Annotated in this window: 109 protein-coding genes and 1 tRNA gene (2 of these 110 cut by a window edge); 68 read left to right on the top strand and 42 right to left on the bottom strand. The window is 49.1% G+C overall.

Annotated elements, in window-relative coordinates; genetic code table 11:
* On the top strand, positions 1-610 hold the final stretch of the coding sequence (locus tag ACO0LL_RS06060; protein WP_422949983.1) for a family 43 glycosylhydrolase. It extends 1,373 nt beyond the left edge of the window; the window shows 610 of its 1,983 coding nt (coding positions 1,374-1,983); the start codon falls outside the window, past its left edge; its stop codon occupies positions 608-610.
* 70 nt (positions 611-680) lie between these two features.
* On the opposite strand, the gene ACO0LL_RS06055 is transcribed toward ACO0LL_RS06060, so the two are convergent.
* The 6 genes from ACO0LL_RS06055 to ACO0LL_RS06030 form a co-directional block, all read right to left on the bottom strand.
* Positions 681-2,066: an FGGY-family carbohydrate kinase gene (locus tag ACO0LL_RS06055; protein ID WP_422949982.1), complete on the bottom strand. Its 1,386-nt coding sequence runs from the start codon at positions 2,064-2,066 to the stop codon at positions 681-683.
* A gap of 8 nt (positions 2,067-2,074) precedes the next feature.
* Complete coding sequence (locus ACO0LL_RS06050; RefSeq protein WP_422949981.1) at positions 2,075-3,091, bottom strand: ABC transporter permease; 1,017 nt, start codon at positions 3,089-3,091, stop codon at positions 2,075-2,077.
* Positions 3,088-4,095: an ABC transporter permease gene (locus ACO0LL_RS06045; RefSeq protein WP_422949980.1), complete on the bottom strand. Its 1,008-nt coding sequence runs from the start codon at positions 4,093-4,095 to the stop codon at positions 3,088-3,090. Before ACO0LL_RS06045 ends, ACO0LL_RS06050 begins: the two co-directional genes overlap by 4 nt.
* The gene (locus ACO0LL_RS06040) at positions 4,092-5,675 is read right to left on the bottom strand and encodes a sugar ABC transporter ATP-binding protein (RefSeq protein WP_422949979.1); all 1,584 of its coding nucleotides are present in this window, start codon (positions 5,673-5,675) and stop codon (positions 4,092-4,094) included. Before ACO0LL_RS06040 ends, ACO0LL_RS06045 begins: the two co-directional genes overlap by 4 nt.
* Positions 5,676-5,846: 171 nt before the next feature.
* The gene (gene rhaS / locus ACO0LL_RS06035) at positions 5,847-6,851 is read right to left on the bottom strand and encodes a rhamnose ABC transporter substrate-binding protein (RefSeq protein WP_422949978.1); all 1,005 of its coding nucleotides are present in this window, start codon (positions 6,849-6,851) and stop codon (positions 5,847-5,849) included.
* Positions 6,851-7,714, bottom strand: coding sequence for a DeoR/GlpR family DNA-binding transcription regulator (locus ACO0LL_RS06030; RefSeq protein WP_422949977.1), 864 nt, complete (start codon positions 7,712-7,714; stop codon positions 6,851-6,853). Before ACO0LL_RS06030 ends, rhaS begins: the two co-directional genes overlap by 1 nt.
* Positions 7,715-8,101: 387 nt before the next feature.
* Here ACO0LL_RS06030 and ACO0LL_RS06025 point away from each other — a divergent pair, with 387 nt between their 5' ends.
* The 6 genes from ACO0LL_RS06025 to ACO0LL_RS06000 all read left to right on the top strand — a co-directional run bounded on the left by ACO0LL_RS06025 (position 8,102) and on the right by ACO0LL_RS06000 (position 17,533).
* Entirely contained in the window at positions 8,102-10,210 is a 2,109-nt protein-coding gene (locus ACO0LL_RS06025; RefSeq protein WP_422949976.1) for a bifunctional rhamnulose-1-phosphate aldolase/short-chain dehydrogenase, read from the top strand.
* Between the two features lie 67 nt (positions 10,211-10,277).
* Positions 10,278-11,573 (top strand): L-rhamnose catabolism isomerase, encoded by a 1,296-nt coding sequence (gene rhaI, locus ACO0LL_RS06020; protein WP_422949975.1) that lies wholly within the window; start codon positions 10,278-10,280, stop codon positions 11,571-11,573.
* Positions 11,574-11,741: 168 nt separating this feature from the next.
* Entirely contained in the window at positions 11,742-14,507 is a 2,766-nt protein-coding gene (locus ACO0LL_RS06015) for a glycosyl hydrolase (protein ID WP_422949974.1), read from the top strand.
* A complete protein-coding gene (locus ACO0LL_RS06010; RefSeq protein ID WP_422949973.1) occupies positions 14,504-15,952 on the top strand; it encodes a glycoside hydrolase family 28 protein in 1,449 nt (482 codons plus the stop codon). Before ACO0LL_RS06015 ends, ACO0LL_RS06010 begins: the two co-directional genes overlap by 4 nt.
* Positions 15,953-15,989: 37 nt before the next feature.
* On the top strand, positions 15,990-17,201 hold the full coding sequence (locus ACO0LL_RS06005; RefSeq protein ID WP_422949972.1) for a glycoside hydrolase family 88/105 protein: 1,212 nt from the start codon (positions 15,990-15,992) through the stop codon (positions 17,199-17,201).
* A gap of 17 nt (positions 17,202-17,218) precedes the next feature.
* Complete coding sequence (locus ACO0LL_RS06000) at positions 17,219-17,533, top strand: L-rhamnose mutarotase (RefSeq protein WP_422949971.1); 315 nt, start codon at positions 17,219-17,221, stop codon at positions 17,531-17,533.
* Between the two features lie 115 nt (positions 17,534-17,648).
* Here the strand turns inward: ACO0LL_RS06000 and ACO0LL_RS05995 are convergent, their stop codons facing one another.
* Complete coding sequence (locus ACO0LL_RS05995; protein WP_422949970.1) at positions 17,649-18,566, bottom strand: alpha/beta hydrolase; 918 nt, start codon at positions 18,564-18,566, stop codon at positions 17,649-17,651.
* A gap of 100 nt (positions 18,567-18,666) precedes the next feature.
* On the opposite strand from ACO0LL_RS05995, the gene ACO0LL_RS05990 reads away from it, so the two are divergent.
* Positions 18,667-19,332, top strand: a complete 666-nt coding sequence (locus ACO0LL_RS05990; protein WP_422949969.1) for a 3-keto-disaccharide hydrolase — start codon at positions 18,667-18,669, stop codon at positions 19,330-19,332.
* A 79-nt stretch (positions 19,333-19,411) separates the two neighbouring features.
* On the opposite strand, the gene ACO0LL_RS05985 is transcribed toward ACO0LL_RS05990, so the two are convergent.
* Positions 19,412-20,815, bottom strand: coding sequence for a hypothetical protein (locus ACO0LL_RS05985; protein ID WP_422949968.1), 1,404 nt, complete (start codon positions 20,813-20,815; stop codon positions 19,412-19,414).
* Positions 20,816-21,138: 323 nt separating this feature from the next.
* On the opposite strand from ACO0LL_RS05985, the gene ACO0LL_RS05980 reads away from it, so the two are divergent.
* The 5 genes from ACO0LL_RS05980 to ACO0LL_RS05960 all read left to right on the top strand — a co-directional run bounded on the left by ACO0LL_RS05980 (position 21,139) and on the right by ACO0LL_RS05960 (position 27,112).
* The gene (locus tag ACO0LL_RS05980; RefSeq protein WP_422949967.1) at positions 21,139-22,056 is read left to right on the top strand and encodes a rhamnogalacturonan acetylesterase; all 918 of its coding nucleotides are present in this window, start codon (positions 21,139-21,141) and stop codon (positions 22,054-22,056) included.
* 20 nt (positions 22,057-22,076) lie between these two features.
* Positions 22,077-22,835, top strand: a complete 759-nt coding sequence (locus ACO0LL_RS05975) for a DUF6250 domain-containing protein (protein ID WP_422949966.1) — start codon at positions 22,077-22,079, stop codon at positions 22,833-22,835.
* Between the two features lie 42 nt (positions 22,836-22,877).
* Entirely contained in the window at positions 22,878-24,296 is a 1,419-nt protein-coding gene (locus ACO0LL_RS05970) for a glycoside hydrolase family 88/105 protein (RefSeq protein ID WP_422949965.1), read from the top strand.
* A gap of 89 nt (positions 24,297-24,385) precedes the next feature.
* A complete protein-coding gene (locus tag ACO0LL_RS05965) occupies positions 24,386-25,969 on the top strand; it encodes an alpha-N-arabinofuranosidase (RefSeq protein ID WP_422949964.1) in 1,584 nt (527 codons plus the stop codon).
* Between the two features lie 117 nt (positions 25,970-26,086).
* Entirely contained in the window at positions 26,087-27,112 is a 1,026-nt protein-coding gene (locus ACO0LL_RS05960; protein WP_422949963.1) for an arabinan endo-1,5-alpha-L-arabinosidase, read from the top strand.
* Between the two features lie 138 nt (positions 27,113-27,250).
* Here the strand turns inward: ACO0LL_RS05960 and ACO0LL_RS05955 are convergent.
* Positions 27,251-27,327, bottom strand: a tRNA-Pro gene (locus ACO0LL_RS05955).
* 209 nt (positions 27,328-27,536) lie between these two features.
* Between ACO0LL_RS05955 and ACO0LL_RS05950 the strand changes: the two genes are divergently transcribed.
* From ACO0LL_RS05950 to ACO0LL_RS05935, 4 genes are read left to right on the top strand one after another with little or no spacing between them, the layout of a single operon-like run.
* Positions 27,537-28,661 carry a M14 family metallopeptidase gene (locus ACO0LL_RS05950; protein ID WP_422949962.1) on the top strand — a complete coding sequence of 375 codons (1,125 nt, stop codon included), beginning with the start codon at positions 27,537-27,539 and terminating at the stop codon, positions 28,659-28,661.
* 27 nt (positions 28,662-28,688) lie between these two features.
* Positions 28,689-29,156 (top strand): CYTH domain-containing protein, encoded by a 468-nt coding sequence (locus tag ACO0LL_RS05945; RefSeq protein WP_422949961.1) that lies wholly within the window; start codon positions 28,689-28,691, stop codon positions 29,154-29,156.
* Positions 29,157-29,158: 2 nt separating this feature from the next.
* The gene (locus tag ACO0LL_RS05940) at positions 29,159-29,428 is read left to right on the top strand and encodes a MoaD/ThiS family protein (RefSeq protein WP_422949960.1); all 270 of its coding nucleotides are present in this window, start codon (positions 29,159-29,161) and stop codon (positions 29,426-29,428) included.
* Positions 29,429-29,430: 2 nt separating this feature from the next.
* A complete protein-coding gene (locus ACO0LL_RS05935; protein WP_422949959.1) occupies positions 29,431-30,513 on the top strand; it encodes a WD40/YVTN/BNR-like repeat-containing protein in 1,083 nt (360 codons plus the stop codon).
* 55 nt (positions 30,514-30,568) lie between these two features.
* On the opposite strand, the gene ACO0LL_RS05930 is transcribed toward ACO0LL_RS05935, so the two are convergent.
* The 8 genes from ACO0LL_RS05930 to ACO0LL_RS05895 all read right to left on the bottom strand — a co-directional run bounded on the left by ACO0LL_RS05930 (position 30,569) and on the right by ACO0LL_RS05895 (position 37,031).
* Entirely contained in the window at positions 30,569-30,949 is a 381-nt protein-coding gene (locus tag ACO0LL_RS05930; protein WP_422949958.1) for a nuclear transport factor 2 family protein, read from the bottom strand.
* Between the two features lie 34 nt (positions 30,950-30,983).
* Entirely contained in the window at positions 30,984-31,436 is a 453-nt protein-coding gene (locus ACO0LL_RS05925) for a MaoC family dehydratase (RefSeq protein WP_422949957.1), read from the bottom strand.
* Between the two features lie 22 nt (positions 31,437-31,458).
* Positions 31,459-31,920 carry a MaoC family dehydratase gene (locus ACO0LL_RS05920; RefSeq protein WP_422949956.1) on the bottom strand — a complete coding sequence of 154 codons (462 nt, stop codon included), beginning with the start codon at positions 31,918-31,920 and terminating at the stop codon, positions 31,459-31,461.
* Between the two features lie 77 nt (positions 31,921-31,997).
* Positions 31,998-33,137 (bottom strand): acyl-CoA dehydrogenase family protein, encoded by a 1,140-nt coding sequence (locus ACO0LL_RS05915; RefSeq protein ID WP_422949955.1) that lies wholly within the window; start codon positions 33,135-33,137, stop codon positions 31,998-32,000.
* 10 nt (positions 33,138-33,147) lie between these two features.
* Complete coding sequence (locus tag ACO0LL_RS05910; protein WP_110253593.1) at positions 33,148-34,338, bottom strand: acyl-CoA dehydrogenase family protein; 1,191 nt, start codon at positions 34,336-34,338, stop codon at positions 33,148-33,150.
* 156 nt (positions 34,339-34,494) lie between these two features.
* A complete protein-coding gene (locus ACO0LL_RS05905; protein ID WP_422949954.1) occupies positions 34,495-35,001 on the bottom strand; it encodes a GNAT family N-acetyltransferase in 507 nt (168 codons plus the stop codon).
* Between the two features lie 40 nt (positions 35,002-35,041).
* Positions 35,042-36,268, bottom strand: a complete 1,227-nt coding sequence (locus ACO0LL_RS05900) for a DUF2863 family protein (RefSeq protein WP_422949953.1) — start codon at positions 36,266-36,268, stop codon at positions 35,042-35,044.
* A gap of 67 nt (positions 36,269-36,335) precedes the next feature.
* Positions 36,336-37,031, bottom strand: coding sequence for a glutathione binding-like protein (locus ACO0LL_RS05895; RefSeq protein WP_422949952.1), 696 nt, complete (start codon positions 37,029-37,031; stop codon positions 36,336-36,338).
* Positions 37,032-37,198: 167 nt separating this feature from the next.
* On the opposite strand from ACO0LL_RS05895, the gene ACO0LL_RS05890 reads away from it, so the two are divergent.
* From ACO0LL_RS05890 to ACO0LL_RS05840, 11 genes are all read left to right on the top strand, one after another.
* Complete coding sequence (locus ACO0LL_RS05890) at positions 37,199-38,056, top strand: DMT family transporter (protein WP_422949951.1); 858 nt, start codon at positions 37,199-37,201, stop codon at positions 38,054-38,056.
* Positions 38,057-38,219: 163 nt separating this feature from the next.
* Positions 38,220-38,600 carry a BlaI/MecI/CopY family transcriptional regulator gene (locus ACO0LL_RS05885; RefSeq protein WP_422949950.1) on the top strand — a complete coding sequence of 127 codons (381 nt, stop codon included), beginning with the start codon at positions 38,220-38,222 and terminating at the stop codon, positions 38,598-38,600.
* Positions 38,597-39,946, top strand: coding sequence for a TonB family protein (locus ACO0LL_RS05880; RefSeq protein WP_422949949.1), 1,350 nt, complete (start codon positions 38,597-38,599; stop codon positions 39,944-39,946). Before ACO0LL_RS05885 ends, ACO0LL_RS05880 begins: the two co-directional genes overlap by 4 nt.
* 329 nt (positions 39,947-40,275) lie before the next feature.
* Positions 40,276-40,743, top strand: coding sequence for an RrF2 family transcriptional regulator (locus ACO0LL_RS05875; RefSeq protein WP_422949948.1), 468 nt, complete (start codon positions 40,276-40,278; stop codon positions 40,741-40,743).
* Positions 40,744-40,985: 242 nt separating this feature from the next.
* Positions 40,986-42,623 carry a response regulator gene (locus ACO0LL_RS05870; protein ID WP_422949947.1) on the top strand — a complete coding sequence of 546 codons (1,638 nt, stop codon included), beginning with the start codon at positions 40,986-40,988 and terminating at the stop codon, positions 42,621-42,623.
* 60 nt (positions 42,624-42,683) lie between these two features.
* Entirely contained in the window at positions 42,684-43,379 is a 696-nt protein-coding gene (locus tag ACO0LL_RS05865; RefSeq protein ID WP_422949946.1) for a methyltransferase, read from the top strand.
* 2 nt (positions 43,380-43,381) lie between these two features.
* Positions 43,382-44,617, top strand: a complete 1,236-nt coding sequence (locus ACO0LL_RS05860) for a sulfotransferase (RefSeq protein ID WP_422949945.1) — start codon at positions 43,382-43,384, stop codon at positions 44,615-44,617.
* The gene (locus tag ACO0LL_RS05855; RefSeq protein WP_422949944.1) at positions 44,614-45,429 is read left to right on the top strand and encodes an arginase family protein; all 816 of its coding nucleotides are present in this window, start codon (positions 44,614-44,616) and stop codon (positions 45,427-45,429) included. The genes ACO0LL_RS05860 and ACO0LL_RS05855 overlap by 4 nt, the downstream gene beginning before the upstream one ends.
* A 161-nt stretch (positions 45,430-45,590) precedes the next feature.
* Entirely contained in the window at positions 45,591-46,631 is a 1,041-nt protein-coding gene (locus ACO0LL_RS05850; RefSeq protein ID WP_422949943.1) for an ABC transporter substrate-binding protein, read from the top strand.
* 66 nt (positions 46,632-46,697) lie between these two features.
* Positions 46,698-49,163 carry a response regulator gene (locus tag ACO0LL_RS05845; RefSeq protein WP_422950016.1) on the top strand — a complete coding sequence of 822 codons (2,466 nt, stop codon included), beginning with the start codon at positions 46,698-46,700 and terminating at the stop codon, positions 49,161-49,163.
* A gap of 280 nt (positions 49,164-49,443) precedes the next feature.
* On the top strand, positions 49,444-51,606 hold the full coding sequence (locus tag ACO0LL_RS05840) for a S46 family peptidase (RefSeq protein WP_422949942.1): 2,163 nt from the start codon (positions 49,444-49,446) through the stop codon (positions 51,604-51,606).
* Positions 51,607-51,673: 67 nt separating this feature from the next.
* Here the strand turns inward: ACO0LL_RS05840 and ACO0LL_RS05835 are convergent, their stop codons facing one another.
* The 3 genes from ACO0LL_RS05835 to ACO0LL_RS05825 all read right to left on the bottom strand — a co-directional run bounded on the left by ACO0LL_RS05835 (position 51,674) and on the right by ACO0LL_RS05825 (position 55,497).
* The gene (locus ACO0LL_RS05835; RefSeq protein ID WP_422949941.1) at positions 51,674-52,063 is read right to left on the bottom strand and encodes a nuclear transport factor 2 family protein; all 390 of its coding nucleotides are present in this window, start codon (positions 52,061-52,063) and stop codon (positions 51,674-51,676) included.
* A 63-nt stretch (positions 52,064-52,126) separates the two neighbouring features.
* Entirely contained in the window at positions 52,127-53,872 is a 1,746-nt protein-coding gene (locus tag ACO0LL_RS05830) for an AAA family ATPase (RefSeq protein WP_422949940.1), read from the bottom strand.
* A 422-nt stretch (positions 53,873-54,294) separates the two neighbouring features.
* Positions 54,295-55,497 (bottom strand): hypothetical protein, encoded by a 1,203-nt coding sequence (locus tag ACO0LL_RS05825; RefSeq protein WP_422949939.1) that lies wholly within the window; start codon positions 55,495-55,497, stop codon positions 54,295-54,297.
* A 740-nt stretch (positions 55,498-56,237) separates the two neighbouring features.
* Here ACO0LL_RS05825 and gspK point away from each other — a divergent pair.
* The 10 genes from gspK (at position 56,238) to ACO0LL_RS05775 (ending at position 70,371) form a co-directional block, all read left to right on the top strand.
* A complete protein-coding gene (gene gspK / locus ACO0LL_RS05820; protein WP_422949938.1) occupies positions 56,238-57,281 on the top strand; it encodes a type II secretion system minor pseudopilin GspK in 1,044 nt (347 codons plus the stop codon).
* A gap of 149 nt (positions 57,282-57,430) precedes the next feature.
* Complete coding sequence (locus tag ACO0LL_RS05815) at positions 57,431-58,279, top strand: hypothetical protein (protein ID WP_422949937.1); 849 nt, start codon at positions 57,431-57,433, stop codon at positions 58,277-58,279.
* Positions 58,280-58,574: 295 nt separating this feature from the next.
* Positions 58,575-59,561: a LacI family DNA-binding transcriptional regulator gene (locus tag ACO0LL_RS05810; protein WP_422949936.1), complete on the top strand. Its 987-nt coding sequence runs from the start codon at positions 58,575-58,577 to the stop codon at positions 59,559-59,561.
* Positions 59,562-59,615: 54 nt separating this feature from the next.
* The gene (locus ACO0LL_RS05805) at positions 59,616-61,973 is read left to right on the top strand and encodes a GH92 family glycosyl hydrolase (protein ID WP_422949935.1); all 2,358 of its coding nucleotides are present in this window, start codon (positions 59,616-59,618) and stop codon (positions 61,971-61,973) included.
* Positions 61,974-62,032: 59 nt separating this feature from the next.
* Positions 62,033-64,363 (top strand): GH92 family glycosyl hydrolase, encoded by a 2,331-nt coding sequence (locus tag ACO0LL_RS05800; protein WP_422949934.1) that lies wholly within the window; start codon positions 62,033-62,035, stop codon positions 64,361-64,363.
* An 8-nt stretch (positions 64,364-64,371) separates the two neighbouring features.
* Positions 64,372-65,805: an MFS transporter gene (locus ACO0LL_RS05795; protein ID WP_422949933.1), complete on the top strand. Its 1,434-nt coding sequence runs from the start codon at positions 64,372-64,374 to the stop codon at positions 65,803-65,805.
* A 21-nt stretch (positions 65,806-65,826) separates the two neighbouring features.
* Positions 65,827-67,059, top strand: coding sequence for an AGE family epimerase/isomerase (locus ACO0LL_RS05790; RefSeq protein WP_422949932.1), 1,233 nt, complete (start codon positions 65,827-65,829; stop codon positions 67,057-67,059).
* A complete protein-coding gene (locus tag ACO0LL_RS05785; RefSeq protein WP_422949931.1) occupies positions 67,052-67,969 on the top strand; it encodes a carbohydrate kinase family protein in 918 nt (305 codons plus the stop codon). Before ACO0LL_RS05790 ends, ACO0LL_RS05785 begins: the two co-directional genes overlap by 8 nt.
* 93 nt (positions 67,970-68,062) lie before the next feature.
* Positions 68,063-69,346, top strand: a complete 1,284-nt coding sequence (locus ACO0LL_RS05780) for a glycoside hydrolase family 47 protein (RefSeq protein ID WP_422949930.1) — start codon at positions 68,063-68,065, stop codon at positions 69,344-69,346.
* A gap of 542 nt (positions 69,347-69,888) precedes the next feature.
* A complete protein-coding gene (locus tag ACO0LL_RS05775; protein ID WP_422949929.1) occupies positions 69,889-70,371 on the top strand; it encodes a Fur family transcriptional regulator in 483 nt (160 codons plus the stop codon).
* Between the two features lie 28 nt (positions 70,372-70,399).
* On the opposite strand, the gene ACO0LL_RS05770 is transcribed toward ACO0LL_RS05775, so the two are convergent.
* On the bottom strand, positions 70,400-70,990 hold the full coding sequence (locus tag ACO0LL_RS05770) for a DUF2726 domain-containing protein (RefSeq protein WP_422949928.1): 591 nt from the start codon (positions 70,988-70,990) through the stop codon (positions 70,400-70,402).
* Between the two features lie 39 nt (positions 70,991-71,029).
* The gene (locus ACO0LL_RS05765; RefSeq protein ID WP_422949927.1) at positions 71,030-72,010 is read right to left on the bottom strand and encodes a site-specific integrase; all 981 of its coding nucleotides are present in this window, start codon (positions 72,008-72,010) and stop codon (positions 71,030-71,032) included.
* Positions 72,011-72,215: 205 nt separating this feature from the next.
* On the opposite strand from ACO0LL_RS05765, the gene ACO0LL_RS05760 reads away from it, so the two are divergent.
* Positions 72,216-73,262, top strand: coding sequence for a DNA-binding protein (locus ACO0LL_RS05760; protein ID WP_422949926.1), 1,047 nt, complete (start codon positions 72,216-72,218; stop codon positions 73,260-73,262).
* Positions 73,263-73,397: 135 nt separating this feature from the next.
* Positions 73,398-73,871: a hypothetical protein gene (locus ACO0LL_RS05755; protein ID WP_422949925.1), complete on the top strand. Its 474-nt coding sequence runs from the start codon at positions 73,398-73,400 to the stop codon at positions 73,869-73,871.
* Here ACO0LL_RS05755 and ACO0LL_RS05750 read toward each other — a convergent pair.
* The 4 genes from ACO0LL_RS05750 to ACO0LL_RS05735 form a co-directional block, all read right to left on the bottom strand.
* Positions 73,858-74,097 (bottom strand): hypothetical protein, encoded by a 240-nt coding sequence (locus ACO0LL_RS05750; RefSeq protein ID WP_422949924.1) that lies wholly within the window; start codon positions 74,095-74,097, stop codon positions 73,858-73,860. The genes ACO0LL_RS05755 and ACO0LL_RS05750 overlap by 14 nt on opposite strands.
* 75 nt (positions 74,098-74,172) lie before the next feature.
* Entirely contained in the window at positions 74,173-75,429 is a 1,257-nt protein-coding gene (locus tag ACO0LL_RS05745; RefSeq protein WP_422949923.1) for a hypothetical protein, read from the bottom strand.
* Between the two features lie 489 nt (positions 75,430-75,918).
* Positions 75,919-76,218 (bottom strand): helix-turn-helix domain-containing protein, encoded by a 300-nt coding sequence (locus ACO0LL_RS05740; RefSeq protein ID WP_422949922.1) that lies wholly within the window; start codon positions 76,216-76,218, stop codon positions 75,919-75,921.
* 245 nt (positions 76,219-76,463) lie between these two features.
* Positions 76,464-76,742, bottom strand: coding sequence for a hypothetical protein (locus ACO0LL_RS05735; RefSeq protein ID WP_422949921.1), 279 nt, complete (start codon positions 76,740-76,742; stop codon positions 76,464-76,466).
* A gap of 96 nt (positions 76,743-76,838) precedes the next feature.
* Here ACO0LL_RS05735 and ACO0LL_RS05730 point away from each other — a divergent pair, with 96 nt between their 5' ends.
* From ACO0LL_RS05730 to ACO0LL_RS05625, 22 genes are all read left to right on the top strand, one after another.
* Positions 76,839-77,051: a hypothetical protein gene (locus tag ACO0LL_RS05730; RefSeq protein ID WP_422949920.1), complete on the top strand. Its 213-nt coding sequence runs from the start codon at positions 76,839-76,841 to the stop codon at positions 77,049-77,051.
* Positions 77,052-77,053: 2 nt separating this feature from the next.
* A complete protein-coding gene (locus tag ACO0LL_RS05725; RefSeq protein ID WP_422949919.1) occupies positions 77,054-77,245 on the top strand; it encodes a hypothetical protein in 192 nt (63 codons plus the stop codon).
* Complete coding sequence (locus tag ACO0LL_RS05720) at positions 77,242-77,565, top strand: hypothetical protein (RefSeq protein ID WP_422949918.1); 324 nt, start codon at positions 77,242-77,244, stop codon at positions 77,563-77,565. The genes ACO0LL_RS05725 and ACO0LL_RS05720 overlap by 4 nt, the downstream gene beginning before the upstream one ends.
* Positions 77,565-79,229: a replication endonuclease gene (locus tag ACO0LL_RS05715; RefSeq protein WP_422949917.1), complete on the top strand. Its 1,665-nt coding sequence runs from the start codon at positions 77,565-77,567 to the stop codon at positions 79,227-79,229. The genes ACO0LL_RS05720 and ACO0LL_RS05715 overlap by 1 nt, the downstream gene beginning before the upstream one ends.
* A gap of 41 nt (positions 79,230-79,270) precedes the next feature.
* A complete protein-coding gene (locus ACO0LL_RS05710) occupies positions 79,271-79,801 on the top strand; it encodes a hypothetical protein (RefSeq protein ID WP_422949916.1) in 531 nt (176 codons plus the stop codon).
* Positions 79,783-79,938, top strand: coding sequence for a hypothetical protein (locus ACO0LL_RS05705; protein ID WP_422949915.1), 156 nt, complete (start codon positions 79,783-79,785; stop codon positions 79,936-79,938). Before ACO0LL_RS05710 ends, ACO0LL_RS05705 begins: the two co-directional genes overlap by 19 nt.
* The gene (locus tag ACO0LL_RS05700) at positions 79,938-80,216 is read left to right on the top strand and encodes a hypothetical protein (protein WP_422949914.1); all 279 of its coding nucleotides are present in this window, start codon (positions 79,938-79,940) and stop codon (positions 80,214-80,216) included. Before ACO0LL_RS05705 ends, ACO0LL_RS05700 begins: the two co-directional genes overlap by 1 nt.
* A gap of 94 nt (positions 80,217-80,310) precedes the next feature.
* Complete coding sequence (locus ACO0LL_RS05695; protein WP_422949913.1) at positions 80,311-80,625, top strand: hypothetical protein; 315 nt, start codon at positions 80,311-80,313, stop codon at positions 80,623-80,625.
* Between the two features lie 9 nt (positions 80,626-80,634).
* Entirely contained in the window at positions 80,635-81,045 is a 411-nt protein-coding gene (locus ACO0LL_RS05690) for a hypothetical protein (RefSeq protein ID WP_422949912.1), read from the top strand.
* Complete coding sequence (locus tag ACO0LL_RS05685; RefSeq protein WP_422949911.1) at positions 81,032-81,688, top strand: hypothetical protein; 657 nt, start codon at positions 81,032-81,034, stop codon at positions 81,686-81,688. Before ACO0LL_RS05690 ends, ACO0LL_RS05685 begins: the two co-directional genes overlap by 14 nt.
* A gap of 462 nt (positions 81,689-82,150) precedes the next feature.
* The gene (locus tag ACO0LL_RS05680) at positions 82,151-83,005 is read left to right on the top strand and encodes a major capsid protein P2 (RefSeq protein WP_422949910.1); all 855 of its coding nucleotides are present in this window, start codon (positions 82,151-82,153) and stop codon (positions 83,003-83,005) included.
* A gap of 12 nt (positions 83,006-83,017) precedes the next feature.
* Positions 83,018-83,305 carry a hypothetical protein gene (locus ACO0LL_RS05675; protein ID WP_422949909.1) on the top strand — a complete coding sequence of 96 codons (288 nt, stop codon included), beginning with the start codon at positions 83,018-83,020 and terminating at the stop codon, positions 83,303-83,305.
* Positions 83,305-83,583, top strand: coding sequence for a hypothetical protein (locus ACO0LL_RS05670; RefSeq protein ID WP_422949908.1), 279 nt, complete (start codon positions 83,305-83,307; stop codon positions 83,581-83,583). Before ACO0LL_RS05675 ends, ACO0LL_RS05670 begins: the two co-directional genes overlap by 1 nt.
* Positions 83,565-83,939, top strand: a complete 375-nt coding sequence (locus tag ACO0LL_RS05665) for a hypothetical protein (RefSeq protein ID WP_422949907.1) — start codon at positions 83,565-83,567, stop codon at positions 83,937-83,939. Before ACO0LL_RS05670 ends, ACO0LL_RS05665 begins: the two co-directional genes overlap by 19 nt.
* A gap of 23 nt (positions 83,940-83,962) precedes the next feature.
* Positions 83,963-84,718: a hypothetical protein gene (locus tag ACO0LL_RS05660; RefSeq protein ID WP_422949906.1), complete on the top strand. Its 756-nt coding sequence runs from the start codon at positions 83,963-83,965 to the stop codon at positions 84,716-84,718.
* A complete protein-coding gene (locus ACO0LL_RS05655) occupies positions 84,715-85,407 on the top strand; it encodes a hypothetical protein (protein WP_422949905.1) in 693 nt (230 codons plus the stop codon). Before ACO0LL_RS05660 ends, ACO0LL_RS05655 begins: the two co-directional genes overlap by 4 nt.
* Positions 85,407-86,012, top strand: a complete 606-nt coding sequence (locus ACO0LL_RS05650; protein ID WP_422949904.1) for a lysozyme — start codon at positions 85,407-85,409, stop codon at positions 86,010-86,012. Before ACO0LL_RS05655 ends, ACO0LL_RS05650 begins: the two co-directional genes overlap by 1 nt.
* A 5-nt stretch (positions 86,013-86,017) precedes the next feature.
* Positions 86,018-86,410, top strand: coding sequence for a hypothetical protein (locus tag ACO0LL_RS05645; protein ID WP_422949903.1), 393 nt, complete (start codon positions 86,018-86,020; stop codon positions 86,408-86,410).
* On the top strand, positions 86,410-86,694 hold the full coding sequence (locus ACO0LL_RS05640; protein ID WP_422949902.1) for a hypothetical protein: 285 nt from the start codon (positions 86,410-86,412) through the stop codon (positions 86,692-86,694). Before ACO0LL_RS05645 ends, ACO0LL_RS05640 begins: the two co-directional genes overlap by 1 nt.
* A gap of 15 nt (positions 86,695-86,709) precedes the next feature.
* The gene (locus ACO0LL_RS05635) at positions 86,710-86,868 is read left to right on the top strand and encodes a hypothetical protein (RefSeq protein WP_422949901.1); all 159 of its coding nucleotides are present in this window, start codon (positions 86,710-86,712) and stop codon (positions 86,866-86,868) included.
* A complete protein-coding gene (locus tag ACO0LL_RS05630) occupies positions 86,868-87,008 on the top strand; it encodes a hypothetical protein (RefSeq protein ID WP_422949900.1) in 141 nt (46 codons plus the stop codon). The genes ACO0LL_RS05635 and ACO0LL_RS05630 overlap by 1 nt, the downstream gene beginning before the upstream one ends.
* A 61-nt stretch (positions 87,009-87,069) precedes the next feature.
* A complete protein-coding gene (locus ACO0LL_RS05625; protein WP_422949899.1) occupies positions 87,070-87,333 on the top strand; it encodes a hypothetical protein in 264 nt (87 codons plus the stop codon).
* On the opposite strand, the gene ACO0LL_RS05620 is transcribed toward ACO0LL_RS05625, so the two are convergent.
* Positions 87,326-87,676 carry a hypothetical protein gene (locus tag ACO0LL_RS05620; protein ID WP_422949898.1) on the bottom strand — a complete coding sequence of 117 codons (351 nt, stop codon included), beginning with the start codon at positions 87,674-87,676 and terminating at the stop codon, positions 87,326-87,328. The two genes, ACO0LL_RS05625 and ACO0LL_RS05620, sit on opposite strands and share 8 nt — an antisense overlap.
* A gap of 186 nt (positions 87,677-87,862) precedes the next feature.
* Positions 87,863-88,351 carry a hypothetical protein gene (locus ACO0LL_RS05615; RefSeq protein WP_422949897.1) on the bottom strand — a complete coding sequence of 163 codons (489 nt, stop codon included), beginning with the start codon at positions 88,349-88,351 and terminating at the stop codon, positions 87,863-87,865.
* A 366-nt stretch (positions 88,352-88,717) separates the two neighbouring features.
* Here ACO0LL_RS05615 and ACO0LL_RS05610 point away from each other — a divergent pair, with 366 nt between their 5' ends.
* Complete coding sequence (locus ACO0LL_RS05610) at positions 88,718-92,767, top strand: Pls/PosA family non-ribosomal peptide synthetase (protein ID WP_422949896.1); 4,050 nt, start codon at positions 88,718-88,720, stop codon at positions 92,765-92,767.
* A 273-nt stretch (positions 92,768-93,040) separates the two neighbouring features.
* A complete protein-coding gene (locus tag ACO0LL_RS05605) occupies positions 93,041-94,297 on the top strand; it encodes an AI-2E family transporter (protein WP_422949895.1) in 1,257 nt (418 codons plus the stop codon).
* A gap of 45 nt (positions 94,298-94,342) precedes the next feature.
* On the opposite strand, the gene ACO0LL_RS05600 is transcribed toward ACO0LL_RS05605, so the two are convergent.
* On the bottom strand, positions 94,343-94,858 hold the full coding sequence (locus ACO0LL_RS05600; RefSeq protein WP_422949894.1) for a winged helix-turn-helix transcriptional regulator: 516 nt from the start codon (positions 94,856-94,858) through the stop codon (positions 94,343-94,345).
* A gap of 65 nt (positions 94,859-94,923) precedes the next feature.
* Here ACO0LL_RS05600 and ACO0LL_RS05595 point away from each other — a divergent pair, with 65 nt between their 5' ends.
* Positions 94,924-95,412 carry a nuclear transport factor 2 family protein gene (locus tag ACO0LL_RS05595; protein ID WP_422949893.1) on the top strand — a complete coding sequence of 163 codons (489 nt, stop codon included), beginning with the start codon at positions 94,924-94,926 and terminating at the stop codon, positions 95,410-95,412.
* Between the two features lie 149 nt (positions 95,413-95,561).
* On the opposite strand, the gene ACO0LL_RS05590 is transcribed toward ACO0LL_RS05595, so the two are convergent.
* Positions 95,562-95,789 carry a hypothetical protein gene (locus ACO0LL_RS05590; protein ID WP_422949892.1) on the bottom strand — a complete coding sequence of 76 codons (228 nt, stop codon included), beginning with the start codon at positions 95,787-95,789 and terminating at the stop codon, positions 95,562-95,564.
* Between the two features lie 238 nt (positions 95,790-96,027).
* On the opposite strand from ACO0LL_RS05590, the gene imuA reads away from it, so the two are divergent.
* The 3 genes from imuA to ACO0LL_RS05575 are packed head-to-tail and all read left to right on the top strand — an operon-like array spanning position 96,028 to position 101,395.
* Complete coding sequence (imuA, locus tag ACO0LL_RS05585) at positions 96,028-96,756, top strand: translesion DNA synthesis-associated protein ImuA (RefSeq protein ID WP_422949891.1); 729 nt, start codon at positions 96,028-96,030, stop codon at positions 96,754-96,756.
* The gene (locus tag ACO0LL_RS05580) at positions 96,689-98,212 is read left to right on the top strand and encodes a Y-family DNA polymerase (RefSeq protein ID WP_422949890.1); all 1,524 of its coding nucleotides are present in this window, start codon (positions 96,689-96,691) and stop codon (positions 98,210-98,212) included. The genes imuA and ACO0LL_RS05580 overlap by 68 nt, the downstream gene beginning before the upstream one ends.
* A gap of 18 nt (positions 98,213-98,230) precedes the next feature.
* Entirely contained in the window at positions 98,231-101,395 is a 3,165-nt protein-coding gene (locus ACO0LL_RS05575; protein WP_422949889.1) for an error-prone DNA polymerase, read from the top strand.
* Positions 101,396-101,424: 29 nt separating this feature from the next.
* On the opposite strand, the gene ACO0LL_RS05570 is transcribed toward ACO0LL_RS05575, so the two are convergent.
* The 12 genes from ACO0LL_RS05570 to ispC form a co-directional block, all read right to left on the bottom strand.
* The gene (locus tag ACO0LL_RS05570) at positions 101,425-102,726 is read right to left on the bottom strand and encodes an AAA-associated domain-containing protein (RefSeq protein ID WP_422949888.1); all 1,302 of its coding nucleotides are present in this window, start codon (positions 102,724-102,726) and stop codon (positions 101,425-101,427) included.
* A 42-nt stretch (positions 102,727-102,768) separates the two neighbouring features.
* Complete coding sequence (locus ACO0LL_RS05565) at positions 102,769-104,502, bottom strand: ABC transporter permease (RefSeq protein ID WP_422949887.1); 1,734 nt, start codon at positions 104,500-104,502, stop codon at positions 102,769-102,771.
* 351 nt (positions 104,503-104,853) lie between these two features.
* The gene (locus ACO0LL_RS05560; protein ID WP_422949886.1) at positions 104,854-105,540 is read right to left on the bottom strand and encodes an ankyrin repeat domain-containing protein; all 687 of its coding nucleotides are present in this window, start codon (positions 105,538-105,540) and stop codon (positions 104,854-104,856) included.
* A gap of 8 nt (positions 105,541-105,548) precedes the next feature.
* Positions 105,549-106,328 carry a TatD family hydrolase gene (locus ACO0LL_RS05555; RefSeq protein ID WP_422949885.1) on the bottom strand — a complete coding sequence of 260 codons (780 nt, stop codon included), beginning with the start codon at positions 106,326-106,328 and terminating at the stop codon, positions 105,549-105,551.
* Positions 106,329-106,391: 63 nt separating this feature from the next.
* Positions 106,392-107,552: a lipid-A-disaccharide synthase gene (gene lpxB / locus ACO0LL_RS05550; protein WP_422949884.1), complete on the bottom strand. Its 1,161-nt coding sequence runs from the start codon at positions 107,550-107,552 to the stop codon at positions 106,392-106,394.
* Between the two features lie 6 nt (positions 107,553-107,558).
* On the bottom strand, positions 107,559-108,347 hold the full coding sequence (gene lpxA / locus ACO0LL_RS05545) for an acyl-ACP--UDP-N-acetylglucosamine O-acyltransferase (RefSeq protein WP_422949883.1): 789 nt from the start codon (positions 108,345-108,347) through the stop codon (positions 107,559-107,561).
* 3 nt (positions 108,348-108,350) lie between these two features.
* A complete protein-coding gene (fabZ, locus tag ACO0LL_RS05540; protein WP_422949882.1) occupies positions 108,351-108,812 on the bottom strand; it encodes a 3-hydroxyacyl-ACP dehydratase FabZ in 462 nt (153 codons plus the stop codon).
* Positions 108,805-109,866: a UDP-3-O-(3-hydroxymyristoyl)glucosamine N-acyltransferase gene (gene lpxD / locus ACO0LL_RS05535; protein WP_422949881.1), complete on the bottom strand. Its 1,062-nt coding sequence runs from the start codon at positions 109,864-109,866 to the stop codon at positions 108,805-108,807. The genes fabZ and lpxD overlap by 8 nt, the downstream gene beginning before the upstream one ends.
* A gap of 5 nt (positions 109,867-109,871) precedes the next feature.
* A complete protein-coding gene (locus ACO0LL_RS05530) occupies positions 109,872-110,348 on the bottom strand; it encodes an OmpH family outer membrane protein (protein WP_422950015.1) in 477 nt (158 codons plus the stop codon).
* Between the two features lie 92 nt (positions 110,349-110,440).
* Positions 110,441-112,789 (bottom strand): outer membrane protein assembly factor BamA, encoded by a 2,349-nt coding sequence (gene bamA / locus ACO0LL_RS05525; RefSeq protein WP_422949880.1) that lies wholly within the window; start codon positions 112,787-112,789, stop codon positions 110,441-110,443.
* Positions 112,790-112,858: 69 nt separating this feature from the next.
* Entirely contained in the window at positions 112,859-114,232 is a 1,374-nt protein-coding gene (rseP, locus tag ACO0LL_RS05520; RefSeq protein WP_422949879.1) for an RIP metalloprotease RseP, read from the bottom strand.
* Positions 114,229-115,343, bottom strand: partial view of a 1-deoxy-D-xylulose-5-phosphate reductoisomerase gene (ispC, locus tag ACO0LL_RS05515; protein WP_422949878.1) — the 3' portion only. It continues 70 nt past the right edge of the window; 1,115 of the gene's 1,185 nt are visible here — the last part of the coding sequence; the start codon falls outside the window, past its right edge; the stop codon is at positions 114,229-114,231. Before ispC ends, rseP begins: the two co-directional genes overlap by 4 nt.

The following is a 115,343-nucleotide window of genomic DNA, read 5'->3' as shown; positions in this document are numbered from 1 at the left end:
TGACTGGAAACATCCGCGCTACATGGTACATCTGCGTAGCCAAGATTTACGTCACTGGCGCAATGCCAGGGTATTGCAGCTTGCTTCTGACAGGGCAATTGATGCTACGGTGCTGCGTTTGCTAGAAGGTGGATATCGCATGTGGTACAACAATGAAGTAGACAAAAAATCTATTTACTATGCCGATAGCACTGATCTTGAAAACTGGATAGACAAAGGCAAGGCTGTCGGTGATCAAAGCGGGGAAGGGCCCAAGGTTTTTTACTGGAAAGAGCAATGGTGGATGATTACTGATGTGTGGCGCGGGCTGGCTGTATATCGTTCAGATGACTTACTGAGCTGGAAGCGTCAGGTGAGCGGTAATCTACTTGAAATACCAGGGCATGGCGAAGATGATGGTGTCATCGGCGGGCATCCTGACGTTGTTGTCAACGGTGACAGGGCATTTTTATTTTATTTTACGCATCCTGGAAAACATGGTGCCGACCAGAAAAAAGATGGCAAGGAACAGCGGCGCAGCTCTTTGCAGGTCGTTGAATTATTACTGATTGAGCAGGGCTTGCAGGCTGACCGTGATGCACCTGCTTATGTCCGTTTATCGAATGATTAACGGCTGAAAAAAAGCAAAATGGGAACCAGGTAACAGGTTCCCATTGCTGAATTTCTGGATCGATTCTGACTTATCTGGACATCACCAATTCGCGCCACTTCGCCTTGTAAGTGAGTAATCCGGGCAGTTCCAGTTTGCTCACGGCACCAGCTTGTGAATCCAGGTCAGGCAACTTTTCCCAGTGATGCAACATCCAGGCCCCGTAAGTGGTGCCACTGGTGTCATTTGACAGCTCGATGTTTTGCTGCGGCCGCAAACTGGCAAGCATTGCTGCCAAGTAGGGATTGTTGGTAAAACTCCCCTCAATAATAATATCGCCTTCTGACCCCAGTTTTTCCAGACAATAATCAGTCATGAGTACGCAATACAGAGTGGCGATAGCATATCTTTCCTGCATGTTTTCTGGTGCTTGCCCTGATATTCTAGCCAATTGTCCAGAAAACGGGCCACCTGATTCGGCAAAGCAGGGCAAGGCAAAGGTATTTTGGCTGATCAGTTTGCGGATATCGGATGGCGTACAAGTCACAGGCTCCTGACCTGCCAGAATAGCAAACTCGCGCCCGCCCATAAAGCGCATGCAAGAAACTGCTTCGCCAAGCACATTGGTATTGGCCAGCATATCGGCATGTTCGTCCAGCCTTTCCTGGTCTGCGCCCAAGGCGGCAGCGATCGTCCAGGTGCCGGTTGATAGAACTGTGCGGTGCTTGTTACTTGAGTTGCTTGCATTTTTCAGATGACGTAACAGAGATGCATTGCTGTCATGTACACCACATATGATCTGGCAATCTGCTGGCAAACCGGTTTCTCTTGCTAATGTGGGACGTATCGTTGCCAGCCTGGACCATGCTTTTTGCATGGGTGGAAAAAGGGAAGCCCATGCCTTTTTCTCCACCAAAGAAGAGTATTTCTGCTGCCCGGTGTCCCACAAGTCCGTATGGCAACCCAGTGAACTGACTTCAGTTGCTGCAACACCAGACAAGCGCCATGCCCAGTACTGTGGATACATCAGTATATGTGAGGCTTTGGCAAATTCCTGTGGGTAGTTGTTTTGCAGCCAGGCCAGTTGACGCCCCAGATTGAGGCCTGCTGGCAAATTAGGAGAATAGCTTTGCTGGTATGGCGGGCGTAGCGGCTGATATTGATGATTATCTTGCTCAGGCAATTCTGATTCGTAGTCCAGAATTGGCAAAACCAGGCCCCTATCGTTTACCAAAGCGGCAGTGGCGCCATGGGTCACAGGAATGATTGCAGACACCCTGGCGATACGGGAGAACTCACCGCATACATGCAGCATCCACGACCATATTCTATCGGTGTCATGATGTGGGTAGATACCTTCGCGGACAATGTTGTTCGGACAGCGTTGCTCGGCCAAAGTATTTGCCTGCGCATCGAGCAGGCTGAGCTTTACATTGGTCTTGCCTATGTCAAGGACGATGCTGGCATTCTGCTTCATTTGCTTTTTTATTTTCTTTGTTTCTTAAGATTCATCAGGCGGGGCAGGGCAATGGTGATCAGCAGCAGGATGCCGACGATGATGGTCATGATAATGCCAGGAATATTTGCTAATGCCATACCGTAATTGACGATGCCCAATGTCAATACAGCCAGGAACACGCCGATAATGGTTCCAGCGCCACCAGCGATGCTGACACCGCCTAAAATCACCATGGTAATGATTTCCAGCTCCCATCCTGTAGCAATATTCGGGCGCGTACTGCCGATACGTCCCGTCAGGAAAAACGCTGCAAGGCCAGCCATGGCACCGGTCAGTGTAAACAGCATGAAGCGGTATTTATCGACCGCCACACCAGAAAACCTGGCGGCAACAGGGTTGTTGCCAATCGCATAAATGCGGCGTCCCCAACTTGTTGCATGTAACAGAATCGCGAACAGTGCAACAAAGAACAACAGGACGATGAATTGTCTGGGAATAAGATCAAAGAAATAGCCCTGGCCCCAGTCGATCAATAATTGCGGATATGAAGTAAATGCCTGGTCGCCAAGAACCACGCTGGCCAGACCGCGAAACAGTGACACGCTGCCTATCGTCACGACGATGGAAGGCAGGGCAAAGCGAGTCACCAGCAAGCCATTCAAACTGCCACAGACCGCACCAGTAAATATGGCGATGAACAATAAAGTGTAAGCTGGGAAACCGAGTGAATTCGCCAGCCCCATGGCAACGGAACACAATGCCAATATGCCGGATACAGAAATATCAATCTCGCGACAGATAATCAGCAAGGCCATGGGCAAGGCGATCAATGCTTTTTCACTGAAATTGAAAGTGCCGTCAGCCAGATTATGCAAGTCAAAAAAATTCGGCAACACCAGGCTGTTGACAATGAAAGCTGCTACAAACAGTATGGTCAGCAGGGTTTCCCAATGGGCGAAGATTTTCTTTAATTGAAAATCTTCGCGGTCGCGTATGGTGTAGCGTGAGCTATTGTTTGATGGTGTCATGGTAGTTGTGTTCACGTACTGCTCCTGATTGCATTTTTTTGCAGCAGTTGCAAAGGCAAAATTTGGCGGCTGCTTTTCTTATTGCTACGCGCATTGATCATGACCGCGGTAAGTATTACAACGCCGGTCAGCGCGCTTTGCCAGAAGGGCGAAATTTTCATGATGGGCAGAGCGTTGTTGATGACTGCCAGGAAAAGTGAGCCCAGTACTGCGCCAGATACTGTACCCGCACCACCGGCGATATTGATACCGCCAATAACGCAGGCTGCAATGACGGTGAATTCAAAGCCATAGGCAATTTCCGTATAGGCCACTGCGTAACGCGCCACCCACAGGTAACCGCACAAGCCAGCCATCAATCCTGACAAGCCATACGTCCAGAACAGGCGGCGCGGGGTAGGGATGCCTATGTAGTTGGCAGCATTTGGTTGATTGCCAATAGCATACAAGTCCCTGCCAAAATGCGTATAGCGGGCGAGATACCACATCACAGCAATAACGACGGCGGCAATCCAGACCAGGTACGTAATCCCCAATAACTGACTGAGCGGGAAGGCGATGAAGCCTGCAGGCATCTGGTGTGACGATACCCAGGCACCACCAGACAATACAAACACCAGGCCGCGATAGACGCTCATGGTGCCCAGCGTTACGACGATAGGCGGCAGACCCAGATAACCTATCAGGTAGCCATTGATCAATCCCAGGCCAAGGCCTATGGCGATTGCCACCAAGATAATCAGTAGTAGAGGCAGATCAGGAAATTTGGAGGCCAGCAAGGCAGACATCATGCCTGACAGCGCCAGATTGGATGCTACTGATAAATCGATGCCACGTGTAATGATGACAAACATCTGAGTCACCGCCAGCATGATCAGCAGAGTACTGTCGGTCAGCAAGTTGGCCAGACTTGAGGCACTGAGAAAAACAGGCGCACGTAGCCCAACAAGGACTATCAGAGAAACGATCATCAATCCCAGCAGAACTTCTCTCTGTTGCAAATACATCAAACGGTTCATGCTATTTCCTCTGCCATTTCCTTTACTATCTCCACTATTGATGCATCACTGCCAGACGCCGCAGCAACTACGCTCTCTGGTGTGGCATGTGCTCTGTCAAATACTTTTTTGATATGCCCTTGATGCATGACGATAACGCGATCAGACATGCCCAATACTTCCGGTAATTCGGATGACACCAGTATCACTGACAATCCGGTTGAAACCAGTTCGCTGATGAAACGGTGCACCGCAGCCTTGGAACCAATATCGATACCCTTGGTTGGCTCGTCCAGGATGATGACTTTGGGTTTGGTTGCCAGCCACTTGCCCAGGATGACTTTTTGCTGGTTGCCACCAGACAGTTCGGCGATCAGTTGCGTCAAATGACTAGCCTTGAGTTCCAGCTGCTCACTATAGTGTCTTGAAATTGACGCTTCTTCACTGCGCCGCCTGCTGAGCAGGAAACCTATGCGGTCAAGGATGGGCAGGGTGATATTTTGCTGTACTGACATGGTCAGATGGCCACCTTGATGTTGCCGGTCTTCCGGAACATAAGCTATGCCATGAGCTATCGCATCTTTGGCTGATTTGATGTCCAATACTTTGCCTTGCAGGCTTACGCTGCCAGTGACGCCACTGCTGAGCCCAAACAGAGCTTGCATGACTTCTGAGCGGCCCGCACCCACCAGACCATAAAAACCCAGGATCTCACCCTTGCGCAAAGAAAAACTGATCTTGTCAAACTCGGTAGGGTGACAAAAATTTTTAACCTCAAGCAGGGTGTCGCCGATGACCACGTCTTGCTTGGGGAAGGTTTGATGGATGGAGCGCCCCACCATGAGAGACACCAGATCCGGTTCAGAGATATCAGCCAGTGCACCTTCAGCAACAAAATGACCATCACGTAAGACGGTATAGCGATCAGCCACGGCATAGATTTCATCAAACTTGTGTGAGATGAAAATCACTGCAGTACCGGCGGCGCGCAATTGCCTGATGATGCGGTACAGCTCTTGAATTTCTCGTTGTGACAGGGATGCGGTAGGTTCATCCATGATGACCACGCGCGCATCTTGCGACAGGGCGCGGGCGATCTCGACAAAGTGGCGCTGCGCCACGCTGAGGTCCTTGACCTTGGCGCGTACCGGCAGCGACACTTCCAGCCTGGCAAACAGTCTTTCAGACTGTGCTTCCATTAATGCCCAATCTACCCGTGCCGGAAAGCCGCACATGGGCTGGCGGCCTATGAAAATATTTTCTGCCACTGTCAATTCGTCAAACATGACGGTTTCCTGATGGACAGCTGTAACGCCCGCCAGCATGGCATCTTGTGGATTGGCGAAGCGAACTTGCTTGCCAGCGATGTGTATGCTGCCACTATCCGGTTGATAAATGCCAGTCAGTGTTTTTACCAAAGTGGATTTGCCTGCACCGTTTTCGCCTATCAGTGCCATGACTTCGCCTGCACGCACATTGAGTGCAACTTCGTGTAATGCAATGATGCCTTGAAAGCGTTTACAAATACCGGTCAATGCCAGAATAGGTGCCGCAGGTGAACCATCCGGGGCGATGGGAAACGGGTTGTGCTCGTTCGTCATTAAGATCATTAATATAAGGCAAGGCAATAATAGAAAAGAAGTCAGTTGCCTGCGTAAAAACTGGCAAGCACAAGCATGTGCTGCAGGTATTAATTTTCACAGGCAACTGATTCTATTTCCAGACAGCCCGTTCAAGCGCATCACGGGCCGGTACTGAACAAGTGTCTTTACTTAAAATATCTTGGAGAATTGCTCTACATTCTCTTTGTTGTAAGTAAAGGGCGGGGCCATCGCTGCTTCACCGTTTGCATCAATCTTGATCGTACCCATGCGGCCTATGGCAAAGCTGCCACCTGCCTTGGCATCTGGATTACCCTTGATAAATTCATTCGCGATATAAGTCGCAGCATAACCAAGATCAATGGGATTCCAGATGGCGAATTCTTTGACAGCACCGCTTTTGACATGTCCCGCCATTTCTGATGGCAAGCCCAGTCCGGTAACGAATACCTTGCCGACCAGTTTTTCATCGACCACGGCCTTGCTGGCAGCGTTGATGCCAACAGTGGAAGGGGAAATAATGACCTTCAGATTTGGATTGCTGCGCAACAGACCTATCGCTTCGCGGTAGCTTTTATCAGACTGGTCATCACCATACACAGTTGCCACCAGTTTAAGCCCGGCAAACTCAGGTTTTTCCAGGCCTTTTTTCATAACGTTAATCCAGATGTTCTGATTGGTCGCCTGGGCAGATGCAGACAAGATGGCGATTTCGCCTTTGCCGCCAGCCGCATTGGATGCCATTTCCAACTGCTTGATCCCTATCAATTCAGCATTGGATGGATTGAGCTGCATCAATCGGCCTTCTGGCGCGATCCCGCTATCGAAAGAGATGACCTTGATGCCGCGTTGCATGGCTTTTTTGGTGATAGGAACCAGCGCATTGGCATCATTTGCTGAAATGGCGATGGCATTGACCTTTTGACTGATCAGCGAGTTGATGATTTCTATCTGGCCTTCAGCACTTGGTGTGGTTGGGCCTGTATAAATAATTTCTACATTGCCGATTTGTTTGGCCGCTTCTTTGGCACCTTCATGTGCAGCATCAAAAAAACCATTACCCAGATTTTTAACAACGATGGCAATTTTTATTTTGTCTGATTTCTGTTCGCAGCCCTGCAAGGCACCCAGCATGCTTAATGCAATTGCTGCCAGTATTACTTTTCTTCTTTTCATCAAACTGTCTCCGTCTGGAACATGCTTGCAGACTCGGCGTCATAAGCATTTGTAAATTTATTTAATATGTCTTTTGCGGGTAATTCTTCCGGTGCCACGGTAATGACTTTGACACCAGACTGCTCAAGCAATTGCACGGCAGAGTCAGACGCGTAATGATCAGTGATGAGGCAAGATACGCGATTCAAACCGCACAGGATGAGGCCAGCTTTTTTGGCGAATTTGGAGCTGTCTGCCAGAACGATCAATTCCTCAGCCTGGCTGATCAAGCGCTTTTCAGCCTGTATCAGGAGAGGATCTACTTCCATCAGGCCCAGCAATGACAAGCCATAAACACTCATGAACATTTTTCCAGCGTAATGATGTTGAGTGATGTCGTTGTCAAAAGGGCTTAGGATGACATTCTGTTCGCGGTACACGCGGCCACCAGGTACGATGATTTCATTTTCACTGGAGACCAGCAGGCGCTCTGCCATCATGAAAGAATTTGTCAGTATCTTGAGCTTCTTATCGACCAGGAACTCAGCCATCATGAAGGTCGTCGTGCCGCCATTGATGATGATGGTTTCGCCATCGCTACACATGTTTGCCGCATAGCGTGCAATTGCCCGCTTTCTGTCGGCATAGCATTTGATATTGTTCTGGAAGGTCTCGCTGGTGAGCGCAATTGATCGTTTTACCTGCTGCAGGTTTTCTGCACCGCCACGCGTGCGGGTAAGCAGATTACGGGCTGCAAGCCAGCTGATATCGCGCCTGACAGTTGCCGGGGATGCGTTGAGCCATGCTACCAGTTGTTGAACGCTTGCTGAATTGTGCTCGGCGAGCAACTTCAGCAAACGCTTACGGCGTTTGTGATTTACCATTTTTGTCTCCGTCTGTTGCCGTCTGCTATTTTTCTTGCGGCATGCTACCAGTCATTATTTCGTCGTAATTTGCTGGCGTATAGCGAGACTAATCACTTAAAAATCGGGCGTCAATCATAAATCGATCAAATAACTGATTATTTTTCAACGTATTAATCTAGCTATGAAAATTTCAATCATCATGCTGACTATTGTGACTTCGATCAGCTTCTTGATTGCTTCTGTATTGACACTCAAAGCTGGCTGTTTTCTACTGACTGCCACTGCCAAAACGGACAAAATGCATCATTTGAGCAAGTGATGTGATTGATCCGCTCAGCTCTTGATCACTCAGAGCTTCAGGCTAATGAATTTGTCATAAAAACACTAATTAATCACGGAGAATGTATGACCTCAACGATGCAAACCGAGCAGAAGAAGCCTATTACTTCACTTTGGGACGATGCATACGCAGCTGGCCTGACTGAGCCAGAATTATTGCTGTATCGCTCAAATCTGCTCGGCTCTGATATGCGCATTACTAACTTTGGTGGTGGCAATACCTCTGCCAAGGTGATGATGCCGGACTATCTGACTGGCGAGCAGGTAGAAGTACTATGGGTAAAAGGTTCTGGCGGTGATCTGGGAAGCATCAAGATGGATGGCTTCTCGACTCTGTACATGGATAAGTTGCACTCCCTGAAAGGGCGTTACCGTGGACTGGCGCTGGAAGATGAAATGGTGGCTTATTTGCCACACTGTACGTTCAACCTGAACCCACGCGCTGCCAGCATCGATACGCCACTGCATGCGTATATCAATCGCAAGCATGTTGATCACATGCACCCTGATTCAGTCATCGCTATTGCGGCCTGTGCCAATAGCAAGGATTTGACACAAAAAATATTCGAAGGCGAGCTGGGCTGGTTGCCATGGCAGCGTCCTGGTTATGACTTGGGCTTGAAACTGGAAGCAGTTTCCCAAACGCAACCAAATCTGAAAGGCATCATCCTCGAAGGCCATGGTCTGTTCACCTGGGGTGATACTGCCAAGTCTTGCTATGAAACCACACTGGCGATCATACAGCGTGCCGAATCATGGCTGGAAGAAAATAGCCGCAAGCCGGCATTTGGTGGTGCCAAATACAGCGCGCTGCCAGCCGCAGAGCGTGCCAGCCTGGTTGCCCGCTTAATGCCTGTATTGCGTGGCAAAATCAGTAAAACAGAATTCAAACTCGGTCACTTTGATGACAGCACCACAGTGCTGGATTTTGTGTGTAGTAGAGACTTGCAGGCACTGGCTGCCTTGGGTACATCTTGCCCTGATCACTTCCTGCGCACCAAGATTCGCCCTTTTGTCATTGATTTTGATCCTTCCAATCCTAACTTTGATCAACTTTTGAGCGGTTTGGATGAAGGTCTGAATCAATATCGCGCAGATTATGTCGCCTACTATGAGCGTTGCAAGCACGACAATAGCCCGGCAGTGCGTGATGCCAACCCGATTATTTATCTGATACCTGGCATAGGCATGCTGTCGTTTGCCAAAGACAAGGCAACTGCCAGGATCGCTGGCGAGTTCTATGTGAATGCCATTAATGTCATGCGCGGTGCGAATGGTGTTGACAGTTATGTTGGTTTGCCAGAGCAGGAAGCCTTTGATATCGAATACTGGTTGCTGGAAGAAGCCAAACTGCAACGCATGCCCAAGCCGAAAAGTCTGGCTGGCCGCATTGCACTGGTGACTGGTGCTGCTGGTGGCATCGGTCAGGCAGTGGCACGCCAGTTACTGCAAGAGGGCGCCTGCGTCATGTTGACAGACATCGATGGCGAGGCATTGAGCCAGGCACATCAGGTCTTGTCCAAAGTGGCTGGTAAAGACAACGTAGCCATCGTCAGTGCCAATATCACCCGTGAAAGCGATGTAGAAGCCATACTGAGCGAAACTTCCCTGCGATTTGGCGGTGTCGATTTGCTGATCTCGAATGCCGGTATTGCATCTTCAGCACCGCTGGATGAAACGACACTGGAAATCTGGGAACGTAACCAGGATATTCTGGTCAAGGGTTACTTCCTAGTCAGCCGCAGCGCATTCCGTATCATGAAGCAACAGCAAATCGGTGGCAGCATGGTGTTTGTGGCCAGCAAAAATGGTCTGGTTGCTTCTGCTGGTGCATCTGCATATTGCACGGCAAAAGCGGCTGAAATCCACCTGGCACGCTGTATCGCCCTCGAAGGTGCGGCCCATGGCATACGCGTCAATGTAGTCAACCCGGATGCAGTGATTCGTGGCTCCCGTATCTGGGATGGCAAATGGAAAGAAGAGCGTGCTGTCTCGAATAAAATCGATGCAGATGATATTGAAGAATTCTACCGTCAGCGCAGCATGCTGAAACTCAGCGTATTGCCGGAAGATATCGCAGAAGCAGTGTACTTCCTGGCCAGCGACAAGTCTGCCAAGAGCACAGGTAACATCATCAACGTAGATGCAGGCAATGCTGCTGCATTCACGCGCTAAAATATAAAAAGTAGATTGACCTGAATCAAATATCTGATTCAGGTCAGCAATGAGACGGAGACATAAGATGGATAAAGTAATTGACCGCGGCCAAGTGGCAGAACATAACGCCAAACTACAACAGAATCTGGATGCCGACTACGCTGCCCTGGGTAGCATTCTGGCCAGACGCGGACAGGATATCGAACAACTGACAGCCAAAGCCCAGACTTTTGCCGTAGCCTTGCCAAGCTGGGGTGTCGGTACCGGTGGTACCCGCTTTGCACGTTTCCCAGGCAAGGGCGAGCCACGCGATGTCATGGAAAAGCTGGAAGACTGTGCTGTCATCCATCAACTGACACAGGCTACACCTACCGTATCCCTGCATTTTCCCTGGGATAAAAGCAGTGATCCTGTTGCCATGCGTGAATTTGCCAGCAAACATGGCTTGGGATTTGATACCGTCAATTCGAACACTTTCCAGGATCAGGCCAATCAGGAACAGACCTATAAATTCGGCAGCCTGACAGCCAATGCCAAAGCCGTGCGCGAGCAGGCGGTAGCACACAATATCGAATGCATAGAATTGGGGCGTGCACTGGGTTCCAAAGGCTTGACCGTATGGGTAGGCGATGGAGCCAATTTCCCGGGCCAGCATAATTTGCGTGGTGCGCTTGAGCGCTATCTCGACAGCATGCGCGACATCTACAAGGCCCTGCCTGCAGACTGGCTGATGTACATCGAGCACAAACTGTTTGAGCCGGCATTTTATGCCACCACGATTGCTGACTGGGGCACTAGCTATGCCTGCGCTAATGAGTTAGGCCCTAAAGCAAAATGTCTGGTTGATCTTGGTCACCATGCACCAAATACCAACATAGAAATGATCGTTGCCCGCCTTGCGCAATTTGGCAAACTGGGTGGCTTCCATTTTAATGACAGCAAGTATGGTGATGACGATCTGGATTCTGGCAGTATCAATCCTTTCCAGCTGTTCCTGATTTTCAATGAGCTGGCCGATGTAGCACAGCGTGACGGTGATACCTTCAAACCATCCTACATGCTGGATCAGTCACATAATGTGACCGATCCTATAGAAAGTCTGATGTCCAGTGCTATCGAAGTACAACGTTCTTTCGTACAGTCTGCACTGGTAGACCGCAAGGCATTGAGCGCATATCAGGAAAACAATGACGTGCTGCTGGCAGCACAAACACTGAAACAGGCTTTCCGCACTGATGTCAGTCCTATCCTGGCTATGGCACGCGCCCGTTCCGGTGCGGCTATTGATCCGGTTGCCTGCTATCGTGCAACTGGCTATCGTGAAAAACAGGCTACACTCCGTCCACCAAAGGCTGGCGCCAGCGGTAGCGGTATAGTCTGATTCAACTCCCTCTGAAGCATATTTGCTGTTGCGCATTTTTGCGTAATGGTGATCTGCTTCAGGGGGATTTTTTCATAGCCATGTCTCCGGATGGAATAGACTTAGCAATAAGCTGATGCCCATTCAGGATAGACGCCTGTTCTCTATTTGTCTGGATTATCATTTTCTATGACCAAGTCTACCTTGCCTGCATTTGCGCTTAATAAATTGCGCACCTGCGTCCTGCTTTCTCTTGCCATGCTATGTGCCGCACCAACAATGGCACAAACCAGGGCAGCAGCGAATTCTCCATCTGTGAAAGAAGTCGTCAAAGCCTTTGCCACACCGCCCGATGATGCACGTCCCATGGTGCGCTGGTGGTGGTTTGGACCATCAGTGGAAAAGAAGCAACTGGAACGCGAAATACTGGACATGAAGGCAGGTGGTTTTGGTGGTTTTGAGATTCAGGCCGTCTACCCCATGGAGCTGGATGATGCGGCCAAAGGTACACACAATTATCCGTATTTGTCGAAGCAATTTCTTGAACACGTCAGTTTTGCCAATGACAAGGCACGTGCCAACAAACTCAGGGTTGATATTACCCTGGGCAGTGGCTGGCCATACGGCGGTCCACATGTCACTGTAGGTGATGCTGCCGGTCGTTTGCGGGTAGCTGTGATTGAGCTGCCAGCCGGTAATGAGAGTTTTGCCTTGCCGGCTATCATGAATGGTGAAAAATTACTGGCCAGCTTCGTGGCCGATGGTACGCCAAAACAGTTGGATAGCAGCAAATTGACTTTATTTGAACCCCAGCTACTGGCAAGTAAAAGTGGCCGTGCAGGCGTCAAGGCTGCAGCCGCTGACCGCGTAGTGGTGTGTTATATCGCCAGCCGTACCGGCCAGCAGGTTAAACGTGCCGCTTTAGGGGCAGAAGGTTTTGTACTTGACCATCTGAGCCGCAACGCCATTGATCATCACCTGAAAACCGTGGCGGAACCACTGTTGAAGGCTTTTGGAAAAAATCCACCATACGCCGTATTTTCTGACAGCCTGGAAGCCTATGGTACCGACTGGACAGATGATTTCCTGGCCGAATTCCAGCGTCGTCGTGGCTATGAGCTGAAACCACATCTGCCAAAAATTGAATCTGGCATTGGTGCGGATGCCGCCGCCATACGGCGTGACTGGGCTTTGACGCAGACCGAACTGGCAAACGAACGTTATCTGGTGCCAGTGAATCAATGGGCCAAAGCCCATGGTACCCGCTTCCGTTCCCAAACCTATGGTGAACCGGCTGTGACCATGTCGAGTAATAAACTGGTTGATTTGCCAGAAGGCGAGGGCTATCAGTTCCGCCAGTTTTCATTTACACGCTGGGCAACATCCGCGGGTCACCTTTATGGCCGCCCCGTCATTTCTGCTGAAACCTGGACCTGGCTGCATTCACCAGCTTTCAGCGCGACACCGCTAGATATGAAAGTCGAAGCTGACCGCATGCTGTTGCAAGGCGTTAATCAGTTCGTTGGCCATGGCTGGCCCTATACACCACCAGGGACGCTGGAACCTGACTATGCATTCTATGCGGCGGCAGTATTCAACACCCATCTGCCATGGTGGAATGTCATGCCTGACGTCAATGGTTATCTGCAAAGAATGAGTTATCTGATGCGTCAGGGGAAACCGGCAAATCAGGTTGCTGTTTTCCTGCCTACGGATGACGTGTACGCGACCCTGTCTTTGGGCAAGGTGTCTGTGTCCGCAGAAATGGGCAAGTATGTGACGCCGGAATTGAGTGCCCAGATACTCGATGCCGGACATAACATTGACTACGTGGATGCTGAATCCGTCATGGAACTGGGCATCAATTATCCCGTTCTGATTTTGCCGCATGTGACCCGGCTGTCACCGGCAGTCGTTGCCAAATTGAGTGATTATGTGCGTGCCGGTGGCAAAATCATTGCGGTTGGCAGCAAACCATCGCTGGCACCAGGCTATTTGAATGCAGCGCGCATCAGTGCAGAAGTGCAAACTGCATCAGATGCCCTGTTTGCCAATCAGGACAAGGTCAGCCTGGTCAGCAGCGACAGTGCCGTGGGCGCCACTTTGAAGGCTGCAGTTCCCGCAGACATGGAGTTGAGTGCTGAAAAAGAAAACATAGGCTTCATCCGTCGACAACTGACTGATTCTGATGTCTATTTCATCGCCAATACCAGCAATCGTGATGTGACCGCGAATGCCGCCTTCCGCAGCAAGTACAAGACCGCTTACTGGTGGAATCCGTATGACGGCAAGATCAGCAATGCCGATGTCAAGCCGACTTTGCGTCTGGCACCATATGAATCACGGGTGCTGGTACTGACCGATACGCCGCAGAATGCACAGCAGGAAGCAAAACTGGCAGATGCCACCACCGTTGTTGATTTAAGTCGTGACTGGAAAGTGCAGTTCAGCGAAAAACCACAGGCGGTCAACATGTCCAGTCTGCGTTCATGGACTGAAGATGAGGCAACGCGCTATTTTTCTGGTATCGCAAGCTATACCAAAGACCTTGAATTGACCGCGGCACAATTAAAGGACAGCAGGCTGACGCTGGATTTCGGTCCGGGGACGCCATTAGAGGTTACACCCAAAGTACCAAGCGGCATGCGTGCCATGCTTGACAGCCCGGTACGGGAGGCTGCGGTCGTTTTCGTCAATGGTCAGCGTGCCGGTTCGGTATGGAAACCGCCTTATCAACTGGATGTCAGCAAATTGCTGCGTGCCGGTAATAACCGTCTTGAGATACAGGTCGCCAACCTGGGATTGAATGCGCTGGCCGGCCATGCCTTACCAGATTATCGCCTGCTGTCTGCCAAGTATGGACAACGATTCGTCCCTCAGGATACGCATCTGATACAGGCTCAACCTGCCGGTATTCTTGGACCAGTCAAATTGATAGGCGCAAAGTTGCAATGAAATTGCTAGCCCGGCGCTGGTTGCGCCATACTGAAATGGTATTTGTCTTGCCTGTGCTTTTGCATCTGGCAGTCGCTGCGGCTTTGATGTCCGTATTGCTATTGACATCGTTTATCGCAGCGGCAAAAGAAATCAGTGCCAGTACCTACGGTGCCAACGGCGATGGCAAGACGCTCAATACCAGCGCTATACAGAGCGCCATTGATGCTGCTGCCAAAGAGGGTGGTACGCTGACTTTTCCGGCGGGCACCTACCTGACCGGTGCCCTGTTCCTTAAAACCGGCGTGACGCTACGCCTGGACAAGGGCGTGACCTTGCTGGGTTCACAAAACATACAGGATTATCCTGTCATGCCTACCCGGGTTGCCGGCATAGAGATGAGCTGGCCAGCAGCGCTGATCAATGTGTATGAACAAAACAAGGTTGCCATCACTGGTGAAGGTGTGATTGACGGTGACGGCAAGGTATTCTGGGAAAGTTACTGGAACCTGCGCAAGGCCTATGAACCACGTGGCCTGAGATGGGCATCGGACTATGACGCTGGTCGCCCTCGCTTGTTACAAATCTATAAGGCATCCGATGTACGTGTGGGTGACGGCTTGCTGTTACGTCGCTCAGGTTTCTGGACTTTGCATATCTGTTACTCGAACAAAGTGGTCGTAGATCGTCTCACCATTCGCAATAACGAAGGCGGACATGGCCCATCCACTGATGGCATAGATATCGATTCATCCAAAGACATTCTGGTCCAGCATGCAGATATTGCCGTCAATGATGATGCGATCGTTTTGAAGGCCGGGCGGGATTCTGATGGCCTGCGGGTCAATCGCCCAACAGAAGATGTTGTCATACGCGATATCACTGTCCGGGAAGCAGTTGCCGGATTGAGTTTTGGTAGCGAGACTTCAGGTGGATTCCGTCGTATTGAAGCATATCGCTTTACGGTAATGAAAGATGTGCCGGTAGGCATACTGTTTAAATCGGCACATACACGTGGTGGTTTTGGCGAAGACCTGAATATCCATGATTTTGTCATGAATGACGTGCCAGTGGTATTGCGCGTGATCATGAACTGGAATCCGCAATACAGCTATGCAAAAATTCCTGATGATGTGAAAGATATCCCGGCTTACTGGAAAGTACTGGTCACGCCGGTACCAGAAAAAGACGGCATATCCAGACTGCGTCGTGTCAATATTTCCGGCATCAAGGCGCGTGGCGCAAAAACCGCCTTTGAAATTGAAGGATACGCGCAAGCGCCGCTTGAAGATTTTAAGCTCAGTAAACTCGATATTGAAGCAAACACCGGTGGTTTTATCCGTTACGTAAAACGCTGGAAAATATCGGATTCCAGGCTGGTTTTTGAAGATGGTAAACCGGTAAATATTTCCGCAGATTCTGAGGTGTCCGGCCTGAGCGTCAATGGTTCCGGGCCTGCAAAATAAGAATGAAGTAAACAACAATAAAATGAAGGAGAGCACTTTGAAATTTCAAAAAAAATACCTGATGCTTGCCAGCCTGGGTTTTGTCGGCAGCATGTTGCCAGCCCTGGCCTGGACGCAGAACTATCCGCTTCCTACGCCGGTCATGCAGGCTATCATCGACAAGGATACTTCGCGTCATTTTGGTGATGCACCTGCTGATGGCGGCCCTCTGGCAACCGACCTGTCCGCAGAGCTGGAACCAGCAGCGATAGAAAAATTCTTGCGCAAGGTGGCGGATTGGCAACTGGCCCGTTCGCAGGCGCACTTTGGGCGTATCTGGACATCCAGCGTGATGTACACCGGCTTCATGGCAGCGTCTGAAGCCACAAATGACAGCAAATATAAAGACGCCATGCTGGCCATGAGCCAGCAACATCAATGGCAGTTGGCGAAACGCCTGCCGAATGCGGATGACCAAAGTGTGGCGCAGACTTATCTGGATTTGTATTTCCTCAACAAGCAACCAGAATTCATCGCCCCAACCAAAGGCGACCTCGATACCCTGATTGACCTGAAGACTCTTAAACCAGGTGACGACCGTCTGCCATGGTGGTGGTGTGACGCCTTGTTCATGGCGCCGCCGGTATGGGCGAAAATGTATGTGGCAACAGGTGAGCGCAAATACCTGGATTATGTCCACACGCAATGGAAAAACACCTACGATCTGCTGTACGACAAACAAGAACACCTTTATGCCCGCGACGTCAGCTATATCAACAAGACTGAACCCAATGGCAAGAAAATTTTCTGGTCACGCGGCGAAGGTTGGGTCATGGGTGGTATAGCCAGGACACTGGACTATATTCCCAAAGATGATCCACAACGTCCATTCTACATACAGCAGTTACGTGAAATGTCAGCCCGCATAGCACAGCTTCAGGATGAAAACGGACTGTGGCATGCCGGTTTGCTGGATCCTGCAACTTATCCCTTGCCTGAAATTTCTGGCTCAGCCCTGTTTGTATATGGCATGGCTTATGGCATCAATCGCGGCATTCTTGATCCCAAAGAATATCAGCCAGTGATCGCCAGGGCATGGAAAGGTATCCTGAAACATGTATATGCAGATGGCCGATTGGGTGGCATACAACAAACTGGCGCCGAACCGGCCTTTTACAGGCCCGCATCCAGCTTTGATTATGGCGTCGGTGGCTTCATGCTGGCCGCTGCCGAATTGAAGAAGATGGTGACAGTCAAACCTGCTAAATGAAAGCAGGAGAGCCAGCCATGATAACCCGTGCTTTCCGCATGAAGCTGAAACCTGGCAATGTAGCGGAATATCAGCGCCGCCACGATGAGTTATGGCCAGACCTGGCAGATGCATTGCACGCTGCCGGTATTTACGATTATTCCATTTTTCTGGATGAAGAGACTTTGCATTTGTTTGGCGTACTTAAATTGCATCCCAACCACCAGATCGATAACTTGCCTACGCACCCCGTCATGCGACATTGGTGGGATTACATGGCGGATCTGATGGAAGTCGAAGCCGATAACCGTCCCCAGCAATTAGCGTTAAAACCCGTATTTTATTTCGAATAAATAAAAAATCGCTAGCCTGTACATGACATGGGCTGGCGATTTTTGTATCTCTGTTTTTGTATCTCTGTTTTTGTATCTCTGTTTTTGTATGTCTGTGTCGCTTATTTTCTGCTGCTTATTTTTCTGATTGGTTGTCGGTTTGCAGTATTTTTCTATCCCTCAGCCATTCTTCGGTGCGATGCGGCCATTCCGATGCATTGCCGTTACCAAGACGCATGGCCATGCCATGCGTGCCGCGTTCAAACAGGAGCATTTCCGCCGGTACACCAGCTTTGGTCAGGGCCTGATAAAACAGGATGCTGTTTTCGACTGGAACAGTTTTGTCATTCTGGGTATGGATCAACAAAGTAGGGGGCGTTGTGCTGCTGACCTGTTTTTCCAGTGACATCAACTGCACGGATTCTGCGCTGGGTGATGCACCCAAAAGGGCTTTGCGGGATCCTGCATGTACCGACGGGTCTTGCATGGTGATGACGGGATACATCAGTATCATAAAGTCAGGGCGCGCATTGACACCGTCAAGTGCAGCGCCGGTGCGCCCCAGCGGGTGATCAAACAGGGTGCCAGCGCTGGCTGCCAGATGGCCGCCCGCCGAACTGCCCATCACACCGATGCGGTTAGGGTCTATACCATATTGCGCTGCGCTGGAACGCACCAGACGAATAGCACGCAAGACATCCTGTAAAGGGGCAGGGTGGCCAAATTCGGCCAGGCGGGATTTAAGCACAAAGCTGCTGATACCCAGGGTACTTAGCCAGTGTGCGTATTGCTCGCCTTCACGCAGGGTAGACAGACGTACATAGCCGCCGCCGGGGCAAATGATCACGACGCTGCCATTTTTTCTGTCGGCAGCAGCGGGGTAAAAAGTCAGGTTCGGTTCGCTGACATTCGAAGTGCGGCCATCGGCCACTTGTTCTGGCCCTATGTTTTTCGCGCGCGGTACGCCTTCTGGCCACAAGCTGATGACACCGGATTGTGCATGAGAAGAAATGGCCGACAAGGTCAGTAACAAAGTGAAAAAAAGTCGTTTCATGGCAGTAAATGAAGTATGTTATAAAAAAATCCAGCTATCCTGTGTAAAGCAGTTTTGTATCAATACAAAAAAATATCGATTCCATTTGAGAAAGAACATCATGCGTCAACTTTCCCGTTTTTTGAAGTCTTTTCAATTATCTGTATTGCCTGTGGCATCCATTCTGTCTGTTATGGTCATTCCTGTTGCCAATGCGGATGAACTGTTCAATGGCCGCGATTTCAAGGGTTGGGAAATTCAAACTACACCGGCAAGCAAGATTGAGGAAGTCTTCAGTATCACAGCGGATGGTGTGATTGCTTCTGCTGGCAAACCTTCAGGCTACATTGCTACGACGGAAAACTATAAAAATTTTTCGCTACATGCCGAATGGCGCTGGACAGCTGCACCTGGCAATGGTGGCGTGTTGATACACATCAGTTCTGGTCCCAAAGACAAAGTCTGGCCACTGAGCCTGCAAATCCAGACCAAATATAAAAATGTTGGCGACCTGCTGCCTATGGCTGGTGCCAGCTTTGCCGAACCCCTTACAACGGCCAAGGGCGTATATCCTCCGATTAAGGCAAAACTGGCTGATAGCGAAAAACCGGTCGGTGAATGGAATAGCTGCGACATTCTTGCCAAAGATGGATCGGTTGAAGTCAAAATTAATGGCATAGTACAAAACAAAATCAGCAAATCCAGTCCGGATTCTGGTCACATCGGCTTTCAGCTTGAAGGCACTGCCTATGAACTGCGCAATGTGCGTATTCAAAAACTTGATTGATGATCGATTGATGGCCGATTGATACAGGATTAATGTCCGCAAGCCAGGCCATGCTCGCCACATGACCTGGACAGCTTGGTCAATTGGATACAGGAATAATGCAGATATTCAGTGTCCGGTTGTCTGCCGACAGCATGGCCGACTGGATTTCTATCTTCTTGCCGTCCGGGCTGAATGTTGGGTGAGGGTGATCGGCCGCTGTATCCTTGTGTCCGGTGCTGAGCAGGCTCATCTTGCCGCTTAAGCGGTCTATCAGATAGATGCTGCGGCTGAAATCATCGCCGACAGCCCAGCGTCCATCGCTTGATCCATGCACATGCCATAAGCCGCTACCTGATGGTGTTTGTCCTGCAATACGCATTTCACGTGTGCGCAAATTCACAATGGCAAGGCCACTGGGTTTTTCGCGTGTGCCGGCATTGCCCCAACCCGGATCTTGCCCCGGATTGGCACCTTCAACGGCATTGCCTTTGTTGGCGCTATTATTTGTTCCGCCTATATTGCGATGCCCCATAATCGCCATTGCCACTTCATCTTTTGAAATGACGGCTTCGTGGGTCACCCATTCATAGTCGGCTTCCGGGTACAGTGGACGCAAGCCGCTACCATCCGCCATCACCACCCAGGTACGCTGCGGTGATTTGCCGCCGGTTTCCCAGCAAAAAATAATTTCTCCTGGATTCCACAGATTGGCCTGGATATGACCGATCTGGAAGGGCACCGAAACAACGTGGCGGATTTCACCCGTCTTCACATGCATTTTTGCAATGCCGCCGGGGCCGGCACCCATGTTTCTGGGGCCGAAGCTTTTCTCTATGCGTGCATTTTTAGCCAGGTATTTTGCCGCCTCCTGTGATGTCTCGCGGAAGTATATCCATTCATCGGCAGCATCCAGCGCCAGGTCGGTAGCTTGTCCGACTTCAGCAGGTACTACGCCGCATATGCGCTGGTAGCTTTCTGCAGGCTTCATCTTGCCAGCTTTGCTATCGGCAAATACCGCAGCAAGATCAACCTCTACCAGTTCTACCGGCGATGCCTGACGTGGCCGGCCAGCTTTTCCTTCGCGTGGAGATTTATCCGTGCTACGCATGAAATACAGCTTCATGGCACGTGTCGATATATTCAGCATGCCGGTATAGCCACCTTCAGACACCTGCACGATATCCCCGGTTTGCTCATTGACGGCCATCGCTTCACCTTTTGCGATGCCTGAACGAAAGATCACCCATTGCCCATCGGAAGTCCATTGTGGATGGGTAGGATAGATTTTTGAATCACCATGCGGCTGGCTGGTCAGAAAGGTCAGCATGACTCCAGTAACAGGGTCTTTGACCACTTTGCGTTCACTGGGGAAACGATGCCCTATTTGCGCAAAGGCTGATGTGGACAACAGGCAGAACAGGCACAGGAAAAGATTCAGAAAAAGACTGGGCATGCGAGCAGGCAAGATACGAACAGAGGTACGAACAGATAAGCGGTTCATGGAATTTTGGTATGTGTGGGAGTGATCGGTTAAATCCCGGATGCGCATTTTCTCAACATGCTTGAGTGGAGTGGCATCAGTGCTGCCTATTGTGCTTGGTTTTCAGGCAGTTTTTTCATAATTTGCACTGCACAATCAATAGTGATCATTTTTTTGATTCTTTAAGCAAGTCTTGCAGTCAGTTACAAGCTCTCGAATAAAATGAAATCATATGTCGAGGCTGTTGATTTTCCCACATGCACTCACGTGTATGATGACCTTCAGTCTTTCGCTTCCCGACGATACTTAACCATTATTCCTGTCATCCATTTATGAATACCAGTATGTCTGCGGTACGCCGCCTGATCTGTGTAAGTGTGCTGGGCTGGACTTGTTCTACCCTGGCGCAAACTACGCCCCCTCCAGCGGTGAATACCGATCCCAATGCAGCAGCACGTATCGTATTGCCGGAACCGGCGAATCCGCAATTGCCTTCAGTTTTTTTTATCGGTGATTCAACCGTGCGCAATGGCCGGGATGATGGTCAGAACAAGGGCGCAGAAGGGCAGTGGGGCTGGGGTAATCCCATCAAGGCTTATTTTCAGACGGATAAAATCAATGTCGTGAACCGCGCCATCGGCGGTCTTAGCAGCCGCACTTACCTGACTGGCGGGCACTGGCAAAGAAGCCTGGCATTGATGAAGCCAGGTGATTTCGTCATCATGCAATTTGGCCACAATGATAATGGCCCCTTGAACGATACAAGTCGTGCAAGGGGGACTATCAAAGGTATCGGTGAAGAGGCTGAAGAAATCGATAACCTGCTGACAAAATTGCCGGAAACAGTACACAGCTACGGCTGGTATTTACGGAAATTTATTGCCGAGGCCAGAGCCAAAGGCGTGCAGGCCATCGTATGTTCCCCCATACCTCGCAAGAACTGGGATGCAAATGGAAAAATAAATCGCGGCAAAGCCAGCTATGGTGGTTGGGCTGAACAGGTGGCGAAACAGGAAAAAGCGGATTTCATCGATCTGAATGAAAACATCGCCGCTGCCTATGACATCATGGGTAAGGATGAGGTGATGAAACTGTTCCCCGTAGTGACACCGGATGAACATACCCACACCAATCTGGCCGGTGCAGAATTCAATGCAAGTGTGGTTGTGGCGGGTATCAAGACCCTGCAATATGCACAGTTGAAGAACTATTTGAATGATAAATCGGTCGATATAAAATCGACTGCAGCTTCACAAAAATAGTAATTCAGGAAATCATATTTATGTTTCATTTGCAAACAGTTTCGCGCCCGGCTTGCAAGATTACTGCGGTCGTTATTTTGGTAGTTGTTGCGGTCGTTGTTGCAATGGTGTCTGCCTTGCCTGCGGTAGCACAATCCAGCGAAGCCACTTGTAGTCTATGGGGCAAGCCTGGCAAACTGATTTACCAGGATGATTTTGATACAGATCTGAGGCAGTGGCAGGTAGAGTCTGCCGACACAAAAAATTCCGACATCAGTGTTGCCAATCACCAGCTTTTGATTGATGCAGCGAAAGGTGCAACGGTGTGGTTCAAGCAAAAATTATCTGGCGATATCTTGATCAGGTATACCCGCAGGGTCGTCATGGAACAGGGACGCAATGACCGGCTGTCTGACTTGAATCAATTCTGGATGGCGACCGACCCGCGTGATCAAAACATCTTTACCCGCAAGGGCGTTTTTGAACAATACGATGATTTACGTCTGTATTACGCTGGCATAGGCGGCAACACCAATACCACGACCAGGTTTCGCAAATACCAGGGCAATGGTGAACGTAGCTTGCTGACCGAGTTGAATGAACGCGACACCTTATTGCAGGCGAACCACGACTACGTCATAGAAACTACTGTGTACCAAGGCTGCACACGCGTTCTGGTCGATGGCAAAGTGTTCTTTTCATACAAGGACAAAGATGCCTTGCGGGATGGCTACTTTGGATTCCGGACCACCCAATCCCGGCAACAAGTACGTGATTTCAAGATTTATCAGTTGGAATGAATACCCGCAAGATTTATTTATAGAGCAAAAAAGATGATAAAGATGAGACAAAAAAACCAGTCAGGCCTGCGTTCAACATTGAAATTATTGGCCATCGCAGGCATCAGTTGCATGCTGCCATTAAGTATGGGCATGAGCACGGCAGTAGCCGCAGGCAAAACAAACAATACAGGCAAACCAGCCAATGACGTAACAGCGCCACTGCATTTGATGCAACCAGATTACCCCACACCATACGGGCAACCGACAGCAGAAGATGTCAAGAAAGTGCTGTACCGTGTGCATACCTATCTGGACAATGTTACGCCTGCCAAAATTATTGATAGCAAAACAAAAAAGCAGATTACTGATTTTTCCCAGATCAATGACGATACGATACTGGCCCCGGGCGATTATCGCCTGACCAGCTACGAATGGGGCGTCACCTACGCAGGCATGCTGCTGGCTGGCAGTGCCACGGGTGATAAACGTTTCAGCAATTACGCCAGTGAACGCCTTGGTTTGCTGGCTGACCTGGCACCGCATTACATTGCCCGTCTGAAGGCCAATCCGAAGAGCCCTTCACCTATCCGTTCATTGTTGCAGCCCCATGCACTGGATGATGCAGGTGCCATGTGTGCCGCCATGATCAAAGCTACCAGGGAAGGTGTGTCCAATAAACTGTCCAGCCTGATTGATATTTGCAGTAGCTACGTCAGCACCAAAGAGTTCCGTCTGCCGGATGGCACCCTGGCCCGTAACCGTCCGCAACCGAATACCCTGTGGCTGGATGATCTGTTTATGAGCGTGCCAGCCCTGGCGCAAATGGGCAAATTAACTGGCGACGCCAAATATTATGACGATGCAGTAAAACAGGTCAAACTGTTTTCTGAGCGCATGTTCAACAAGGAAAAAGGCGTGTACATGCATGGCTGGGTGCAGGATATGGGTGTGCATCCGCAATTCCACTGGGCCAGGGCCAATGGCTGGGCCGTCATGACCATGGTTGAATTGCTGGATGTACTGCCACCAGACCACCCTGGCTATGCCGACGTATTGGCGCAATTGCAGGCCCATGTCAAAGGTCTGGCTTCTTACCAACATGGCACAGGCTTCTGGCACCAACTGCTGGACCGCAATGACAGTTACCTGGAAACGTCTGCCACTGCCATCTACACCTATGCCATGGCACACGCCATCAATCGCGGCTTTATCGATAAACGTGCTTATGCACCAGTAGTCATGCTGGCATGGAATGCGGTAGCCAGTAAAGTGACACAAAAAGGCCAGGTGGAAGGTACTTGTGTCGGTACTGGGATGGGCTTTGACCCGGCGTTTTATTACTACCGCCCGGTAAATGTATTTGCCGCGCATAGTTACGGCCCGGTATTGCTGGCCGGTGCAGAGGTCATCAACCTGATGAAGGCCAATACCTTTGAAATCAATGATAGCTCATTGCAGCTCAAACCAGGGAAGCCCTGAATAAGCCCTCATTGAGTGATCTTTAGTGATCTTCGAGGCTAGTCTGGAATAAATTGGTATCGACAGTGCCTCATAAATCAGGAGGAGAAATGTTTGTGTTGAAAGCCAGCATAAAGGCAGGCATATTTTGTTCGGTAGTGCTTGTATTTGCGGCTATTGCCGTTCCGGTTTTTGCTGGCAATCAAGTCAGTATCAGCATTGATGCGAAAAAACCTGGCCCTGTCATTAATAAAAATGTTTACGGCCAGTTTGCAGAACATTTGGGCAGGGGTGTTTATGAAGGCATGTGGGTAGGACCAGATTCAGCTATTCCAAATACAAAGGGATGGCGCAATGATGTTGTCGCGGCGCTAAAAAAGATACATGTGCCATTGGTACGTTGGCCCGGTGGTTGTTTTGCGGATGAATATCATTGGCGGGACGGCATAGGCGTACGTGAGAACCGTCCAGTCAAGATGAACACCAACTGGGGCAATGTGGAAGAACGCAATGCCGTTGGTACCCATGAGTTTTTTGACTTGATTGATCTGCTGGGGGCAGATGCCTATGTGAATGGCAATCTTGGTTCTGGCACGCCGCAGGAAATGGCAGAATGGCTGGAGTATATGACGGGTGACGGCAAGTCCACCCTGGCAGAATTACGCCGCAAAAACGGCCGTGACAAGCCATTTAAAGTAGCTTTCTTTGGTATCGGCAATGAGGCCTGGGGTTGTGGTGGCAATATGAAAGTTGATCACTACACCAGCCTGTTCAATCAATACGCCAGTTTTTTGAAAGCTCCAAAGGCTTATATGCCAAAAATCATTGCCAGTGGTGGTCATGATGATGACACCAGTTGGACAGATTATTTGACCAGGAACATCCACGAACAATGGAACATGCGTTTTGATGGTGTCAGCTTTCATTATTACACTCTACCAACCGGCACTTGGGAAAAGAAAGGCAAGGCGCTTGGTTTTGGGGAGGATCAATGGATATCCACGCTAAAAAATACAATGCGCATGGATAGCCTGATCAGGAATAACGTTGCCAAGATGGAGGTCAATGACCCCAAAAACAAAATTGCTTTCAATGTGGATGAGTGGGGAACATGGTATGACGTGGAACCGGGTACGAATCCTGGATTTTTATATCAACAAAACAGTTTGCGCGATGCTCTGGTTGCTGCCTTGAATTTCAATATTTTTCATGAACATGCAGCGCGTGTGCGTATGACCAATATTGCCCAGATGGTTAATGTCTTGCAGGCCATGATATTGACTGATAAAGACAAAATTTTACTAACGCCAACTTATCACGCATTTGAAATGTATGTGCCATTCCAAAATGCGACAAACTTGCCACTCACGATAAGCAATAACCACGAATACAGTTTTGGCAAAACCAGTATCCCTGCAATAAGTGCTTCTGCAGCTCGTGCGCTTGATGGAAAAGTATATTTGTCGCTGGTGAACACTAATCCTAATGAGAGTGTTGAGATAGATGTTGATGTTGCAGGCGAAAAAATAGAAGCTGCCAAAGGCCGCGTACTGACTGCAAAGACCATGGATGCACACAACACTTTTATCCGGCCACAATCAGTACAGCCAGACAATTTTAATTCCAGTGCAAAAGCAGGCAGATTGACACTGAATGTCCCAGCCAAGGCGATAGTTGTGGTGGTGCTTGAATAATTACCAGATACCTGTTGTTCAACTATCTGAAATCATGCCGATGATGAAGTTAGTGCAAGAAGCAGAGCCGCTGTCGTAATGCAATCAGGCAAACAGTTCAGTTTAAAGGCGAATTGCATGAAATCTCTCTGTTTGTACTTCATGGTTAGTATTTTTTGTTTGCAGCCGCAATGTCAACTTGCCGCTGCAGAAGTCAGTGTGCACGACCCTGTGATGGCAAAAGAGAGAGATACTTATTACCTGTTCAGCACCGGGCCAGGCATTACTTTCTATAGCTCTGCCAATATGAAAGACTGGCGGCCTGAGGGCAGGGTGTTCGCTGGTGAACCTGTCTGGGCACGCAATACTGTGCCGGACTTCAATGGCCACATTTGGGCGCCAGACATACAGTTCCACAGCGGAAAATACTATTTATATTATTCAATATCTGGATTTGGCAAGCTGACTTCAGCTATTGGTGTCACGGTTAACAAGACGCTCAATCCTCACTCACCGGATTATCGCTGGGAAGATCAGGGAATTATATTGCAGTCCGTTCCGGGGCGCGATTTGTGGAATGCCATAGACCCGAATATTGTTACCGACAGCGAAGGCCAGGCCTGGATGTCATTTGGTTCCTTCTGGTCTGGTATCAAGCTGGTGAAATTAAACGAGGCCTGGACAGGTTTGGCACAGCCACAGGAATGGCATGCGATTGCAAAGCGTGCTCGTCCGGCTTTTACACCGGATGAATCAGCTGGGCCCGCAGAAATTGAAGCACCCTATATTTTTAAAAGAGGGAATTACTACTATCTTTTCGTTTCCTGGGGCCTATGCTGTCAGGGAGAAAAAAGCACCTATCATCTGGTTGTCGGACGCTCCAAAAGTCTGACTGGGCCATATCTGGACAAAAGCGGGAAAGCAATGCTTGAAGGTGGTGGCTCTCTGTTTTTACATGGCACTAAGCACTGGAAGGCACTGGGACACAATAGCGCCTATCATTTCAATGGCAGGGATTATCTGGTATTACACGCGTACGAGACCGCTAATAAATACCTGCAAAAACTGAAAATTCTTGATATGCAATGGGACTCAGAACTATGGCCATTCGTTGCTGCCGCTCAACTCGATACTTACCGCAGCGTACAGTTGCCAAGAAAATAGCATGAATTATCCATCATGATTGTTCATATCGCATCATTGTGGGACAAAGCTTGCTGCACGTATTGAGTTAACTTTAATAACTGACATCAAATAAAAAAGGCTTGCAGATAAGATATCTGCAAGCCTTTTTGTATTCATTGGTCGGGGCGAGAGGATTCGAACCTCCGACCCCGTGCACCCCATGCACGTACGCTACCAGGCTGCGCTACGCCCCGACACTGAGCGAAATATTATAGTATATCGTGGCGAATTTTGCTATGTTTGGCCAGAAACTTCTTAAATGCTTGCCTTGGTGAAAAGATTTGTCCGATTTTATTCATTATTTGACTGAAATATTTTCATAATTCTGGAAAAACTGTGAAAATACCAGTCCTAGGTCGCCGTATTGCTACGGTGCTTAAAAACATTTCTGAATAAATACAAGATGACAATTAAAATCAGTCAGAACTTCGACGCGGGAGCGATCGAAGTCGTCAAGGCGGAACAGGCGGGGGCCATCGATTTAAATTTGCGCAAGGATTCACATGCCAACATCTGGCAGTGGTTTCACTTTCGCTTGCAGGGCGCACGTGGGCAAGAGACTGTCATGCGCATTCTCAATGCGGGTGATGCCACTTATGCCAAGGGCTGGGAAGGCTATCGCGCGGTAGCAAGTTATGACAGGGCTAACTGGTTCCGTGTAGATACCGAGTTTGATGGCAAGGTCATGACCATACGTCATACACCTGAACGTGACAGCGTGTATTACGCTTATTTTGAGCCTTACACCTGGGAACGTCACCTGGCTTTGCTGGGTGGGGTAGAGAATTCTTCTGTCGCCCGTGTTGAAGACCTGGGCAATACCGTTGATGGCCGTGATCTGAACCTGATCGTTGTCGGTGACCCCGCGGCTGAAAAGAAAGTCTGGATCATTGCGCGCCAGCATCCGGGTGAAACCATGGCTGAATGGCTGGTGGAGGGCACTTTGAATGCCTTGCTGGACCCATCCAATCCAATCGCCCGCAGCATCCTGGACAAAGCGGTTGTGTATATAGTGCCTAACATGAACCCGGATGGTTCTGTACGCGGCAACTTGCGCACTAATGCCGCCGGTGCCAACCTGAACCGTGAATGGATGACACCATCGCTGGAAACTAGCCCTGAAGTGTATTACGTCAAGAACAAAATCCATGAAACTGGCTGCGACCTGTTCCTGGATATCCATGGAGATGAAGCCTTACCTTACATCTTCGTGGCTGGCAGTGAAATGCTGGCAGGCTTTAGCGAAAAGCAGGCGCAAGAGCAGCAGCATTTCGTGAATAGCTTCTGTCTGGCCAGCCCTGACTTCCAGACTAAATACGGTTACGAAGCATCCAAATACAATGAAGATGTGCTGAAACTGGCGTCCAAGTATATTGGCCATACTTTCAAATGCGTTTCACTGACTCTGGAATTGCCATTCAAGGACAATGCCAATTTGCCAGATGCGGAAGTAGGCTGGGATGGTTCGCGCAGTATCAAACTCGGTGAAGCAATGTTGCAACCGATTTTGGCGACATTGAGTGCATAATTCCGGTATTTATTGATCGGAGTAGTAATGGGCGTAGAGATTGAACGCAAATTCCTTGTTGTGAATCAGGATTTCAAACAACAGGGGCAGGGCACATTTCTGCGCCAGGGCTATATTTGTTCTGACCCAGGTCGCATCGTACGGGTACGCATAGAAGCAGAGCGTGCGATGCTGACCATCAAGGGCATGTCAACGGGTATTAGCTGTGGCGAATGGGAATATTCCATTCCAATGGCTGATGCGCAAATCTTGCTGGACACAGTCTGCCAGCAACCTCTTATAGAAAAAACACGTTATCGAATTCCTCTTGCTGGCTTGGTCTGGGAAGTGGATGAGTTCATTGGTGATAATCTTGGCCTTATCGTAGCCGAGGTTGAGCTTGAGTCCGAGCAGCAGCAATTTGACCGCCCCGCCTGGTTGGGTGAAGAAGTCAGCCACGACCGGCGTTATGCAAATGCAAATTTGCTCAAGCATCCATACAAGGACTGGGCATAATCATGGTCAGGCTGATTTTCACCCAGCAACTCAGTCGATTTACTGATGTTCCTGAGGTGGAAACTGCGGCAGATAATCTGCGTGATGCGCTGGAGACTGCATTTCTGGTCAACCCCACTTTGCGTGGTTACATCCTGGATGAACAGGGTGATCTGCGTTTTCATGTGGTGGTTTTTATCGACGGCAAACGCGTCATGCAGCGCAGTGGCTTGCTTGACCCTTTAAATTCAAATAGCCAGGTCTATGTCTTGCAGGCACTTTCAGGAGGCTGATGATGAAAGCAATGGTAGCAACCCGCAAGGGTTTGTTTGAAATGATCCATATTGACGGCAAGTGGAAGCTGGATCAGATCAGTTTTCTGGGTGAACCTCTTAGCATGTGCCTGCATGACAAACGCGATGGCGCTGTCTATGCAGCATTGAACCTCGGACACTTTGGGGTAAAACTGCACAGACGCGATGAAGGTCGTGACGACTGGACAGAGATTGCCGTGCCAACTTACCCTGAACATGCCAACACAGATGACGATGTTGAATGGAAGCTGAAGGTTATCTGGTCTATGGAAGCGGGTGGTGGTGGTGAGCATGGCGTATTGTGGGCTGGTACCTTGCCTGGCGGTTTGTTCCGTTCATCAGATCGTGGCAACAGTTGGGAATTAGTGCGCAGTCTGTGGGATAGGGAAGAACGCAAGGATTGGATGGGCGGTGGTTACGACACGCCTGGCATACATTCGATCTGTGTCAACCCGCGCAATCCTCTGCATATCTTGCTGGGTATCTCATGTGGTGGTGCCTGGAAAACTGAAGACGGTGGTAAGAACTGGGGATTATGTGCATCTGGTATGCATGCCGCTTATATGCCGCCCGACATGGCGGACAAGCAAAATATCCAGGACCCACACCTGATCGCTCGTAGCAAATTCGCCAGCCATGTTTTATGGTGCCAGCATCACAATGGTATCTGGCGTAGTGAAGACGATGCTATGAGCTGGCAGCAATTGCATTTGCCTGAAGGTATCCCAGACTTTGGTTTTGCTGTAGCGGCTCACCCGCGCAACCCCGATGTCGCCTGGTTTGTGCCTGCTGTGGCAGATCAAAAGCGTGTACCCTTGCATGGTGCTATGAGTGTCACGCGTACACGGGATGGTGGCAAGACCTTTGAGTCTTTGAGAAACGGCCTGCCACAACAAGATTGCTATGACCTGGTGTATCGCCATGGCTTGGTAGTGTCGGAAAATGGCAAGAATTTGTTGATGGCGTCGACTACCGGTAATTTATGGGCGAGTGAGAATGAGGGGGATGACTGGTACCAGATATCAGCTAATCTGCCGCCTATTTACGCCGTCAAATTTTATTAATCTCGTACACATGGAGGCAATAAGGCCAGAGTATGCACTTTGGCCATATTGCATTTCACGCAGTAGGTCTTTGTGGAATGCGCTGCGCGGGGTCATAGAAGAAGGTTTCTTCTGCTATGCATTCACCTTCCCAGCGCTGGTAGGCAAGTTCTTCCATTTGCGTCACGCTGCCGTCCAGCCACTCGAATCTGAAAATCCAGCGAATAACGACATGGTCGCCATTCACCAATACCGGATGAACACAGGTAGATGTTACTGACTTGGCGCGTGACATGACGGCATGTTCAGCGTTTACATGTGCCGCACGGCCTATTCTGGGCTTGGCCTGGTTTTCCTGCATGCTGGAATTTTCGGTATAAAACTCTTCACACGCAGCAGCATGTTCGTTTGCTTCAACTTTGGCGATAAAGCGTTTTAATGTATCTGGACTGGGCATGGACTCGGTCTCGGAAAGATAGGGTTTAGCAGGACTAATAGGCCCGTGAAATTGATTCTGCCACGCATACTGGTTTATCCTGGCCTTCTCGTTCTATCGTCACTTCCCAGGTAAGTTGCGCACCATCCTTGATGTCTTCGATTTCCAGCAATTTCAAACGTGCGCGTACCCGGCTACCGACAGGCACAGGGGAGGGGAAGCGTACTTTATTGAGTCCATAATTCACGCCCATTTTGACGTAAGTGAGTTTGATGGCATTGGCAACCAGCATGGGCAGCAGGGATAAAGTCAAAAAGCCATGTGCAATCGGGCCACCAAATGGAGACTCACGTTTGGCTCTTTCTACATCGATATGTATCCACTGATGGTCGCCAGTTGCATCAGCAAAAGTGTTCACTCTTTCCTGGCTGATTTCTACCCATTCTGATTGCGCAACTTCCTGGCCTATCAAGTCTTTTAATTCAGCAAGGCTATTAAATTCTCTCATCATGTCTCCTTATTATTTATTTTTATTCTGGACGACGGCCAAACATGCCCATGCCAGTAATCGTGCAAACCAGCTTGCCTTCCTGGTTATGTGCTTTCCATAAAGTATTGATAACGCCGCGGTCTGGTTTTGAAGTAGATAGTTTGCTACCTGTGGTCTCGGCTGTGACAGTCAGGGTGTCTCCAGGGCGTACTGGCAGTATCCAGCGTATTTCATCGACGCCAGGTGAACCCATGCTGCTTGAATTGGCCAGGAAGCCATCGACCACCATACGCATGATCATGCCGCAGGTATGCCAGCCACTGGCGATGACGCCACCAAAGATGGAATGGCTGGCGGCTTCTTTATCGACGTGAAAAGATTGCGGGTCAAATTGCCTGGCGAATGTGATGATTTCTTCTTCCGTTACTACGCGCTGCCCCAGTTCTATGACTGTGCCAGGAACAAAATCTTCAAAATACCAGCGATCTGTTTTGATACTCATAGTGTGTCCTCGTTATTTCCTTATTGTTTTAAAAGGCAAAAAAAATCCCGAACACAGTCGGGATTTTTCTACAGCATTCAGGCTGCGCTTTTAAAGCCGGGTTGTGCGACAAATCTGGCCAGGTGATGATCAGTGTCACCCAGTGTCAGCTCTATCGTGGTCAGGCGTTTGAACATGTGGGCAACCGGAAGTTCATTGGTGACGCCCATGCCTCCGTGCAATTGCACGGCTTGCTGGCCTATGTATTTGGCGGCCTGGCCTACCCTGGCCTTGGCGGCGGATACCGTGCGGCGGCGTTCTTCGACATCATCAGAGGCTATCTTGACGGCAGCCAGCGTTGCCATCGAACGGGCCTGTTCCATTTCCATGAACATTTCTGCCATGCGATGTTGCAAGACCTGGAATTTGCCGATAGGTACACCAAATTGCTGGCGGGTTTTCAGATAATCGAGCGTGGCTGCCGTAATTGCTTCCATGATGCCTATCGATTCCGCACACAGCAGGGTAACGCCGTAATCGGCCACCGCATCCAGCAATTCCCAGCCACCATCCACTGCGCTTAACAGCGCATCTGCGCTGACTTGCACATTGCTGAAACTGATATCAGCAGCACGATAACCATCGATGGTGCGGTAATCACGACGGCTGACGCCTTCTGCATTGGCATCAACGATAAACAGGCTGATGCCATTCGTATCGCGTTGCGCACCGTTGCTGCGTGCAGAGACGATCAGTTTGTCTGCCTGGGCACCGTGCAGCACCACGGTCTTGCTGCCATTGAGTACAAAACCATCGCCAATTTTGCTGGCAGTGGTGGCAATGTCAAACAGGTCGTGACGTGATTGTCTTTCGCCCAGTGCATTCGCCAGCTTGACTTCGCCACCAGCGATTTGTTCCAGCACATCTGCATGCTTGCCGGATTTTTTCAAAAACTCTGCACCCATGACCGTAGCAAAGTAAGGCTCGATAACAATGCCCCGCCCCAACTCCTGCATGATGACCAGCATGTCGATGGCAGAACCATTGAAGCCGCCTTGTTCTTCTGGTACAGGCAAGGCCAGTGCGCCCAGCTCTGCCAGACCACCCCACGCTTTATCGGATATACCTTCAGCCGATTCTATAATCTGCTTGCGCTGTTCAAAGCCATAGTCTTTTTCTACCCAGCGACGCAAGGCATCAGCAAACTGTGTTTGTTCTTGTGTTAAGTTGAAATCCATTGTGCTCTCCTCACAGACCCAGGATCATCTGAGTGATGATATTTTTTTGAATTTCGTTGGAACCACCATAAATGGAAGTCTTGCGGAAATTGAAGTAGTACGGTGCCAAAGGCGCAGCATCATCGTCACCAACTATGCTATGTTCAGTCTCACCTTCGAGGAAGGCCGGATCAAACGGCAAGCCGTAAGGGCCAACTGCCTCTACCATCAACTCTGTCAGCCTTTGCTGGATTTCCGTACCCTTGATCTTAAGCAGGGATGCTTCCGGGCCAGGGCGGCCACTGTCTTGCGAAATGACACGCAGCACAGTAATTTCCAGCGCCATCAATTCCACTTCCAGGCTGGCGACCTTGCTGGCATACACCGCATCATCAATCAGCGGCAGGCCGTTCTTTTGATGTTTGGCGGCGATGCGCTTGAGGAATTGCAATTCACGTTTGGCACGACCTACGGCAGCGATATTCGTGCGTTCATGGCCGAGCAGGTATTTGGCATAAGTCCAACCCTTGTTTTCTTCGCCTATCAGGTTCTCTACCGGAACTTTGACATTGTCGAAGAACACTTCATTCACTTCATGTTCTTCGTCAAGCATGATGATCGGGCGCACGGTAATGCCCGGCGTTTTCATATCGATCAGCAGGAAAGAGATGCCTTCTTGTTTGCGTACACCAGTGTCAGTGCGCACCAGGCAAAAGATCATATCGGCGTGCTGGGCCAGCGTGGTCCAGGTTTTTTGGCCATTAACGATGTAGTGATCGCCTTCGCGCTCGGCGCGGGTCTTCAGGGATGCAAGGTCAGAGCCTGAGCCTGGTTCTGAGTAACCCTGGCACCACCAGTCTTCGCAACTCAGTATCCGTGGCAGGTAGTAGTCTTTTTGTGCCTGGTTGCCAAAGGCCATGATGACGGGGGCCACCATATTCACGCCAAAAGGCAGGATGGCTGGCGTACCAGCACGTGCACATTCTTCTTCGAAGATATGACGCTGGGTTGCGGTCCAGCCTGTGCCGCCGTATTCTGCTGGCCAGCCTGTGGCTACCCAACCCTGTTTGGCCAATATCTTGTGCCAGCGAACAAAGTCTTCTCTGGACAGACGTTTATGATTCAGTACTTTTTGCTGCAGGTCTTGTGGAAGATTGGCTTCCAGGTAGGTGCGCACCTGATCCCGGAAGGCAAGGTCTTCTGCCGTATAGTTCAAATCCATGTTGTCTCCTGTTTTATGATGGCCGCAGCAAGTAATTAATAAGAAAGCAGAAAAAAGCACGACCGTTCAAAACTAATTGTACAACGGATTTTCACAAATGTGCCAGGCAAAATTGGCAGCCAGTATTTGAGTGGTAAAAACTTGTTACAGGTGGGCTTAAGGCTTTTGCATGGGCAAAAAGGCAATGCCATGCATTTCTACGATCTCGCCTTTAGCCAGGAAGCCAAAGCGCTCATAAACGGGAATGGCATTCAGGGAAGAATTGACAGTGAAACTACCTGTATGTCCTTGTACGGCAGCATGCTGGCGGGCACGCTGCCATAGCTTGCTTGCCAATTTTTGCCCTTGATATGAGGGATGAACGAACAGGTGAAACAGGTGGCTCAGGTCGCGCATGGCGATGAAGCCAGCCAGCGTTTCACCGTGCAATGCAAGAATGTAATGATAGCGTGAATCAGAGAGATAAGAAAGTTCGGCAGATTCTGATACTGACTGTAAAAATAAATCGGCACCGCTGCCATCCGGATTGACGCAAAAATCCCGGGCGAACAACGCGATCAATTGACTGATGATCAAAGCGTCAGCAGCAAAGCCGTCTCTGAAATGAAATTCAGAGCTCATGCCAGAAATGGCTTGCTCGCTTGCATGTGCGTGTCTGTCCATGGCTGTCATCTATTGCATCATGCTATACAAATATAGACGCTCAGTGGAAGTGTGTTGCACCTGGAGTTGGTGTGTCATCCGGCATTTCTGTATGTACCAGATCATTTTCCCGGTCTGCAAACAGGGGAGTGCCGCAATCATCGCAGAATTCCATCGCGAAAATTTCTTCCAATTGAATAATGTCGGTAACACCGCACTCTTGCAAAATGCCGGGGATTTCGCCAGCAAGTTGCTCGTTTTCATCCAGATTGACGGCAATGATCTGGTCTTCTGCCTGATACAGCGGCCAGACTACGCCATAGATTACTTCAGGAGCATCACGCAGGCAAAAACTGATGCGGTATTCATCAATTTGCCCGGGATTTTCCTGCTCACCAAAAGATGCAATGATGACGGTGAACTGATCTGCCTCTTTACCCAGAGTTTGCGTCAGATAGAACATGGCGGAACGAATGGTGGCAGGGCGTATCCTGATATCTGCTTCACGACAGGCGGTGTAATAGGCTTCGGGCAGTAAAAGCTCTATGCCGCATCCAGGTAAAAGGCGCTTGATGGTGGCATCGGTTTGCTGCTGCCATTCCAGCAAAGCATCACTCTTGGCTTGTGCGCAATCATAGGGTGCGTCAATAGTTTGCCACTGGAAGAGTGGGGCGCCTTTTTTGACAAGCAGCACACCGAGCACATACCGTATATCTGCCAAAAAAGGAATGGTATGAGCACGCTCGGCTTCTACCGGTGCAGGCAGATGTTTTAACATGGCCAGACTATGCCGCTCCAGCAAAGCATAGGTTTCTACATGGCTGCGTGGCAATTGATCTATGGAGTACAAACCTGGTAGCAAGCGCAATTGCGCTTCATCTGCCAGCAAATGTGCGTTTAATTGCGTGTGCAATATGCTCAGCGTTTCTGTGGGAATGCTGCCCGAGGCAATTTCAAAACGCGTCCATGCCAATATGGGGGCAGCGATCAACAAGCTGGTATAGGATTGCCCATCATGCTCAAATTGCGCACAGGTGCTCACGGATTCCAGCGTTTCGGTCAGGACCTCATAGCCATTCGGATGAGTTTGGAACAAGTGCTCAGTGGCTGCCTCCAGCATATCCTGGTGGTGTTGCTTGAGGCTCTTGGTCACCAGGGCATCCAGTTTGGCTTGCCAGTCCAGGTCTTCTATGCGGCTGGCAGATTGTGCAACTGCGAGCGCAAGATTGGCGACGCGCTGGCTTTCAGCGGCGAGTTTAAGACGGTTTCTTTTTATAGGGCGACGCATACTGAAATAGAGTAGAGGGGGTTAAGCCCATTGTAACGGCAATTTGCCTCGCCCCCGGTGAATGAGTTTATTTCTTTGCGTACTGTGTTTTTCCAAACAAAACTTCTCTTGCCTTGTCATTATTTTCCAGCGGTTTGCGCAAGTCAGCCAATACTTGCACGCCGCGTTGTACTGCAGGGCGCTGGCTGATGGCATCAAACCAACGCTTGGCATTTGGGAATTCTGCCCAGTCTACACCCTGATTGGCAAATGAACGTGTCCATGGGAAAGTCGCTATATCGGCGATGCCATATTTCTCTCCTGCCAGATAAGTGGTTTTCTCCAGCTGTTTATCGATGACGCCGTAGATGCGCTTTGTTTCGTTGGTATAGCGGTCAACGGCATAGGCTATTTTTTCAGGCGCATAGATGCGGAAGTGGTGGGCTTGACCCAGCATGGGGCCAACACTGCCCATCTGGAACATCAGCCATTGCAGCGCTTCATATTTCTCCCTGTCGGTTTTCCCAAGGAATAAACCCGTTTTACCTGCCAGGTATATCAGTATCGCGCCTGATTCAAACAAGGCGATAGGTTTGCCGTCAGGGCCATCTGCATCAACGATGGCAGGAATCTTATTATTTGGTGATATCGCCAGGAAATCGGCTTTGAATTGATCACCAGCGCCAATATCAACTGGAATGGCGCGGTAAGGTAGGCCGCATTCTTCCAGCATGATGTGTACTTTGTGTCCGTTTGGTGTCGGCCAGGAATAAACGTCTATCATTGCTTCCCTCTTTAATGGGTTGATGAAAACAGCAAGTATCCATTATGCATAGATTCATGCATTTGCGCTTTAATCCAAAATAAAAGTGCTGCACCTGTATCTGACATGTTGCATGAACGGCTTATACTTCGGCTTTATATTTCGCGCCCGTCAAGCAAATAGATGATATGAAAAAAACTGCACTGCCTGCTTTATTTGCCCTGCATATTGCCGTTTTTTTATTCGGTGCTGCAGGTGTGCTTGGCAAGTCGCTGGCCGTCAGTTCTTTAATGCTGGTATTTGGACGTACCTTGTTTGCCGCCCTTTGCCTGATACCTGTATTGGCATATCAGCGACAATTGCATGTTCGAGATGTTTCAAAGAGTGTCGTCCTTTGCGGTTTTCTACTGGCTATACACTGGCTGACTTTTTTTGCCTCACTCGATTTTGCGCCAGTTGCTTTTGGCTTGATGGGCTTTGCAAGTTTCCCTCTATTTGTGGCATTGCTGGAGCCGTGGTTTTTTAAAGAGCCAAGAAGGACGCAGGACGCCTGGGCTGCCTTGTTCGTTGTATTGGGCATGGTAGTGATGGTTAGTGGCACTTCTTGGGGGAATGGTGCACTCCTTGCTTTGGGGCTGGGGATATTATCCGGCTTCAGTTTTGCTTTGCTGGCGATGGTAAATCGCTGGCAGGGTAGCCATATCCCTCCATTTAAATTGGCCTTTCTGCAAAATGCTGTGGCAGCTTTTTTGCTTTTGCCTTTCGTATTATTGACAGGTGACCTAGCAGGCAACACCACACAAACCTGGTCGGGATTGATATTGCTGGGGGTGGTGTTTACCGCTTTATCTCATGGTTTATTCATGTTCAGCCTGCGGTATTTATCGACCAGTTTTGCCAGTATCATGACTTCACTGGAACCAGTGTATGGCATGTTGCTGGCATTCCTGTTTTTGCGGGAAACACCGGGAATGCTCGAATTAACCGGCGCTTTCATCATCATGGCAGCCACCGCTTATGCCAGCTATCGGCACCAGGCACACTAGTTTGTTGACCGTCCAGGTCTGCCCCTGTCTTTTCCGTTAAGCCCATCATTTGTGTCTTTTTTGCATCTGTCTTGATTTTGCATAGAAGTAGATAAAATGGTCTAGACAAAATGATCTAGACCATATAATCTACATCTTAATCAATTATCTACAAGAGCACGATATGGGCAAAATCATTTCACGTAAACCGACGACTGCCGAGCTGGATTTGTTGCGCCTGATGTGGCAACTGGGACCATCAACTGTCAAGGATGTACATCAGGCAGCGGTGCAGGACAGGCCGGAGTTGTCTTATGCAACCATATTGCGGCTCATGCAGGTCATGCATACCAAAGGGTTGCTCAGCAGGGACGAAACCCAGCGTTCGCATGTCTATGCTGCGGCTCAGGCACAAGATTCTCTACAGACGAATCTCTTGAAAGATTTGATCCACAAGGCTTTTTCAGGCTCAGCCAAAGATTTGGTGATGGCAGCCCTGCGTGGCCATGTCAGTAAAGAAGAGCGCGAAGAAATTCAGAAATTGCTGAATGAGGAAAAAAAATGAGCCCATTTTTCCAACACCTCGTCACTGCCTTGGGCTGGGCTTTGTTGCATTTTATCTGGCAAGGTCTGTTGATCGCCTTGCTGATGGCTGTGTCCTTGTATTGTATTGGTTCTACCCAGATAAGAACACGTTATGCAGTTGCCTATATTGCCTTGCTTGCCTGCATTAGCCTTCCTGCCAGAGAGTTTTTCCTGAGGATCGATGGGGCTCATGTCAGTAAAGGAATCTATGTGGTGGATGAAGTTCTTGTTTACTTAAGGTTTGATACTTCATCGGCGTGGATAGGGATTTTTGCATGGGTAGAAATACATTTGAGCGATATGGTGGGAGCATGGCTCATCTGTGTCGCCGCTTTGGCAATACGCCTGTGCATGGGCTTACTCTGGATTTCTGCCTATACCCACCCTCATCGCAGCACATCCAATTCACTATGGCAGTCGCGCATTGATCAAATGAGCGAAAAATTTCTCATCCGCAGCAAGGTGATATTCAGGGTAGTTGATGATCTGAAGGGGCCAGTTACTGTCGGCATAGCCCGCCCCATGATACTCCTGCCCAGCGCAATGCTTGCGGGCATGCCAGTTGATTTGCTGGAAATGCTGGTGGCGCATGAGATGGCGCACATCAAACGGCATGACTATTTACTGAATTTGATTCAATCGCTGATAGAAATCATCTTGTTTTACCACCCGGCAGTGTGGTGGATATCGAGGCACATTCGTAATAACAGAGAAGAAATTGCGGATGATCTAGCCGCAAGAGTTACAGGCGAACCGCGGCGTCTTGCTCTTGCACTTTTTGAATTGGCCAATTTCCAATTCATAACCCCTCAACTGGCCCAGGCGGCCCATGGAGGAAATCTTATGTCCCGTATCAAACGGCTTGTTAAACCTGAAGTAAGAACCCTGAACTGGAAAGCCGCATTCCTTATTCTTGGCCTGGTATCAAGTTCCTTGACCTTGTTTGCTCATGCCAATGTATCGTTTCCAAATGCTACAAAAGAAACTGGCACTGCGAAAGATGCCAGCACTGCAAAAATGCTTTACCGGGATGATGATAAGAAAGGTGATAAAAGACCCGTCATTGATTTTGCCAAATGTCGTCCCATGTATCCCAAAGAATCCATGGAGAAAAAAGAATCCGGAACGGTATATATGTCAGTACTGGTTGGGGCACATGGTGACATACTGAATACTAAAGTAGATCGTTCCTCCGGTTACCGGATCCTGGACAGTGCGGTGGTAGCTGCATTGAGAAGCTGCAAGGAAAAAGCGATACCAGGCAAAATCAATGGCGAGTATGCGCAAATCTGGACGAAAGTGCAGTTTGTCTGGAAATTAGAGTAAGCATGTTTTACTGGTGGCAGACTGCCTGCCACCAGCTTTTAATTGGGACATTGTCAGCATATCCCTTCACACATATCAACGGAAGTGCTTCGGTGACTTGCCAGCAGACATTACCGGGCTGGATGTTGAATTGAAGTCTTTCAAGGCTGATACAGACGAGATCTCGGGTCTATTAGATACATAATCCAGTGAAAGGCCAGTGCCAGGCATCAATGTATGCGATAAATCTATCGTGAGCGAGTCGTTTTTTGCCGGTTGCATTGATGTGCAAAAGAATCCCCTAATTGTATTAACATGACCATGCTTTAAAAAATACCAGAAAATCATTTATGCAATTAACCCATTTTACTGACCTGGGACTACGCGTGCTCATGTATCTGAGTCACAAAGACAGACCAGAGCCTGTGACAATCAGTGAGATTGCCAGTAAATTCTCCATTTCCCGTAATCATCTGGTCAAGGTGGTGCATTTTCTTGCGCAAAAAGGCTGGATTATCACGACCAGAGGGAAGGGCGGCGGCATGGCACTGGCGCAAGACATAAAGTCTTATCGGCTGGGTAGCATTATTCGCGCGCTCGAAGGTAGAGATGCCTTGATAGACTGCGCCGCTCCTCCTTGTGTACTGCGTGGCAATTGCCAGCTTAAATCTTTGCTCGACGAGGCATTGCGGGTGTTTTACACGACGCTAGATCAATACACGCTACAAGACGCTGTCGGCGGCCAGACGCAGGAAGCAATCATCATGTTGCATCAATCTGGTTTTATCGATAGTGCAAAATTCAAGCATCTTCCTTAAATACCCTGGTAACGGACAAGCTATTTGCTCGGGCGATATACCATCTCTTTCGTCATTGAATCTTGCATTGCTTATTCCTTATTATTGTTTTTTAAAAAATGCTAATATGCTTACAAGGTCATGTAATAAGACCATCTGGCACGTAGGCATCATGTTTTTGCAAACAAGATAGTTTCTTGGCAAGAAATAGCTACGGCTGTGAAAGCGCCAATATGAGCATTTAGCTAATGCCAGGAGTTCAGATGACAGTGTCCCAGATGCAAGCCCGCATTTTGATCGTCGATGATGAAACCGCACACATGCAGGCCCTGTGTGATTTATTGCGCGACCATAACTATGAAACTACAGGTTTTGCCAATGGCATCGAAGCACTTGCACATCTTCGCAACCATACATTTGATTTATTGCTGACAGACTTGATGATGCCTGATCTTGATGGCATCGCTATGGTCGAGTCCGCCCGCAAGATCGATAGTGACCTCGCATGCATAGTAATGACAGGCGAGGGCAGCATCTCATCCGCAGTCAAGGCGATGAAAGTAGGCGCACTTGACTACATTATCAAGCCATTCAAGATTTCAGCTATATTACCGGTGCTGGTACGTGCCATGGAGACGCGCCAACTGCGCATGGCAAATGCCAGACTCGAACAGCAACTACGCGAACATACTGCCGAACTGGTGATTTTGAATCAGGACCTTGAACAGGCCAGGATGCAGGCAGAAATTGCAAATCGTGCAAAATCGACTTTTTTGTCGAACATGAGCCATGAATTGCGCACACCTTTGAATGCTATACTTGGTTTTGCACAGATTCTGGCATCTGATCATCTGCAAACCAGTCTTGAAGAGAAAAAAGAATTCGCCAAGCATATAGAAGAAGCCGGCAGCCACTTATTAGCCTTGATTAATGAAATTCTTGATCTGGCAAAAGTAGAGTCCGGCGCAATGAAATTATCTGCAGAAGTCATCACTCTTGATGAGGTATTCGCAGAGTGTAAAACAATGATAGATCCGCTGGCCCAGAAGCGTGGAATTAATGTCGCTTTTGCAGAAAACACTTGTCTGCATGTGAATGCAGACCGCATTCGACTCAAGCAGGTATTGATTAATCTACTATCGAATGCCATCAAATATAACCGGCAAAGCGGCACTGTCAGCGTTGCCGCCTATCTGGAAGATGAGGTTCATGTCTGTATTCAAGTCACAGATACTGGTGTAGGGCTCAGTTCGGTTCAATTGGAAACCATTTTCCAGCCGTTTAACCGTCTCGGGCGGGAAGTATTCAATGAAGAAGGAACGGGCATCGGTCTTTCCTTGGTCAAGCATCTTGTCGAAGCCATGGACGGCAGCATAGGCATTAATAGCCAGGTAGGTGCTGGCAGTACATTTTGGGTCAGATTCCCCGGTTCTGCTGCCGACAGTCAGTACCGTAAGCCAGACATCAAAACGATGGTTTATGAAACGGTGCAAGGCGAGAGATCAAGTGCACAGAAATGTCTGTTGTATGTGGAAGACAATCCTACCAATTTGAGGCTGGTAGCTGAATTGATACGGCTGCGCTCTGATCTGGTTTTGTTAACGGCGACTGATGGCTTGTTAGGCATAGAGCAGGCACGATCACATTTGCCAGACGTCATTTTGATGGATATCAATTTACCTGGTATAGACGGTATAGAAACCATGCGGTTTTTGCAGAGTGACCCAAGGACTGCGCACATCCCGGTCATTGCTGTGACGGCAAATGCAATGCCTGCGGATCTTGAAAGCGGGAAAGCAGCTGGTTTTTTTTCTTACATCACCAAACCCATCAATATTGAAGAGTTTGGATTGGCTGTGGACAAAGCGCTTGAGTTCGTTGCAAATAAATCCCCTATTTAAAGCATCAGCATCGTCATGCTGATGAACACTTTTTAGTGTTTGACATCAGAAAGGATGGCCATGGAGCAGACATCAGGAAATAGCCTTGCGCACATAGACCGGTGGCAAAAGAACAGACAAAAAGCGTTCAAAACCATCCCGCCAGAAGGCAAAGTAGTGAAATACCTGGGAAAAGAATTTCTGGTTTTTCCTGAAACCTTCTGGCCATTCACAGACAGCCAGCCGCTGGTACAGAGTTTTAAGATCAAACCGGGTGAAAGCGTGCTCGATGTAGGTACTGGCTCCGGGGTGATTGCTATTTTTGCCTGTTATGGTGGTGCAAGCAAAGTGACGGCGGTCGATATTAATCCTGCCGCTATTAAAAGTGCCAAACACAATGCGAAGCTGCATGGTTTTGACAAACTTATGAAAGTCAAAAAATCCAACTTGTTTCAGGCACTTGAAGGTGAGCAGTTTGATGTTATTACCGCTAATCTGCCATTTCGCAACAAGCCCGCACACGATGTAGTCGCGAGTTCGCAATGGGATACTGATTTCAAGACGAATACGCAATTTTTTGCGGAAGTTGGCAAATACCTCAAACCAGAAGGTCGTATTTATTTTTCTCAATCCAATTTTGGTGCCATTGATGAGATCAAGGCATTGGCAAAAGCTGCCGGTTTGACTGTCAGAACACTGGCGAGCGCAGCGGCAGACAAGGCAGAAACAAAAAAATTCTATGCCTTTGTGATGAGGCGTGCAAAGCAGCCGGGTTAATGATGGACGTCATAGACGCTGTCAATGATTTGCGCCAGATAGCGCATACCGATCTCGCCGCGCGGGTCAAGAACGTGGCAGTTATCCTGACGTCGCCCAGATCAGGCTCCAGTCTGCTTAAAAGCGTGCTGTCATCGCACCCCGGGATTGCCTCACTTGACGGCGAAATGGAACCATTTCTTGCGCTGACGAGAAATGGTTTCTCCTTCAATGCAGATAGCGATGCTCTCCAGTCCATCGACAATCAAGACAGTTTGCTGGACAATATTTTTGATGACATGACTTTGCCCGCAGAGGGTGAGTCTGACTACGTATTTCTGAAAAACAGATGGCGAAAACGTCTGTTAATGCAATTTCCAGCCTTATTCTCTGAAGAGCGGGCCTATCACCAACTCTTGTATGACCTGGACGCGGTTTTTCGTCTGGCGACAGAAAAAAGGATACAGGGTGAAGCCGTGCTGCAAGATTTGGTGTTGTCGCGTGTGTTTAAAAGTGAAACCTGGAGACAGGATTATTACGACGGAAAAAAAAATCCTGCAGCCAGCCATTATTTTAATGAACCTTTCAAACTCGAAGAACCGCCATTCGTTATCCCTCGCCAGCACCGGCGACAGTTGGAATCTGCTAATGTTGAGCAAAAAGTTTTGCTATTCAAGACCCCCCCTGATGTTTACCGGATAGGCATGTATGAGCAGCTATTTCCGAATGCCAGGATCAGGTATCTGCATCTGACCAGGGGTTATGCGCAATCAGTGAACGGTTTAATGGATGGATGGTTGTCGCCAGTTGCTTTTTTTTCACGCGATCTGCAGCGCCTGGGGCTTGATTTATCGATCAGGGGCTATTCCGATACTGTCAGCTTTGGCAAGCGCTGGTGGAAATTTGATTTGCCGCCGAACTGGCAAGAATATAGGCGTGCCAATCTGGAAGAAGTTTGTCTGAATCAATGGTTGTCTGCGCATCAGGCCATTATTGCCAGCCAGGTTTCCTCTCTGTCTGTTTCATTTGAAGAATTTTTATCCAGCCCCGCCGCAGTCATGCAAAAAATCACTTCTTACCTGGATTTGCCAGAGATGCGGAGTTTACCTGTATTCGCAGTGACGATGGCGACAGAAGCACCTAAAATCCGGCGCTGGCATAAGCGTGAAACCAGTTTGCTGCGTATGGGCGAAAGAAAGGAAGTGCAAATGATGATGGATACCTTGGCTTATTCCATGAATCCTGAAACCTGGCTATGAATAAGCATTTACTCATTCCATTTCTGACCGGACAAAGAAGGGATGGTCTTGGCCGCGTCAATGATGTCAGTGCTCATCCCTGGGAAATAGTAAATATTCCTGAATTCAAAGAAACTGCTATTACTGATGCGAATGAAAAGTTGCGCAGGATGGGACATATTTATGCAAATCTTGCCAACCGTGTCCAGCAAATCACTGAGCAAGGTGACCGGGCAGTCTGCATTGCTGGCGACTGTTTTTCTTCTATAGCCGTAGTCACGGGGCTGCAAAAAGCGGGCAGGCAGCCTGACCGCATATTGTGGCTGGACGCGCATGGCGATTTCCACACCTGGGGAACTACGCAAACCAAATATCTGGGCGGTATGCCCCTGGCCATCCTGGTTGGGCGGCATGACAGGCGCAAAAATGAGCGTGATGCCATTGGCTCTTTTTTTCAGGCAGTTGGTGCCAAGGCGTATCCGGAAGAACAAATCATTCTGTCTGATGCCCGGGACCTCGATCCTGGGGAAAAGGAATCTTTGGAAAGTTCAAAAATACGGACTTGCAAAATTGAAGAGATCAGCAAATATCTATCGCTGGATGAAAACATTTATTTGCATTTTGATACCGATGTGATTGATGACAGGCCAGAAATGCCTGCACTTAAATATCATGTCCGGCAGGGGCCATCTCATGCACAGATATTGGCACTTTTTTCTGTATTGCGACAATTCAAAATTGTCGCAGTGTCTGTTTCTGCCTGGCACGAAGAACAAGACCTGGATAATAAAACCGCTATTGCTTGCTTAAATTTACTTGAAGAACTAGAATAAAAAACAATGTTTCATCATTGCATGATGTGATGCAAGTTGCAATGCAAGCAGCAACACAAAATAAATGCTTGTACCACTCTTGAATGTTCGGCGCAGCTCTCACGCTTGTCTTATATATTGTTGCATGAGTTGGTAAGGTGGATTGAAAAGAGGAAAGCGGCATGGCAGGCATAAAGCTCGGGCAATTTTCTTACAAGTCAGTTCTCATCTGGCTTGCCTCTATGCTTGGTGCAATCCTTTTCTTGAGTTTGATTTATGTCTGGCTCATCCGCGCACCGGTGTCCAAAGTACCGCTGGAACAAGTCATCATCGCTACCAATACTGAATATGTAGGCACCTGTTCCATCACAGCAGCCCGGGAGAGGGGTTACTTCGCCAAAGAAGGTATTGTTGTACTCATACAGTCACACTCCAGTGGCAAAGCTGCCATGGAAGCTGTGGTTCAGGGGCAGGCACACCTCGGGACCGTAGCCGATATTCCTGTCATGTTTGCCGGGTTGGACCAAAGACCGGTTGCAGCGATAGCCACCATTTTTAAAACCGACAAAGACCATGGCATAGTCGGACGCCGTGACCGGGGCATACTGCAGCCTGCGGACCTCAAAGGCAAGCGGGTCGGCGTCACGCTTAGCACCTCAAGTCATTTCACCCTCAGCGCTTTTTTGAACCGCCAGAAACTGTCGGTCAAAGACGTGACCATGATTAATTACAAGCCCGAAGAATTTGCTGACGCGATAGAACGTGGCGAAGTCGATGCAGTCGCCACATGGGAGCCATTTCTGAATACCATGATGACCAGGCTAGGTGATAATGGCGTGGTTTTTTATGGCAAAGATGTATATGAAAGCCTGTACAACGTAGTTGGCATGCGCAGTTATATTTCTGCCGAGCCTGAAACCATCAACAAGGTATTGCGTGCACTTGATCAGGGAAGTAATTACTGCAATGAGATGCCTGACGCTGCCCGCATATTGCATGAGGCAGGCAAAAAGACCAATACCAAAGAACAAAGAACGGCATGGAATACCTATCGTTTTGAAATTGGTCTTGACCAGGGCTTATTGCTGGCACTGGAAGATCAGGCCAGGTGGGCAATCAAGAACAAGCTGACCAATAAAACTGAAGTACCAAATTACCTTGATTATATATATTTGGACGGCATGGAAAAAGTCAAACCATCGGCAGTGACCATCATTCATTGAGATTCCAAAGTGAAAATTTCAACCCGACTGAAATTTGCGGAATTAATATCTTTAGCCATCGTGGCAATGATTGTTGTCATCCTGTTGTCCACGACTTTGCAAATGAAGCGGGAAATCGCCAAAAATGAAGCAGCTGGCGAGTTATTGCAGGCGGTAACTTCTTTGCGCTATCTGACGCTGGAATATGCCTTGCGCCATGACGAACGCACCAAGGCTCAATGGCAATTGCGCAGTATTTCTTTGGCAAAGCGCCTGGCTGGACCTGAGGAATTTACCGAGCCAGCGGATAAAGAGGCAATAGCTGAATTGAGAGATGGCAATGAAAATATAGCGCAGCTTTTTGCTTTATTGGTAGGTAATCATCATGAGTTGATGAAGGAAAAAGACAAGGCCGAGATACTGGAGGAATTGGAATCCCGCTTATTGGGGCAAATCACCAATAAAACCCAGGCCATGATTTCTGATGCCTTGAGTTTGTCTGAACAAAGCCGTATCGGCGCATTAAACGCCCAGCAGCGGGCCTTTAATGCGGTGATTTTGTTTGGTGGCATAGTCGTATTGGTCGTGACTGTCACTATCTATATTACGCTGCGCAGTGTCAGCCGGCCTCTGGAAAAACTGCGTGAAGGCACGGCGATTGTCGGCGCAGGCAATCTTGATTTTTCCCTGCGGTTTGACAGTCAGGACGAAATAGGGGATTTGGCCCGCGCATTTGATGGGATGACAGAAAAACTCAAACTGACCACTGTCTCCCGTGATTCCCTGGTTGATATTAACGAAACCTTGCAGGCAGAAATCATAGAGCGTCAGCAAATCGAGAAAAAAGCACAGGCGCAGCTTGCCCGTTTGAATCTGCTGCATCAGATTACACGCTCCATAGGAGAGCGTCAGGATTTACGGAGTATCTTCCAGGTTGTCATCCGTAGCCTCGAAGACCATCTTCCTGTTGATTTCAGTTGCGTTTGCCTGTATGACCAAGGTAAAAATCAGTTGCAGGTCACCAGTGTTGGCTTGCACAGTGAGTCTTTGGCGCAACAATTATCCATGACCCAGAATACCCAGGTCTCTATTGATGAGAACGGCCTGTCGCGCTGTGTGCGTGGCCAACTGGTCTATGAAGCGGACATCAGTAAAGTCGATTTCCCTTTTCCACAAAGACTGGCTGCTGGCGGACTCAATGCCCTGGTCATGGCACCGCTGAGGGCAGAAAGTACCGTGTTTGGCGTGCTGGTTGTCGCCAAGCGCGAAGCCCATAGTTTTAATAGTGGTGAATGTGAGTTTTTAAGACAGTTGAGTGAGCATGTCGCTCTGGCTGCCAATCAGGCGCAACTTTATACTGCATTACAACAAGCTTATGATGACCTGCGCCAGACGCAGCAATCCATCATGCAACAAGAACGTCTGCGTGCGCTGGGGCAAATGGCCAGCGGTATAGCTCATGACATCAACAATGCAATCTCACCTGTTGCTCTCTACACTGAATCTTTACTCGAAACAGAAAAAAACCTGAGTGTAAAAGGCAGAAATTATCTGGAAGTCATTTCACGGGCAATTGATGACGTTGCCGCAACTGTTGCCAGGATGAGAGAATTTTATCGCCAGCGCGCACCACAATTATCTCTGTCGCCTGTCAATGTGAACAGCCTGGTGCAACAAGTCCTTGACCTGACCCGTGCCAGATGGAGCGACATGCCACAACAGCGAGGCATCGTCATCAATGTGCATACCGAACTCACACCAGATTTGCCGGACATCATGGGCGTGCATGGCGAAATACGGGAAGCGCTGACCAATCTGATTTTTAATGCTGTTGATGCGATGCCTGAAGGTGGGATACTCACTTTACGCACCAGTGTCGTTCAGGATTTGCTGGAATCGACTAAAGAAGTTATCTTGAAACAAGTCCACATTGAAGTCAGCGATTCAGGTGTAGGCATGTCTGACGATACTAGACGCAGATGTCTGGAGCCGTTCTTTACCACCAAAGGTGAGCGCGGAACCGGGCTGGGCCTGGCCATGGTATATGGCATGATAGAAAGACACAGCGCTCATATTAATATCCTGACCGAAGTTGGCAGGGGTACTACCATGCGCATGAGTTTTCTGGTACCCACGACTATCAGCCCGGTTGCCAGGACGCCAGCACCGGAGGCAGTGCCGACTCATAGACGCATACTTGTGGTCGATGATGATCCCATGGTATTAAAATCATTGCGTGACATATTGGAGATTGACGGCCATAGCGTACTCTCGGCTGATGGCGGTCAGGCCGGGATCAATGCATTTTCTGAGGCTCATGAAAGGGGAGATACTTTCGCCGTTGTCATCACCGATCTTGGTATGCCTTATATCGATGGCCGTAAACTGGCTAGCTCAATCAAGCAAGTGTCACCCACGACTCCCATCATCATGTTGACAGGTTGGGGACAGCGCCTGGTTGAAGATGGGGATTCCCCTTCACATGTGGATTGCGTACTCAGCAAACCACCAAAGCTATCGGAGCTGCGTGAGGCATTGAGGAAGATACTTTGATTTTTTGTAGTCTTAAGCCCGCTTCAAGCCTGACTGGCTCATCAACTGCTTTTTCCAGATACCTGCACGATAAATTTGATAAATGTCTAAATTGCAATTTATGCACATCTGATATCGACATCTGAACTGCTAACGGCAAAATTCCATGTAATTCATTAAAGTTCGCACAAAATAGTGAACTTTCCCCCTGTTTTTAAGACTAAACTGTCGCGCCTTGGACTTGCTCCAGGGTACCAAGAGGGAATCACTCATAATTTTCACATCTTTTTATAACAATATGATGAAAAAAACACTTACCACGCTGGCGGTCATGAGCCTTTGCCAGATAGCTAGCGCAGATGAAGGCATGTGGATGCCTCAGCAGTTGCCACAAGTCGCCAAGCAACTTAAGGCAGACGGCTTAAAACTGGACCCCGCAACATTGACCAAATTGACAGAGTTTCCTATGGGGGCCATTGTCAGTCTCGGCGGTTGCTCAGCTTCCTTTGTATCCCCGCAAGGCTTGGTTGCAACCAACCATCACTGCGTCTATAACAGTGTTGCCCATAATTCAAAACCAGAGCGTAACTTGCTGGCCAATGGTTTTCTGGCAAACAGCCTTGAAGAAGAATTGCCTGCCTCGCCTGGCTCACGTATCTTTGTGACGAAAGAAGTCAACAATGTCAGTAGCAAGATCATCGACAAAAATACTGCCAAATTGAATGGCAAGGCGCGTGTCGATGCCATTGAAAAAAATTCCAAAGTCATCATTGCTGAATGCGAAAAAGACGCCGGCCATCGCTGCAACGTCTATCCTTACTACGGTGGCCTTGAGTATTACCTCATCAAGCAACTGGAAATCAAGGATGTGCGTTTGGTTCACGCACCGCCTGAAGGTGTAGGCAAATTTGGTGGCGATACCGACAACTGGATGTGGCCGCGCCACACCGGTGACTATGGTTTTTACCGCGCGTATGTCAGTAAAGACGGCAAATCTGCCGACTACAGCAAAGACAATGTACCTTACGTCCCAAAACATTTCCTGAAACTGGCCAAAGACAATCTCAAGGAAGGTGACTTCATCATGGTGCTGGGCTACCCAGGCCGCACCAACCGTCATCGCCTGCCATCAGAAGTTGCTTACACATTTGACTGGAACTATCCGACGTTTGTGAAGAGTTCAGGTGACATGCTGGCCATCATCGCCAAAGAAACCAGCAGCAATCCAGATGCGAAACTCAAATACGCCGGTCAGGTCGCAGGCATCAACAACTACTACAAAAACCGTCAGGGTATGCTCGACAGCTATGCGGGCAGCGATATCCTGGCACGCAAAACCAAAGAGCATGAAGAGCTGAAAACCTGGATCAACAGCAATCCCGCACGCGCCAAAGAATTTGCCAGCGATATAGATCAAGTTGAAAAACTGATCGCAGAACGCGATGCCCTGGGTAAGCGCGATTTTTATCTGGGCAGTTCTTCTCCACGATTCCTGTCTACAGCGCGTACTTTGTACCGCTTGTCGAATGAATCGACAAAGGCGGATGCGGAACGCAAAGCAGGCTTCCAGGTACGCGACCTGCCTCGCTTCAAAGCTTCAGTAGATGCGGTCGAACGCAGTTATGATGAAAAAGTCGATAAGGCTCTGGTCTTGTACAACCTGAGCAAATACGCTGCGCAAGCCAAGGCTGACCGTAATGCCAATTTTGATGCAGCGTTGGGCATCAAGGACGGCATGTCTGAAGCTGATTTGAAATCCCTGCTTGATAACCTGTATGCTGGTAGCAAACTGGGCGACAAGGCAGCACGTAGCGCGTGGCTGACGGCAAAACCAGAAGACTTCAAAGCCAGCAATGACAGCTTTGTCAAAGCAGCCGTGGCGATGTATGAAGGTGGCTTGAAACGTGAAGCTGAGGATGAAGAATTGACAGGCAAAATCCAGCAAGCCTACGGCAATTACATGAAGGCAAAAATCGCCTACATGAAGAGCAAAGGGCAGGCAGTATATCCAGATGCCAACAGTACCTTGCGCGTTACCTTCGGCAAAGTGACTGGACGTGATCACGGTACGGCTGATGGCCTGGCATGGAGCGCCTTCACGACAGTCAATGGCATCCCACCAAAAGCAACCGGCACTGGCGAATTCAATGCACCAGCTGCGCAATTGGCTGCGATCAAGGCCAAAGATTTCGGCAAATATGTTGATCCGCAACTGAAGACAGTTCCGGTGAACTATCTGGCGACTTTGGATATCACGGGCGGCAATTCTGGTTCCGCTGCTTTGAATGCCAAAGGCGAATTCATCGGTCTGGCATTTGATGGCACCCTGGATTCCATTATTTCTGACTGGGACTACAACAAAGCTAACTCCCGTTCCATACAAGTTGATCTGCGTTATATGTTATGGCAGATGAAACATGTAGATAAGGCTGATCGTCTGTTGAAGGAAATGGGCGCAGAGTAATCAAGCAACTGCCTCAAAGTTAAAAGCCCTGCAAGTCACATTGCAGGGCTTTTTCTCATCGATGATGTTAAAGCTCGTATTTATTGCCTGCGGTGGAACGGATAGGGTGCGTGTCATAGATCAAGTCCAGATACTTGATTTTGCTGCTATCCGCATCAAACGTAAACAGGTCCATGACCTTGAAAGTAATTAAAGTCCCGTCACGAACTGTCCAGTCATATTGAAAATAAGCTGTCGCATGATGTTTCTTTGTTGTGCTGACAAAGATGTCGATAGGGGTAATTACATTGCGGCTGGAAGCTTCTGCCAGTCTGTCAAAGAAAGGGCTGGCTGCCATTTCCCCAAGAAACGGCGAAAGAACTTTCCCATCTTCTGCAAACAAGCTCTTGATAGTGTCATAGTCGGCATTACCAAGCGCCTTCATATAGATTTGCAAAACAGAAATGTACTCTGACATTGATGTCTCCTTTTGATTAATGTCTCACAAATGTATCACTTTTTGTGCAGTCGCCAGGTTTGCTCAGGCCACATCGACGGTTTTCATTGATGACAGTTCCTGGCTAAGCAAAAGCATGAGCTCACTTTGCTCGAATTGTTTTATCAGTAAAGGAACTGCAAATACAAACTCAGATTCATCGCGCTTGAGTACATACGCTAATTGCAGACGGGACAGAGCATGACGCATGGTTTCTGGTTCTACAGTCAGACCATTGTAAGCAAGCAGGGCGGCAAGTGCAGATAAACTCGTTTTGCCCTTGAGCGCCGTGTGATAGACGACGATGCGGTCGAGGCGGCAAGAGGCTTCATCGTTACTTAATTTACCCCAACCAGCCAAAGCGTCTTGCACAGCTTGCGAAGATAGCGCGTGCGTGACATGGCGGACTTCTATGGCACGCTCTCCTGGCTGCAAAGCCTCAAGGCATTCCTGGCAAAGGATGGCGAGCAAATTGGCGCGCTGGCCACTGGCTTCCACCAGCTTATCTACTAACTGGTTGCTGGAAAAACCAAAGCGCAAGCGCGATAAAGGTACGGTGACCAATTCTTTACAGGCATCTTGCTCCAGTCCACCTATCGTCAATACTTCGCCAAAATTGCGCAGCGGGGACTGATAATCAAGCACAGCAGTTGCATATAAATCCCAAAATCCTGCCAGCATAAACCAGCAACGGCCTTCATCACTCAAGGAGCGCAGGGCAGATAATTGCGGGTAATTATTAATGGATTCATCGCGGAAAAAGAGATCAGCTTCGTCGATCAACAGGAATAATCGTTTGCCTGCGAAGTTGGCTTCCAGATGAGAAATAATATCTTCGATAGGTGTAGTTGCATCAAGGCCAAACTGAAGTGCCATGCGAGGAGCCAAACGATGGTCTCGCAAAGAAATGTAATGACAGACTATGTGCGGGTGTCCCTGCAGGCTACGCTGGACAGCTTTCAAGAGGCTGCTTTTCCCAAGCTGGCGGCCACCCACGACAAGGTAATTGGAGGGGTCACGACCGATGACGCGGGACAGTAATTTTTCCCGCCCAAAAAATGCACCCGCACTGGTAACTGCTCCCCTGGTCTGGTAGGGCGATATGCGCGTTACACGGAGTTGCTCAGCAAGAAGGCGCAACAAGACAGCTGCAGGTTGTCTGCTAAGCATGCATTCTGTCTGGCTCGCGCCGTCGAGCATGACAAACATATTGGCTTTATCTCCGCAGTAAGCTTGCAGTGCAATGTGTTCTGTTTCACTCTCGGATCTGGCAAGTATCAGCATTACGTCGGAACCAATTTGTGCGGATATCAGTGCACCTATCAATACCTCATCGCTGGCATCAACATAGGGGATAAACACCAGGCATCTGTCTAGCGACACGGGCAGGTTGCTGGAAAATTGCCACTCAAAAACCTGGCCAGGAAGCGACCACCCTGTGCTGACTTTGCTTTGTACTGATAGCCGCGTAGCCAGATATTCCTGCTGTCTATTTGCACCTTCATTGACATAGCCAACGGCGCGCTGCCAGGAAGCAGTGGAGATACCTGCCGCTTGCAGCGTTGCCTGTCTTCTGCCAGTAATGCCCAGCAAACGATCGAGTTTGGGCAAGATACGGTAGGGTGTGCGTCTCAGGCGGTCAGGGCGCAATTGTGATGGCCCCAGTAAAGGGTGTCTTACGACGGCAAAAATACCAGCCGCAATGAAAATCAATGCGCAAACCAGGGGCAAGGTCTTTAGCTTACTGAGAGTTACCGTGTCAGAAGTAGCACCTTCGCAATTCATTGGCATGAATTTGGCCGGCATGGGTGGCGTGCCGGCGCGACATTTCCATGAGTGATTTGATGGAATGAACTCAAGTATCAATTGTGTCCCCGACAGGGAGCCTAACTGAGCATATTTTATAAAATTGATCTGCAATATATTGGGCCGGGGCGAAGTCACTGCGAGATATGGCGTAATCGTCTGCGGTTCGAACTTTTTAATATCAGAAGGCCATTCATCGTTAATGTTACGCATCTCAGACAAAGCGAGGCGCCACTGGTTTATGTCACTCCAGATAGGGCCAACATTTTCAGCAGCAAGCACACCATCCCTGGTAAAGGGATTCAGCTTTGGTGCGATAAGTGCAGTTCCAAGCAGTAATGTCAGCGTGATGATGAAAATGGTACGCAGCATTTTTTTGGGCAGCTGCAGCAATAGATTTTCCTGCATCATTCAAGCACCATCAAGCCAGCTTCACGGATAATGTCGCAACGCCAGCAAAGCCGGGCCTGATCACCTTGTCCACGGACGTGTATCAGGTTTCCCCAAAAAAGGCGGCGCAAATCCTCATCCTGAAGATAGGGACGAGCCCGCCCCAGATCATCGGTCTCCAGCAAGCTGCGCAGACGCAGCAGAGAAGCTGGGTTTTGTGTCAGCGGCAAAAAGGTCTGCCACAAGCGGGCACTCTGAGTTAAAAATGTGCGTAATGCTGCCGCATCGTTTTCCATCGAAGCCTGATTATCAACCAGCCATTGCATACCTTCTTCAAAGAGCGCCGGATGACCGCCACACATGGATGCCAGTGCAGTCAGCCTGGAAGATGCGATGACATGCTCTGGCCAGCGTTGCTTGACGAGGATATGCAAATCTTCTGTGTCTGCATCTGGCCAATGGCTGACCTGGGCGATATTCAATAGCGAGAGATCGCCGCTGCGGTATTTCAAGTCGGCCAGTGCCTCACCACCGCATAACAAAAGGTGCAGGCGACCACCATGCATTTCACTCAGGCTGCGCAAGATGCCTGCCAATGCTTCGCGCAAGACTGGTGTGCCTTGTTCAAACCGGCTGACCAGGCAAAATACGCGTTCACCTGCTTGCAGTCTCTGTTCCAGTGCCGCTTCAAATTCATAATCTGAACTGACATTCTCAAACCCACATTGGCGTCCTATTGCCGCAAAATATTCACTGCTGTCTGCGCTGATGCTGTAAGGGGGCTGTATATGGAGTGTCGCCTTTTCACCGTACTGTACGCGTGCGCGGGCCAGTAATTTTTCCCTGAATGGAGGTTGTCCCCAGTGCGCCTGCGACAGTAACAGGGTGATAGGGTAGGGCGTAGATTGAGCCAGTCGCACAAATAATTGATCCATGAATTCCGCAAACGGTGTTTCATTGATTTCTTCGTTTTGTAATGGGAATTCAGGTGCAAGACCCGCAGCAGCAAAAAAAAGATTGGTTTCAGTTTCTGTCAGCCTGAGATAACGCGCACACGCATGCAAACTGTCGCGCGATCTGGCGCTGGGGAGCGAAGTTCCATTTCTCCAGTTATTGACTGACTCCCGGCTTAGTCCAATTTCTGCGGCAACGCCGGCCGCACTGGCACGTATCCTGCGCATGTATTGCGATAGCAGATGAGAGAAGGTGTCTGAAAACATGTATAGCCTGTTTTAATCAGCCAAATAAGGCTATTGATTTTTGGGGAGCAAATATTAAAGATGCGCCTGTTTGCGAGCGCCATTTTATCAGCGTGCGGTGTCGGTGCAGATATTGATGCTGTCAGCCGGCTGCCGCATCAACTTGACATACTGTCAACCGGGTATTCAGTTTTTGCGGAATGGTTTGGGATTGTAGATCGCAGCTTTGGCTTTATCTTGCTGTGTCTGCCCATGGTTTCTCGTTGCCTGCATCAACAGTATCAATAAGAGACACATGTTTAATGTCAGACTGAGGACTAAAATTTCGTCTTTGTAGATTGCAAATAGAGCAATCAGATGGTCAGTGATTTTGATGAGTTCATTCATATGAAAGCGGTAATTTTATTGTTTTGATGCAATTCGGCTGTCGTGTTTCGATAGGGTGTTTGATTAGTAATGCATGCCCGTCAGGTTTCTATTTATCGCCTGCCTTACCTGTTTGCGGCAACAAATGACGTTGTATATTTAATATTATAAATGCAATTCAGATCAAATTAGCAGAATCAAAACTAGCTGGATTGGCCCCGCGAAATGCTTTACCAAGCACTGTTACTTAACTACGGCTTAACTGCTAATTTCGCAATAATGGAAAAGTAGTTGACATAGCCTCAAAGGTAGCGCTACCATTAATTCCATGTTTGGTAGCGCTACCATTGGTTTAAGCGACTACCTGGACAATAAATGAACTCATGAGACCTGGGATGGAAATGCCAACTATGTGTACGCACAAAGAAATCGCAGCCCATACCCGTACGACCATTCACATCAGGTATGGTCTGCACCAGCAAGGAGTTGCCGTCGTACTTGCACTATTGTTTTCGGCGCTTGCAGTTACTGTGGTCAGCGGGATGTTCTGGCCACAACATATTCAGTTCAAGTCGCTTGAAAATCAACTCGAACAACAACGGATGCGTGCGTTGCAAAGAGATGTGCTGGACAAGACCCGCCAGATATTAAGGCTGGATGCGATGGAAAATGATGGCGTCACCAGCCTGGATGGGGCTTGGGCTAAATCTGACGCCACAATAAAGTTAGATGAATTATTACAGCAGGCAGAATCTAGCATTGCCGCACTGACCATCCGGGTTGTGGATGCTCAATCCCGCTACAACCTTATGAATCTGGCGACTGGTGGCAAGATCAATGAGGGCCAGGTGAGCAATTACCGGCGATTGCTTCAGATATTGAAAATAGATACCGCCCTGGCGGAACTGACAGCAACTGCTATCGCCGCTACCCAATCGACGGGGACAGCAGGTGAAAATATATTCGCCCTCGTTCACATTGATGATCTCGTCACTATCCCCGGATATACCTCTCAGATACTGTCCAGGCTCAGGGAGTTTGTCGTGCTGTTGCCTGAACCTACTGCCTTGAATGTCAATACAGCCTCGTTAGTGTTGCTATTCGCCGTTACCGGATCACAGCAAAACACGATGATGCTGTCACAAGCGCGGCAGCAGCAGGTAATACGCAAGCGCGCCGAAATAACGCAACGATCGCAACGATCGCAACAACCCCAACAACCTCAACAACCCCAACAATCGGACGAAGCATTGCTGGTGAAGGACACTTTCCTGGATGTAAAAAGTGACTATTTTCTAGTGGAACAGCAGATCAGGCTGGGTCGCATGAGCTTGTCTTCAGAAGCCCTTATCCGGCGCAAGACAGGGGGGCGTTTTCCTGACACCCAGGCGCGCGATGACGTTTTACCTACCGCTGTTATCTGGATGCGTAAAAGCTGAGGCGAATTGATTTCAACACTCACGACCAGTCAGCTTTGCTCTGGTGCCAGCGGCGTACGCGGGCCACCGCCGATATTTGCCGTGGAATACCCCATGCATCAAATTCGTGCATTATCAAATTCAATCAGCATAAAAAAATGGAGACAACAATGATTAAGACAAGAAACTCGAATCCCGCAAAAGTTAAACTGCTTATAGCCGGATTGCTGCTGGGGCTTACCTTCTGCCATCAGGCGCAGGCAGCATCCGCCTCGGCCAACCCTGCCGATGCAAGCAACAAGCACATTTATGTAGATCAGTATGATCTCTCTACAAATCTGTGGGGTATCAGCGGGGCAGGTACGAACTGGTCTGAAACCATCTTTACCAATTCAACCAGTACCATGGACGGGGCGGGTTATAAATGGACGGGATTTGGCGGTGATACAAGTACAGTCAAGTCATACCCAAGCATACGCCGGGGTGCCAGCAATAGTCAGAATAATCCGGCCACGTCTGGCTTGCCTTATCAGTTCGGCGCCAATACAAAAAACGTCGATGTGCTATGGAGCTTTGCCACAGCGGGCTACGATGGAACGGGCAATATTGTTGGCACCTACAACCATGCCATCGACGTCTTCTTCCATTCATCCAACATCTGGAATACGAGTTACCTCAAAGGAGAAATCATGGTCATACCTGACTCCTCTGCTAACTCGCAGACCGCAGGCTGGGGTGTTAAAGACGCTGCCAGCTTTGTGCTTGATGGCGAAACCTGGGATGTCTGGCAAGCGACCATGACGTCCAACGGCAATAGCTGGCCTGTCATGCAATTCCGAAAACGGGTGAATGCCCGTTACTTCAATAAAAACCTGAAATATTTTTTTGCAGAAGCAGCGCGAAGGAGGGTCGATGTATTCAAGAGCGCCTACTATGTGATGATGGTAGAGGCAGGAACTGAAGTGAAATCTGGTTCAGGGCACTTCTATAATAAAAATTACCAGGTGAGCGTGTACTGAAAAAACGCTAAAGCATCTGACCAGGCAGCAGGTTTTCCTGCAACCAGACTAAGCGCTTCATGTCGTTGTACACGGCATGAAGCGCTGCAACTACACGACTCCACAGGCTCTTGGTAACAACAAAGCGTTGTTGAAAACCATCATTTTTGTTTAGTAAACTAACTAAACTAAAAGTCGCATTCAGACATTGATTGACCGATTTTTCAAGACAAAGCTACCATCAGATACCGTTTTTACAGCAATTTCTTAAATTTGTTTAGCAGATTATGATGACTTTGTTTTTTTCTCTATCAGCATGGGCATAACCATACGCGACCTGGCCGAAGCCACTGGTTTTTCAGTGGGCACGATTTCCCGTGCGCTCAAAAACCAGACTGGTTTGACAGAAACCACGCGCGCCCTGGTTTTTAATGCTGCGCAAGAAATGGGTTACGACCTGTCAAAGTTAAAGCATGGGCGCATTCGACGTATCGCTTTTCTGTTGCACAGGCAGCACAATAATTTGTCGAGCAGCCCATTTTATTCCATCGTTTTGCACGGGGCAGAAGCTGCCTGCAGGCGAGCCGGCATTGCATTGTCATTTGTCGCCGTGGGCCCGGCTGAGCCAGTGATGGAGCAAATCAGGGTGCATCAGCCGGATGCGATTGTGTGTGCGGGTTTTTTCGAAGCAGAATTATTGCAGGCGATACGCACTTCAGGAAAACCCTTGGTGCTGATTGATATGCATCTGGCCGGTTATACCTCAATTAACCCGAATAATCGTCTGGGCGGTTATTTAGCTACGCAACATTTGATCAACACCGGACGCAAACGCATAGCCATGTTAAGCGGCCCGCATGCGCATTACAGCATACAAGAACGTGTTCATGGTTTTCGCAAGGCCTTGTTTGACGCAAAAATGCTGGCTAATCCAGAATATGAAATTGCGATTCCGCATCAGGCTGAAGAAGAAAAAATAGTCAGGCAGGCAGTGACAGATTTGTTGTCCATGTCTGAGCCACCAGATGCTCTTTTTTGCTACAACGATAATACTGCCCTGACTGCGATGACTGCTTGTCTGGATATGGGATTGAAGGTCCCTGAAGATATCGCCATTGTTGGTTTTGACGATATCCGGGCAGCAGCGAGAGCCCACCCAACTTTAAGCAGTATTGCCGTAGATAAGGAAGGACTGGGCGCAGAAGGCGTGGCTATGCTACTGCGCAATGCACAACCAGAGAGCCTGGAGACCACACTTGCAGTGCAATTGATTGTACGGGGCAGCAGTGTGCAATCTGTTTGAAGATTGAAACTCATCGGACTAAGTCATTAACGCCATATAATTTTTGGAAAAATCATGCGTCGTTCTACCATTTTATTTGCTTCGATTACGTTAATTTGTGTGCCACAACTTTATGCAAAGGCAGGTACTGATCTTGCGGCAGAGGTCAATCCGTTGATAGGGACGACAAATCTGGGCAATACTTTTCCAGGGGCAGTTATGCCTTTTGGTATGTTCAGCTTTAGCCCAGAGACCAGTAGAGGCGAAAAAAACAAGGCAGCGGCTCCGGGGGGCTACTTATACGAAGCCAGAAAAATACGTGGCTTCAGTCTGACGCATTTATCAGGTACAGGTTGTCGTGGTGCCAGTGGTGACATACCTTTCATGCCAGTGACGACAGAGCTCAGTACTTCACCCTCGCTGGACAGCAAGGACGAGCATTATGCCAGTCGCTATTCCCATTTAAATGAAACCGTGCAACCTGGTTACTACAAAGTGCGCATGGAAAATGGCGTACAAAGTGAATTAAGTGCCAGCCTGCGTGCAGGTATTGCGCGCTTTGTCTATCCTTCACAGGGTAAGGCAGCGATTTTGATACGCAATTCTGATTCGCAGTTAGGCAGTTTTGCGGCTAATTTAAAAATTGACACTGCGACGAATACCGTCAGCGGTTCGGTCAGCAGCGGTAACTTTTGCGGATATCTGCACCCTGTGACACGCAGGCCTTATTACACAATTCATTTCGTCGCCCGCTTTAACCAGAAATTCGCGGCAACCGCAACCTGGCAAAACGAGAAAATCATTCCCAATGGTATAGCCGCAGAAGGTGCGACAGAGCTGGATGACAAAGGCTTCCCGCAACTCAACAAAGGTTCCGGTGCCTGGATAGATTTTGGTAATGCCAGAAATGTTGAAGCACGGATTGGTATTTCTTATGTCAGCGTAGCAAATGCCACAGAAAATCTGAATGCAGAAATATCTGCAGAAAAATCTCTGGAGACGGTTGTAAAAGAAACCCGCCAGGCCTGGAATCAGCAATTGGCTAAAATTGATGTGACTGGTGGAGACAAAGACCAGCGCACGATTTTCTATACTGCCTTGTATCACTCCTTGCTGCACCCTAATCTTTTTAGTGACATCAATGGTGAGTATGCAGGTTTTGATCAAAAGACACATAAGGTAAAGGCTCCCCAATTGGCGCAATATGCCAATTTTTCAGGCTGGGATATCTACCGCTCACAAGTGCAATTGATCGCCCTGATCGAACCAAAAATCGCCAGTGATATAGCACAGTCTTTATTGAACCAGGCCCAGCAAAACAATGGTGTGTGGGACCGCTGGACGCATAATAATGGTGCCACTGGCGTCATGAACGGTGATCCTGCTACTGCGTCGGTTGCCAGCATGTACGCATTTGGTGCACGTGATTTTGATGTGGCTACGGCTTTTACCTCGCTCGCTAAAGCGGCGCGCACCCCGACCAAACTGGATTTGTCCAGGGATGGCTGTCCTGTCATGTGTGTAGGGCAAAGACCGGGATTGGATCAATGGATCAAATATGGCTATATGCCACAATCAGCGCCAGGCTGGGGCATGGTATCTGATGCACTGGAATATGCAAGTGCCGACTTTGCGCTGGCCTCATTCGCTGGAAAATTGGGCGATCAGGCTGCGAAGAAAGAATTTCTGGCCCGGGCGCAAAACTGGAAAAATCACTTCAATCCCGCCACTGGTTATCTGCAGGAACGCAAACAGGATGGCCAGTTCGTCGCCGCGTTTGACCCGGCCTCAGACGAGGGCATGGTAGAGGGAAGTGGTGCTCAGTATCTTTGGATGGTGCCATTCAATGCTGATGGCTTGATCAAGACCCTGGGCGGCGTTGAAAAATCCACGCAGCGGCTGGATAAATTTTTCAAAAGTGATTTTGGCGCATGGACACTGACTGTCTCTGGTGCACATCATTCGGAAATGGATAATGAACCCTCGATTGGCGCAGCCTGGCTATATTCTTATGCCGCACAACCCTGGAAAACCCAGGAAGTAGTACGCGAAGTGTTAGGGCAGCTTTGGCACAATCGCCCGGATGGCATACCTGGCAACGATGACCTGGGTCAGATGTCTGCATGGTATGTATGGGCAGCGATGGGCTTGTATCCACAATACCCAGGCCGGGCAGAATTACTGATTGCCAGCCCAACTTTCAAGAAAATCGTGGTTCAACGAAAACAAGGACCATTGACCATCAATACAGATCAGACTGGCACGCAATTTAAATACGTGCAAAGCCTGACCTTGAATGGCAAATCATTGACGAAATCCTGGCTCAATGAAAGTGCTTTGGACGGTAAGCTGAACCTGGATTTTAAACTTGGCAGGGAAGCCAATAAAAAATGGGCGATAAAACCAGGTGAGTTACCGCCATCATTTGAATAAATTTAATTCAGGCAGTTGTTGTATTCGTCGCTTTAAAAGAATCCACTGAAAAGGTACATATGATGTTTCGTATTTGCGGGCTAATTTTCCTGGGCGCGGTCATCGCCAACAGTGTTGATGCTGCGCCAGCCAGTAGTTCACGTCCGGTTGATGCCGTCAATGTATTCATAGGCACCGGCGGTGATGGTCATACATTCCCTGGCGCGACACGTCCTTTTGGCATGGTGCAATTAAGTCCCGATACGCAGGTACGACATTTCCGCCAGAGTTATCCCTGGGCGGCTGGCTATCGTTATGAAGATGATTCCATACTTGGCTTCTCGCATACACATTTTTCAGGTACTGGCCATTCTGATCTGGGTGACGTATTGTTGATGCCCTATAGCGGCGACACCAAACTGGAGCCAGGCTATCCAGAACGCCCTTTCAGCGGTTATCGTTCACGTTTTAGCCACAAGGAAGAGCGTGCCGAGCCTGGCTATTATGCAGTCAAGTTGCTGGATCATGAGATTGATGTCGAATTGACGGCGAGTGATAGGGTAGGCATGCACCGCTATCGTTTTGCCAAAGGTGAGGCGGCCAAGTTAATCGTCGATTTGCGTAGCAGTATTTACGATTACAAAACAAAAAACCTTTGGTCCAGCATTCGCGTACGCAAGGACGGTATTATCACCGGTATGCGTGAAACCCGTGGCTGGGCGGCAGGTCGCCAGGTTTATTTTGCCATGCAATTTTCACGGCCATTATTGACGCGTGAAATCCATAACCGTGAAGATGCAGTCGAATACCGAGGCTTTGCCGGGCCGGGCAGCGGCCCGCAGGATAAAGCCAAAGTCGAAGGCAAGGCGCTGGTTGCCGCGCTGGATTTTGGTGTTCCCGACGACCAGACTCTGATGGTCAAAGTGGCGATTTCAGCTGTCAGTGAAGATGGCGCCATTGCAAACCTGGCTGAAATTCAGGATTGGGACTTTACAGCGCAGCGCGCCAAATCGAAGCAGGCCTGGGACGATGCCCTGTCAGCAGTCAGCATAGAGGCAAAACCCGAGATGCGCACCAAGGCTTACACCGCCTTGTACCACAGCATGATGGGGCCCAGCCTGTTTATGGATGTGGATGGCCGCTACCGTGGGCCGGATAATCAGGTGCATCAGGCCGATGGCTTCCGTTTTCATTCCACCTTTTCTTTATGGGACACTTACCGTGCTCTCCATCCTTTATTGACCTTGATACAGCCGGCCCAGCGCAATGCTGATTTTGTGCGCTCGCTACTAGCATCCCAGCAATATAGCCCAGACGGGATACTGCCGGTATGGCAATTTCATGGTTTGGAAACCTGGTGCATGATAGGTTATCACGCGGTACCCGTGATAGCTGATGCCTACATGAAGGGTATTCCTGGCTTTGATGCAGATAGCGCATTGAATGCAATGATGGCCAGCGCCGAATATGGCCCCTACGGCGGTTTGAAGCATTACATGAAACTGGGTTATGTGCCAACCGATCTGGAACCAGAAGCCGCATCCAAAACCGTAGAATATGCTTTTGATGACTGGACAATCGCGCGTATGGCCGAGAAGATGGGCAAGGCTGATATCGCGAAAAAATATTATGCCCGTGCCCAGAATTTCCGTAATGTGTTTGATACCAAAACTGGCTTCATCCGTGCGCGTAAATCGAATGGTGAATTCCGTGTCCCTTTTGACCCGACCGTATCCAATTTTGGCAGTGATTATACCGAAGGTAGTGCATGGCAATATTCTTGGTATATGCCGCATGATAATGCCGGCCTGATCAGCATGCTGGGAGGTGATGCCGCTGCCATCTCGAAAATCGATCAGGTATTCGATGCTAAAGTGGATCACAAAGTCTATGCGCACATGGAAGATATTTCTGGTCTGATCGGACATTACGCTCATGGTAATGAACCTTCACATCATGTCGCTTATTTATATAATTATTTCGGCGCCCCATGGGAAACGCAGCAACGCTTGCAGCAAATCATGAAGAGCCAGTACCAGGCCAAACCTGATGGTCTGTCGGGTAATGATGATCTTGGTCAGATGTCTGCCTGGTTTGTTTTCACGAGTCTAGGCTTTTACCCGGTTGCTCCCGGTAGTAATGAATACATACTTGGTCGCCCGTTTCTGGATAAAACGACACTGCAATTACCGAATGGCAAACAGTTCACCATACGCGCCCAGAATCTGAGTGATGCCCACCCCTATGTGGCAAGTGTCAGTTTGAATGGGAAAGTGCTGGATCAAAACTATCTGCGTCATGAACAAATCATGGCAGGTGGCGAGCTGGTGTTTGTCATGCAGGCTGAGCCAAACAAGAAGTGGGGCAATCCCAAGGATGCGCGACCCTATACACAAACACCATATCAATGAGACCGATGATGAATAAATCAGCACACACGTATTGGGGACAATTCATACCACTGGTAACGGTATTCTTCTTCTGGGGCTTTGTTGCAGCCAGCAATGATATTTTAATCCCTGTGTTCAAGGCAGCGTTCCATCTGTCGCAAACACAAAGCCAGTTTGTATCGCTTGCTTTTTATGTTGCCTACACGGTTGGCTCCTTGCTGTACCTGCTGGTTTCTGCCGTACTTAAACAGGATTTGATACAGAAGATAGGTTACAAAAATGGATTGGCGCTAGGGCTTTGCATATCTGCGCTGGGTACTTTGTTATTTTATCCGGCAGCTAATTCAAGCTCGTTTACATTGATGTTGTCGGGCTTGTTTATCGTGGGCCTGGGTTTTTCATTGCAGCAAACGGCGGCTAATCCACTGGCGATTGCCTTGGGTTCGCGCGAAACCGGCTCACAACGACTGACACTTGCTGGTGGGATTAATAATTTTGGTACCACCATAGGCCCGTTGATAGTGAGCTTTGCCATATTTGGTACACCATCTTCAAACAATACGGTCGCCAGTATAGAAAGCGTCAAAATACCTTACCTGGTTTTGGGGCTGGTATTTTTCCTGGTTGCTGTTTTCCTCAAATTTTCATCCCTGCCTGACAGCCCGGCACTGGAAGAAGAAGCGCAAGACAGCCATACACATGGCCCTAGCTCTGCATTACAGTTCCCACAATTGGTCTTGGGCATGCTTGCGATTTTTGTCTATGTGGGAGTCGAGGTATCCACTGCCAGTAATTTACCTGCCTATATGGAACTGACTCAGGGCTACCTGACCAAGGATATCGCACCATTCATTTCGCTGTATTGGGGGAGTTTGATGATAGGCCGCTGGACGGGTGCGGTCGAAGCTTTCCAGTTGAGTGACGGTGCAGCAAAGCTGGCGAAATTTCTTGCCCCGTATCTGGCCTTCAGCGTGTTTCTTGCTGTGAACGCGATAGCGCAACATGAGTTAAGCCGTTTTTATGTATATGGTGCTGTTGTCCTGGTGTTGATTTTTGCTGACCTTGCCAGCAAGGGAAATCCTGCAAACATGCTGGGCATTTTCTCTGCACTGGGTATTTCTGCTTTGATACTTGGTATGTGCACCAGCGGCATGGTAAGCATTTATGCATTCACCAGCATAGGTTTGTTTTGTAGCACTTTGTGGCCTTGCATTTTCTCTTTGGCTATCAGCGGTCTCGGCAAGCATACGGGGCAGGGTAGCAATTTCCTGATCATGATGATCATGGGCGGCGGTGTTGTGAGCTGGCTGCAAGGCTTTGTTGCCGATAAAGTCGGTATACAAATGAGCTACATCGTCGGCGTAGGCTGTTTTTCTTATCTGGCTTTTTATTCCTGGAAGGTAAAAACCATCTTGGCCAGACAGGGAATAGATTTACAAAGAAAAGCAACTACCGCGCATTAATTACCCCAGCAACTCCAGATCATGACAATGACTTTTCCAGACTTTCGTGCTGCCAGTACTCTGACTGAGCACATAGCACACACCATGCTTTTTTATCATCCACGCTGTATTGATATCAGCGGTGGCTTCTATCATTATTTTAAAGATGACGGCCAGGTTTATGATGCGACCTCGCGTCATTTGGTCAGCAGTACGCGTTTCATCTTTGATTATGCAATGGCCTACCGGCAGTTTTCTGATCCACGTTATTTGCACATGGTGCAACACGGTGTCACATTCTTGCGCGAAGTGCACCGTGATGCCGTCAATGGCGGCTATGCCTGGCAACTGAACTGGGACAATGGCAAGAAACATATCATTGACGATAATAATCATTGCTATGGCCTGGCTTTTGTTTTGCTCGCCTATTCCCATGCAGTAATGGCAGGTATGGATGAGGCACGTGCTTATATCGATGAAACCGTGGCTCTCATGGAAGAAAAGTTCTGGCTACCAGAATTTGAACTCTATGCAGACCAGGCCAGTGCGGACTGGACGCACCTCGACACTTATCGAGGTCAGAATGCCAATATGCATAGCTGTGAAGCGATGCTGGCAGCCTATCAGGCAACTGGTGAAGTCAAGCATCTGCACCGTGCGGAAGTGATAGCCAAATCCATCACCCAGCAACAAGCCTCTCAAGCCGGCGGCATGATATGGGAACATTACGACAATGCCTGGCAGATAGACTGGGAATACAATCTTGAGGACAAGGCAAATCTATTCCGTCCCTGGGGGTTTCAACCAGGACATTTTACTGAATGGTCTAAACTTTTAGTACTGCTGGATGCAGAGGCTGCAAATTTGCAAGGCGATTCGACATGGATTTTACCAACGGCCGAGCGCCTGTTTGATATAGCACTGGATCTCGCCTGGGATCAAAAGCATGGTGGCATTTGCTATGGCTTTGCCCCGGATCACAGCATTTGCGATGGTGATAAATACTTTTGGGTGCAGGCTGAGTCAATCGCTGCTGCAGCTTGCCTGGCACAACGCACGGGTAAGCAAAAATACTGGGACTGGTACGACAAAATCTGGCAATACAGCTGGACGCATTTTGTTGATCATCAATACGGCGCCTGGTATCGCATCCTGGATAACAGTAACCATAAAATCAGCGATGAAAAAAGCCCAGCCGGAAAGACTGATTACCATACCATGGGCGCATGTTATGAAGTGTTGAATGTATTGAAACTGGGCAAACATCATGACTGACTTTCCTCAATTTGTCTGTGCTGGTGAAGCCTTGACCGACATGCTGCGCACTGGCCAAGATGACTGGAAAAGCATGGTCGGCGGCTCCACCTGGAATGTCGCCCGTAACCTGGCAAAACTAGGCTTGCGCACAGGTTTTGCCGGTGCTATCAGTGAAGATGTGTTTGGCGACGCATTGTATGCAGCCAATGAGCAGGCTGGCCTGGATATGCGTTTGCTACAACGTTTTCAAAAATCACCCTTGCTCGCGATTGTTGCTGAGACCGCGCCACCAAAGTACTTCTTCATTGGCGAAGACAGTGCGGATCTGTATTTTGCACCTGCGGCTTTACCAGATGGATGGAACAGCGATTTGCAATGGGTACATTTTGGTGGCATCAGCTTGGCGCGCGAGCCATTGGCAACAACATTGATTTCATTGGCAAGGCAATGCAAAAAGGATGGGGTAAAGATCAGTTATGACCCCAATTTCCGTAATCTTATGGACGACAGATATGACGCTACTTTGCGCACAATGACGCAATTGGCTGACGTAATAAAAATATCTGACGATGATTTACGTGGGCTTTTTCGCCAGGAAAACGCCGACATGGCCTTGGCACAATTACGTGAATTCAATCCCGAAGCGGTTTATCTGTATACCAGAGGTGCAGCAGGTGCCTCTTTGCATCTGGGTGATCAAACCTGGCAAGCATTGCCCCCCCAGATCAATGTCATCGACACGATAGGGGCTGGTGATGCCAGTATCGCGGGCTTGCTTTATAGCTTGCACAAGACACCAGAAAAAAACTGGCAAGAACACCTGGATTTCTCTGTCGCCAGTGGTGCAGCAGCATGTTTGGCGGCTGGTGCGCAAGCGCCTGAACTTGCGCAAGTGTCAGCCCTGTACGAACAAATCAAGAAAAATTAACCCGGAGAATTTTCTATGTTGAAGACCTTACGCATCAGTTGTGCCTTACTCTTTTTTACGCTTGGCAGTACCTTAGCCCATGCAGAAAACAGCATGACTGAAGCGCAATCGCAGCTCATGGCCAACAAGGTAAAACGCGAAACCCAACATGCCTGGCAAGCATATAAGCAATTTGCCTGGGGTCATGACGCAGTAAAACCATTGAGCCGCACGCCACATGACTGGTATGGCACTTCACTGTTAATGACACCGGTGGATGCCTTGGATACTTTCCTGATCATGGGCTTGAAAAAAGAAGCAAAAGAAGCGCAAGACCTGATCGTCTCCAAGCTCAATTTTGACCAGGATATCTATGTCCAGAATTTTGAAATCACGATTCGCCTGCTGGGTGGCCTGCTATCCGCTTACCAAATAACAAAAGACCAGCGTCTGCTGAATCTTGCTGAAGATCTGGGACAACGATTATTACCAGTATTTGAAACGCCCACCGGCTTGCCCTATACCCATGTGAATCTCAAGACCGGGCAAGTACGTGGCAATGTCAGCAACCCGGCGGAGACAGGTACGCTGCTGTTGGAATTTGGCATGCTGAGTAAACTCAGCAACAAGCCCATCTATTTCCAAAAAGCGAAAAAGGCATTGGTGGCAACCTATGAGCGCCGCTCGTCCATCGGCCTGGTTGGAGCGCGCATTAATGTAGAAACAGGGGAGTGGGCCGACCAGAACTCTCACATCGGTGGTGGTATCGACTCTTACTACGAATACATCTATAAATGCTGGCGCTTGTTTGGCGATACAGATTGCAAGGCCATGTGGGATACTAGTATAGACAGCGTTAATCGTTATCTCGGCGATGAGGTCGATAGTGGATTTTGGTACGGGCGTGCAAACATGCAAAGTGGGGCACGCACGGCAAGCCGCTACGGCGCGCTTGATGCGTTCATGCCAGCGCTGCTGGTATTGAGTGGCGATGTGGAACGCGCTAAGCGATTACAGGATTCTGGTTTGAAGATGTGGCGAATACATGGTATTGAACCAGAGTCGCTTGACTATAAGACTATGACCGTCACTTCTGGCAGTTATCATTTGCGGCCAGAAATTATTGAGTCAGCTTATTACCTGTATCGCACTACTGGTGAGGCAAAATACCGCCTCATGGGTAAGGAGTTTTTTGAAGACTTCGTGAAATATTGCCGCAGCGAGTCTGGTTATGCTGCCTTGAAAGATGTGCGCAGCAAAGAAAAGGACGATTCCATGGAAAGTTTCTTGTTTGCCGAAACCTTCAAATATTATTACCTTTTGTTTGCGCCAAAATCTGCCCTGGATTTCGATAAAGTTACTTTTAATACTGAGGCGCACCCGTTACAGATAAAGTAAATTTTTCTGTGAATTTAAATTTGTAAAAGTATAAAAGGCTTGATGACTGCATTCTTGCTCTCGTTTTCACCAAGTTATGACGTCACATCAATTTTATACTTTTCAATTAATGGTCAGCATAAGGTTTATTAGGACTTACGCAAAACCGCCCCAAGTTTGCAGTCTACCGAACTTCCCAATTCGTCATACCCGCGCAGGCGGGTATCCATGCCTGATCGGCCCCATCGGTCTACGGTTGAACAACGATGGATTCCCGCTAAAAGCATGCGGGAATGACGGTTTGGGGTTCGCTGTATTTATTGTGCTCATTGAGATCTGTGCATGGCCGAAGCAAAAATCGTCGAGGCCAATTTTGCGTAAGTCCTATTTATATCCAGAACCAAAGTATGGAACGTAAAAACGCACATTAAAGTATAAAAATATAAACATGCCTCTTGCAAACATGAATGAGAATCATTATTATTTGTTTGTTGCATTTGTTTATGCCATTCTGGTCGCGCATAGCCAATTGCACTCCCTACAGGCATGTTTGAATGGTAAAAATGGAAAAGAAAATTAGACTCAACTCGATGAATTCGGGAGAAATACCGGGTCTGGCCGAACAGTTGCAGCGCGCAGGATTGCGCCCGACTGTTGGCCGCGTAGGAATGCTGGCGGCAATTATTCAAATCGGCGAAGGCTACCATTATCCAGAAGATATTTTGAGAGAACTGTTAAGGCAGGGCAGGCTAGGCAGTATCACAACGATTTATCGAGTTCTTGCCGATTTGACGTCGATCAATTTTTTGCAGCGCTCTTTTGATGTAGAAGGTAAGGCCAAATACCGATTAGCTAATGCAAGCATCGCTGCCGAAGAAATATGCCTGGTCTGTGAACAATCAGGGCGCAGTATCACTGTCCATGAAAGTGAACTCCGGGGGAAATTAGATCAGCTGGTGCGTCAGCATGGTATGGAAACATCATCATCACCTTTATTAATACGAGTCAATGCAGCAACAAAACTGGAAAGTGCCGGGCATAAGTAGCGGCAATCCAGAATAACATCTACATTTGCTATATCTGTTCTGCCAGAGATGCCGGCAATGTGGGGCTAGTAAATTTCAAGGCTTCAGGCGTAATATCCTGTCTCAATTTCTGTAAATCAGGGATATTCCTGTATCTGAAAACAGGGTAGCCAGCGGCTATCAAGAAAGATTCTCGTACCGCATCTTCCTTTTCCCGTCCATTGTGACTGGAGTCATCATATTCGACGATGGCAATTGCCCCAAATGCCCTGGTGCAGATGACGAAATCTGCATATTTTCTGCAGTATCTATTCCTGACCGCCAGATCATTCGTCTCGAGCAAAGCACTGAACGATACCTGCGCCAACACCACATGCTCAGGGAAGGCTTTTACGAGTTGCCCATACATAGGCTGCTCCCGCATGGAGAGCACCGGCCTTTTTCTTGTTGATATTCCGACAGCGCGCAATGACGCAAAAACTTCTGAAGTTCTGTACTTGTCTGGATTTTTTCTTTGCTTAAGTATTTGCCAGTAAGTAACGGCCATCGCCATAAACAGCAGTCCGATGATCAGGATCATCACCGCGTTGAAAAGTGACAAGGGTAGTGCTTCCAGGATTTGTTTGCTGGCGACCGACATAAAAAAATTAAATATTTAGCAATATTTAATTATAAACAATTAACTTGTAGTAATGCGTGATTTTGGACTTGATGCGTTGCCTTGTAGTGACAAGCTTGATTCAATTCTATGCTGCGAGAATGGATCAACTGCATCTACATAGCGCATCGCACTTTGTACGCTTTTCCAGCCCACGTACTCCATCAGCGTTTTTAAATCCCAGCCATTGCTGCTTGCCCAATTCGCAAATCCACGCCTGAGTGAGTGTGCCGAGTAATCATCTGCATTAATTACACCTGCATCTTCGAAGATGGTGCGTAGCAGAGGGATCAGGCTATCCATATGCAAGCCATCATCTCCAATACGCCCCCAGCGATTGATAGACCTGAATACGGGCCCTGATGTGAGCCCCGCTAATTCTTTCCAGGCCGCATAAGCGGCAACAGGGCAGAGCTGCTTTAGAGCAGGTGCTTTAAAAGTGCTCCCCTTATTTTGGCGATCACTTTTTGTATGCGGCAAGAACAAACTCATGCCTTGGCCAGGAACGATTTCTATGTATTCAATCTGCAGTCGCGTCAGTTCATCGCCACGAAACCCTCTCCAAAACCCAAGCAGCAATAAAGCACGGTTTCTGGTGTGCCTTAATTCTGCGGCAAGGTCGCCAGATGCGTTTGCAGCGGCAATTGCATTCTCCAGCCAACGGTCAACTGGAGCAAGCTGCTCAAGCTGGAACGGCTTGGCTTGTTTTTCCTGGGCAGGATGCTCTCGTTGTATGCCGCGAAGTATTTTTTTGATGAGAGGTGCTTTGGTTGGATCAGCAAAGCCCTGGTCTATATGCCACTGCGCTAATGCGGCAAGCCGCTGACGTAGCGTATTCATTGCCAGTGATTCTGCATGATCAACCAGGTATTGAGCAATATTTTCGCTAGTCGCGGGCAAAAAGCCTCCCCATTCGATTTCGTAATGTCTGATCGCTGCCTGATATGCGGCGCGGGTGTTATCACGCGAGCCGGCGTGTAAATAGTGATCGATTTTACTCATAAGCCTGCCAATGCCGTTTTCTCCATAGTCCGTCCAAATTGGATGTGCAGTGGTTATGGGGTAATTTTAACGGATTTCAGCTTAACACAGGATAATATTAATTTATCCTGTGCTAATTAAATAGCTTTTATCTATAATTTAAAGTAATATTTTAGTATGTAATTACATGGTACGTAATACATTATGATATTTCATGGGAAAAGTCGTGGCGAGAACTGGGTTATACAAGTCAGAAGTCGAAAAAGCGCGCAACACCTTGATAGCGCAGGGGCGCCATCCGTCAGTCGATGCGGTAAGAATTGTCCTTGGCAACACCGGCTCCAAGACCACAATTCACAAATACCTCAAAGAGTTGGAAGAGGAGGGCGGCGGCAATTCAGGCAGCAAAGCCCCCATTAGTGAAGCCCTGCAAAACCTGGTGGCACAGTTAGCCACTCAACTGGAATCTGAAGCAGATAATCGCATTGCGGAAATGGCAGCTCAATGCACTGAAAAGGATCGTCTGCATGCAGTAGAAATTGCCGAGCTCAAAGCCAGCAATGCGCAGACAAAAGAAAAACTCGACCTGACAATTGCCGCCATCAAGCAAGAAATAGCGTCGCACGAACAAACCAGGGAAGCCCTGCAAACCGAGTCCATAGCCCACCATACCCTGGCCCAGCAAGTCATTGATCTGCGGGAGCGTCTAGCTGAAAATGAGGTTCACCGGCAGTCGCTGGAAGAAAAACATCAACATGCCCGCGATGCGCTTGAACACTACCGCATGTCCGTGAAAGAGCAACGTGATCAGGATATCCGGCGCCATGAGCAACAAGTACAACAACTACAGGCAGAGCAACGCCAGTTGCAACAAGGATTGATCAATAAACAAAATGAAATAACGCGACTCAACCAGGACGGTGCCCGCTGGGTGGCAGAAATAGCGCAAGCACAAAAATCCATCTATGAAGAGCAAACCAATTACCGCAAACTCAATAGCCAGGTAGAAGCATTGCGCGTAATCGAACAACGCGCCAAATTGCTGGAGCCACAACTGAATGAGAAGGACGTTTTAATCGTTGAATTGAAAGCCCAACTGGCAGACTTTTCTTCCAGAAATATCGAGCTTCAGCAACACCTGCGCCAAATAGAATTGGACTTGAATGCCGCGAAAGCCAAGATCGAGGCGCAGGAGACGATGATGGTGGAATTAAAAAACTTGCTGCGCGAAAGAATGAAGCCTGAAGACACAGAGCCTCATGCGGGCAAGTAAAGGCAGTGCAGTCTTGGAACCTTGCCTATGCAAGGAAATTTTTTAGCCCGACTGAGGGCAGGGTGGTAGTTACCAAAGCAGGTGCCGGGAGGTTCTGCTGATTCTCTCATTGACCAGAGCTACTGCTCAGTAGTAGTGCAAAGTAAGCGCAACGTTGCAGAAACTCTTGTTCGGGTTGGCTCTGGCAATACAGGCCATTTCAGCGCCGGCCAAGATGTGCCGGTTCTCGGTGCTGCGTCCTATCCAATGCCAGGAGGCGCACCAGTTCAAGACATCCAATATAAGCCGTCCGGCATGATCTTTGATCTCCGGCCAGTTGTGCGGGATGATGTGATTGACCTGGGCGTGACCCAGCAGATCAGCGATTTTGTGAAAACCACAACTGGTGTAAATAACTCTCCGACACTGAGCAAAAGGGAAGTTGAAACCACGCTTAGTTTGCAGGATGGTGACGTAGTTGTATTAGGTGGGCTAAGCCAGGACAAGCAGACCGGATCACATTCCGGTCTTTCGTTTCTGCCTGCCTTGCTACATTCGAAAGGCTCCGAAAATGCCAAATCTGAAATCTTGCTGGTGCTCCAGCTTCAGAAAATTTTTACGTTTCGGTGACTTTTGCAATCTTCGTGATGTTGTATCCGTAGGATTGCAGAGTGAATAAAGTGGGATTTTCTTGGCCTCGTGGCATATCCGGTAATAGGTATGTCTCACCTAAGAGCTTTGTCCGTATTTTTAAAGCAGCGTCGTTTGGTGTTGGCTCTCCTGTATTTTCTATACGAATGGTGTCGCTTTCCCCTTCGCGATTCGTGTATGTAATGTCCCAGAATTGAGTAGTCATACTGTCCTTTGTTGAAATTTTGATAATATTCGTATTGTAGCTTCTTTCTGGTGTCAGCTGCTTAATTAGTGTTTATCAGAGCGGGCTGCCGTTGAATACAATTACTTCTTTGCATATGTATTCTATAAGTTCAATGTCGTATTTTAGGTATTTCGCATCATTTGATAAGTGGTGGAATACCTCTACATTGTTTTCAGTGCCTTTTGTATGCACTATTCTGCAACGAATATTGTAAATTCTTTCCGAAATTGTTTTGGTTAATTCACTACTTTTGTCCACAGTGAAAGTGTTAGTAGATATTTTTCTTGCTTCCTTTGAGTTGAAAAATTCTTTTCTCTCGGTATTTTGTGACAGCCATTTCTTTAGTTCATCTTCGTTGACGCAATTAGAAAGAGTAGACATTAGCTGACTTAATTCGTTGCCGAATGTGTTGCTGGACTTACTAAATTTAATCACGTTCAGTACTTTCGACAATTCTTTGTCGTCGTCCACATTGAACGCTGGACTTTTCAAAAGACCCCTTATTTTACTTTGGGCTTCTTTCTCAGCATATATTGTGAAATAAAATTCAATGGCTTGATAGAATGAAAAATACCTTTGTAAAGGCATACCTTTAAGATTGTCTGCCAGCCAAAACATGGATAGTGGCTCAGCATGATATTGATACCTTGGGGCATTTAATTTTACTTTTTCATCATCAAATGAAATCGAACGTCCTGTGCCAGTTTGTTCTGGGTGTAGTTGTATTGGGATATCGGTTAAAACATTCACATTAAAGCAAATGGTTGAAAATATGCTTTTGACCAATTTGATAGCCTCCGCATGTGACTTAATCGCTACATTGTTGATTCTAATTGTGGTGTACGCGAGAACGTTTCTATAATCTGCATGCGACGGATATTCGTTCCTTGCGTTGTGAATTAGTTCAAATGCGCTTGTCGGTTGACCAATTGTGATCTTTGAATCCTGTATTGGCGATGGTACGTTTAGGAAAGCATTGTCTTGATTAGTACGATCCCAACACTCCTCAGAAATTTTTCGCTTTAGAAACATCATAGTAAGCGTTCCGTGATTGCCATCTATAATACACTCAACAGTTTTATGTTTTTCTGACCATATCCCTGCATAGCCTTTAATAAGACGGTATTCAAAAAAATCTGGAACTTCGTCGAATTGATCTAAATTTCGTCCTTCTAACGCATATATCAAAGTTCGCTCTTCGGCCTTTTGCATTGAAATAGCAAGTCGTCGGCCGCTCGACGTGTCCAATAGAATCTCTTCGCATGGAATTTTGTTATCAGTGCATATTTGCTTAAGTGTGTCGATGCTCATAGTTTCCTTTTTATGCTTCATGGCTATTGATCAGCTAGAACTTAATAGCTTATTTACCTGCAACGAATTAGCGTAACAGTTTTTCAATTATTAATGATATAAGCGGCCGCGCAAAGCGGGGCAAAATATCCAGCCCGATCAACACTAATGAAAAGCCCGTTACTGTTTCGGAGACGTGGGCGTAGAGGCAGCAGCCTGTCGACTACCTGGATTTTTAGCGGGCACGCCGTAAAGTGATGCAGGGGGCATTGATCACCAGCAAGCGCTCCCATAATGCAAGCCAGCCAGCTGTTCATTTTCTTGCATCATCTGGATTACTAGGCGTGTTGTCGGCTTGCAATGTAAAAAAGGCAATGATTGTGCGTATTGTGGAGGCCATGTTTTCTAGTTTTTGACTGACCATTTCCGCATTCTATTTAACATAATATAAATACCTGTACAATGCGCGCTAAAATATAGCGTATTACTGCGAACGTCGCTTAAAAAATCCTAAGCGAGAGTCCTTTTAGCGGGCAGTAATAGCGTGAGAAAACCCTTGTAAATCTCATTCCACAAATTCACGTCAGCAGGGGAGGTAGCGCGCTGACGGTGCATATCCAAGACCACAATCCCAGAATGAAAACCGATGATTGCAGCGACGGCTTGCGCCAATTCGTCGGACAGATGGCATTTTCCGGCCATGAGTTTGCTCATGTAAGAGCGGGTGACACCCAGGCGCTGGGCCAGTGCGTAATCAGATGTGATACCAAGCTTTTCTTTGGCTAGGTTTAGGTATTCGATAGTGTTCATTTTCCCCTCCTAGGGATACGTGCGCCTAGTCCTAGGCATAGCGGCATGATAGTTGACGTATCGTAAACGTGCAACGTTTTTACAACGGCAACGTTTCATAAGTGTTGACGTTTCATATCTGTTGACATACATTGCGGTCTGGGGCGGGAATCAATCCACCCTCCTAGGTACGCAAAGACTGCCCGCCCCCCATTAGGCGACCTAAGAGGAAAAAATCCTAGGACGGGTATATGAAAAAAATTGCATCACTTCTTGAAAATAGCATCGTAACCCTGACGACTGGGGCCATATTTCTCAATCTCGTCAGTGAGTCCGATCTTCTCCAGCTCTATCGTGACCTCCAAAAACACGTCAAGGCCGCTTACGCCAATGGCGCGGTAGATGTGGCCGTGTTCGTTGCGTACACCGATTTGCATGCGTTCAAACCTGACGGCTTTTTCAGTTACTACTTCCAAGACAAGGTTTGCGGTGATTTGCCCGTCGAAGTCAGGTATATCGTGGCCTGCGAAAACAACAGTTTGCATTCTATTTCTCCTGGTGAAATGCACTACTTGATGAAATTTGCAGGGAAGAGTGTACCAGCTCAGAGCAATTTCAATATAGCCGCATAGGGGATGATCATGCGACAAATTGACATGGAAATGAATTCAGAAAAGGCGATTGTCATCATCACTACGTTGATGATGGCGCGTATGCAGTTGGGCGTAAAGCATTTCGATGTACCGACAATTGAAGGACTGATAGGGGATTTTCACAATGTTCTTGCTGTATGCAAGGAAGAGGAAGAAAACCAGCGTGTTGCTGATGCTTACGACGCTTTGAAAAAGGGCTGATCATGGCTGCCTATCATGTTGTCATCTATAGCGGCGCGTTTGTCGTGTATTCCGTGGGTGTTGAAGCTGCAAATCCAGTGGCCGCGCAAATGCGGGCAGTGGCAAGGCTTCAGCTTGACGCTGATTGCGAATTTGTGATGGATAACGCTACAGCCTTCACAGTTAATCCTGTTCATGACAAGGTGCATCTGTGAAAACCACAGCCGACGAACAGGACGCAATTTCCCACGCAAATGCAAATGCCGCTATCGACACGGCACTGGCCCTGCTTAAAACTGACCGTGAAGCGGTACGCGCTGCCCACTGGAACCGCCTTAGCATTGCCGTGCGCCGTATCGCGGTCATGTCGGCAAACCTGCCTAAAGAACGCGCTGACGATACCCTGAACAAGTTCACGGCATTGGAACGCGGAAAAATCAATGTGGCCATGCGTCGCCTCATGAATGAAATGGAAGTGATCAGCAAATGCATGCAAGGCGGTTCGTTGCCGGGTGTGTGTGAGGTGCATCACTGATGCAGCAAACCTACGTCAACGGGTTCCCGCGCCGGATGGGCATCATCCTGTCGCGGGATACCGACTGGCACCCAAAAAAATCACAAGTCATACACAGCGTCCAGGCTGAGCGCGACCGCTTGCCTATCGACGCCACAGAAGACCAGATGTACTGCGCGGCTGACATGGCCGTGAAAGAGGTCTATTCCTACATTGACATTCACAAGGTGAAAGAATATGTGCTTATTGCTATCGGGGTTCTCTGCCGACGCCATGGGATACCCGTACCTCTGGGGGCGACTGAGGAAGAGCGCCTTAAGCGTGCGCTTGATCGCAACTGGTGGGTACGATCAATACGCAAAGAGCATGCGCGACGGTTTGAGCACGTCGCTATCCAGCTTGGTTTCACTTCCTACAAAGCAGGCATATACCTGTCCAATGAATCCGCAGCACGCCAGCGCAAACGTAACGCAGACAATGCGGCGCTACTGGCAAAGGTTGAGCTGGAAAACGAAGAGGGCCATCGCTATACACTGGCCGAACTTTCCGAACTCGGTGTAAGCAATAAGGCCATACGCCGGGGTGAACTCATGACCCGGATACGCGGCTTTGAGGAAATCGCGCAAGACCTGAAGCACTCCGGCATGTTCTGGACGATCACTGCCCCTTCAAAGTATCACGCCATTCTGAGCAAGTCCGGCGACCTGAACCCGAAATACTGCGGCGCTACGCCTAGGCAGGCCCAGGCATACCTATGCAAGATATGGTCACGTATACGTAGCGCATTGCATAAGCGAGGGATACAGCCCTACGGCTTCCGCATCGCTGAGCCACATCATGACGGTTGCCCGCACTGGCACATGCTGCTGTTTGTGGCTCCAGAGCATGCGGCCATGATGGAAACCATCATCCGCAAGTACGCATTGAAAGAAGATGGTCAGGAGCAGGGCGCGAAAGAAAACCGCGTGAAGCTGGTCAATATCGATGCAGGCAAGGGTACTGCTGCGGGCTACATAGCCAAATACGTTGCAAAGAACATTGATGGCGCTCATGTGGGCGACCATAAAACAAGTGACGGCTGGACTGTCACGACTGACTTGCTAGGCAATGAAGAAATCACGCCAAGCCAGCGGGTTACCTACTGGAGTCAGTTACATGGAATACGACAGTTTCAGCAAATTGGTGGCGCTCCTGTTGGTGTGTGGCGTGAGTTGCGTCGTGTGGAATTTGATTCGATTTCTCGCGCTCCTGATTCATTACGGAGCGCTTGGCGATCAGTGCAGCGAGTGGGAGACGCGCTTGCGAATTTCGCAGACTTTTGGCGGGCTGGAAAGTCAAGATGTGGCAAGGGATTCGATATACGAATTGCGACAAGAGATATCGAGGTGCTGGGAAAGTATGCAACGTACATACATGGCAGGCCGTGCGGTGTGTATTGCGCTTCTAATCCTGCTGCTGTGTACGAGTCTCGGCGTTTTCAGTGGAAAAGAGTGGATGGTAAAGCGGGGCATGGTGTTGCTCTTGACCTTCCTTGGACTGGTGTAAATAACTGTAGCAGGGGTGGTGATGGGAGAGGGGTTCCCGGTGATGGCGCGGCATGGGTAACGGTCAAATATGACCCAAAAAATAAAAATTTTTCGTCCGAAGTGGACGAATTTATTAAAAAGTGGAAGGCCAGAGAATGATTGCTGCCCTGTTCGTCAGACCTGACTCAATTTACAAGACCATGCCAGCTACAGACTGTTACGACATGGAACGCGATGCCCGTAAATACGAAGGCACTGCGCCGGTTATCGCGCATCCACCATGCCGCGCATGGGGGCAACTGGCGCACATGGCAAAGCCACGCGATGACGAAAAGGACTTAGCCCTGTTCGCTGTCTGGAAAATAAGGGAAGTGGGCGGGGTGCTTGAACATCCGGCCAAGTCGAAACTGTGGGCGGCTGCAGGACTGCCACAGCCAGGTGAGAGGGATGCATGGGGCGGCTTTTCCATCATCGTCAACCAGCATTGGTGGGGGCATAGGGCAGAAAAGAAAACGATTTTGTACATAGTCGGGATGGAACCGGGTGAATTGCCTGAAATCCCGTTTGTGATGGGTGAGGCTCCCTGTGTGGTTGCCAGCTCTGGCCGGCGCAAGAATGGTACGCGGCAAAAGCGCCGACCAGAGATAACAAAACGGGAACGGGAGGCGACGCCGGAAGCCTTCGCCCATTGGCTTTATGAGATAGCGACCAAATGCAAGAGAAAACACTGATCAGTCAAGAGCTGGAACAGGATGCAATAAAAATTGTCAAGCAATATCGCATGATGATGCCTACCCCCATAAGGGGTTTTTTAATCAAGCTTTCCGGCCTACTCGGTTGGGATGCTCTCTTTCAGGAGTTGAAATAATGAGTCAAAAACAAGATGCACTGCTGATCGTTGCGGCGTTGTTCGCAAAGATCAGTGATAACTATGGCCGTATCAGCTATGACGACGCGGATTTCAGGGCGGCAAAGCAGCAAGTAGATGCGGCAGTAGATGCCCCGGATGCCGCTGTGCAGTTGCCCCCGGTGGAAGTCGAAAAACCGGTATACGTAATTGACCCGGTGGTGAATGAAAAACTGGATGCCATCGAAGAACATCTCGGCGTCATCCTGCATCTGTTGCCGGAACCGGCGCAAGCGTAAAAAGTTCGGGCTCTCTTTTCGCGTCCAGGCTCACAAGGCCAAAAACGCAACCACAAAGCCACGCCTTACCGGGCGTGGTGAATGAGGAACCAGTATGGCAAGCGATATCTTGGGGCGAACAAGTTGCCCCCTCAATTGTGGGCACGATGCTGCCCACGTCAAAATAAAGAACGACAAGGCCACAGGCCAGGCGTATCCATACGTCCATTGCCGTGGCTGCGGGTGCCAGCTCCACACAAAGAACGACGAACAGGCAAGGCATCTGCTCAAAATCACCAGGAAAGAAAAATTAGACCTGCCAGCGCCGGAAATCGCGCAGCCAGTCAACGAACAGCCAGCGCAGCCTGTATCCGTACCGGAACCCATAAAAACCGCTCAAAAGCCCGCATTTGGCTTATTGCCATTCTAGGGGCTGATCATGACCGAACAAGAAATTAATACCATGCTGGCGGCTGGCGAAAATATCGACGCTGGCGCGGCCATCGCCATGGAAGAGGCGCAGCAATTGCCAGGTGTTCTGCCTCCAGACCCTGACGCGGCAGCGATGGAATGGCTGATAGTCCCTGAAGGGCTGGCATGGGCGATTACGACGGCATTCCCTGAGACGGCGCAATACTACACGCCTGAAGCCAAGATGAATCTGGCGCGGGCTATCGTGCCGGTTGCGGATAAATACGGCTGGTCGGGTGTCTCCAGTCCCGAAGTAATGCTTGGCATGGCGGCTATCGGCTTTGCAATGCCTGCTGTGCTGGCCTACAAAGAACGCAAGGCAATGCGGGAGGCTGAGGCAAACAAGCCGATAGGGCAGGGCGCTGATGGCAACGGATAACGACGCAAAAATATGGGCTGTCATGGGGCAGTCCGGCACCGGTAAGGGATTGTGGATAAAGCGCGAACTCCGCAGGCTAAAACCTAAGCGAATAATCATCCTTGACCCTCAGGACGAATACGGCGAATTTGCCAGCCCGTTCACCAGCATGGCCGACATGACGCGCATGGTAGTCAAGGCTCCGGGCGGCGGCTTCCGTGTCCGCTACGTGTTCCCGAAAGACTGCCCTCAGGAGCATTTCGATAAGGTGTTTAGTCACGTCTGCCAGTTGGCATACATGGCGGGAAACTGCACGCTGTTGGTGGAAGAGTTGAGTAATTTCACCAAGCCGTCATGGGCTCCACCTATGTGGCGGCGCATGTGCAACAGCGGACGCCATGAGGGTGTGCATGTCATCGGTTGCAGCCAGTACCCGGCCCAGGTGGATAAGGCATTTTTATCCAATGCCACGCTGGTGCATTGTGGCTGGCTGGGTGAGGAACCGCACCGGAAAGCCATAGCGCAGCGCATGAACATATCGCCGGACGTCATCAATGATTTGCCTGACCTGCATTACATCGAGTGGGAGCGCAAGGGCAGAAGCCTAAAAAGTGGCGTCATAACCACGACCGGACGCATAAAAGAGAAGCCGTTTTCTGCCTAGGCGTAAGCGTATCCGTAGGCATCGCGCCATCACTGTTTTTCACGTCTAAAACTCGTTAACTTGGCTACATGAACAAGTTTTTACCGAGCCTACAAAAAGTCAGTCAGGACACGATTAGCTATGCAATCGGTCTTGTGATTGTCGCCATCATCGTGGCGTCAAGTCCCCGGCTAAAGGCTCTCATCAAGAATTACGACAACAGCCAAACGTGAGGAAAACAAATGGCAGCTTATCTGAAAAACGCGGCTTTTATTTTGCTGGTATTCGCCATCGCAAAGAAGCTCAACAACACAATGACAATCCCGGTTGTCAGTGACTTTTTGCCTAAATAAGGGGCTGACATGCCACACATAAAAGAAGCTCTCAAGACTGCCGCCATCGTGCTGGCCGTCATCTACGTGGGTAATCAAGTGTCGATTACTCGCAATCTCATTCAACGCGCTTTGACAGGAAACTAAGGCCATGTTTAACAAACCAATGCAACAAGTTGTAGGCGTGGCTGCTGGCTCCATCGCAACACTGCGCGTCCCGGCTGAAGCCTTCACGCTGGTAGGCCTCAAGCTGAATCTGAATTTCGTTAAATCCCTGATTGATCGCGTCCGCATCAAGGTCGGCTCCCGCGTGATCTGGGACTTGACCTATGCACAGATCAATGCAATCAACAACTACAAAAACGAGGCAGACAACACAAAAGTGCTGTACCTGAATTTTGTAGAACGTGATCAGGCAATTTTCCCGGTCAAGGAAGTGGGCGGTTTCGATCTGATGGCCTTGCTGCCATTGGGTGAGGTCTACTTTGAGTTTTACATCAATGCGGCTGCAGCCTCTCCGACAATCGACGCTATCGGCTACTTTGAAGGCGCGCAGGGTAATCCGGCTGTGCTGAAATTCCAGCCTTTCAGCTTCAGCACAAACGCGGCAGGCAAATTCACTTTGCCTCTGAACATGCGCGGCGCTGTGATGAAACGTATCTGGCTGTTTTACTCCGGTACGGCATGGACTGGCACGACTAACGGCAACGTCAACAGGCTGGAAATCAAGAAAAATGGTTTGGTCTTCTTTGACCAAACTGACTTGGGTAATCGCTTCGATCAGGCGAACTTCAAGAAAGTCCCGCAAGCCGGTCTGTACGTCGCTGATTTTATTATCGACAACAACCACGACGCGCATATCACCACAATGCGCCGTATCAGTAACGGCAACGCGGCAGGCGCTCTGATCTATGACACGTTTGAATTCAATGCGTACATAGCAGATGCAGGCGGCGCTCAAGTAACAGCTATCGCGGAAGTTCTCGACGCTGCTACTAACCTGTAATAGGGGGTAAGCATGTCTTATGAATCTAACGCGCTGTTCGGCGACAACGACGGCTACAGCGCAATTCCGGCGAACATGCTTAACGCGGGCGCTGATGGCGCTGTCGATTGGGGTTATGTCGTGTCGCAAGGCATCAAGGGCGCTGCCCAAAATGCCATAGGCGCGATGGTCAACGGTGCTTATGCAGATGGGCAGTTGCAGCAGAATCGCACTGTCCAGGTGACGGCAGATAAAAACACCATGAATCTGCTGATCATTGGCGGCATTCTGTTTGTTGTGCTGGCTGGGAGTAAAAAGTAATGGCGCTCCCTTTCACCATACCGAGCATTTCGGCGGGTGGGGGTGGGCCAAGCGATGCAAAAAGCTCGGCGGCTATCCCTGTCAGCATGAATATGCCGTGGATATCCATCCACAACGTGCAGAGTCATACGAAGGGTAGCAGTCAGAGCGCAGACGGAACCAGCAATCCAAGCAATGCCGGGGGCGCTGGTGACATGGGCGCACTCGCTGGCAGTGTTGGCGGCATCCCGATTTTGTACATTGCAATCGCTGCGGGCGCATGGTTGATGTTGCGCTGAGTAACCCGGATGAGGTGCGCGATATTCTCGCGCCTCTGAGGGGTAAAAAGCCAAACCCAGGCGCACGGCATGACGTTGACAAGCTCATGCAAAAAGGTACGTGCTGGAAGCTGGAAGAGGGCGGGCAAATTGTCGGTGCTTTCGTCGCTGAAGTCGAAGGGCAAACGCTCTGGATAACGGCGGCAGCGGGCAGGGCGTCATTCAACCTGTGCGACTTCTTGGCCGGACACATGGATAAGGTAAGCCGGGGGCATGTGACTGAAATCATGTTTCGCACTGCAAGACCGGGACTGGTAAAGCAGGCCAAAAAGCACGGCTACCAAGTTGCTGAATACTGGATGAAAAAGAAAATATGAGCCTCAAGCGAATAAAAAATAGGATGTATAGCGAAGAGTTGTTCGGCAACAAGCTATGCTCTATCGGCGGCAGCTCCAACAGCGACGCCAGCAACACGACTACCACAAGTAGCAACACAACAAATACTGACAACAGTATGACCATGGGCGACCATGGCACGGGTATAAACGGAAGTAATAACGTAGTCGATAACAGTGCTGTGAACAATACCAGCATGACCGACACGTCAGACCGTAGTACGAACATGTTTGACATGTCGAACAGGTCTACCAACATGACCGACTCGTCTGACCGTAGTACAAAATTTACGGACAATAGCAACCGGTCTACCAATTTCGCGGATAACCGCATCAGTACGCAAGACTCTCGCTCGACCAACAACAGCAACACGTCCATGACGGACTACAGTAACCGCTCTACGCAGGTAACTGACTTCGGGTTCTTGGGCAGGGCACTTGACTCTGTGACGGCTATGTCTTCCGGCGCTATATCGAACAATGGCGCGGTGGTCAATAAAGCATTTGACAACCTGAACCAGACCACGGCTGACAATATGAATGTCCTGAAAACCGCATTCGACTTTGCGGCCAGGTCCAGCGCCAACAGTTTGACCAGTGCAGCCGATGTGATGGGCTTCACCCAGCAAACCATCGATAAGGTAGGTAGCCAGGTGGCAGCAAGCAAGGCAGACCCGAATCAGAAACTTATCATCGCGGCAGTAGTTGCGGCGGGAGTGGTGGCTGTGATGGCTGTCTCTAAAGGGAAACTGCCAATATGAAAACCTATGACTTCGCGCTAAGCGCGGCGATGAATAAGTCGATGTTGCAAGTATCCGGGTTCGCGTTTTATTACGTGAACGGAACCAGCGCGGGCAATTCCACGATCACCATTAAACCAGAGCGCGGCGAAGATTTCGACCTGAAGCCCGGACAATGGATGCGCCTGCCTGTCAATGTCGGGACATGGTACATAGGCAGCAAGGACGGCACCAGCACAATCACAGGCCAGTTCATCATCGGTGACGGCGTCTTTGGTGACTCAAATATTTTCAGCACGACAGTGATTGCGCCTGGACAAAGCGTCGGTATCAACAACATACCGCACGTCATTGACCGGCCAGAGGCGATTACTGGCAGCTATGCCGACACATCGCCGCAGACAGCAAACACAAACCTGCAAATTGTGGCAGCGGCTGCCAACGTGAACGGCGTCATTGTGCACAACGCGCAATTGATCTGGACTGGCAGCGGCAGACAATCGTTTATAGCAAAAGCGACGGCACCGACAGCCATCTTTGACGGCACAGTGATTCTCTCGCAGGACACGGTAGGCGCTGCCGGCACTTATGGCGCGCGCGACGTGTATTTGCAGAATGCGATATTAGTCCCGGCAGGGCAGGCCATCTGGTACAGAACGGTCGGCGACCCTAGCGGGTTCTTTCGGATGCTTCACTACACGGTGCTGTAATGCGGCTGGTGCTTGGCGCGGCCATCTTCGGCGCGGCCTACATCATCCTCACAACACTGGAGCAGGCAGCGGAAGAGGTGGCGGCAGCCACAGGCGAAGACTACGGGCTGACCGATGTCATAGCCGACAAAATGGACGAAGTAACAGGGTACATAGGAACTCAGGAATTAAGCGACATGCAAGCAAGCGACCAGATCAAGCGGGACATAAAGGGCAGTGAAGGCCTGAAGCTGCAACCATACAAGTTGAATGATGGTGGCTGGACTGTCGGCTATGGTCACTGGTCGGCGACGCCATTGTCAGCGATTACCCAGGCGCAAGCGGAAGCCATGTTTGAAGACGACTTAGAAAACCGTGCCGTCAAATGGGTGCGACTCTATGTGACCGTGCCAGTCAATCAGGCTCAGTTTGATGCACTGGTGCATATCGCCTACAACATGAGCCCGCGCAGCTTCAAGAAGTTTGCTGATGCAGTCAACGCAGGGCAGGGCATCCGAGATATTGCGGCTGAGTCTATCGGCTGGGTAGCAACAGAATACAAAAACGGCATTCGCAACAGGCGAAACCGTGAAATCAACCTTTTTGAGAACGGGGTATATGCATGACCACCATGAAAAACAATGACGCGCTGTTAGGCATCGTCCTGATCGCAGGCGCAATCTGGTACAGCCGTGGCGCTCAGGCGCGTGGCACTGGCAGTCTGTTTAAGGCGAATGCGCCGCTGGGTACTGGCTCCATGCCAGGCAGCGCAGGCACCGGCGTAAGTCAGGCCTTGGGCGGTGCGCTCGGCAGCTTTATCTCCGGCATGTTCGGCGGTGGCTCTGCCAAGACTGCGACCGGCGCACCTATCTTAGGTGGCAGTGAATACGCCTACCTGACCAGCGCCAACTACCTGAACAATCAGACCGTGCAGGAAATCGCATGGGACCAAGCCAGCCCGGACGTGATTGTCCCGGCAAACCTGTCCACAACAGGCCTTGAACAGGATTGGACGGTAGGCTGATGAAACTCAGTTTCGACAACTATGCGACGCTGATCAAGGTCGGCGCGGTGCTGGTCGTCGGCATCTACGTCTATAGGCGTGGCCTGTTTGGTGTAGTGGGCGATGCGGTCAACTCCGTAGTAGAAAAAGGGGTAGAAATCGCAAAGCCGATTGTGTACAGCGCGACGAAAGACAGCGCGTTGAATGTGGTGGAAACCACAGGCAGTTTGCAGCGAGATTTAGGTATCACAGAACAGCAAGCAACTATTCTTGAAGCTCTCGCGCTCGGCAACATGGGCGCATAACAACCAGGTGAAAATATGAAACGATTTACAGAAGCATCCACATGGGCAGGTCTGGGCGTCATGGCTCAGGTCTTGGCTAACTTCCTCCCGGCTCAGTATGCCATCTACCTGCATGGCGCAAGCGCTGTGTCTGGTGCGCTGGCTGGCGTGATCGCGGAAAAGGCGACGGCATAATGTCTTTCACGTTCGCGGACATCCTCCAAGTCAGCAATGTGCTGATTATTCCGTGTGTCTGGTACATCATTCAGGTAGAAAAGCGCCTGGTGAAAATCGAGACACAAATAGAACTCTTACTTGAGCAAACCACGCCATGACTAAACGAAAAACACCCCCACGCAAATCCAACGGTCAATTCCGCAAGCGTAAGCGCAAATAATGGACGTGCTGAAACTCGCCGTTTTGGGCGGCATCGGCTGGTACGTCTATACGCATTATCTGGTCAAGAAATCCATTGCCGCGCCGGCTGCTGACAGGCCTACGGTTGATATGCTGGACAAACTGCGGCAAGCTGTCACGGACCCGATAAAGACAGGCAGCCAGTATCAGGGCTTTGCTGTTGGTGAGCCCATGTATCAGCCTAAGCTGATTTCGTCGGATGCCGATGTGCCATGGTCTGACCGGGCAAAGTTCATCATGTGATCAGGTCTAAGGCCAGGCGCTCGTGCCATGGCCTATAGACATCCTGCACCCGTCTGTCAAACTCGCCGCGCAGCTTTGAGCAGCGGACTTTTTCCTCTACGTTGTACATCCGTAGGTAATTGCGATAGGAGCGCTCCGGCGTCAGCCAGCGCGGACTTACTGCGGACACCCACAAAAACAGGTCGTGTTCAGTGATGACGACTTCACCGAATAAATCAGTAGCATCTTGATACATATGGATTTTGAATTCTGTTGGCCAGTAGCATAGAATGCAGGCCGGAAGGGAAGATTGATTTTTTAAAAAGACCGGGATAATGCTTGGTATTCTTAATTTAGCGCGCATTTAACATAATATAAATTATGCGAAATTAAAGAGACTTTTACTCAGATGGCAAAAGATGCTGCAAACGGCTGTAAATTGGTCGAAATTCGCCCTTGCAAAACGAACAGATTTGGTCTTTCCCGCATGTCAAACGGCGGCAAATGTGAGAAGCTGAACGTCCATCAACTCAAGAGTATGTACCTCTCGTCAAGGTGTAGGGCAACCGACTTGCGACTCTTTCTGGAATTCATCTTGACCTGGAGAAATCTGGTACATCACCAACTCGGCATCACCGTTCGGCACGGACCAGACCATTAATTCCCTCACTTTCATATTTTCGTACTCGGCGTCGTACACCAACCGGACTTCGTTAGGAAAACAGGATGACCCCACGAGAACTGACGACTTGTATTTACCAAATTTGGCAAACGAGGCCTGGACTGCTGTAGCGAATTGTTCCTTCTGCACTGAACCCTTCATCACGGGAGAGCCCATATCATAAAGCCGTGAGTAGTCCTGTTTTTCATAGAGTGTGCGAAATTTATCAACACTGGCTAGTGCGAGGGCCTTGTCTTTATCGAAATCCCCAACTTTGACGTGGGTATAGCAGGCAGATAACGTCGCCGCACTCAATAAGGCGAGAACTAAATATCGATACATATTGTGCATGGTATTAAATCCATTGCTAGGTTTCATTATGCCTCTCATGGTTGAGGCATTTAAATACGGAGAAATGAGGCTTCTGACCGCTACCTGCCGATCTGTGGTCGTAATATCCGAACGGCGCGCCACTTCCACAGTATTGGCTTTGGGTCGCCATCATGGCCATCACCATTTTGACGACTGGCAAGTAAATTGCAGATTGTACAAGAATTTAAACAACTGACTGGCTTGGGGGCAAACAATTGAAACAAAATAATTCGTTACGCATATTTCCCAAAGATGGATTTATCAAAATGGTAAACTGGTACTTTAGTTGTGATTTCTCAACATGAGAAAGTATTTGGCTTTTGGTGCCAAAATTTAGCCTATATTAAGTGACCTTTCTCTTTCAGATTTTTTATGCAATCGTTTAGCAGCACAAATACAATAACAAACCCAGAAATTTTGTACGGTGAGGAAAGGCTCGATTTTTTACGAGAGGAAGTACTGGCTGATTTGCTGGAGGCAAGCGCAGCCGCTTTCCCTGATAAGACCGCATTAATCTCCGGTGAGCTATCTGTCAGTTATGGGAAATTAAATGCTGATGCAGATCGTGTTGCCTCTGTTTTGATCGCTGCCGGTGTGCGGCCCGGGCATATTGTCGGCTTGTGGTTGCCGCGCGGAATACATTTGTTGATCATGCAGGTAGCCATTGCCAAAACTGGTGCTGCCTGGCTGCCGTTTGACGCAGATACTCCCATAGACAGGATTGCTGTTTGTCTTAATGATGCAAATGCCTTTGGCATCTTGAGCTGCCAGGCTTTTGAAGCGCAGTTGACTGAGCTGAATTGCCAGAAATGGCTGGCTGAAGATGCCTTGCTCGATACCGGGCAAGCTATATTAAAACGCGAGGCCGTCAAAGGCAGTGACCCTGCTTACGTAATTTATACCTCGGGATCGACCGGCAAGCCCAAGGGCATATTGGTGAACCAGGCCAGTATCTGTCATTTTTTGCGTAGTGAAAACCATGTGCTGGGCATACGGCATGATGACCGTGTGTATCAGGGATTTTCATTAGCATTTGATATGTCATTTGAAGAAATCTGGATCAGTTACCTGGTTGGTGCGACCTTGTGGCTGGCGCCAAAAGAAATTACGGCTGATCCAGATGCCCTGCCGCTAGCCTTGAATGAAAACCACATCAGTGTTTTACACGCTGTCCCCACCCTGCTCGCTTTATTCAGCCATGAGGTTGACAGTCTGCGCCTGATCAATCTGGGTGGCGAGATGTGTCCGGAGGTGCTGGTCAAGCGTTGGTCACGCCCAGGACGGCAAATGTTCAACACGTATGGGCCGACTGAAGCCAGTGTTTCTGCCAGCCTGGCGCAATTGCAGCCGGAACGGGCTGTGAACATAGGCAGGCCTTTACCTAATTATTCTTTACTTGTCATTGCTACCGATGTTGAAAACGGTTTGCGTCTTTTGCCTGCAGGTGAAATCGGGGAGCTTTGTATTTCTGGTCCCGGTGTGGCGATTGGTTATCTTGGACGCCCCGATCTGACGGCTGAAAAATTCCTTGCTAATCCATGGGCCAGAAATGCGCATGAGGCCAGACTGTATCGCACAGGTGATCTGGCCTGTTTTAACCCAGATGGCAGCGTGCAATGCCTGGGGCGGGCTGATGATCAGGTAAAAATCCGCGGATTCAGGGTGGAACTGGGCGAAATTGAGTCTGTTTTAGCCAAGCAAGCTGGCGTGGGTGCGGTTGCGGTTGTCTTGCGTAAAGATGAAGACATTGATCAGATCGTGGCTTTCATCGTCAATGATCAGCTCCCTGTCGATACTGATGCCAGCGTGTTTGCACAGCATGCGGTTGTCTTGCGCACCGAGTTAAGCAGGGTTTTGCCTATTTATATGGTGCCTGCCCGCTTTGAATATCTGCCTGAAATGCCCAGACTGACCTCGGGCAAAATTGACCGCAATACACTTAAAAAACTGACTTTGGCAAAGCAGGCTGCCAACAATGCATCTGATACGCCAGAAAACGAAACTGAGGCCGTGCTGTTTGATGCATTGGCCAGCCTGTTCCCTGGGCAGGCGATACAACGTGGGTCTGATTTTTTTATTGATCTGGGTGGCCATTCTCTGATGGCAGCAAAATTGGTGTCGATTTTACGCAAACACCCACGTTTTGCGTATTTCAGGATTAGTGACATCTATACGCACCGGGTGATTGCCAGGATGCTGCAAGTCCTGGAAAGCACAGGGCAAACGCAAGATGCATCAGCCGCCGCAAGCAAGCAACAATGGGCCACGGCACCGGAATGGAAACGCTGGCTTTGCGGCATAGGGCAAGCAGCAGCCATACCCTGGTTAGTGGCCATGCGCATGGTGCAATGGCTGGCGCCATTTTTCGCCTATCACTTCTTTACGGGCGACCCTGAAGACTCGATTGCCAGGGCTGTGTTCTTGTCTGTTGGTGTTTTCTTGTTGTTGACACTGACTGAATTTGCTGTTGCCATTATAGGTAAATGGCTGATTGCTGGACGCCTGAAACCCGGACGCTATCCGTTATGGGGATGGACTTATTACCGTTGGTGGCTGGCAGACAGACTGGTAGAAGCTGCGCCTACTTACATGTTGAGCGGCTCCTCCTTATACACGTGGTGGTTGCGTGCACTGGGTGCGAAAGTAGGGTCTGACGTCGTGATCGGCTCAATGACTCTGCGTGCGCCTGATTTGCTACGCATCGGTGACCGTTGCAGCATAGGTAATGCCAGCAATTTTGAAAACGCCAGAGTGCAGCATGGCGAGTTAATCCTGGGGTCAATTACGCTGGAAGACGATGCCTATGCCGGTTCGTATGCTGTGCTGGAAGGTAATGTACATATTGAAGCTGGTGGTCATCTTGAAGGGCAATCGGCTTTAAGTGAAGGGCAGCGAATACCAAAATCCAGAATCTGGAAAGGCTCGCCTGCCAGAGATGCAGGCGCATTTGATGCATCAATTTTCCCGCCCAGACCACAGGCTTCACGCTTGCGCCTGGCAGGAGAAGCTGTGTTCTTCGTATTTGGTTCGCTCCTGATCAGCGCCCTGTTTTTCATGCCGGTTTTCCCTAGCTTTGTGACGATAGACTGGTTTGATAATTCTGAGCTTTTCCCTGGTCTGCAAAGTAATTCCGTGATTTTCCAGCTCATGAAATATTTCTTGCTGGCTTTCCCTGCCACTGCGGTATTGATTGTATGTACGGCCTTGCTCTCTGCCGGCATACGCTGGAGTATTTTGCCAACCTTGAAGGAGGGGCAATATCCGGTTCATGGCAATACTTATTGCGGTAAATGGCTGGTCAATCAGATACAGGAATCCAGCCTGAATGTCTTGCACGGGGTATATGCAACGGTATATGCGCCCTTCTGGTATCGCTTGCTGGGTGCCAAAGTCGGGCGTGGTGCTGAGATTTCTACCGCTTTGGGTGTCGTGCCAGACATGCTGACCCTGGGTGATGAAACCTTTATTGCTGATGCAGTGTTGCTGGGTGATGAGCAAATTGATTGCGGCTGGATGAGCATGCATCCAACCGTCATTTCTCGCCGCAGTTTTGTGGGTAACGGTGCATACGTGCCTGATGGCACGATCTTGCCTGAGAATGTATTGATAGGCGTACATTCCAGCGCGCCAAATAATGAACAAATGCGTGAGGGCGATACCTGGCTGGGTTCGCCGGCTATCCATTTACCTGCCCGTGAGGAAACCAAGGGCTTTCCGGAGAACCTGACCTTCCGGCCATCGCTTATTCGCCGTCTGGGACGTGGTTTGATTGAGGCTTTCCGCATCATTGCGCCGCATGCGATGGTGATCGCTGTTGGCTATACCATCGTGCTGGATTTGATGCCTTTGGCCGGGGATGATCGCTGGAGTGAGGTTGTGTATTACCTGGTGGTTGCTGGCCTGCTGTATGGGATAGGTAGTTTTGCCTTTGTGCTGGTGTTGAAATGGATACTGATTTTCCGCTACAAGAAAAGCAGCGTGCCCATGTGGACACCTTTTGTGTGGATATCGGAAGGCATCACCAATCTGTATGAAGGTATTGCTGTGCCAAATTTCATGCGTTATCTGCGTGGTACACCCTGGCTGCCTCTGGTATTCAACTTGTTGGGCTGCAAAATTGGGCGCGGCGTTTATATGGATACCACTGATATTACAGAGTTTGACTGCGTCAGCATTGGTGACTATAGCGAAATCAATGCGCTGGCCTGCCCACAAACGCATTTGTTTGAAGACAGGGTCATGAAAATTGACCACGTCAGTATCGGTGAGCGTGTCTATATGGGGCCGCGCAGTTCGGTTTTATATAGTGCCGTGGTGGCAGATGGTGCCAGCCTTGGTGCAATGACACTGGTGATGAAGGGCGAATATATCCCTGCCAATTCCAGTTGGCACGGCTGCCCTGCTGCTATGACAGGTATTTGATTGATGCAGGTCAAACTGGCTTGTTCATTTTTAAAATGACAAGCCAGACTTACCAGACATTGCGTTAATGTGCCGGCATCCCAGTACTTATCAAGCCAGATAGCAGCCGGTTAGTGTTGCTTATAGTGTTGTCAGGTGTTGTCAATTGGACCCGGATGCGGGATAACGCACAGATGCTGTCAGGAAAGACGGGCATGCTGTGCATGACTTTATCCGTATAACTTTAAGCAGGTTCACCGAACTTGCGCGAGATGACAGAGAGCATAAGCGCTGATGAAACAATACCCAGAAAATTTTGCACAAAAACCGCCTTCTTCTCAACCGAAGAAAACGATACGCATAGAGTTGGCACGGTCTACTATCGTGGCAATTGTAGGTGTGGTGCTGGGCTTTGCACTACTCTCTCAGTTAGTCCCTGTCATTCTGGTTTTGATCACTGCGCTGATGCTGGTGGGTACTTTGAATCCGGCTGTTGACTGGCTTGAGCGCCGCAATATTCGCCGCTTTGCCGGCATCGCGATTGTATTTACAGTATTGATGGTGGTCTTGGTCGGTCTGGCGGTTTTTACTGTGCCACCATTCATTGCCCAAGTCGCCAGTCTTGTTCAGCAAGAACCTGAATTGCGCGGTCATCTGATTAAATTTCTCGCACAGTATCCGTTCACTGCCTCTCTGGCGGATGGATTACGGCATATTCAATACGCTGCACTGTTCAAATCTTATAGTAGCGAAGCCATGGCTTTTTCCAGGGGCTTATTTGAAATCATTGCGTATGGAGCTGGGGCATTTTTTCTCGCCTTGTACATTATGATAGACCGCGACCGTCTGCGTGGCGCATTGTTTGCCGTGATACCCCGTGCGCATCACATCAAACTGGCGCGCATCATGCTCAATCTTGAAACCATCGTTGGTGGTTACGTGCGTGGTCAGGTTCTCACTTGCGCCATGATGACGGTTTTTCTATTTATTCTGCTTACCGCCTGTGGCGTACCAAATGCAATAGCGATTGCCGCTTTTGGTGGAATTGTGGATGTACTCCCTTTCGTCGGCATTTTCCTCACCATGGTACCGGCTGTGCTCGCAGCATTTGCCGTTAGTGGCGTTGCCGCCACGGTGGTGGGTGTGTTGTTGCTGTGCTATGAAGAGTTTGAAAGCCGGGTATTGATCCCGGTCGTTTATGGACGCGCACTACGCTTGCCCTCTTCTATAGTTTTATTTGCATTGATCGCCGGCGGTACTTTGTATGGCATTGGTGGTGCCCTGTTGGCATTGCCAGTCGCAGCGACGTTGCTTATGCTGATCGATGAACTCAAAGTTGAATTGCCTGGCGAAAGCTTGCAAGCCAAGGACTTGGCAGTGCAAAGGGATGATATCGTCGGTGAGGCAGAATATTTGCGCCGCACAGATGGTATGCCCGCTGAAGCTGCGGCAGGCATTGCCCTCGAAATTTCTGGCGATAGAAAACATAGCGAGGGAGATAGAGCGGCGAAAGATTTTATCCCACCTGAGGATGCGGTTCAGAATACTTGAGTTAGCAAAAACGATCAGCACTGGTTTGACACAGAGCTATTTTTGTTAACTTTGCTTATCCTGCTTTGGTCGTCCCAGCACTTGCCTCATTAAAGCCGTACCTGGCGTTTCCCTGCCACCGGGCCCAGCCTCAAATCGTATATCGTCAAGCTGCAGTTGTTCTTTGCAAGCAGCGCAAGCCGGTACGGCAGTCGTGACGTGACCACAATGTTGATGGCGTACCAGTAAGGGTTGTAGTCCTTCTGCGGTGCGCCATTTATCTCCCCAGGCAGTCAATGCCAGTAATACTGGATATAAATCCCGCCCTTGCTGCGTCAGGCTATAACGCCAGACACGTTTATCCTGCGCATCGGTATGTCGCTCGACAATGCCCTGCTCCATCATTTTTTTCAACCGGGCGGTCAGAATATTGGATGCCACGCCAAGATTGCGCTGGATATCATCAAAACGCTCAAACCCCAGAAACAGGTCGCGCAAGATCAACAATGACCACCACTCACCAATGACTTCCAATGTGCGGGCTATAGAACAGGAAAAATCAGAAAACGAACTGCGCTCCATAATTTAGCTTGCTTGATGCAAGTTAACTGTTTACATTACTTGCATTATGCCAGTGAAAGTTCACCATGTATGCTTATATCGTTGAGAACAAACTTCGTAAAACCTTTGCTGCTATCAACACAGGCGATGTCAGCCTGATGCTGGATAGCCTGGCTACTGATTTTGCATATCGCTTTGAAGGAGATTCGCCGATTTCTGGTTTGCGTAATTCACGCGTATCTATGGCTTTATGGTGGGAGCGCTTATACCGTTTGTTCCCAGGATTACAATTTGAAGTAAAAGAAGTTGGAGTCATTGGACCGCCCTGGAATACCCGTATTCATGCAGTGCTGGATTTCATTGTTCCGCACCAGCCGGATGGGCCCTACAAGAATGTAGTAATGCAATTCATGCGCATGCGCTGGGGTAAAATCACCTACGTCCATACACTGGAGGATACGCAGCGTTGTGGCCGTTATCTGGCGTGGAGTGCAGCACAGGGATGCGACGAAGCATTGGCAGCCCCTATTACCGATCAAACCTGGCCAGGTTCCGGGCCATTCTTGCGGGCTTAGATTTGAATATTGAGATCTTATTCTGATCTATATCAGCTAAACATTTACCCTCATGGGAGCAAACTGCTGCAAACACTCCCGCAATATCTGGGTAGCGTTTGCAGTAGAAATTTGTTCACTTCATTAACGGATAAATTGATAGCCTGAACTTACCAGTTTGCTTTGGACAAAATAACCAGCCACTTGCGCAGTACCAGCATTTCCAGATGCCCGGCCTGTATGCCTGTACTGCAATCAAGGACAGGATTGACATAGTAAGAACGCTGCCGGAAGTCGCGGCAGACAAAAATTTCGCGACGTCCCAAGCGCATCACAAAAGAGCTAGGTGCGAATTGCAGACTAAAGCGTGTATCAAAAGACTGTTCGAGGTTTGCCATAATTTCAATCTCCATATCGGTTGGTATGTGATAGAGGAACTTCATCAAAACAGCCATGCGTTCATCCATGGACGAACTTTAACACAAACTACTGTATGCGCAATCAGTATTTTAAAAACTGTGGTTTTCTCACCTCCCTGCAATTTCTTGCTCCAGTCACATAGCGCGGGCACATAAAATAAACTTTGAAGTCTGTCGCCATATTACATATACTGTATATTTAATCAGTATATGTAATATGACCCACGTTTCCTCACTTCCTCCTGAACGCATACACCCCGCATTATGGCGTGCATCGCAACTGGCGCGTGGTCAGGGTGGCTATTTGCCCAGTGGCTATGCAGAACTCAATAATGAACTGCCGGGCAATGGTTGGCCGCAGGGGCAATTAACCGAGATTTTGTTGCCACAGATTGGCACGGCCGAGCTCAGCTTGCTCAAGCCCGCCTTAAGCCAACTTGATGGTCGTCCCATTGTTTTGTTGACGCCACCTTATGTACCGCAAGCATTGGCTTTTGCATGTACAGGTTTGCAATCATCGCAGTTGATATGGATACGCTGTCAAAAGCATGTTGATGCCTTGTGGGCGGCTGAGCAGGTGTTGCGCAATAGCAGTTGTGGCGCGCTGTTGTTCTGGACATCCAGCATCCGCAGTGAAGCTTTGCGTCGATTGCACCTGGCAGCACAAAGCTCGGAGACTTTATTCTTTTTGATGCGTGACATGCGGGCGGCACAGCAAGCCTCTCCCGCTCCCTTGCGATTGAGTGTCCAGACCAGCCAATATGGTCTGGAGCTGGGCATACTCAAACGCCGTGGCAGCCAGCGCGATGCGCCGCTTGCATTGCATGTGCCCGATCATCCTTATTTGTATGCCTATGCTCATCCAGGCAAAGAAAAACTTGCGACAAACTATGGCAACTTGCCCACCACTGTGGATAGCCGTTCACCTGCCTTTACTCCAGCTTGAGGTGTTTGTCACTCCCTTGTTTGCTCAGCAAGAGACACAAGTCAGTGTGATACTCCATCAAGGTCGGGTAACGTCCATGTCTGAATCTGCCGATCAGGCTGGCATACGCTTGAATATGCGTGCGGGTGGCGTGCAAATGCTGTCTGCCGATGCTGATTATTATCAGCGTGATCACAATAAAGAAAAACTGGCACTGCAGGCAGTGGCAACTGCATTGCTGCAATACTCGCCACAAGTCTGTCTGGCAGAAGATGATTGTATACTGGTTGATATCAGTGCCAGTCTGAGTTTGTTTGGGGGTGTACGCGCTTTGCGTAAACGCATGCTGGAAAGCATGCGCATTCTGGGTTATACGGCAACGACTGGCATTGCTCCCGTTGCCAGGGCTGCCTGGTTATTGGCCAAGCAGGCATCGCGCAAATTACCCAGAGGGCAGCATGTCTTTAAACTGCAAAGATTGAGCCAGCGCCTGGATAGGCTACCAGTCAAATTGCTCACGGCAGCTCAGCCTTTGACTGAATTATTGCAGGGCATAGCCTGTTATAGCCTGCGGGATTTACGGCAATTACCCCGCCCCGGCCTGCAGAGACGTTGCGGCAAGGCTTTACTCATGGAGCTGGATCAAGCCTATGGTGAGCAGGCCGAAGTACACGAATGGTATCTGGCAGCCCCAGAATTCAAAGTCAAAATTGAATTGCCAGACCGTATAGAGCTTGCAGAATCACTTCTCATTTTTGCCCGCAGTCTGCTGGCCCAGTTGCTGGGATGGCTGGCAGCGCAGCAACTGGCAGTTACGCATATACACATGGAGTTATTGCATGAACGTGGTCGCCAGGCCATCCCGCCGACCATGTTTGATCTGCAACTGGCACAAGCATGCTGGCAAGAGTCGCATCTGCTGAGTTTGTTTAAAGAAAAATTCAACCAGCTCAAGCTGCATAGTGCCGCCATTGGTATGCTGCTGGAAGTAAAACAGACCATCTTGCGCGAAGCACAAAGCTATACATTATTCCCTGAACCTGGTGGACAGGCAAATGAACATAAACGCTTGCTTGAACTCCTGGTTGCCCGTCTGGGCGAAGATAATGTCTTGCAGCCAGCGCCACAAGCGGACCATAGGGCGGATATTGCCAATCATTGGATTTCTGTCATCAAGAAAGCTCCGCCACCCTGCCCGGCATCCGCTTTGGCAGGCTATGCCTTGCGCCCTAACTGGTTATTGCCGCAGCCGCTGGCGCTGGATATCCAGGAGCATCGTCCTTATTACGGCTCAGAACTTAAACTCGTTTCCCCGGCTGAGCGTATAGAAGCCGGATGGTGGCATGAGCAGATACAAACCCGGGATTACTACATCGCTGTCGATAAGCGCCATGTGCGGTACTGGATTTATCGCGAACGCGCCAATGATCCCGACAGTGAAGAACCTGTCTGGTTCTTGCACGGCATTTTTGGATAGTATTTTGGATAGATCAACATGAGTGCCTTCCTGCCCGAATATGCCGAATTATTTTGCATGAGCAATTTCAGCTTCCTGCATGGGGCATCACATTCAGAAGAGCTGGTGGCGCGCGCCATTAAACTGGATTACCGTGCCCTGGCCATTACCGACGAGTGTTCCTTTGCTGGCTTGGCAAGAGCATATACAGCAGCAAAAAATACCGGCTTGCATCTCATCATCGGTGCTCACTTTAAATTGGAAGATGTAGAAGCACCTGAAAATAATGTGCATCTGATTGCCCTTGCTCAAAACCGTGAAGGCTATGGCAATTTGTCTGAAATGATCACTCTTGGCAGATGCCGGGCGACCAAGGGTAGTTATTTATTGACACCCAGGGATTTCGTCACCCCACCACCGGGTTTGGAACATTTGTCTGGCTTGCCAGATTGTCTGCTGATACTGGTACCAGCCTACCCGGCAGAAAGTAATGTACTACTGAAACAAGCCAAATGGTTGAAGCAACACTTCCCTGGTCGCTCCTGGATAGGTTTGAATTTACTGATGCAAATTGCAGATGAATTTCAAAAACAGAAGGTTGATGAGGTAGCTGAAGCTGTGCAATTACCCGTCGTTGCCATTGGCCAGGTCACCATGCATGTCAGGTCTCGCAAGCCCTTGCAAGACACGATGACTGCCATACGCCTGTGCCAGCCTATCACTGAATGTGGTTACACCCTGGCGATGAATGCAGAACAGCATCTGCGCTCGCGTCTGCGGTTGGCGACGATCTATCCGCTGCATACCCTGGCCGAAACGGTGAGGATTGCAGAACTGTGCAGCTTTTCATTGAATGAATTGCGCTATGAGTATCCGCACGAACTGGTGCCTAAAGGATATACGCCTGCCAGTTATTTAAAGTTCCAGGTCTATAAAGGAGCTGATCTGCGCTATCCGCAAGGTTTGCCCTCATCAGTAAAAAACAAAATAGAACATGAGCTGCACCTGATTAATGATCTGGCTTATGAACCTTATTTTTTGACAGTGTTTGATATCGTTAATTTCGCCAGACAAAAGGAAATACTCTGCCAGGGACGTGGCTCGGCCGCAAACAGTGTGGTCTGTTATTGCCTACACATCACCGAAGTCAACCCAGAGACACATACCTTGTTGTTTGAGCGTTTCCTGTCCAAGGAAAGAGGCGAGCCGCCGGACATCGATGTCGATTTTGAGCATCAGCGTCGCGAACAAGTCATGCAGTATATCTATGATAAATACGGACGTGACCGCGCTGCCATAGCTGCGGCAGTGCACACTTACCACCCGCGTGGCGCCTTGCGTGATGTGGGGAAAGCTCTGGGCGTAGATCTGGCCATCGTCGATGCTGTGGCAAAATCACATCGCTGGTTTGATAGCAAACAAGAGTTATTCAAGCGATTCACTGAATGTGGCCTGGACACCAACTCTCCTATCGCCCAGCAGTGGGCCTTGTTGGCAGGGAAATTGCTGCGTTTCCCGCGCCATCTATCCCAGCATAGCGGTGGCTTCGTCATCGCACGCGGCAAATTATCCAGGCTAGTGCCGATAGAAAATGCGGCAATGAAAAATCGTAATGTGATTCAATGGGATAAAGATGACCTTGAATCCCTGGGCTTGCTCAAGGTTGATGTGCTGGCCCTTGGCATGTTGTCGGCATTGCGGCGGGCTTTTGACTTGATGGCTAGCTTGCCAGGCAAACCTAAGTGCATGCAGGATGTGCCACGTGAAGATCCACTGACTTATGACATGATCTGCAAGGCAGACACCGTCGGCGTGTTTCAGATAGAGTCGCGGGCGCAGATGAGCATGTTGCCGCGCTTGAGACCCCGAGAATTCTATGATCTGGTAATACAAATTGCCATTGTGCGGCCCGGCCCCATACAAGGCGGGATGGTGCATCCTTATTTACAAAGACGTCAGGGCAAGCAGCCTGTAGAAATCCATCAAAATCCGGGGATGCGGGCAGCACTGCAACGCACTCTCGGGATACCTATTTTCCAGGAACAGGTCATGCAAATCGCTATGCATGCGGCAGACTTTACGGCGGGAGAAGCGGATGGCTTGCGCCGCGCAATGGCAGCCTGGAAACGCAAGGGTGGCCTGGAAGGCTATGAAACCAGGATTGTAGAAACCATGGTAAAGAATGGTTATGAACGCAAATTTGCGCAAGGAATCTACGAGCAAATGAAGGGTTTCGGTGATTATGGCTTTCCTGAGAGTCATTCAGCCAGCTTTGCCATCCTCGCGTATTTCAGTAGCTGGATCAAGCGTCATGAGCCTGCGGTATTTTTATGTTCGTTGTTGAATTCTCAGCCCTTAGGTTTTTATTCGCCTTCGCAATTGATACAGGATGCGCGTCGCCATGATGTGCAAGTCAGTGCCATTGATGTGACCTGTAGCGATTGGGACTCTTCACTTGAAACAGAGACACAGTTCAATAAATTTACCGAAACCCTGCAGCCCACTGTGCGCATGGGGTTTTCGCTGTTGTATGGCATGTCTGAAGGTGCTGCCTTGCGCATCATGCAGGCACGTCAGGAACAGGCCTTTGTTGATGTGCATGATCTGGCAAAACGCGCACAATTGAGCCAGCATGATTTGCATGTACTGGCTGCAGGCAATGCCTTGTCAGCGCTGGCCGGACATAGAAGGCAGGCACTGTGGCAGGCAGTGGGTGCCATGCCTGATAAGGATTTGTTGCGTGTTACCAGCATACAAGAGCAGGTGCCGCAACTGAAAGCACCTTCAGAAGCACAGGAAATTTATAGTGACTATCATGCGACCGGATTCAGTCTGCAGCGCCACCCTCTTGCTTTGCTACGACCACAATTGCTGGCTAAACGTTTCTTGCCTGCAGAAATGCTGAATACCTTTCAGCAGGGGCAATTTGCGCGCGGCTGTGGCCTGGTCACGGTAAGGCAAAGGCCGCAGACGGCCAAGGGGGTCATCTTCATCACCATAGAAGATGAAACCGGCCCTGTGAATGTGATTATCTGGCCAAATGTGCTGGAAAAACAGCGCAGTGAAGTCTTGAGCGCACCACTGCTGGGCGTATATGGTATCTGGCAATGCGAAGCCGAAGTCAGGCATCTTGTTGCCAAACGCTTGGTGGATATGTCACATCTTCTGGGGCAATTGGAAGTGGGCAGCAGGAATTTTTGCTAAGCTTCCCCTGCCCTTCAAATACACAATACCTACTCCTGGTTATCCTCAGGCAAAGTCAGGCGACCAGTATGATAATCATATTCGTAGACCTCACCATAGCGCCCCCATTCGATGGCGACTTCAAGTACGCGTTTTGCTTCGTCAGATTTCAAAAACTCTTCCAGCAAATCTATCAGCGGTTGTTCAGACAGGCTGCCACTGGTTTCCGATTCCAGATTACGGCGTATATGTGCTGCCAGTGGTACATGGGTCAGCAATTGTTGGCCAAACAATTCCTGTTTTTGCGCCTGCTCTACTTCTACATATTTTTTACCCAGCGGCGTCAGCATGATGTCGCCTTTTTCCAGCACGGCAAAGCCCAACAGGCTCAGGGCTTCATAGGTCGGGAATAATTCTTCATCCGACAATTCAGCTTCTTCTGCCAGTTGTGGCAAGTCGGCACGGCCATTGAATGGAGCTTCTGCCAGCAAATCGAGAATACCTTCGATGCGGCTGACATCCGTCTCAGGCAAGCGATAACCCAGGTGGCGCGTATTGGGCGTATCCGCTGCAGCTTCATGCGTCGCGCGCATGGTCATCAAACCATATACTTCATCAATCAAGGCACGAACTTCCAGCGAATCGACATCACGCGGCCTAGGCAGGTCTATCTTGATCTCACATCTGACCGAGCCTGGGTCGCTGGACAGAATAATGATGCGGTCTGCCATCATGACGGCTTCTTCAATATTATGAGAAACGATGAGGATACCCTTGGTGGATATGCGGTCTTCTTCCCACAGTTCGAGCATGTCATTACGCAGGGTTTCACCTGTCAGCACATCCAGTGCAGAAAAAGCTTCATCCATGAGCAACACATCAGGATTGGTGACCAATGCCCTGGCTATACCAACACGCTGTTTCATGCCGCCAGAAAGTTCACGTGGCAAAGCACCGCCAAAGCCAGCCAGGCCTATCAATTCGAGGACAGCATCGGCTCTTTGTTCGCGCTCTGCTGCGGGTACACCCTGGGCTTCAAGACCCAGTTCTACATTCTGTTGCACAGTCAGCCATGGGAACAAAGCAAAGGACTGGAACACCATGGCGATACCTGCAACTGGCCCACCAATTGCCTTGTCGCGATAAGCCACTTTGCCCGCATCCGCTGGAATCAGGCCAGCCATGATGCGTAATAAAGTGGATTTACCTGAGCCAGATTTGCCCAGCAAGGCGACGATTTCGCCATCTTTGAGTTGAAAATCAACCTTGTCCAATATCAGGCGAGATTTACCATCTGCAGCTTTAAAGGATTTTGCGACTTGATTCAGGTCGAGTAATAAATTTTGAGTCATCTTGAATTCCTTGATGAATGATCCAGGCGTAAGCGCTATGGCTCAACGCAGATGGTCTTCGGCCAGCAAATATAATTTGCGCCAGAAAAAACGGTTCAGCAGCATGACGAATACGCACATCACGCCTATGCCCAAAGCGATACGATGAAAGTCCCCCGTCTCTGTCATTTGCTTGATATAGCTACCCAAGCCATCAGCTACCAGCGTGGTTTTACCCCAGGTCACATACTCAGCCACGATACTCGCATTCCAGGAGCCACCACTGGCGGTGATTGCGCCTGTGATATAGCTAGGGAAAACAGCAGGCAAATATACGCGTTTCCACTTCAGCCAGCCTTTCAACCCCAGATTGTCTGCAGCCAGCCGCAGTTCATTGGGGATGGTGGCAGCACCAGCCACGACATTAAATAGGATGTACCACTGCGTACCAAACACCATCAAAGGGCTGAGCCAGATATTAGGCGTCAGCTTGAAAGTCACCATGGCAAACACCACCAGGGGGAACATCAGATTCACAGGAAACGCGGCCAAAAACTGCGCCATTGCCTGCACTTTTTGCGAATACTGTGGGCGTAAACCTATCCAGACTGCCACTGGCACCCAGAACAATGAAGCGAGGGCAATCAACAACATGACGCGCACCAGGGTAATCAAGCCCAGACCAAGCACATGCGCCACTTCAGCCCAACCCACCACACTGTGTATGAAAATGAACAGGCTGTACATGGCAAAAACAGAGGCCAGCAACAAAACGGCATCCAGGACTTTAGGCCAGGCAGGATGGGTGAAACGCTGATTTACCTGTACGGTAGTACCATCACCTTGCACACTAAACCATGACAAGCCGCGCCCAAGGAAGAGCCAGAACCTGGCTATCCAGGCGCGGAATAAACGGCTGCTGCGCATCCAGTCCAGCAACCATGATTGCTGCGCAGTGTCACCCTGGGTCTCTTCAAAGCGGAACTTGTCGGCCCAGGCCAGCAAAGGACGGAAAAACAATTGGTCGTACAGCAAAATGCCTATCAGCATGGCAGCAATTGCCCAGGTGATGGCCAGGCCGTCCCTGGCTTCAATCGCTACAGCAATATACGAACCTATACCCGGCAATTTAATGTCTTGCCCAGCCACAGAAATTGCCTCGGCAGCGACAAGGAAAAACCAGCCACCGGACATGGACATCATCATATTCCAGAGCAGGCCTGGCATGGCGAATGGCAATTCCAGACGCCAGAACCGCTGCCAACCAGACAGCCTGAATATCTGCGCCGCTTCTTTCAATTCAGGTGGAACATTGCGTATGGATTGATACAGGCTGAATGCCATATTCCATGACTGGGAAGTGAAAATTGCAAAAATAGCTGCGCACTCCACACCCAGCAAATTACCGGGGAACAAGGCAATAAAAGGGGCAATCGCAATCGCCTGAAAACCGAGAATAGGCACAGATTGCAAGATATCCAGCGCCGGTATCATGACTTTTTCAGCAGCGGCATATTTGGCAGCGATGGCTGCAAATATCAGGCTGAAGACCAGGGAAAAAGCCAATGCCGTAAACATGCGCAAAATCGTGCGCAATAAATAGTAAGGCAGATAGGCAGGATCAAGACTGATCTGCAAAGCCTCGCCCACGGCGAATGGACGGCTCATCTGCATGGCGGCAAATGCAAAAATACCCAATACAGCCAAAACCAAAGGGAGCAGAGCCCAGTCCCAGCGATTTGGGCCCTTACTTTCAGTGACTACATCACGTGCCTGGAAACGGAACAATTCAAACATGAATACTCCTCAGATCAAGCGAAGTGATAACAAAAAAACGGCACATAGCATACCTCCTGTCACAAACATCAAGTCTGGACAAAGATGAACTGCGCGGCTGCGCACATGCATACTGGCTATAGCCAGCGCCACGCAAGATTTAAAACAGGGGTAAAAGTAGAGAGCAGCATGACTGCTGCGAAAGACTACTACCCGCCAAATGGCAAGGTAGCAAGAGAAAATCTGTGCTTACATTGCCAAGTTGAGTGATGATCGACAACTATAACTGTCCACAGATGTGCTCCGAAAATGAGATGCGCGAACTTTAACATAGACTTTGTTTTGCAAGCAAGATGTTGCAGCGCAAAAAGCTTATTTTTTTGTGGCTTGCATACGTTCTCTCAGAACAGCAGCAATTTCTCTTTGCTCAACTTCAACCGCAAAATCAAGAGCGGTTAAGCCCAGATCATTCTTGAGAAATGGGTCCGCCCCCTCTTCCAGCAAAAGATTGACGATAAGATGCTTGCCCGTGCGGGCAGCCATCATCAACGGGGTGGTTTTGTTGGGGGACTCAGCGTCTATATAGGCAGATTTTTCCAGTAACAAGGCAACAATATCCTTATTGCCGCCAGCAGCAGCGTAGTGCAAGGCACACCAGCCAACTTGATTGATCTCGGCATCATGAGCAACCACTGCTTTAACGAAGGGAAAATTTCCAAGATAGCTGGCCAACATCAAAATAGTGTCGCCATTACTGGCCCTGGCTTCGAGTTTGATATCTTTGCGATCAAGCAAGAATTGGAAAACTTTTTTTGAATCTTCGCGCAAAGCAATCATTAACAAGGTTTCGCCACGAATTGCCTCTGTGATATTGACACTCACACCACGTTGCAATAACTCATTCACCTTATCAACCTGATCAAAGCGTACAGCAAAAATCAAATCTTCCTGTTCGTCAGCAAAAGCACAGGTACAAGATAGCCACAATAACAAACAAGCCAGGCAACGCAGATGAAATTTTCTTGAGAAGAACAATGCAGATGGCAGGGCTGTTTGCATATCAGACCTTAATGGGCAAATTGAAACAGTTGGAAGAAATTTCTGGTCGTGGTCTCTTGCACTTCTTTGACAGAGATACCTCTCAAATCTGCCAGGAATTCACCCACATGCCGCACAAAACCAGGTTCATTCGTTTTGCCGCGATATGGCGCTGGTGCCAGATAAGGCGAGTCAGTTTCTATCAAAATGCGGTCCAGCGGCAAAGCTTTTGCTACTGCCTGCAAATCTTTGGCACTTTTGAAAGTCAGGATGCCGGAGAATGAAATATAAAATCCAAGCTCCACTGCTGCCTGCGCAACTTCCAACGACTCAGTAAAGCAATGCATGACACCGGCCACACCACCCTGCCCTGTGCCTGCACCCTCTTCTTTCAGTATGCGTATAGTATCTTCAGAGGCTGCACGGGTATGAATAATCAGTGGTTTGCGGCAAATACGCGAGGCACGGATATGCTGCCTGAAACGTTCTCGCTGCCATTCAAGGTCACCCTTCAAGCGAAAGTAGTCAAGCCCGGTTTCACCGATGGCGATAATTTTGTCGTGATCTGCTAACTGGACTAATTGCTCTGCCGTTGGTTCTTCGGTTTCTTCATAATCAGGATGCACACCTACGGATGCATAGATGTGCGGATATTGTTCAGCCAGTGCCAGCACCTGAGGAAAATCAGGCAGATCAACCGAGACGCACAACGCATGGGTCACGCCATTTTCCTGCATCTTGCCCAATATCTCCGGCAAACGCTCAGCCAGTTCGGGAAAATTGATATGACAATGAGAATCAACGTACATGCTTGCTACTCTTAAAGAAATTTGATGCAATGATCGGCCAGTGAATACCTGAAGCAAACCGCCTCAGGATGCTGATATCAATTGTAATACGGCTTGCGCCGAGACGTTGGCAGTGTCGCGCAAGAGGGAATGATGCATATCGACGAAGCGTTGTTTCAGGCGCTCCTGCAAGGCTTCGTCACTTAACTGCTGCCACAATGCATCTGCCATTGCATCTGGCCGGGCGGCTGACTGCAAAAATTCTGGCACCAGGAATTCACGTGCGAGGATATTCGGCAAGCCTATCCACGGCTGATAACCCATGTGCCGCAAAATCTGCCATGAAGCTTCCATCATCTTGTAGGCAATCACCATGGGCTTTTTGAACAGCGCCACTTCCAGCGATGCTGTGCCAGAGGCAACCAGTACCGCATCAGCTGCTGCAATGGCAGTATGAGAACGACCATCAATCAGCAACACCGGCACGTTATCCAGCTTGGCATCGACCACCAGCTTGATGTAATAACTACGCTGCTTTTCACCAGCCATAGGCACGACGATTTGCAAATGCGGATCACGCTGGCATAGTATCTTGGCCGTCTGGATAAAGGCTTCAGTATTGTATTTGATCTCGGACATGCGGCTGCCCGGCAAGATCGTGACCACCCTGGCGTTTTTATCCAGGCCAAGCTCGTCCCTGGCGGCTACCATGTCCGTTTCCATGGGAATGACTTGTGCCAACGGATGGCCCACATAAGTCACCGGTATGCCTGCCTTGCGGTATATCTCTTCTTCAAATGGAAACACCACCAGCATGTGGGAAACTGCTTCAGCGATCTTTTTGATACGCCCACCACGCCAGGCCCAGATCGATGGACTGATGTAGTGCATGGTAGGAATGCCAGCACGCTTTAACTGGATTTCCAGATCAAGATTAAAGTCTGGCGCATCAACACCGATGAAGACATCCGGTTTTTCCAGCAATAACTGTTCACGCAATTGCTTGCGTATGCCACTGATTTCACGATAATGCGCCAGCACTTCAAACAAGCCGCGCACGGATAGTTTATCCATCGGCCAGTCGTTGATAAAGCCATGCTCAGCCATGCGCGGGCCACCTATGCCGTGCATGTGAGCATCAGGCAAGGCAGGACGCAGGCCAGACAAGAGGCGATTGGCCAGCATGTCGCCGGAAGTTTCTCCGGCAACCATCGCAATAATTGGGCGATTTGCTTGATTTGTCACAGCAGCTTAACGGACTATGCCGCGTGTCGCAGCATCCAGGAAATGGCGCATAGATTGCACATGAAGCGCTACATCGGCTTCCAGCGCGGCAATCTGTTCATCTATTGCTGTCTTGGCTTCTTCCAGAGTCAGGCCAGATTTATAGATGAGTTTATAGGACTGGCGTATCGCTGCAATTTGTTCTCGGCTAAAACCACGGCGCTTCAGACCTTCGACATTAATGCCATGGGCTGCAGCCGGATTGCCATTCAACATGACAAAGGGCGGCACATCTTGTAATAAGGACGTACCCATGCCACACATGGCATGTGCACCTATCTTGCAGAACTGGTGGACATTGGTAAAGCCACCCAGTATCACCCAGTCACCGACATGCACGTGACCAGCCAAAGCGGCGTTATTGGCGAATATGACGTTGTTGCCAACCTGGCAGTCATGTGCCAGATGCACATAAGCCATGATCCAGTTATCGTTACCCAGGCGGGTAACGCCGTTGTCCTGAACCGTGCCCAAATTGAAGGTACAAAATTCACGAATGACGTTATTATCACCAATTTCCAGGCGCGTAGGTTCACCCGCATATTTCTTGTCTTGCGGTGCTGCACCTATGGAAGAGAACTGATAGAAGGTATTGTTACGGCCTATTGTCGTATGCCCTTCAATGACAACATGCGGGCCTATCTTTGTACCCTCAGCTATCGTCACATTGGGACCGATAATGGAATAGGCACCCACTTCAACCGTGCTGTCCAGCTTGGCTTTAGGGTCTATCAGTGCGCTTGGGTGGATATGCATGATCTAGCCCTCCTTGGCTTCATCTTTCGTACGCATGGTGCACATCAGTTCGCCTTCTACTGCCAATTGACCATCTACTGTCGCCCTGGCCTTGTATTTCCAGATACCGCGTGCAACCTTGATGATTTCGACTTCCATCTTCAACTGGTCACCAGGTTCAACCGGACGCTTGAAACGTGCGCCGTCAATGCCAAGGAAATACACGATGGTATTTTCATCCGGCTTTTGGCCCATGGTCAGGAATGAGAGTATGGCAGCAGTCTGCGCCATCGCTTCTATCATCAATACACCGGGCATGACGGGTTTGTTCGGGAAGTGCCCGTTAAAAAATTCTTCATTCGCCGTGACATTCTTGATGGCGGTAATGGTCTTGCCATTTTCCCAGCTCAGTACGCGATCCACCAGCAACATCGGATAGCGGTGTGGCAGGTATTCTTTGATTTGATTAATGTCCAGGCTATTCATGATCTTTTTCAGTCAGTGTTTTCATTGTTTTTTCGAGATAACGCATTTTTTCGCGCATACCCGATAAATTACGCACGATTGCAGCAGTTTTTTCCCAGTCAGCATTTTTTGCCAAGGGATAGAAGCCAGTGTATTGCCCCGGCTCCAGTATGGAGCGCGACACCATGCTGGCAGAAGAAATATGTACATTATCGACGATGGTCAGATGGCCCAGCACCATGGCTGCGCCACCGAATGTGCAATATTTGCCTATCTTGGCACTACCCGCCACGCCTACGCAGCCAGCCATGGCAGTATGCGCGCCTATATGGCAGTTATGACCTATCTGTATCTGGTTATCCAGCTTGACGCCTTCTTCTATGATGGTGTCAGCCAAAGCGCCACGGTCTATACTAGTGTTCGCGCCGATTTCGACGTCATCACCGATCAGCACCCTGCCCGTTTGAGGGATTTTTATCCATTGGCCTTTTTCATTGGCAAAACCAAAACCGTCTGCACCTATCACCGCACCAGAATGGATGATGCAGCGCTGACCCAGAACACAATAGTCATAAATGCTGACATTTGCATGAATCAGACTATGATCACCAATCACTACACCACGGCCTATCACGACACCCGGCTTGATGACAACATGCTCACCAATCACTGCTTCAGCATCAATGCTGGCATTAGCGCCTATGCTGGCAGTGGCAGCGACTATCGCGTGGGGACTGACCCATGCCGCAGGATGCACGCCGACCGTTGCCGGTATTGCATTGAGTGACGCAAAGTACTGCGCCGCACGGGCAAAATACACATAAGGTTGCGGGACAATGAGACAAATGCCAGCATAGTCTTTGCCAATTTGCTCGAAATCGGTTTGCGTCAAAATCAATGCAGCAGCCTGAGTAGCCGCTGCCTTGTGACGGAACTTGGGATTGGACAGAAAGGTAATATGCTGTTCACTGGCCTCATCCAGAGGGGCAATGCCAGTGACAGTAATATCAGGTGAACCAGTCAATTGACCACCGAAGCGATCGACCAATTCACCCAGCCGAATGCTTGCGGTCATAGGAATTATTTGGAGAGTGCTTTGAGAACTTTATCAGTGATGTCGATGCGGGCGCTGTGATACACAGAATCTTGCAAGACCAGATCAATTTTTTCTGCTTCTGCGATTTGTTTGATCACTTTTTGCGCACGTTCTACCAATGAGGCAATTTCTTCATTCTGACGCTGGCTCACATCTTCATTATAAGAACGTTGTTTGCGCTTGAAAGCCTGGTCCAGCTCAGTAATTTCACGCTGACGCACAATACGGTCAGATTCTGACAATAAAGGCGCATCTTTTTCATACTTTTCAGCTGTCGCCTTCAATTTTTTTGCCAGGTTTTCCAGTTCTTCACCACGCTTTTGAAATTCAACTTTCAGTTTAGCCTCAGCCGCTTTTGCCGGAACGGATTCGCGCATCACTCTTTGAGAGTCAAATATCGCTATTTTGGTATCTTGCGCCTGAGCTTGAGCAACGCTGAAAACGCAAGCCGCACAAACCATCAAGCGTTGCAACAATTTGGTCGGGGTAGTATGTTGACTCAAAATAATCTCCGTAACACGTACTAAAACAAAACACAGCCAAACATAAGCGATTAGAAACCAGTACCCATCTGGAACTGGAATGTCTGCTTCTTGTCGTCTGCCTTGGCATTCAAAGCTTTACCAAAACTCAGCTTCAATGGGCCAACTGGGGATATCCAGCTTATACCTATACCAGCAGAAAAACGTAAGTCTTTCATCCGGATTTTTTGACCTTCATCAAATACATTGCCACCATCCACAAAAGTGAACCAGCGCAAGGATTTGTCGGCACCCGGGAAAGGAATCTGCAATTCCACATTGGCCAGCAAACGGGTTGCGCCACCAAGAGCATCACCATTTGGATCTTTGGTACCCAAAGAAGATGGTTCATAACCGCGTACTGAGCCTATACCACCGGCATAGAAGTTCTTAAACAATGGATAAGGCTTACCACCCAGACCATGTCCATAATCAATTTCACCATTCAATGCCAAAACCACGGAGCGATAAACAGGCTGGAATAATTGTGCATTATAAATTGCACGATAATATTTAAAGCTGCCTACTGCTGCCAGTTCCAGATTGGCGCGCTGATAACGACCAATTGTTGGCGTCAACACGCTATCGCGACTGTCCCTTTGCCAGGCTGCAGTCAATGGGAATGAATTAGTTACAGCTTCACCAATACCATAGTCAATCGCCGCCGTATCCTTGGAACCAGTACCGTAATCCGAAACATATTTCAGGTAACGGTATGGGCTGCCATAGTAAGTTTCAACCTTGGTACGCTCAAAACCGAGACCAAAAAACACCGTATCCACTTCAGAGAATGGTACACCGAAACGCAAAGCGCCACCGGTAGTCTGAATTTTATAGTCGCCTACACTACCGATAATCGGACGCGTTGTACGGATATAAGCTTCCACATTGCGGCTAACGCCATCGTCCGTGAAATAAGGATCGGTGTGGGACAACGCAATCGTACGGTTTTGGCGGCTGGTATTGATATCCAGGCCTATCGTATCACCACTACCAAACGCATTGGCTTGCTGGATGGAGCCAGTCAACGTCAATCTTTCGGCACTGGAGTAGCCAGCACCAAACATCAGGTTACCGGTAGGTTTTTCAGTGACAGTCAGGTTCACATCGACCTGATCAACGCTGGTTGGTACTTCAGGTGTTTCTATAGTGACATCTTTAAAATAGCCAAGACGCTCTACACGATCACGTGATGTTTTGATTTTCTCACCGTCATACCATGAGCTTTCAAACTGACGGAATTCACGGCGGATAACTTCATCACGTGTGCGGGTATTACCTGCGAGGTTAATGCGGCGCACATAAACGCGCTTGCCCGGATCAACAAAGATCGTGAAAGCAACTTCTTTCTTTTCCTTGTTCAGGTTAGGATTTGCATTTACGTTGGCAAATGCATAACCAAAATTACCCATGCGTTCAGAAATACGCTTGGTACTTTCAGTCAGACGGGCAGCATTATAAATATTGCCTTTTTTGAGCAACAACAAAGAGGCCAACTCCTCTTCCCTGCCCATGGTATCGCCTTCAAGCTTGATATCGGAGACGGTGTATTTATCGCCTTCATCAATATTGATGGTGATGTAGATGTCTTTTTTGTCCGGTGTGATGGAAATCTGCGTGGATAAAATCTGCATTTCCAGATAACCACGGTTTTGATAGAACGAGCGCAAGGTCTCGATATCACCCGACAGCTTTTGCTTGGAATATTGATCTGCCTTGGTATACCAGGTAAACCAGCCTGGTGTCGTCAAGGTCAACAGGTCACGGATTTCACCATCAGAAAAATCTTTGTTGCCGATAATATTGATCTGGGCAATCTTGGCTACTTCGCCCTCATCCACAGCAAATGTAACGTTTACACGATTGCGCTCTATCGGCGTAATCGTGGTAGTGATTTGCATGCCATACAAGCCCTTGGACAGGTATTGGCGTTTGAGCTCTTGTTCGGCACGATCTACTGTTGCCTTATCAAAAATACGTGACTCACCAACGCCTATGTCTTTCAAGGCCTTGACGAGTGCATCTTTTTCAAATTCTTTAGTGCCGGTGAATTCTACGCCAGCAATAGTAGGACGTTCTTCCAGCAAAACGATCAATACACCGTCCTGCACTTCAATCTGAACATCCTTGAAAAAACCCGTTGCATACAGGGATTTGATCGCAGTTGTACTTTTTGCGTCATCGAATTGCTCACCGACTTTGACAGGCAAATAGCTAAATACAGTACCAGCCTCCGTCCGTTGCAAGCCTTCTACACGTATATCCTTGACGGTGAAGGGCTCAATCGCCAATGCGTTTCCGGTGCAAAGTGCCAATGCAGCCAGAGATAAAGCATGACGACGAAAATGGGCTAAAGTGAACTGCTCGATATGTAATTTCATTGGGTATAAATTTCTTTCAATACTCTCAATATTGCTATCTAAAATGAGTTTCTGTCATCAAGCCAGCTATTATGACATTAGTCGGGCAATGTCATTAAAAAAAGCTATTGCCATCATCGTCAATAACAAAAATAATCCGGCACGCTGTCCCATTTCGACATAACGGTCCTGCAAAGGTTTCCCGGTCAAAACTTCCAGCGAATAATACAACAAATGCCCCCCATCCAAAACGGGTATTGGTAGTAAATTCATCACGCCAAGGCTAATACTGATCACCGCAATGAAGCCCAGATAGACAATCATGCCGGTTCTGGAGGTTTGACCGGCATAATCAGCGATGGTCAAAGGTCCGGTTATGTGCTTCAGAGAAACACTACCCGTCAGCATTTTTCCCATCATTTTCAGGCTAAATATACTGGTATCCCAGGTTTTTTCAACAGACTTGATAAATGCCTGTGGCAGGCTAGCCTGCACCACTGTCATCTCTGGAACCATGGGCTGCAATTTTACCTTCATCAACCCCACTGTCTGCCCGCTTACTTCCTGACTGACAGGCGTGACTTCCACCTCAAATTTGCTGCCGTTCCTTTGTACCATCAACTTCAACGGCTTATCAGGATTGGCGTTGACGATTTGCCGGAAATCTATTGTATCAAGCAGGGGTTTCTGTCCTATCGCCAGAATACGGTCGCCAACCTGCAAACCAGCCTGCTTGGCGGGGCTATCCGGTAAGAAATCCTCCAGTACAATTTCAGTACTTCCCGCAAGATTCAAGCCAAGGTGCTGCAAAATATCGGTATCAACTTCGCTTGAACTCAGTTGTTGAAGTGGGATTTCCACGGAAATTGGTGTGTTACCACTAATATTGCCGGTATTGACATGCTGTACTTCAAGTACCGGATTACGCCTACTGACACCGGCCTGCATCATTTTCCAACGGAACTCTGACCAGCTTTGTACTGGCTCACCATTTATAGAAGTAACCAGGTCACCGTAGCGCAATCCCGCTTTATAGGCGATAGAGGATTCAGATGCTACGCGCACTTTGGAAACTGCCTCTGGTACACCATGCACAAACAAGGCGGTATAAAGGAAGATGGCCAATAAAAAATTGGCCATAGGGCCGGCAGCCACGATAGCTATGCGCTTCCAGACAGATTGCTGGCAAAATTCGCGGGACAGCTCATCTGGGGAGATTTTTTCCGCACCCATTTCACGGGCGTCCAGCATTTTAACGTAGCCACCTAGCGGCAACAGAGAGATAGCCCATTCGGTCTGGTCTTTACCCAGGCGCCTGGAGTAGATAATCTTTCCCATTCCCAGGGAAAAACGCAGAACTTTAACGCCACACCAGCGGGCCACAATGTAGTGTCCAAATTCATGGATGGTGACCAGTATTCCCAGGGTCACCAGAAAGGCCAATGCGTTTTGTAGCCAGGTCATAAGGAGATCATCGCCTGTGCAACCCTGCGTGCTTCAGCATCGCAGGCGAGTATGCTTTCCAGATCTGGTGTCTCGCTCGCAGCAAGTTTGCTCAGCGTATGCTCTATGACCTGATTGATCATGCGGAAGCCTATTCTCTTGTCCAAAAACGCTTGGACAGCAATTTCATTACTTGCGTTCAATATGGTTGCAGCTGACTTACCCTCCTTCAAAGCATCATAGGCCAGTTGCAAGCATGGGAAACGCTGGAAGTCTGGCTTGATGAAATTCAAACTGGCGACCTTCAGCAGATCAAGTGGTGCGACTCCCGAGTCTATACGCTCAGGATAGGCCATACCGTAAGCGATGGGTATGCGCATATCCGGATTACCCATTTGTGCAATCACTGAACCATCCATATAGGACACCATGGAATGAATCACACTTTGTGGATGGATGACCACCTCAATCTGCTCTGCCGGCGTCGCAAACAGCCAGTGAGCCTCGATGACCTCCAGCCCCTTGTTCATCATCGTCGCTGAATCGACGGAGATTTTACGACCCATGACCCAGTTGGGGTGAGCCACGGCTTGTTCAGGCGTGACATCATCCAGGGTATTGACATCCCGATTCAGGAAGGGCCCGCCAGAGGCAGTCAATAATATTTTGTGTATGCCATGCTGGCCGGGTTGACGGTTATAGTTGCCGGGCAAGCATTGAAAGATGGCATTGTGCTCGCTATCAATAGGCAGTAAAGCAGCACCACTGTCTTTAATGGCATCAATAAACAGCTGACCAGACATGACCAATGCTTCTTTATTCGCCAGCAAGACTTTTTTTCCTGCTTTTGCAGCAGCCAAAGACGCAGGCAAACCGGCAGCACCAACAATGGCTGCCATGACGCTATCACATTCACTGGCGCTGGCAACGGCACACAAGGCCTCTGGGCCAGACAATATCTGGATTTGAGGTAAATGCAATTCTTTTAACAGAACCGCCAGCTCATCAGCAGCCTGCGCAGTACCAACCACTGCAACCTGAGGTAAAAACTGCGCGCATTGCTCAGCCAGTTTTTTTACCTGGGTATGTGCGGTCAACGCAAAAACACCATAGCGCTCAGGATGGCGTGCAA

The organism is Undibacterium sp. TC4M20W (genome assembly GCF_049340245.1).
Lineage (GTDB): Bacteria > Pseudomonadota > Gammaproteobacteria > Burkholderiales > Burkholderiaceae_D > Undibacterium.
This window is presented reverse-complemented; position numbering and strand designations above follow the sequence as displayed.

What these genes read in the sequence shown, in the direction of transcription:
- ACO0LL_RS06055 (WP_422949982.1), bottom strand. Translation starts at nt 2,066, where the DNA reads ATGAAGCAGAATGCCAGCATCGTCCTTGACATAGGCAAGACCAATGTA.
- ACO0LL_RS06045 (WP_422949980.1), bottom strand. Translation starts at nt 4,095, where the DNA reads ATGAACCGTTTGATGTATTTGCAACAGAGAGAAGTTCTGCTGGGATTG.
- ACO0LL_RS06040 (WP_422949979.1), bottom strand. Translation starts at nt 5,675, where the DNA reads ATGACGAACGAGCACAACCCGTTTCCCATCGCCCCGGATGGTTCACCT.
- rhaS (WP_422949978.1), bottom strand. Translation starts at nt 6,851, where the DNA reads ATGAAAAGAAGAAAAGTAATACTGGCAGCAATTGCATTAAGCATGCTG.
- ACO0LL_RS06030 (WP_422949977.1), bottom strand. Translation starts at nt 7,714, where the DNA reads ATGGTAAATCACAAACGCCGTAAGCGTTTGCTGAAGTTGCTCGCCGAG.
- ACO0LL_RS06025 (WP_422949976.1), top strand. Translation starts at nt 8,102, where the DNA reads ATGACCTCAACGATGCAAACCGAGCAGAAGAAGCCTATTACTTCACTT.
- rhaI (WP_422949975.1), top strand. Translation starts at nt 10,278, where the DNA reads ATGGATAAAGTAATTGACCGCGGCCAAGTGGCAGAACATAACGCCAAA.
- ACO0LL_RS06015 (WP_422949974.1), top strand. Translation starts at nt 11,742, where the DNA reads ATGACCAAGTCTACCTTGCCTGCATTTGCGCTTAATAAATTGCGCACC.
- ACO0LL_RS06010 (WP_422949973.1), top strand. Translation starts at nt 14,504, where the DNA reads ATGAAATTGCTAGCCCGGCGCTGGTTGCGCCATACTGAAATGGTATTT.
- ACO0LL_RS06000 (WP_422949971.1), top strand. Translation starts at nt 17,219, where the DNA reads ATGATAACCCGTGCTTTCCGCATGAAGCTGAAACCTGGCAATGTAGCG.
- ACO0LL_RS05995 (WP_422949970.1), bottom strand. Translation starts at nt 18,566, where the DNA reads ATGAAACGACTTTTTTTCACTTTGTTACTGACCTTGTCGGCCATTTCT.
- ACO0LL_RS05990 (WP_422949969.1), top strand. Translation starts at nt 18,667, where the DNA reads ATGCGTCAACTTTCCCGTTTTTTGAAGTCTTTTCAATTATCTGTATTG.
- ACO0LL_RS05985 (WP_422949968.1), bottom strand. Translation starts at nt 20,815, where the DNA reads ATGAACCGCTTATCTGTTCGTACCTCTGTTCGTATCTTGCCTGCTCGC.
- ACO0LL_RS05980 (WP_422949967.1), top strand. Translation starts at nt 21,139, where the DNA reads ATGTCTGCGGTACGCCGCCTGATCTGTGTAAGTGTGCTGGGCTGGACT.
- ACO0LL_RS05975 (WP_422949966.1), top strand. Translation starts at nt 22,077, where the DNA reads ATGTTTCATTTGCAAACAGTTTCGCGCCCGGCTTGCAAGATTACTGCG.
- ACO0LL_RS05970 (WP_422949965.1), top strand. Translation starts at nt 22,878, where the DNA reads ATGAGACAAAAAAACCAGTCAGGCCTGCGTTCAACATTGAAATTATTG.
- ACO0LL_RS05965 (WP_422949964.1), top strand. Translation starts at nt 24,386, where the DNA reads ATGTTTGTGTTGAAAGCCAGCATAAAGGCAGGCATATTTTGTTCGGTA.
- ACO0LL_RS05960 (WP_422949963.1), top strand. Translation starts at nt 26,087, where the DNA reads ATGAAATCTCTCTGTTTGTACTTCATGGTTAGTATTTTTTGTTTGCAG.
- ACO0LL_RS05950 (WP_422949962.1), top strand. Translation starts at nt 27,537, where the DNA reads ATGACAATTAAAATCAGTCAGAACTTCGACGCGGGAGCGATCGAAGTC.
- ACO0LL_RS05945 (WP_422949961.1), top strand. Translation starts at nt 28,689, where the DNA reads ATGGGCGTAGAGATTGAACGCAAATTCCTTGTTGTGAATCAGGATTTC.
- ACO0LL_RS05940 (WP_422949960.1), top strand. Translation starts at nt 29,159, where the DNA reads ATGGTCAGGCTGATTTTCACCCAGCAACTCAGTCGATTTACTGATGTT.
- ACO0LL_RS05935 (WP_422949959.1), top strand. Translation starts at nt 29,431, where the DNA reads ATGAAAGCAATGGTAGCAACCCGCAAGGGTTTGTTTGAAATGATCCAT.
- ACO0LL_RS05930 (WP_422949958.1), bottom strand. Translation starts at nt 30,949, where the DNA reads ATGCCCAGTCCAGATACATTAAAACGCTTTATCGCCAAAGTTGAAGCA.
- ACO0LL_RS05925 (WP_422949957.1), bottom strand. Translation starts at nt 31,436, where the DNA reads ATGAGAGAATTTAATAGCCTTGCTGAATTAAAAGACTTGATAGGCCAG.
- ACO0LL_RS05920 (WP_422949956.1), bottom strand. Translation starts at nt 31,920, where the DNA reads ATGAGTATCAAAACAGATCGCTGGTATTTTGAAGATTTTGTTCCTGGC.
- ACO0LL_RS05915 (WP_422949955.1), bottom strand. Translation starts at nt 33,137, where the DNA reads ATGGATTTCAACTTAACACAAGAACAAACACAGTTTGCTGATGCCTTG.
- ACO0LL_RS05910 (WP_110253593.1), bottom strand. Translation starts at nt 34,338, where the DNA reads ATGGATTTGAACTATACGGCAGAAGACCTTGCCTTCCGGGATCAGGTG.
- ACO0LL_RS05905 (WP_422949954.1), bottom strand. Translation starts at nt 35,001, where the DNA reads ATGGACAGACACGCACATGCAAGCGAGCAAGCCATTTCTGGCATGAGC.
- ACO0LL_RS05900 (WP_422949953.1), bottom strand. Translation starts at nt 36,268, where the DNA reads ATGCGTCGCCCTATAAAAAGAAACCGTCTTAAACTCGCCGCTGAAAGC.
- ACO0LL_RS05895 (WP_422949952.1), bottom strand. Translation starts at nt 37,031, where the DNA reads ATGATAGACGTTTATTCCTGGCCGACACCAAACGGACACAAAGTACAC.
- ACO0LL_RS05890 (WP_422949951.1), top strand. Translation starts at nt 37,199, where the DNA reads ATGAAAAAAACTGCACTGCCTGCTTTATTTGCCCTGCATATTGCCGTT.
- ACO0LL_RS05885 (WP_422949950.1), top strand. Translation starts at nt 38,220, where the DNA reads ATGGGCAAAATCATTTCACGTAAACCGACGACTGCCGAGCTGGATTTG.
- ACO0LL_RS05880 (WP_422949949.1), top strand. Translation starts at nt 38,597, where the DNA reads ATGAGCCCATTTTTCCAACACCTCGTCACTGCCTTGGGCTGGGCTTTG.
- ACO0LL_RS05875 (WP_422949948.1), top strand. Translation starts at nt 40,276, where the DNA reads ATGCAATTAACCCATTTTACTGACCTGGGACTACGCGTGCTCATGTAT.
- ACO0LL_RS05870 (WP_422949947.1), top strand. Translation starts at nt 40,986, where the DNA reads ATGACAGTGTCCCAGATGCAAGCCCGCATTTTGATCGTCGATGATGAA.
- ACO0LL_RS05865 (WP_422949946.1), top strand. Translation starts at nt 42,684, where the DNA reads ATGGAGCAGACATCAGGAAATAGCCTTGCGCACATAGACCGGTGGCAA.
- ACO0LL_RS05860 (WP_422949945.1), top strand. Translation starts at nt 43,382, where the DNA reads ATGGACGTCATAGACGCTGTCAATGATTTGCGCCAGATAGCGCATACC.
- ACO0LL_RS05855 (WP_422949944.1), top strand. Translation starts at nt 44,614, where the DNA reads ATGAATAAGCATTTACTCATTCCATTTCTGACCGGACAAAGAAGGGAT.
- ACO0LL_RS05850 (WP_422949943.1), top strand. Translation starts at nt 45,591, where the DNA reads ATGGCAGGCATAAAGCTCGGGCAATTTTCTTACAAGTCAGTTCTCATC.
- ACO0LL_RS05845 (WP_422950016.1), top strand. Translation starts at nt 46,698, where the DNA reads ATGATTGTTGTCATCCTGTTGTCCACGACTTTGCAAATGAAGCGGGAA.
- ACO0LL_RS05840 (WP_422949942.1), top strand. Translation starts at nt 49,444, where the DNA reads ATGAAAAAAACACTTACCACGCTGGCGGTCATGAGCCTTTGCCAGATA.
- ACO0LL_RS05835 (WP_422949941.1), bottom strand. Translation starts at nt 52,063, where the DNA reads ATGTCAGAGTACATTTCTGTTTTGCAAATCTATATGAAGGCGCTTGGT.
- ACO0LL_RS05830 (WP_422949940.1), bottom strand. Translation starts at nt 53,872, where the DNA reads ATGCCAATGAATTGCGAAGGTGCTACTTCTGACACGGTAACTCTCAGT.
- ACO0LL_RS05825 (WP_422949939.1), bottom strand. Translation starts at nt 55,497, where the DNA reads ATGTTTTCAGACACCTTCTCTCATCTGCTATCGCAATACATGCGCAGG.
- gspK (WP_422949938.1), top strand. Translation starts at nt 56,238, where the DNA reads ATGGAAATGCCAACTATGTGTACGCACAAAGAAATCGCAGCCCATACC.
- ACO0LL_RS05815 (WP_422949937.1), top strand. Translation starts at nt 57,431, where the DNA reads ATGATTAAGACAAGAAACTCGAATCCCGCAAAAGTTAAACTGCTTATA.
- ACO0LL_RS05810 (WP_422949936.1), top strand. Translation starts at nt 58,575, where the DNA reads ATGGGCATAACCATACGCGACCTGGCCGAAGCCACTGGTTTTTCAGTG.
- ACO0LL_RS05805 (WP_422949935.1), top strand. Translation starts at nt 59,616, where the DNA reads ATGCGTCGTTCTACCATTTTATTTGCTTCGATTACGTTAATTTGTGTG.
- ACO0LL_RS05800 (WP_422949934.1), top strand. Translation starts at nt 62,033, where the DNA reads ATGATGTTTCGTATTTGCGGGCTAATTTTCCTGGGCGCGGTCATCGCC.
- ACO0LL_RS05795 (WP_422949933.1), top strand. Translation starts at nt 64,372, where the DNA reads ATGAATAAATCAGCACACACGTATTGGGGACAATTCATACCACTGGTA.
- ACO0LL_RS05790 (WP_422949932.1), top strand. Translation starts at nt 65,827, where the DNA reads ATGACAATGACTTTTCCAGACTTTCGTGCTGCCAGTACTCTGACTGAG.
- ACO0LL_RS05785 (WP_422949931.1), top strand. Translation starts at nt 67,052, where the DNA reads ATGACTGACTTTCCTCAATTTGTCTGTGCTGGTGAAGCCTTGACCGAC.
- ACO0LL_RS05780 (WP_422949930.1), top strand. Translation starts at nt 68,063, where the DNA reads ATGACTGAAGCGCAATCGCAGCTCATGGCCAACAAGGTAAAACGCGAA.
- ACO0LL_RS05775 (WP_422949929.1), top strand. Translation starts at nt 69,889, where the DNA reads ATGGAAAAGAAAATTAGACTCAACTCGATGAATTCGGGAGAAATACCG.
- ACO0LL_RS05770 (WP_422949928.1), bottom strand. Translation starts at nt 70,990, where the DNA reads ATGTCGGTCGCCAGCAAACAAATCCTGGAAGCACTACCCTTGTCACTT.
- ACO0LL_RS05765 (WP_422949927.1), bottom strand. Translation starts at nt 72,010, where the DNA reads ATGAGTAAAATCGATCACTATTTACACGCCGGCTCGCGTGATAACACC.
- ACO0LL_RS05750 (WP_422949924.1), bottom strand. Translation starts at nt 74,097, where the DNA reads ATGACTACTCAATTCTGGGACATTACATACACGAATCGCGAAGGGGAA.
- ACO0LL_RS05745 (WP_422949923.1), bottom strand. Translation starts at nt 75,429, where the DNA reads ATGAGCATCGACACACTTAAGCAAATATGCACTGATAACAAAATTCCA.
- ACO0LL_RS05740 (WP_422949922.1), bottom strand. Translation starts at nt 76,218, where the DNA reads ATGAACACTATCGAATACCTAAACCTAGCCAAAGAAAAGCTTGGTATC.
- ACO0LL_RS05735 (WP_422949921.1), bottom strand. Translation starts at nt 76,742, where the DNA reads ATGCAAACTGTTGTTTTCGCAGGCCACGATATACCTGACTTCGACGGG.
- ACO0LL_RS05730 (WP_422949920.1), top strand. Translation starts at nt 76,839, where the DNA reads ATGCGACAAATTGACATGGAAATGAATTCAGAAAAGGCGATTGTCATC.
- ACO0LL_RS05725 (WP_422949919.1), top strand. Translation starts at nt 77,054, where the DNA reads ATGGCTGCCTATCATGTTGTCATCTATAGCGGCGCGTTTGTCGTGTAT.
- ACO0LL_RS05715 (WP_422949917.1), top strand. Translation starts at nt 77,565, where the DNA reads ATGCAGCAAACCTACGTCAACGGGTTCCCGCGCCGGATGGGCATCATC.
- ACO0LL_RS05710 (WP_422949916.1), top strand. Translation starts at nt 79,271, where the DNA reads ATGCCAGCTACAGACTGTTACGACATGGAACGCGATGCCCGTAAATAC.
- ACO0LL_RS05705 (WP_422949915.1), top strand. Translation starts at nt 79,783, where the DNA reads ATGCAAGAGAAAACACTGATCAGTCAAGAGCTGGAACAGGATGCAATA.
- ACO0LL_RS05700 (WP_422949914.1), top strand. Translation starts at nt 79,938, where the DNA reads ATGAGTCAAAAACAAGATGCACTGCTGATCGTTGCGGCGTTGTTCGCA.
- ACO0LL_RS05695 (WP_422949913.1), top strand. Translation starts at nt 80,311, where the DNA reads ATGGCAAGCGATATCTTGGGGCGAACAAGTTGCCCCCTCAATTGTGGG.
- ACO0LL_RS05690 (WP_422949912.1), top strand. Translation starts at nt 80,635, where the DNA reads ATGACCGAACAAGAAATTAATACCATGCTGGCGGCTGGCGAAAATATC.
- ACO0LL_RS05685 (WP_422949911.1), top strand. Translation starts at nt 81,032, where the DNA reads ATGGCAACGGATAACGACGCAAAAATATGGGCTGTCATGGGGCAGTCC.
- ACO0LL_RS05680 (WP_422949910.1), top strand. Translation starts at nt 82,151, where the DNA reads ATGTTTAACAAACCAATGCAACAAGTTGTAGGCGTGGCTGCTGGCTCC.
- ACO0LL_RS05675 (WP_422949909.1), top strand. Translation starts at nt 83,018, where the DNA reads ATGTCTTATGAATCTAACGCGCTGTTCGGCGACAACGACGGCTACAGC.
- ACO0LL_RS05670 (WP_422949908.1), top strand. Translation starts at nt 83,305, where the DNA reads ATGGCGCTCCCTTTCACCATACCGAGCATTTCGGCGGGTGGGGGTGGG.
- ACO0LL_RS05665 (WP_422949907.1), top strand. Translation starts at nt 83,565, where the DNA reads ATGGTTGATGTTGCGCTGAGTAACCCGGATGAGGTGCGCGATATTCTC.
- ACO0LL_RS05660 (WP_422949906.1), top strand. Translation starts at nt 83,963, where the DNA reads ATGTATAGCGAAGAGTTGTTCGGCAACAAGCTATGCTCTATCGGCGGC.
- ACO0LL_RS05655 (WP_422949905.1), top strand. Translation starts at nt 84,715, where the DNA reads ATGAAAACCTATGACTTCGCGCTAAGCGCGGCGATGAATAAGTCGATG.
- ACO0LL_RS05650 (WP_422949904.1), top strand. Translation starts at nt 85,407, where the DNA reads ATGCGGCTGGTGCTTGGCGCGGCCATCTTCGGCGCGGCCTACATCATC.
- ACO0LL_RS05645 (WP_422949903.1), top strand. Translation starts at nt 86,018, where the DNA reads ATGAAAAACAATGACGCGCTGTTAGGCATCGTCCTGATCGCAGGCGCA.
- ACO0LL_RS05640 (WP_422949902.1), top strand. Translation starts at nt 86,410, where the DNA reads ATGAAACTCAGTTTCGACAACTATGCGACGCTGATCAAGGTCGGCGCG.
- ACO0LL_RS05635 (WP_422949901.1), top strand. Translation starts at nt 86,710, where the DNA reads ATGAAACGATTTACAGAAGCATCCACATGGGCAGGTCTGGGCGTCATG.
- ACO0LL_RS05630 (WP_422949900.1), top strand. Translation starts at nt 86,868, where the DNA reads ATGTCTTTCACGTTCGCGGACATCCTCCAAGTCAGCAATGTGCTGATT.
- ACO0LL_RS05625 (WP_422949899.1), top strand. Translation starts at nt 87,070, where the DNA reads ATGGACGTGCTGAAACTCGCCGTTTTGGGCGGCATCGGCTGGTACGTC.
- ACO0LL_RS05620 (WP_422949898.1), bottom strand. Translation starts at nt 87,676, where the DNA reads ATGCGCGCTAAATTAAGAATACCAAGCATTATCCCGGTCTTTTTAAAA.
- ACO0LL_RS05615 (WP_422949897.1), bottom strand. Translation starts at nt 88,351, where the DNA reads ATGAAACCTAGCAATGGATTTAATACCATGCACAATATGTATCGATAT.
- ACO0LL_RS05610 (WP_422949896.1), top strand. Translation starts at nt 88,718, where the DNA reads ATGCAATCGTTTAGCAGCACAAATACAATAACAAACCCAGAAATTTTG.
- ACO0LL_RS05605 (WP_422949895.1), top strand. Translation starts at nt 93,041, where the DNA reads ATGAAACAATACCCAGAAAATTTTGCACAAAAACCGCCTTCTTCTCAA.
- ACO0LL_RS05600 (WP_422949894.1), bottom strand. Translation starts at nt 94,858, where the DNA reads ATGGAGCGCAGTTCGTTTTCTGATTTTTCCTGTTCTATAGCCCGCACA.
- ACO0LL_RS05595 (WP_422949893.1), top strand. Translation starts at nt 94,924, where the DNA reads ATGTATGCTTATATCGTTGAGAACAAACTTCGTAAAACCTTTGCTGCT.
- ACO0LL_RS05590 (WP_422949892.1), bottom strand. Translation starts at nt 95,789, where the DNA reads ATGGCAAACCTCGAACAGTCTTTTGATACACGCTTTAGTCTGCAATTC.
- imuA (WP_422949891.1), top strand. Translation starts at nt 96,028, where the DNA reads ATGACCCACGTTTCCTCACTTCCTCCTGAACGCATACACCCCGCATTA.
- ACO0LL_RS05575 (WP_422949889.1), top strand. Translation starts at nt 98,231, where the DNA reads ATGAGTGCCTTCCTGCCCGAATATGCCGAATTATTTTGCATGAGCAAT.
- ACO0LL_RS05570 (WP_422949888.1), bottom strand. Translation starts at nt 102,726, where the DNA reads ATGACTCAAAATTTATTACTCGACCTGAATCAAGTCGCAAAATCCTTT.
- ACO0LL_RS05565 (WP_422949887.1), bottom strand. Translation starts at nt 104,502, where the DNA reads ATGTTTGAATTGTTCCGTTTCCAGGCACGTGATGTAGTCACTGAAAGT.
- ACO0LL_RS05560 (WP_422949886.1), bottom strand. Translation starts at nt 105,540, where the DNA reads ATGCAAACAGCCCTGCCATCTGCATTGTTCTTCTCAAGAAAATTTCAT.
- ACO0LL_RS05555 (WP_422949885.1), bottom strand. Translation starts at nt 106,328, where the DNA reads ATGTACGTTGATTCTCATTGTCATATCAATTTTCCCGAACTGGCTGAG.
- lpxA (WP_422949883.1), bottom strand. Translation starts at nt 108,347, where the DNA reads ATGCATATCCACCCAAGCGCACTGATAGACCCTAAAGCCAAGCTGGAC.
- fabZ (WP_422949882.1), bottom strand. Translation starts at nt 108,812, where the DNA reads ATGAATAGCCTGGACATTAATCAAATCAAAGAATACCTGCCACACCGC.
- lpxD (WP_422949881.1), bottom strand. Translation starts at nt 109,866, where the DNA reads ATGACCGCAAGCATTCGGCTGGGTGAATTGGTCGATCGCTTCGGTGGT.
- ACO0LL_RS05530 (WP_422950015.1), bottom strand. Translation starts at nt 110,348, where the DNA reads ATGGTTTGTGCGGCTTGCGTTTTCAGCGTTGCTCAAGCTCAGGCGCAA.
- bamA (WP_422949880.1), bottom strand. Translation starts at nt 112,789, where the DNA reads ATGAAATTACATATCGAGCAGTTCACTTTAGCCCATTTTCGTCGTCAT.
- rseP (WP_422949879.1), bottom strand. Translation starts at nt 114,232, where the DNA reads ATGACCTGGCTACAAAACGCATTGGCCTTTCTGGTGACCCTGGGAATA.